Here is a 115,343-nt window from a genome sequence, read left to right on the forward strand (position 1 = left end):
CTGTTTTGGGGAGGGAACTGAAAGTCTGGTCGCATGGACAATATCCCCTTCAATATATTCTGTAAGGGGAGAGTTTTCATTATGAAAATCGCGCAGATAATCAGGATTTTCAAGATATATTTCATCGCAAATTTCGGCAAGAGTTTGCCCAGGCTTTGCGTTGTATATCATCATTTTATTCGGTTTTTGTGATTATGTCACAAAAGTTAGAAAAAAATATTTTTTAAAAAAAATAAATTCCAAGAAATCTAAAAAAGTGTCGTAGAACTACGATTAACATAAAATCTATTTTGCGCATTAGCGTGAAAGCGTTTGCTGTATAATTAATTAGTGATTTTTATTTTTTACATATTTAATATGCTTAATATCAACTATTTATAATTGCTAATTTGATTTTCAGAATATTTTGAAAATAATGAAATATAATACGTCAAGTTTTGTCGCCACGGTAGCTCATCTTTGTAATAGAAAGGAAAATGAAAAAACAAAATTCCCAATCCCTAGCTATTTAATTATTTATTAACCTTTAAAATACAAATTATGAAAGATCCACCTGCTGAAAAGAATTTCAGCCTATTAAAACATCAAAAAAACAATTTTAACAACTTTAAAAATTTACAATTATGACATCAAAAACAGAATTAAAAAGTTATTTCGAAAACGGAGATATGCCAAATCAGGAACAATTTTGGGAATGGATGGACAGTTATTGGCACAAAGAGGAAGTTATAGATCCAAGTGCAATGCAGTATACTAATGCTGTACCTTCAGTATTTAAAGTGGGAGGCATTCCAGCAGGAACGACTTTCGACAAAATGCCTATTAAAGACTTGCTAGACTATCTATTTTACGGGAAAGTAGATTTATCAAGTACCGAGATTAAGTTTAAAATCAGAACTACCCAGCCTAATGAAAGAGTACCGGTTGCCATGTTAAGAACAGCGGCAGAGGTTGCCCAGGCAAAAGTAAACTATGGCGACGGGAAAGAGGAAATGATTGTTGTACCTACTTATAATGGTTCAGAATCCTGGACAGATGGTGAAGGGAATACACACTATATTGACACTGGAAATACATTCTATCATGTATATGAAATCGCGGGTGATTATGAAATCACGATCAATGCTGAAGCTAATGTAAGTTATGCGAGGTTTTGTGAGGGACTTACAAAAAATTCACAGGGTTATTTTGAGCCAACGATAAATAATTACATCATAGAAGTTTCTAAATTTAAATCTAGTTCATTAACCAATCTTGATTATACCTTTGCTGGTCTATCGGTTGCGATTCCATCGGCTGATTTTAAATTGGAAACACCAGAGGTTACAACGATGAATTCTACGTTCTACGGCTTTGGAGAACAGAAAGAATTTGAAGCTTTCCCAGCTGATATGCTTTCTCATATTACTAAACCAACTGGACTAAGAGGAACTTTCTTTAGAGCAGGTCTTAAAAAAATCCTACCGGGATTCTTAGATAGTCTTTTCAACTTGGAAACTGTATTCGAGTGTTTCAAAAACTCTAAACTAGGTAAAGGATATTATCAGGACGTTTATCCATGGGATTATAGGGACAAGCATTCTATAGATTCTTCATATGATTTTATTCCGGTATCGCTATTCTGGAAAAACCCAAAACTAAAAGATGTATCCCATTGCTTTAATTACATCGGTGAAGGCTGGTTTGGAAATCTCACTTCAGGCTATCTGGCTTATAATATAGTTAGAAGAGAATTGTTCTGGAATGGAAAATCGTTGGGGAATACCAAAGGGACTATTGAGAATGCATTCTATATGTTTGCGAAAAATAACAGAATCCTTTGTGAGGCCAATATCCTGAAATATGCCCCTGAAATGAAACATATTGGAGGTATGTTTACGCAAACTAATCAGGTTTCTCATGCCATCAGCTGGGGAGGAATGATTCCTATTGCGAAGAATGAAACCACTTCTATTCGTTCTTATGATGGTGGGCAACCCGTTGAAGTGGAAGGAAATGGTTTGACATACGACTTAAATGTAATGTTCCCAGACACGAGTTATCCAAAAATTCTAACGCTGAATGGTGCATTTACGGTAGCTGCAACATCGGATACTTATGGATTTAATCACCATATAGATTATAATGGAAGCGCTAATCCTGTTGTTATTGATCAGAGCTTGAACGGAGCTGCATTCCTAGCGAAATTCCCGAATGCTAAATCTGGAAGTGTAGATTCGTATGCACAAATGATGCTTGGACAATCCGGAGGCTCGACAGCAGATAAAGCGGATGGTAGAAATGGTGTGTTCTTTATGCTGGATCAGGATAGCAGAATTACCGATAAACAGGAAGTTCCTGCATTAGTTTTCAATAATGCAATTCCGTATTAAAAATGCAGTAATGGGATAAGGTAACAATAAACCAAGATAGCTTATTATAGATTATCCCTCTTAGTTAATATATAAACTTTAAACAATCCTTAAAAATTGATCTTAAAAAGGTCAACAGGGAAAACTATGTCTAAAAATTAGAAAAACAATCAATAAATATTAATATTATGAGTACAAAAAGTAACAACGCAACGCAAACACTTTTTCGTTTTGCGAGTCTTAGAAACCCACAATTAGCTGAAGCTAAAAATAACGACAATTTTATTGTAAGAAGTAAGGAGTCAAAAGGTTATTTCGATTCTCTTATTCAGGAATGGTATGCTCCCCCTGTAAAAGAAACTTCTAAGCTTAATTATCTTATCGAAAAACTTAATGAAAATTCCGAAATTTCATCTATTAAAAAAACTGAAAAAGCTCTTATTCAGCTTTTAGGATATTTCTACGAAGCAGGAAAGGTTCTTGCTCAGAAAAGAGATTTTGAGAAACTTTCAGACCTTGAACAGCTTATGGCTGATATTCAGGCAAAAGTGGATATTACCAATTCTGCTGAAAGTAAATTATTAGATCCTTCTTCGGAAAATGTAAAATCGCTATGGGATAGCTTAATCTACCAGATGCTTACGCAGAAAGATTTCTATGTTAAAGAAATTATTATTCAGTCTCTGCAAGCAATTAACTGTTTTACAAAATATCAGAAATTAACGACAGAATCTGAAAAAGAGAAATTAGAATTACTTCGTAAAGCGGCGACAGCTAAAGTTGTTATTCCAGATTATCTTTTCATTGATTCAGCTAAACCAGAAGATGAAAACAATATTTTCACAGTTAATGAATCAAAAATTGGGAAATCTTATATTTTTACGGATAGATCCGGACAAAAAAATGTAGGAAGCCCTAGCTCCCAAGTTGATTATTCGGCCAAAAATGCCCGAATGGAACTGGCTATCGAATCTTATAAAAAGGTAAAATTAGAACAATTACAAAAGGAATTAGAGAAGGAGCAAAAGAATTATAAGAAGGAATATTCTAAAGCTTATGACATTGCTTTGGAAAAGTACCAGCAGGAAATTCTACCTCTGGCTCAGGAAAATAAAGGGACAATTTCCGCAGATACGGCACAAGAAATAAGCGAAGCTAGTAATAATACGCAAGCTCCTAAAGTGCCGGAATTTATTTTTGAACATAGCGAAAATATGGCGGTTATTTCACAAAAAATTTCTGCCAACTCTCGAAATACATTAATTCAGTTAATGGAACTTTCGGATCATTCTAATACTACTGAAATAGCTTCTTTTGCAGAAACACAGAAAAGTTTAGCTCCTGTACTTTCTGATGAAGCAAGTTTTTCTTTCGATGAGGTTTTTGAAATAATTGATGAAAACTTATCAGAAATTCAGGATAATATAAAGCAGCTTTCAGATGCTCAGAAGAAACAATATGTAAAAATGGGTAGTGCTTTGATCCCCGTAAATCAATCTTCTGAAGAAAATTATGCATTTTCTTTTATGGGCAAATCAGCGGTATATTCTGCCGGAATTCAGAAATGGAATTTTTATCTCACTCTGAATCTTCCCGATGATTCCTGGAATATTACTTCCATCAATTATCATATACAAACCTCTGAAGGGAATGTACAGGATGGGAGCTATTATACATTGACCAGATATAATGGGCAAATTTTTCTTGCGGACTTTTTTTATAACTATTTCACAGCAGCAGAAGCAGATTATCCGGTAAAGCTTGAGTTTGATATTGTTTTTAGTAATGGTGAAAATGCAAAGGTAATTATAGATCAGAGAATTGTTTCGGATCTGTTATATGCAGGAGTATTTAAACTGGATGAATCAGATGCTGATTCAAATAACAATATTTTTATTCCCAATGGTTTTGGTATCAAAAGGTTAGGTATTGCTGACTATATGAAGGTTGAGCAAACGCTCCATGCCTATGTACCGGGAGAAGTTTCCAATATCGAAAATGTAATGGCAAGTGAGCTAAGGCATAAAAGCTCATCAAAATTATTAAGAACAGAAGATACTGTTACTACAGCTACCTCCACCGAAGTGGAGCATATTTCAGATACAACTACAGCAAGTAGAAATGAAATGCAAACTGAGGTATCTAAAATTTTACAGCAGGATAAAAACATAGAAAGCCATACTTCTCTTAGTGGAGGAGTTTCGACAAAGTTTGAAGTCGGAGGTAGTTATGCCAATCGTACTTCCAAAGAAGATGCTACAAGACAAGCTGTGGCTAAATCTCAGGAAATTACTACGAGAGCTATGGATAGGGTTGTTAGTAAGGTCAGTGAAGAAAGGGTTAGTAAAATTATTCAGGAGTTTACAGAAAATAATGTCCACGAGTTTGATAACAGGAGCGGGTCTCAGCATATTACTGGTGTTTACCGTTGGGTAGATAAGAAAATGAAAAATCAGATCTACAACTATGGAAAAAGAATGATGCTAGAGTTTATGATTCCACAACCGGCAAAATTACATGATCTGGCTACAGATAGTATTATTAAAAATTCTCCGGTATATGAAAGGCCTGTTGATCCAAGAAAGGATGCATTTGTTCCGATGAAAGGAGCAGGCAGTGCTACAGAACAAACCATTCGTTACTGGGCAGATGCTTTTGGTGTTGAGGTCCGTGATCTTCCAAGAAAGACACTTGTTCATCATGTTCCTAATGTATTCTATGAAATAAAGGAAGATCAAAAGCAGCGAAATCAGACATTATCATTACCAGATCATTATTCAGCTAAGACAGTCACTGTGTATTGGGGATTTGAAAATGGAAGAATGCGGGTGAGTGATTTTATGGGTGGAATGATAGATCTTTTTAATAATGGTGATGGAAATTATACAGTAAACAATCTGGATATTGTAAACAATTTTGAATTTAAATTTCAAGGAATTGGGGTGGATTCATTCAATGTTTCATTTGATTTTTCGTGCGAATTATCTGATGAATATATGCTATCGTGGAAACAGGAGCATTTTACCAAAATTATTGATGCTTACAAAAAAGCATTGCAAGAATGGGAAGATAAAGTAGCTGCTTTAAAAGAAGAAGAAAAAGAGGAAAAGGAGAAATCAGATAGCTACCCATTCTACCGTCAGATTGAAGAAGTAGTGCTAAAGCATAATTGTATTGCTTATCTACTGCAAAGCTATAGTAAACTAGGAACCAAACTCTATGATGTGACAGCTGGTGAAATGAAAAGCTTCAAGATGAGATTAGGTAAGAATCTGGATGAGTATACTGCTCTTGCAAAATTTATGGAACAAGCTTTTGAATGGGAAATAATGTCCTATAATTTCTATCCATACTATTGGGGAAATAAAGATGACTGGAAAGATATGTATTTATCCGAAAGTATGGATTCACTCTTCCGTAGCTTCTTACAGGCCGGTATGGGACGAGTAATTGTAACGATTAAACCTGGTTTTGAAGATGCTGTTAATTTTTATTTGGCAACAGGTAAAATATGGAACGGTGGTGAAGTTCCGGTAATCGGAGATCCACTCTACGTATCTATTGTGGATGAATTAAAAGAACCACAAGGTGAGAAATACGGAAAGGCATGGATTACCCGTGTCCCAACAACCCTAACTATTTTACAGGCCAAAACTGTTGGATTGGAAGTTGAGGATGCATTACCTAGAACGATCGAAATACCTGAGGAATTCGAAGTGCCGGCAGATGTTGTTACTGAAAGCGATTTCCAACTGAAGGATAATCTGAAGCTGGAAGGAAGCGATAAGCCTTCTACCCTGAAATAAATATTAACAACAGGAATGGCGGTATATCTGCCGCCATTTCTTCTTACTAACCCATAAAATTTACAAAAATGAGTACAATAGAAAAATTACAGGTAGGAAGAATCTCAGCGTTAGGATTAAAAAATACAGGTGGAACATCAAGCAGTTATAAGGATTTTTTAAATAAGAAAGGAGAATACTATTCTGTAAAACAAAAGTTTCCAAATCTTGACATCGAGGATATTTCAAGGCAGGAAATTACAGGAAATATTAACATCAAATACAAATGATATGGAAGATTTATGTGCTGTTAAACGAACAAGAATTGTTGAGACTACTTCCGATCCGGATTTAACTTCAGGCAGTTTTTATTTCCTTGTTGATGCTAATTATGAGAGAGTGAAAAATACAATTAATAATGCATTTTGGTTTCTTGAAGGAGAAGATGCTAATTTAATGTTATTTCATTTTTTTTCGGATTATAAAGCAGAAAAAGTAGATTATGTAGTTTGTAATTTAGGAAGTGATATTTTTGATTGTATTAAATTGAATACCAATGTATTTCCGAGCGGTGGTTATGTCATAGAATCTAATGGAAAGAAAACTATAAATCCTGAATTAAATGAGTTCAAAAAAAGTGTTACAGAACAAGTTTTAGCAATGTATAGGCAGTCTCCCAAACTTAAAAATTACAGGTTAGAGCCTTCTCAGATTAGCAAAGCTATAGACATGGAATTTTATGCCGAAGCAACTTATCAAAAAGCAGTCGACTGGATCTTTGATAAGATTGGAGTAACCACAACCTTTAAATATTTAGTTGGGATATTAAAGGACAATGCCAAATTTATTGGTAGTTATAAATTTCAGGAATACAACTATCTGCCTTATCTATCTAATTTCGATCCGTTTATAAATGACAGCTTCCTAAAAGCTTTTGGTATTAATCCCACTGTTTTAATTGAAAGATATTCAGTTTCCAAAGAACAACTGAAATATTACAATATCAAGGAGAAAGAAGTAAATCTGGTATACGCCTTTAATGCTGAATTCTGCGGATTCTGGAATGCTCTTATTGATTCTATAGAAGGTTTATACCTTACCTTTCCAGGTATATATGAAATTTTTACGGATAGGGCTAATCTAAAAAAGTTTATTAGGATGATCATCAATATCTTTGAAAACTTCACTGAGCTCAAAGATATTATTGTACGATATGACCATGAAAATAGCCAGGGTTCTATTTATAAGTTTTGCTACCAGCAAGCTTATGAAATCACAATGCTGCTGAGTTTATTACTACCTCTGCCTAAGGCTCCACAGGGACTAAAATCATCATCTGTTTTTGAATTCTTCAGTAATGCACTGGCTAAAATATCTGCAAAAAGCGAACTGTTATTATTAGCCTATAAGTTAGGGTTAAGAGTGGAAAGGACAGCTGATGAATGGGTTTTGATCTCCGATAAAGTAGTGCTGTTTAGGGGAACCAAAGAAAAGGTACTGAAAAGAATAGAACATATTGCAGAAGTAGCAGAGAAAAATCCTAAATTCGTGATGCGCCTTCTCTCTCCAAGAAGACTGGAAGCTTTAATAGATGTGAAAAAAGGAAAAGGAGCCTTTTTAAAAGGTTTGTCAAAAGAAAGCAAATTGATTGTACAGAAGAAATTAGAAGGAGCTAATATTGCTGTTGCTAAATTTAAGGTCAGCTATAAAGGTCGGGTTAAAACAATAGAGTTGAAAGCTTATTCTAGTAGTAATGTAAAAGAGCTTAATAATTTAGGTTTTGCTAAACCTGCTAATTTAAGAAGTGGAGAGAAGATAACCCAGTTTGAAGAAATAACAGAAAAGGGAGTTACTCGGAGGTTTCAAGATACAGAGAGCAAAATCTTTCGGGAGTTTGAAGATTTACATTTAAAGGAAACTATGAATCAGTTAGGGGCAAAATCGGCAAATGATCTAAAAATTGAGGTCGAATTACAAACTATTTTAGATCCATGTAATATTTGTCAGGGACAGATGACTGTTTTTGAAGCTAAGTATAATACAAAGATTGATATTTATAGTAGTGGTGCTAAAGATGGAGAAAAATTGTATGAACTTTATCCAAATTTCAAAATAAAAAAACAATAAAAAGATTATGGAATTAAAGTATTTGAAAAAATTAGAGAATTATTATAATAGCAATCCTAAAATATCAAAAATAGGAGTGCCTGAACAAGAAATAGAAAAGTTCGAGCAAAATTTCAATGTAAAATTTCCCAAAGCTTACAAAGAGTTTCTTTCTTTAGCAGGAAACCGAGATAATATTTTAGGTGATTGGAATAGAGGATTTGAACATTTAGATTGGATACAAGAGAATCTAAAGGAAAGTATGGAAAAAGTAAACTTGCATTTAAAACCATTTTTTGTATTTGCGGAGTATGGGAGAGATCAGGCTCTGTTTTTCTTCTTAAATGATGGTGAAAACCCACCTGTTTATGCTTATTATGAGGATAAAATTGAAGAAAACAATAAAGATGTTTTTTATATTAAGTTCAGAGATTCTTTTAGTGAGTATATTGAAAGGTGTATTGATGAAGAGTTAAAGAAATAGTTCTATTGGTTGCTCTCGGGCAACCTTTTTTTATACAAGAAGCAAATTTTCAGACAGTTTGAAGATGTTTCAAATAAAGCTTGAAACAATAATAAACATTTTTCTTATATAAAATTACGGGAAACCGTAAGGACGGAAATAGTCGTAGAACTACGATTAACATAATTCAATTTTATATGATTTGCTATTTGCTATTTATTTTTTTTCTATATTTTTGAAAAAGCACCAATATTATGAAAAATTTAAAACTTAGAAATATACGAATTGACAAGGGCTATAGACAAAGAGAAATTGCTGAAATTTTGCATACAGATGTTTCCAATTATAGCCGAAAAGAAAACGGAGAAATAGTAATTTATAAGGAAGAATGGGAAAAAATAGCTGTTTTTTTAGATGTTCCCTTAGAAGATATTTATGAACCGGATAGAAAATATCAGAGACGTAAACTGACAAATAAAGACTATATTATAATACTTGAAGATCAAAATCTTTTGTTAAAAACAGAGTTAGGAAAAATAAAATCTCAAATGGAAATAATGAAAACTGAAATAGAAAAAATATTAGATTCAATGTAATTTTAAATTTACTTTCGTTAGTGATAGAAAGTGTTCCTTGCTTATTTTTAGTTTCTAATAGTCATGACATTAAAAATATCAGTTATAGACAACAGAGAAGCTTTAAGCCTCTCTGTTGTCTATTTTTCAAGTTTATTCATCTATCTTATATTTGGTAATATCAAATTCAAAATCAAATAGTTCTTTCGGAGGTATTCCAAAAGCTGATGCTATTTTGAGTAAAGTTTTGATTGTTGGGTTTCCTTTTGATTTTTCAAATTTATTATAATTACTTGCATCAATTTCGGAATTTACAGATACCTCATTCATTGTATCATATTTTTCTTTCCTCAGCCTTTTTAGATTTTCAGAAAAAGCTTCCATATATATTCTTAAAACATCTTCACTGTCCATTATCTTTAATTTTAGGGCAATTTTGTGTTTTCCATAAAAATATTCATGGTAATATATTACCATATTAAATTATATTGTTTATATTTGTAAAATAAGTTACAATAACAGTAACTTTGCGATACTTCAACGATAATAAATAGAAGCTATTGCTTAGAATCTCGATTCGAAAACTGGTAATTTTTAACATGCGAGATGATAAGTAGAAATGCTCACGACCTAGGCGTGGGCTCTCTTATCTGCATGTAAGGTATACCAGTGCCCCGAATCGGATATTGTAGAGTTCCATGCCGTTTTTATTTCTATGCTGTCCCTTTATTCTACAATTTTCTAAGACGCTCCTACAGTAAAAGTATCATTGTGGACAGTTACAATGGGTGTACAACCATTGCGGGAGCAATCCTTATTTATGAAATCTTTCTCGTCTTATCGACCAGACTTTTTGCAACTAGTAGGGGAATGTAGTTATGAGATATATTTTCCCTGCTTTTTCAAAATAAAATTACAACTACCAATGAACATTCTTGGCTTAAGGGGGAATCATGCCCATAAGTCACTTACCTTAATCAAATCTTAAAAAAGCCCTTCCTATGTTACCGTACTGTCGAATTTACTTAAGCATATAGAAGAGCTGATAATAAATTGTTTATCATTTAAAACCAGAGTAAAAGTATGAAAAATATCTTTTGCAGGGGACGTGTGCCCCTTATTTTAGCCGTAACCATAGCTACTACAACATATTCACAAAAAAAATCTTTGAAAATAGGTGATGCTGTACCAAATTCTGTTTGGACAGCCCCAATGGAGGTTGTCAATCATTCACAGAAAACTATAAAATTATCCGAAGATAAAGATAAATTGATCTTACTTGACTTCTGGAATACATGGTGCAGTGCGTGCCTTACAGGCTTTCCTAAAATGGAAGAACTTCAAAAAAAGTTTAGTGGCAAGATAAAAATACTGGCTGTCAGCAATCAGGACAAAGCCACCCTAGAAAAATTCTTTGCCTCTAAAAACGGACAAAGGTATAAGGAGATCCTTTCAGTAGCAGGAGATAAAATACTGCATTCTCAATTTCCTCATAAAGGAGTCCCTTATATTATATGGATTAAGGACGGAAAACTCCTTAATACCACCGATGGGGCTCAGGTAAATGAAAATACCATAAATGAAGTCTTAAGGGGAGAAAGCTCCAGTCTTCAGACCGTTGTATACATGAGTAGGGAAAGGCCTTTAATGTTATCAGAAAGTTTCGATCAGGAGAAAGGGACCAGCCTTACAAATTATTCACTTCTTTCAAAAGGAAGAATAAGAAGTATAGGTTTTGGTTCAGGCTTCCATAGAAATGGAAATATTGTATATGGCCGTCAGTTTACCAATCTCTCCTTACTTGAGATCTTTACCGCTATTACCGATGAAATCTTTCAACAACGAAAAGAATCTTTTAGTAATAAAAGAATAGTTATAGAAGTGAAGAATCCTACTGCACTGGATTATATAAAGAATTCCGAAGGACGTGTGGAGGATTATAACCTTTATAATTACGAATACATCGTTCCGGTATCACTATCCGATTCACTCTATCCGATGATGCTTAAAAATCTTAGCCAATTCGCAGATTATTCCGCCAGTATAGAAAAAAGAAAGGTAAAATGTCTGATTCTTAGAAGAACCTCGCAAAAAGATAGGATCGCTACCAAAGGAGGTGAAATGAAATATAGATTTTCAACCTCAGAATCAGACTTACAAAATATTTCTATGTATGCTTTTGTCAACAGTATTAATGGAATTCCTGAAATAAAACTGCCCATTATAGATGAAACAGGATATACCGGAAATGTGGATTTAAAGTTATTGGGTATTTCAGATCCTGCTTCCTTAAGTAAGGAACTTTCAAAATATGACCTTGAGATCATTGAAGCTGACAGGGATATAAATGTCCTTGTCATTAAGGATAAATCATAGAGGGATATTTATAAGATTGTACATAAATGTACAGGTTATTGATTTTTCACCATGCTTTTGCACTCAATAATAAAACTCTAATAATATACTATGAAAAAAATACTCATGCCATTGATACTATGCAGTAGTATATCACTTATGGCTCAACATACTATTTCCGGACAGGTGCTTGATCAGCTGAGTCAGTCGCCACTAAGGAATGTTACCATAGCTCTAAAAAATAGCAGTACCGCAGTAATCACAGATAGTAATGGCTTTTTCCGGCTTCAGACAAAAGAAAACAAAATTGAGCTTATGGCTTCAGTTCTGGGGTATGAATCCAAGACTATAGAATTAAACCTTCCTCAAAGCATACCCGTAAAAATTATGCTAACAGCTAAGTTTACGGACATAGAAGCTGTTAATATAGCCACCGGATATCAGAAAATTTCAAAGGAAAGAGCCACAGGATCTTATTCTCATGCAGATAACAAACTCTTAAACCAACAGGTTGGAACCAATGTTTTGGATCGTCTCTCCAATATGATAAGTGGAGTAACGATAGACAAGGGAACCTCAGGAACTGCGCAATTGATGATTCGGGGTATCAGTACAATCAATGGTCCTAAATCACCATTGATTGTCGTGGATAATTTTCCCTATGAGGGCGACATTGGTAATATCAATCCCAATATGGTTGAAAGTATTACGGTACTAAAAGATGCATCTGCGGCAAGTATTTGGGGAGCGAGAGCTGCCAATGGGGTTATTGTTATTACAACAAAGAGTGGAAAATTCAGCCAGCCACAGTCACTAGAGTTCACGGCTAATACAAGTATAAGCCCAAAACCTGATTTCAATTACCTAAAGACCATTTCATCATCTGATTTTATAGATGTTGAAACGGAACTCTTTAAAAGAGGTTACTATGATAGTGATATTAACTCTTCATCACATCCGGCTTTATCTCCCGTGGTAGATCTACTGAATAAACAAAAGAAAGGGTTTATGAGTGAGGATGAAGTTAACCGTCAGATTGGGGCTTTAAGGAATATTGATGCCAGAGACCAGTACAGGCGGTATATGTATCTGCCCTCTGAAAAAAGGCAGTACTTTTTAAACATTGCAGGTGGAGTCCCAAAATTTTCGTGGACATCCGGAATTGGATATGATGATAACAAAGGAAATCTCGGAGAGAAATATACCAGAACCAACCTTCGCTTTCAGAATACGTGGCGTGTGATAAAACAATTAACTGTAAATACCGGAATATATTATACAGATACCCGCACAGAAAGTGGGCGCATAAGCTATGGTGGGATTACAATGGCAAGAAACTCATCAGTGCCTTATATGCAGTTGGCAGACAGCGAAGGTAATCCGAGTATAGTGACAAAGGGCTATGATCAGAATTATAAAGATAGTTTTGGATCAGGAAAACTTTTAGATTGGAACTATTATCCACTTTTAGACTGGCAGAATGACCGTACAAAGACTAATGGAACGGAAGTGATGATTAATGCTTCTGTTAATTATAAAATTATAAGAGGATTTGAAGCTGAATTTAAATACCAATATCAGAGACAGAATGATATTACGGAAAACCTTCATAATTCACAAAGTTACTTTGCCAGAAATTATGTAAACAGTTTTGCACAGGTGGATACCAACGGAAATACAAATTTCATTGTTCCAAAGGGCGGGATTTTAGACAAGTCAGGAGCATTAACTATTATCAATAATGTAAGAGGACAACTAAACTATACAGGTAAATGGCATAAACACGGAGTCACAGCAATTGCAGGAGCAGAGAGCCGTGATGCGGTAAGAAGCTATGAATATAACCGTTACTATGGGTATAATGAAAATAGTATGGCTTCCGGTAATGTTGATTATACCCGGCAGTATACACTTCTTCCTACGGGTAATATGGAATTTATCCAGAGAGGGCAATCCCTTGGAAAGAGAACAACTCGTTTTGTTTCTCTGTTTGCAAATGCTGCCTATACTTTTGATAGCAAGTACACTATTTCGGGAAGCTTTCGCAGGGATGCCAGTAATTTGTTTGGGTTAAATACCAATGACCAGTGGAATCCCTTTTGGTCAGTGGGAACGCTATGGGAAATTTCCAAAGAGAATTTTTATCACGTAGAATGGCTTCCTTATTTAAAATTGAGAGCATCTTATGGGTTTAATGGAAATATAGATCCGGCAATGGTTGCTGTAAGTACCATCGCTTTTGATACGGATAAATCCCGTTATACCGGAACATCAGTGGCTCGTTTTGACAATTATTTTAATCCAAGGCTACGTTGGGAAACTTCCAGAATGATTAATGCAGGTGTAGATTTCTCTTCTCGAAACAGCAGAATAAGTGGCTCTGTTGAATATTTTACCAAAAAAGGAACCAACCTTTTTGGCCCCAGACAAATGGATTACACAACAGGTATAGACTATATGCTTTCCAATGTAGCAGAGACAAGCGGACATGGAATAGACGTTGAACTAAAGACCATGAATATTGACAGAGCAGTAAAATGGAATACTATTCTCAATTTCAGTACATACAGGGATAAAGTCACAAAATATTATCTGGCAGATCCTCTGGCAAGCCAATTCATAGGGAATGGCTCTTCTGTACCCATATCAGGAGTAGAGGGATTACCTGTCTATTCCATATTTGCGTATAAATGGGCTGGATTAGATTCTAAAACCGGAGACCCGCAAGGGTATCTTAACGGACAGGTTAGTAAGGATTATTCTCAAATGGTAGGTGTAGGTACTTCAGTTCAGGATTTAGAGTTCTACGGCTCAGCGGTTCCTACGGTCTATGGCTCATTTGTGAACTCCTTTAGCTACAAAAACTTGAGTATGGATATAGGTATTTCTTACAAGTTTGGATACTGGTTTAGAAGAAATTCAATAAACTATACCAACTTATTTACCAGCTGGGCTGGACATAGTGATTATGCCTTCAGGTGGCAAAAAGAGGGTGATGAAGCCTTTACCAATGTTCCATCCAATAATTATCAGAGTGATGCAAACAGGGATGCGTTCTACGGAGGATCAAGCGTACTTGTTGAAAAAGGAGACCATATAAGATTACAATATATCAACCTCACATATACTTTTGATAAGGCTCTTTTTGGGTCCCCTGTTTTTGAAAGTCTGAGTTTATTTGTGAACCTAAGCAATCTGGGCATTTTATGGAGGGCTAATAAAAGTGGAATTGACCCGGATTATAACCTTGGAATTAGCGGATTAAGACCTCCGGGTGTTTATACAATAGGGCTTCGTGCCAAATTCTAACCTGATTATTTCAATACTATATTATTATGTTATGAAAGAAACATTGAAAAAAATATTTAGATTTTTATCTGTATTAGTAGTGTTAACGAGTTGTAGCAGATTTTTAGATGAAAAGTCTGACTCGCAGTTGGCTACTCCCCAAACCCTTGAAGATAATCAGGCATTATTGGATAGAATAACAGATGTACTGGGAGATTTTGCTTCCAGCGGGATGACCTCCTCTGATGAATTTTATTTATCAGATAGCGATTATAATTCCTTGGAATATAATGAAGATAAAAGATTGTATACGTGGCAGCCCGATTATGTATCCACCAATCAAGGGGTAGGAAATGATTGGTATTCTTGTTACAAGGCTATTTATGTAAGTAATGCAGTGCTTGACAATCTGGAAACCTATCATATTTCAGGAGCTGAGAATGTAAAAGGTCAGGCATTAGCACTGCGTGCCATACGCTATCTTGATGCTGCACAGATATGGTGTGTGGCTTATAATGAGGCAACAGGAGGACAGGATTTAGGTTTACCACTCCGGTTAGATTCTGATATGAACCAGACTTCGGTAAGGTCTTCGGTTAAACAGACTTATGATCAGATTCTAAGGGATTTAACTCAGGCTGTGGAATTACTGCCTGTAAAGCAGGTCGCTGCCAGCAGACCTTCGAAGATTACAGCACTTGGGTATTTGGCAAGAACTTATTTATATATAGGAGATTATGAAAAAGCTTTACAATATGCACTATGGGCATTAGAACTGCAAAATACTTTAATGGATTTTAATACGCTGAAATCATCAGATACTTATCCTATTAAAGATATGAACGCTGAAGTTTTATTAAGAACTACGATGCGTATTTCAGGACCTGTGCGTTTTGCGGTAGCTAAGGTTCCATTAAATTTATTTCAATTATATCATGAGAATGATCTTAGAAAACTGATTTACTTTAGGGTAAACCCTAATGGGGATATTATATTTAAAGGAAACTATACAGGAGGTTCTTCGGGGAAAATGACCAGTGTTGCAGTGGATGAGCTATATTTGATCGCAGCAGAATCTTATGCTCAGACTGGTGATGTTACCAAATCTATGAAAATGCTTAATGATCTTCTAATCACCAGATGGAAAGCTGAAACATTTATACCTTTTATAGCTAATTCCAAAGAAGAGGCATTACAGCTTATTAGGAAAGAAAGACAAAAGGAGCTATTGTTCAGAGGAATTCGCTGGCCGGATTTGAAAAGATACAACCGTGATGGCGCTAATATTACCTTAACAAGAACTATTGAAAATAAATTATATTCTTTGCCTCCTAATGATCCTCGCTATGCTATAGCTATTCCAGAGGATATTATTAAATTGTCGGGGATGCCACAGAATCGTAGATAGAATAATAAATTGCCATTAAGTATAATAAACTGGCTTGAAAAATTAAAGGTTGGCAATTTTGCCAACCTTTGTTATAAATTAAGGTCTACGATCCATACTGATCGAAAGTACCTGAGCATTTGTCTTACCGGAAAGTACGGCATTGATAGAAGAACCATCGGGAACTATTATTTTACAGGGTCTTTCTCCTTCAGTTTCACAACCTGGAAGTTCTGTAGCTTGCCAATGGCTTGGATCAGCAAATGCACCAGCTGAAGTTAAAGAGCTGTTATAAAAATAGGTTACAGGAGCTGCTTTCTTTTCAGCCAATTTGAATGACATTGTAGTTCCAGCAAAGATGATAGCAGCAATAGCTAAAGCATTAGTTTTAAAAAATTGGTTAATTTTCATAATTCAGGTCTTTTTTAAGATCAAAAAAGATTACCGTAAAAACTTTAGAAATTTGCCTGGTAAGCAGTGAGATAATAAACTGGATATATCCTTTGTATCTATAGGCTATAAATAAACCTTGCTATACCAAATATTATTTATTCCTCAGACTTTTCAAACAAATTGTGGTTAATAAATACATTTTAGTTTTTCAAGTTTAAGCAGTTTTCGACTGCCTAATTTTAAGGTTAAACAATAAATTTAAGTACACATATAAAATCTTACTGTAACTCTTATCATAGAATAGTTTCAATAAGATTTTAAATTATTTTTATTTATTACCAGTAGAGCGCCACTGGCTAATATTACGCTCACAATATTAAAATATAGATGCTCAGTCCATCCCATTTTTTCTAAAATTCCCCCGCAGGAACAAGGAATGTGTTCTTTAAAATTTAGGATTACAAATATGTAACAGGTAAAGGCTATCATTAATATGAGGCTAAATACTAAACCAGTTTTTCGAGTTCTTCGGTAGCAAAGTAGCCCGGCAATTAGTAATTCCAGTATAATTATATTATAGGAGATGGCAACAGCATAATTATGAGATGAAAACACTTGCTCCAACTGCGTCTGGAATTTAGAAAAATCCATGAGTTTACTAATAGCTGCATATATAAACAGCAATATGAAAAAATAAGTTGTAAACTGTATAAGCCTTGTTTTGATTCTATTTGTTTCCATTATCAAAAAAATTATCCTTTTCTAACTAAAATCCATTTTACATTCTTACCGCAATATGTTGGCATTATTTCTCCTTTTGAGATATAAACGACCGTGCTGATTTTTCCTTCAGTTTCCCATTCCCCGCTAACCGTACATTTCTTTCCAGTGCTTAGTGATATTTCTTTGTTTTCCACTCCTATGGTTTTAAAGGTTGAGTACATTAAAATGTATTACCTGACGGTATCCTTTTTAATCCTCCAATGCTGTTTGTCCCTTTTAGGCTCCTCATCATCTTTTGCTGCCTGATCCTGATCTGTTTCTTCAGAAGCACTGTTTTTATTTTGGGCTGATATTTTTTGGCTTTGCAATTTTGTACTTTGTTCTTTCTGCTGCGGATTATTCAAATCTGAAACATCTCTTTCACATGAGTACATAAATATTACGGAAGCTAAACTTAAAATTGAGATATACTTTTTCATGATTATTAATGATGGTTTAAAAGTTATCCCGGCCGGTTTTATGAGTAGAATTCTGAGGCTAAATTAGAATGACTAAGCATTTGAAAAAAGCAATAGTGGGTAGAAAGGATACTTTATGACGTCATAAAGTATCCTTTCTACCCACTAAATATTGTTTTACATGACTGAATATCAGGTTGTAATAAATATCTTTTGTTTTTGAACTGAAAATAAGTCTCCAAATGATGATTTTAATTAATTTAGTGGACATTTTTTCGATATGTCCACTAATAATAAAATATTGTTACTAATTTTTAATTGCCTATTGATGTTATTACAAGGGCAAAAACCTATTGAAAAATATCAGGTAGAATCTTATAAGAAAATTTCGGGCTTAATTGATGCTTATTCTGAAAATGATGAAAGGGCCTTAGAATTTGTGAGAATGTATATTGAGAAAGCGAAGGAAGAGTGTAATTATAAAGAACTGATCCAGGGGTATGAAGAGGCAATTTATTATAGTAAGGATATTGATGTTAAGCTAATTTATGCAGATAGCGCCATTATAGCAGCTAAAAAATATAATAATCCTGATCAGATTTCTAGGTCTTATCTGGGTAAAGGTATTATTTACTATTATAACAAAAGGCATTATAAACCTGCTCTTGAACAGTATTTACTGGCTTTTAAGTTTTCAAAAGACTCGAAGGATAATTATCTTAAAAACAAAATCATTTATCATTTAGGAATGGTGAAAAGCTATTTAGGATATTATAAAGAGGCAGCTGAACTTTTTGAATTATCTGCCCAATATTTTGAAAAAAATATGGTAAAAAATCTTCATCCGAATCTTAAGCTTAATAATGAATCCGGATATTTTAACAGTATTTACCGCTTAAGCAGTTGTTACAAAAACCTACAGTTATTCCATAAGGAGGATTCTCTCATTCATATTGGTTTGGAAAGGCTGTATAATACCAAACAACTGTCCTTAGAGTATGGCTATTTTCAAAAAGGTAAAGGAATTCAGCTCCTAAGAGAAAATAAATTAGATGAATCATTAAAATATTTAAAGCTTTCTAAAAATATCCTAAGTCATAATCAGGATTATGCATCATTAACTACAGTTTATTTTTATATAGGTAAAGCTTATTGGTTGAATGATAAGAGGGGAGAATCACTACTTTACTTAAATAAGGTTGACTCACTGGTGAATCGATTCTGGGTTATTACCCCTGAAATTAGAGGTGGCTATGAATATTTAATTCATGATGCCAAGCAAAACAGGGACTCTAAAAAACAACTGTATTATACCAATCAATTATTGAAGGCAGATTCCATCATTAATACTGATTTTGCAATGCTTTCATCAAAAATTCATCGTGAATATGATACAGATACTTTACTGAAAGAAAAAAATAGTCTTGAGAGGAAAAAAAATATCAGTGTTATCATACTTTGCCTTTCTATAATTACAGGTTCGATTATACTGTATTTTTTAGTTGTGAGATTTCGGAAGAAGGAGAAAGAACTTAATGCCAGGTATCAGGAATTATCAGAAAGATTCAATAATTATTCAGAGACAACTGATCCGTTTAATAGGTCTTTACAGGTTTCTTTAACTGAAAAAAATGAATATAGCTTTGAAGCCATTGAAGAGGTCAAGTTAAAACTTGAAAATTTTGAAAAGAGTAAGCAATTTCTCCAAGGTAGTCTGACACTACCGATTGTTGCTAAAATGATTGATAGTCATCGAACTCTTTTATCTTATGTTCTCAACGAACACTATAATCTTACTTTTACGATGTATCTGAAAACTTTGCGTATTAGATATGTTACCAATCTTTTGCTTGAAGATCCTAAATACCTTAATTACAGTACAGATGGGTTGACACAGATATGTGGAATGGCCAACCGACAGGTTTTTTCGGAACATTTTATGGAGATCAATGGTATGAGACCTACTGACTTTATAAGGAAAAGAAAAGAAGAATTAAAGAAAATTTAAGATTTATTTTAGCCCGATTTTTACGTCAGAATTTAAAAAAATAACGTATGAATCGACAAAATTTCAGAAAAAAAATTGATGAGCTTTGGAAAAATTTGCAGACATCTGTGGATCAGATTAACAGAGGGGATAATGATATTGTTCTTAAGTCTGAGGAAATACTGATGGAAACGGACACTGCTATTCGAGAGCTAAAGAATCTTCTGAAGCAATACCATTTTTCAGATTGGAGTGATGAGATCCATTTCTTTAAGAACACCAAACCGCAATTTACCGCAATTTATATTTACTATTCCAAAATCCTGGCAATAGAAGCCTCAAAACCTTATGCTGATTCTCATGCATTAAAATTATATTATGAAAACGAGAGATCTAATCTTCTATACTTTTATAATGAGCAAAAAGAATTCATCAGTTATTACCGCCGGAAATCTACTTATTTGGATAAAAAATACTTTGTCCGTTTTAAATTTGACTTTAAATTAAAGCTTAGTCCGGAGTTATACAGCTATGATGAGGAATTTTCTACATCTCATGATCATATTGTTTCTCAGATTCTTGCCAATGACCTTTTAGATTATTATTTGACAAGTAAAATTAATACAGGGCAGAGCGAAGAGAAATCAATCAGTCAAATTAAAAATCTGGAATGGACGGCTCCTAAAGTAGCGCTTATTGAACTATTATATGCACTTCATCAGACCAGGTGTTTTAATGGAGGGCATTCTGATTTAGCGGAGCTTTTCCGTTGGGCAGAGAATTCATTAAATATCAATTTGGGAAATTATCATAAAATTTTAGGTGAAATACGACTGAGAAAAACCGATAGAACTAAATTTTTGCTGCTACTGAGGAATAATTTAGAGCGGTATCTGGATGATATGGACATTTAGATTATTTTATTTTTTAGAGATAATACACATTTCATTGTTTCCTTCTCCTCTTTACTGGTGATGTATAGGATGGAATCTTTCGGTAGTACCGAAAAACTACCGAAAGAAATTCCGCCTGATTCCGAAAATTTGCCTCAATAAATAATTTTTGAAATCATGGCAATATCGATCATCACTAAAGAAGATCTTCAGCAGTTTAAAATAGAACTGCTGGAAGGTATTAAAGAGCTACTTCAGGTAAGAACGACAGAGCAGAAACTATGGGTTCGGACTGCTGAAGTTAAAGAGCTACTTAATATTTCTTCGGGAACACTACAGAATCTCAGGATCAATGGAACCCTTTCTTATACGAAAGTAGTGGGGCTTTTGTATTACAATTACAAAGACATTGAGAAGCTTCTTATGAAATCCAAATAATATCTAAAAAGGCAATCATGAACCAAACTAAAGATATTATCAATTTTTTTGAGCATGTCATTAAGGACAATAGGCTATGTCCTTCCCATATCAGTATATATGTTGCGCTTTTTCAGTTTTGGAGTAAAAGCGGGTTTCAAAATCCTTTTCGTATCTGCCGTTCGGAGGTCATGAAATTAGGTAAGATAAAATCTTTCGGAACTTACCACAGGTGTATCAAAGAACTACATTTGGCAGGATTCATTGTTTATTCTCCCAGTTATGACGCTTATAAAGGAAGTCTTGTTGAGATTATTGATTTTGACGACCCTGAAATTTTTTCAAATACAGCATTATGCGAGCAGGAATTATCGATACAAAAGGAAAATCATTTTTGTATACCTGAATTTTATGAAGTAGAGTTGTATTTTAAAGAACGTGATTTACTTTCCACCCAGGCAAATAAGTTCTATTCTTTTTATAATTCTCGGGATTGGAAATTAAGTGGGGGGAAATTAATGAACAGCTGGCAGGCTGCTGCAAGGAACTGGATTGCTAAAGAGGGAAGATTAGGGAGCTAAAATTCAAAACTTTCAGTAAAATAAAAGAGAATGAAAAAGATAGATCCACAAACACCTATTTGGAAACTGACCGTTGAGGAATTTTTGGAAATAGCTAAAAGTCTTGGTTTAGAGAGTAGATATGAATACGGACTGAAAGGATTGGCAAAGGTTCTTGGATGTTCTGTATCAAAAGCTTCTGAAATAAAATCTTCAGGAATTCTGGATGAAGCTATTATTCAAAAAGGGAAGATTATCATTATTGATAAGCAAAAAGTATTGGAGCTTTTAGCCAGGAAGTAATGATGTATTATTTGGAGCTCATACAAAGGTTTTGGGAATTTGGTCCAAAAGCAAGGCTCAGTACTACTGCTATTGTGATATACCTGTATCTTCTGAAGCTGGCCAGTGATAATAACGGATACAATGTCGCTATTTCCGATGTAATGCTGAGTGAAACGTTAGGTTTAACGAGAAAAACGATAAAACCTGCCAAAGAAGCGCTAAGGAATTTGGGACTAATTCAGTATGAAAGTAGAAAAGGACTTTCCTGTTCTTACAGAATCGTACTAGATTATCCTTTACAAGTTCCCGGTCAAGAAAAAGTTCAACAGGCAGAAAAGAACCTCCAGGCATCAATTGTGGAAAAAAGTGAGAATTCACCTCTGGTAGAGCTATCTGGTATACCTATTCCCGAAACTACAGAGCAAAAAGAGAATACACTCTTATACAATAATGATGCTGAGTCTTTTAAAACAATCAAGGGACCTTCTTTGGAAGAGTTTATGGCGTATGCACATACATTAGATTGTTACGAGGGCTCTATGGATTTAGATATTGAGGAGAAATACGCTTTATGGGCGGGTAATGGCTGGCGAAATAATTTGGGGAAACCCATAACCAACTGGAAATCCTCATTGAAAAATATTTTACCCTATATGAAAAACAAAACTGATAACGGACTGTTTTCCGTAGAGTCAATACCTAATATTAAACACCCAAAGTAACCCTTAAACAGTAAAATTACAAATGTTTATCTATTAAAATTTAAAAAAATAATAAAATGAAATTATCAGATTTAAAACTCGGGCAAAAAGTAAGCGTAAATGGTATTCCCTCTGAGTATCAGGGAATCCGCAAAGTTAAAATTCCAAACTTCGGGAAAGTAGAAAAAAGAGTTTTCAGAGCAGATGAAACAGGAGAGTATATATATTATAATATCATTGATGGAGCAAAAACACTCAAAAGTTTGGGTATTAAATTGTTATAGAACCCCATGCAAATAACGTTCTGCAAAGAAAACAATATTAATGCACATAAATATAGATTATGGCTGTTTTGGAAAAAGATTTGAGGCTTGTCAGGAAGAAATTTGAAGATAAAGGCGAAAAAAATCCCGATAGAATACGCCTTGGAAATCATTTTGTAGACGATTTTATTTTTGAAGACCAGGAGGCTGCTGATATTCCTATTAATGCACTTCGTGTTATTTTTAATATTATTTCTATTATCAGTAGTGAACAGTTCCGGCCTGAAGACCGCCCGAAGCAGCTTTCTCTGTTTGACGAGGAGTTTGAAACTGAAAATAATATTTTTGCATCTATTAAGATCAGGAATAATAAAATATCTCCAAGTGGCTCGACAAAACAAGTTATAGAAGCGTATGAGTTTTTGGCCCGATTTAAGATGGGCTGGTATAAATCACTAAACTCCGGGGGAAGGGAGATTAAAACCTTTGGAGGGCTTATTTCCACACCAAGTTATGATCAGCGTGGATATACAAGCTTTCTGATCAGTAGCTATTGGCTGAAGAAGCTAATGATTATTCCAGAGTATAATTATATCCTTTATAATCTGGTTTATAATATCAGAAACAACAAACATATTATTTTTGCCATCTGGCTTTCAAAGCTTCCTGAAGGAGGGACAATGATGAAACTTTCTTCACTGAATAAAAAGTTTGGACTGAACTATAAAAGTGCTAATGATTTTTGTTTCAAGTTTCTTAAAACTGCAAAAATAAATTTCAACAAATACAATAACCTTTCATTCAACTATCATTATAAAGGGGATTCTATTTTCATTCATCCTTTTTATATCAGAATGATAACTGATAAAGATATACTGGAGAATACACCAGAAAAGTCAAAAATTACAAGAAGGTTATATTATTTCAGAAAAAGATATAGTTTACAGGAGCAAGAAATGCTTCAGTTTACTTACCAATACAAAACGATACCACAAACCCGTAAGCTCATAGAAAAGGCTTTCAGTGAATTCATAAGAATTAACAGGCTGAAAGGGATACAATCTACACATTTTCAGGGAGTGGCTTTTTTGAGCAAAATACAGGAACATATTATACAATTATATGGAGAAACGAAGATGGCGGAAATACTGCCAAACGGTTATCCTGTTATTCTCTGATTTCGGAATTGCACTCATGTAGGTATTGTAAATCCTATAAAAATTGTAGATAAGGTAAAAATAGCAGAAGAAAACAAAATCAGATTCGGAATTGTACTCATCTGGTAAAAGCTGTTTTTTCGGAATTACACTCATTTTTGTTTCGGAATTGTACTCATGGGGTATTCGGAATTGTACTCATTCCGGATTGAAGATGGATGCTTTGTCATAGGACAGTGTGGCTAATCACTAAAAGTATATTAAAAGTAATTAAAAGTCTTTTTTTATTTAAAAGGAAAAGAGACGAGAAAATTTGCATTGAAAAAAAAAATGAACTGTGAAGAAATAAAAAAGAATATCGGAATCAAAAGGGTTTTGGAATCCTTCAATCTGTTTCCGACAAAGGAGAACCTTCGGACAGCTTTCTATTTTGCATTGGATCGGGAAGAAAAAACGCCCAGTCTTTCTGTCGATTTTATGAAAAATAGAGCATTTGACTTTGGAACAGGGAAGAGCTATGATGTAATCTCAATTGTCCAGGCTATCAATAAATGCTCAGTGTCTGATGCCTTAAAATATCTTGAAAGGCTGGATTTTACACAATGTAAAATTGAAGAGAAAGAAAAAGAAACTCAAGGGACAAGGACCTATGAAATCTCTAAAATACAAGAGATTATTCACCCCGCTTTAGTCAGGTATTTGAAAGAGAGAAATGTTTATGAGCAGAGACACTTAGTAAAGGAAATTCATTTTCGGTTAAAATCGAAAAATTATTTTGCAGTCGGTTTTACCAATGATTCCGGAGGGATTGAAATCAGAAATCAGTACTTTAAAATCTGCCTGGGGGATAAAGATGTAACAATGATTAAGAATAACGCCAATGATATTGCTGTATTTGAAGGCTTCTTTGATTTTCTGACTTATATGAATATGAAAAATAAAGACAGTCATCTTTCAGATTATCTTATCTTAAATTCTACAGCAATGCTTTTTAAAATTGAAAAAAAGTTAAGTGAGTATCATAAAATTTCACTTTTCCTTGATAATGATGCTAACGGAAAACAGATCACGGAAAAAATAATAATGAAATATGAAAATGCAGAAGACTGCTCTCTAATTTACAGTGATTTTAAGGATCTTAATGAGTGGTTTTGCCAAAAAGAATATTGAATCATTCATTTAAGAATGCCCAAGTGTATATCAAAAATAAAGCTCCCAAAATTTTTTCGGGAGCTTTTAACTATTTCTTACTTTCTTCAACAGAAATTTTTCTAAAATCCTTTAAAAGTTTACTTAATTCCAAAGCTGCTTTTCTAGCCCTCATTCCGGCTGCCTTATTTCCTTTTTCAGACTGAAGATCTGAATCCGCTTTAAAAGTTTCGAATTCTGCATTGATTTTTTCTAATAGTTCTTTCATAAAAGATCGTTTTTTAAGCCTGCAAATTTAAAATAATAGATTTTATAGGCAAGTATTATTTAAAAATCGTTTACAGAATATCTTTCCCAAAGTAAAAACCCTATTTCAAAATTAATTATAGAAATGGGCGGTATTTATTATTGATTTTCCATATTTCCGTTGATGACACAACGTTGCTCAATTTAAGTTTTGCCTGAGATTCTGGCTTTTTTACTATTGCAAATGTAGTACAGCGTCAGGCACTCAAAAAAATCTTTTTGGGTTTCTACAAAAATTCTTTTCGCTTCACTCCAATAATTTTTCCAGACACTCCTAAATCCTGCGGACAAAAAGATTTCGGAGCCTCCATTTCAATGCTTTCAATTCCGGTTTTGAGTGCCTGATACTATACTATGATCATGGGCAAAGAAAAAAGCCGGAACCTCAGTTAAACCAATCAATTAGATCGCAGACGTTCTTTGACATCAACGGAGAAATAAATAAAAACAAGGATAAATACTGCCTTTTCTATTTAGAATAAAGAATTAGAAAAGCCAAGTTTCCTCGATACCCAATCAATTAACCTAGAAATCTCAACAATTAAAACAAAATATTATGAACACAATTATCGGTAGAATTACCAAAAACGCAGAAATCAACATATTGAAAAACGACAGACAGGTTGTGAACTTTTCAGTAGCCATCAATGACAGCTACAGGACCAAACAGGGAGAGCGCAGGGATCTAACTACCTATTATAGTTGTTCCTACTGGGTAAGTTCAAATGTAGCCAAAATCCTTACTAAAGGGACTTTGGTAGAGTTATCAGGAAGAATAAGCTCAAGTGCATGGATAGGCAAAGACGGAGAAATCCGTTCAGGGCTGAATTTTCATACATCAACAATTAAGCTTCATAGCAGTGGTAAAAATTTTGAAAGTGAGCCGAAACAAAATACAGGGGAGGAAACAATCCATCCTTTTGCAGGCGATACAGATGATGATCTACCATTTTAATGTTTACCTCAATATTAATTAAAAAAAGCATTTATGGAATCACAATATAATTTTCAAATGAAATCCTGTAGTGACCGAAAAGAATGGGAGCAGGTAAAAGTATACCTAGAAATCCATTGTAACAGGACAACAGCGGTACATTATGCAAGAAGCTTATCAAAGAAATTCGACATGGAAATAAGAATGACACAGGGAACTGATCCCTTCAAAAGTAGCGGAACATACATCTATGAAAAATCCTGATTATGAAAACACCATCAAGAACCGAAGCTAATAAGTTAGCAAAGGCATATAGTAATAATAAAGATTACATGGGTATGCCTGTGTATATCATTTATTGTAGCAGGTCAGAAAATTACTATGTAGATACCAACGGTTTAATACGGCTTTGGGAAATTCTCATAGGCTACTATATCAATGGAGTTTTTACTCCTGAAAAATAATCACTCATAATATAAAAAAATAAAGAATGAAACGATCAGATAAACCAACATCATATTTAATGATAAAAGCCAACACCAACAGCGAATGGGACTGTTGTGATTTTGCCATCATTGCTCTTTCTGAGGACTGGAAACAAGAACAACAAAAACGGATTGATAAAATTAAACCCTTTTCTAAAGACTATATGCTTCTTTCGATGATGTACTCAGATGCATCTATTACATTTTATAAAGATGATGATAAGATATGCCCCGATTCCACAGAGTTATTGGAAGGTAGAATATGGTCTTTTGTGAAACTGGACGAAGAAGCACTTACAGAATTATCCATACCTGAAAACAAGCTTACTTCCCATACACTCCACATATTTAAAAGTGGATATGCCTTGTATCAGACTTATGGTAAACACACGGGTGAAGATTTCTGGACAGAAGATTTTCCACTCGAAGAACTTATAAAATACTCTATCACACTTACAAATTAATAAGTTATGCAAACCAATTTTTTCAGACAACTTACAAAATTAAACCTTGTCGGAGATTTACAATTGATACTCCGACAGTCAAGTGAAAACAGTTTTGTCCTTTCTGTAATGCTCAATAATGTGCAGTGCGGTGACGAAGCTAGAAAAGCTATTCCTCCTCTTAATTTAAGGGGAACAGCAGAAGAATTAGACAACGGCTTTTTTGACAGCGTTGCTACACCATTGCAAACAGCATCAGGATTAATGGTAGATATGGAAAATTTTATGAAGCAGTTAGAAGAAGCCAGAAAAAAATCTGCAATGGAAAAAGAAAAGACAGAGCAGGAAAAGAAGGAAAAAGAAGCCAAAGAGAAAAAATATAAGGAAGCTTTACAGAAAGCCGAAGATCTTGAAAAAGAGGGGAAATATAAAGAAGCGTGGTCAGCATTGCCAAAAGCTTCTGAATATCCTAATTACGCAGAAATTATTCGTAAGAAACAGGATGAGTATGAACGGCATTTTGCGCCAAGTCTGTTTCATACAGAAAGTGTGGGAAATACTGAACAACAATCAAATTGTCAACTCTAAAATCAACAATTATGTTATTAGCAACCCAATTACAAAGAATCTTTATCCTCATAGATAACGGACAGGAGATTCGATTAACAGACCCTGAACCTAAATGGAGCGTGGAAGTTGTCATGAACTTTTATGCAAATACCTATCCAATATTAACTACATCAAAGGTATCAGCACCAAAAATCAAAGATGATGCGGTGGAATACCGATTTGAAAGTGTGATGGGGACGAAAGGATAAAAAATCATCATAAGAGGTAATTAGTCCCATTATTGGTGTTAATCACCATTAATCAATAATCAATAACAAAATAAAAATGAATGAAACGAAAAATAATATCGGGAATTATTCTGCCACCCGCAGAAAAAAAGCAAAAACAACTACACCGACAACTTATGGAATTTGTAGAATGGATGAAGTGGGAAAAAGACAGTTCGGAAATAAGGAAAGACAAGCGGAGATCGGTTCCGGTATCGGAACTTCCCATGCTTTTCTGAAAACCTGTTTTATGCCAAAACTAAAAGAAGATAAAATATTTTCTTGGGAAAACAAAGTACATATAACTAAAATAGAAAGGGGGTTTTATAAATCCCTTTCTCTATTAACTAAGCATTACGGTATTAGTCTATTGTCTACACATGATTTTAATTATCCTTATAATATTAGCCTTTGTCTTTGGGATATTCAAAAGCAGTTGAAAAGTAAAGTCCAAAATTGTGAAAGTATCCGTTTGATAGAAAAAGAGGATGAAATTTTTTTTGCGGCTGAGGAGCGTTATAATACAGGAGCAACACTTTATTACATTCCTGTTATACCACTTTACCAGATGCTTAGAAATAAGAATAGAAAGAAAACAGGGCTTCTACTCTTATCAGTTTGCACCTATCTCTATAAAATAGCTGATATTCCATACTATAGACAGGAAGATTCTTATCTCTATTGGATATACGAAATGCTTACAGAGTGGCTTGAACAGGATGAAGAAGTGGATGATAATCATATCAGTAAAAAAGAGCTTCAAAAAGCTGAGATTATTGGGGATATTATGGAACAAAAGATAGCCTGCAAAGAAAATCTACTCTTTTTTGAAAAGCGTTTGAAGCAGTTTAAGCCGAAAGACAATTTTGACAAAGAATGCTTTCTACTGGCTGAAAAAACCTTTAAACTTTACGGAGAATATGCTGAAGCAAGTGTTTTTAGAAATACATACTATAATAATGTGGTAAGACCTGAAGAAGCGGACAACGATGAGTATTATAATGAGGAGAAGGTCATTACAATGGATAAATACATTTCTTTTTTTGCAGAGAGTGATGGGCTTATTTATGACAATCTTATGGATTGTGTTAATAACGAATTTAATGAATACGGGGAAGCGCAGGAACCGATGATTTTTAAAACTTTTGACGGAAGTAATGTCACGGATGAAAATCTTGATTTTGAGAGTAGGTTATTTGGAATTTTAAATGAATTATGCAGACTGCTTAACTAACCTATTATATTGAATAAATAATAAATCACAGAAAAGCTATGAGAAATACTATAAATGAAAACAAGGAAATTGATATTACCCGTAATTTTGGTACGTTATATCATCCTAAATCGGCATTACTGATCTATCAGACAGAAGGACATCATTCCGATATGTATGTAGAGCATTTTGATATTGATAGTAATGGAAATCCTATAAATGCCCACCCCTTAACCGTAAGGGAAGCACAACGACTAGCTAAAACACTTACCATCCATAATAAAAAAGACAAAGATTTTTTAAAACCAAGTGGTATTATTTCTCCAAATGTGCTTTTTATTGATGGTGCTGAAAACGGAAAAGTAATTTGGTACACTAAAGCACAGGAAAGACAAATGTTCTTTACAGAAAGATTGTCTATCCCAAGTGGGGTAGCAAAAGTACCTGCATTATTGTGGTGTGCCAATAAGCAGACAATAAAAATATTTGCACTTAAAACCGACAAACGTCCTACTGAAAAAACAGCACTTTTCCACGCTCCGTTTTTTAATGTGTATGAAACAGGTAGTGTATGCATGGGGTCAGTTGATATTAATATTAAAAATTCTGCCTCGCTGGAAGAGTTTATGAAGAAATGGGAAGAATATTTTTTCAATTCTTATTTCAGCCACCTGATTGGAAGTCATAATCCAGTAAAAGGGAACTGTGTGAATCTGTGGAAAAAGCACATGGAAACAAAAGAAGTTTTTCCGATAGAAGTATTAATCAATTCAAATATAACTTTAAAACATCTAATCTAAATAATAATGAAAGCTATAGAAAAATTAAAAGTCCATTTTACAGATGAAAGCCTTATATACCCTACGAATCCTGTAACGGTAAATCTTATAGGAGCAGGAGGTACAGGTTCAAAAATGCTGACAGCATTAATGGAAATGAACCATTCTTTAATTGAATTGGGGCACGCAGGATTACTAGTGCGGTTGTGGGATGATGATATTATCACCCATGCAAATGAAGGGAGACAGCGTTTTGCACAGTGTGAAGTGGGTTTGCCAAAAGCAGTAGCTCTTATAAATAGGGCAAATCGTTGGTCGGGTACGAATTGGAAGGCAGAAGTCAGAAAGTTTGAGAGAGATTCTTTAGGCAGAATTCAGGAGAATATGCAGTCCTCAATTTATATATCATGTACTGATAATGTAAAATCCCGATTTGAAATAGCAGATATTCTGGATGAATTAAAAGGAAGGAGAAGAATGTACAGAAACAGTCCAAAATATTGGATTGACACAGGTAATAACTTAAATTTAGGTCAGGCATTGCTTGCCACGATTGGTGATATTTCCCAACCTGATTCTGAAAAATACGAAACAGTATCACATCTGCCGTATGTTACACAGGAATTTGAAGAACTATTACGTCAGTCAGAAATAGGGGAGGGTATACCAAGCTGTTCCCTTGCAGAAGCACTAGAGAAGCAGGATTTGTTTATCAACTCAACTCTGGCACAAATGGGTAGTTCCCTGCTTTGGAATTTATTCCGAAATGGGTTAACCGAAAACAGGGGATTTTTCCTAAATCTTAAGAACTTTCATTCCCAACCTATAAAGGTTGCATAATTTCTGCCGTCTGAAAAATATCAGGCGGCAAAAATGCATTTCCTCCCTTTGGTCGGAAACACATTTTTGCGAAAAGCGGAGCAACCATATTATAAAAGCATATCCGTGCTTTGGCTTTCAATGCTTTTTAAAAAAGGTTGCGGGATTGATTTATAATGATTAATTGCAAATTAATAAACTATTCTTTCAATTTGCATGTTTTTGCGAATAGGTTAAAACGTTTCTTAACTCCATTGGATTTTCAATAGAATACAAGTGGGTTACGCCTCCGGTAGTTACAATTAAAGATCCGAAATTTAGCATCTTTCCTAAAAAACTTTGATGTACCCACATTCCTTCAAGTTTATTTAATGAAATATCGGAAAATGTTTTTCCTAATATGCCAGTGGAAAGCGTAAGATAATTGTCCGTAACATAAATTTTTGTGTTTTTATTCCGGATTACTTTAAGGATACCTTTAATAAAAAGAAAGATAAGAAATAAGGAAATGATGCCCATAAATCCGAACATAAATGCGTATCCGAGCAATAGAAAATAGAGAACACCTATAGAACCGATTGCTATAAAGATAATAGGAATAACATAAGAAAACCAATGGATTTTGGCTTCATATTTTATAGGTTCGGAAGATGTTTTGAAATCGGTAAGTAAGTCTTCCATAATCAATTATTTATAATCCCAATTTAGTGAAAAATAGTGAAATTAACTAAAGAAATGTCTGAAATTTAATTAAAAAAATAGGGTGATAAAAAAAGCACTTTCTTGCTTTGGTCGAAAACGCATTTTTTTCGAAAATAGGAGAAACCCCATTGAAAAACAATCAGTACTCTTGCCTTGTGTTTTTAAAAGAGGTTGCGGGTTTATTTTATTTTTTCTTTAGTTCTTTAAAACATTTAAGACAGGCTGGCCTATTAAAATTTGTATTATTTTCTTTTCCACACGAAATACAAAATTTTTCTTTGTAAAAAGGATCTTCATACACTGACCAGATTTTATAGCAGTCCCAGCATAAGGGTTTTTCCAAATCTAATTTTATAGAGGTTCTGCATCTAATACAATATCCTTTACTGTGAATAATTTTATTTTGCTTATCGACATTTTTGGTTTGATATTCCTCTCTTGATTTCCTTTGATCTTTTAAAGCGCTATTTACATACTTTTCATTTGTAAAATCTGATAACTTCCTTTTGTTAACCTGTCCAAATTTTATTAAATCATCAATATAGTTTAATTCTTCTTCTGAGCCCACATAGTTTTTTACAAATATTGATTTCTTTTCATATTTAGGTCTTTTAACAAAAATTGTATAACCTTCCTCTTCAACAATACTAAAGCACTTTTTGACTGCGGATTCGAAAAATGGATTCTGGTTGATGGATATTAGTTTTTTTTCGGAATAGACACCAAATTCAATATTATTTATAAAAGAGTAATCTATTAAATTCATAGACGTTACCACCGACTTATTTTCATTTCCATAATACTTGGCATGTAGTTTAGGTATATAAACTATTGTAATATTGGGAAATTGCATAAAATAATCAAAATCTTCTTTTTTAAAACTTTTACTTACATCATTTTCATTTTTCCCAAAACCTATGATGATATGGACACTGGAATTATTTAAATGCGTTTTGAAAACCTCATTTTTAAAATATGGGTCTAATTGAATAAATGGTGATAGAATTAAGAGATATTTTTCGGAGTTATAGATTATATCATATATTTTTTCACTTAACTCTTTTCCGGTTAAAAAATTCATTTTAATGTTTTTGTGATTTTTAAGATATAAAACATTTTTTAGAGGGCAAATGTTAATATCATGTGGGTATTAAAGGTAATACTTTAATCTTAAATTGCTCTATAAATTTTGAAAATTATAGGGTAGAATCATCTGAGATCGTGAAAAATAAATGTAGTCGAAGTCAAATTTTCTATACCAAACCTGCGTAAAAATCACCCATGTTTTCTTCTGACCTGTGTAAAATTTACTCACCTTATGATAATACCTGTGTAGAATAGTATCGGGTGTATTCTCACAATTTGTTAATATTTAACCTGCGTAAAAATCACCCATGTTTTCTTCTGACCTGCGTAAAATTTACTCACCTTATGATAATACCTGTGTAGAATAGTATCGGGTGTATTCTCACAATTTGTTAATATTTAACCTGCGTAAAAATTACCCATGTTTTCTTTCTACCTGAGTAAAATTTACCCACCTTATTGTAAAACGTGAGTAAAAACAACACAAGTTGTAGATAAAGGTGAGTAGAATAGATACACCCCAATGAAAAACCTGTGTAAAAATGACGCAGGTCTTCTTTTCATGATTCACCATGTTTTTTCTTTCAATAGCAGAAAATCTCATCATATGGTTTAATTTATTGAATTTCATTTGGTTATTTATTTTTTTTTGAGCTGCAAAAAAGTAAATGATTTTCCGGAGCAAGATGTGTCTTTGTATATACAAACTTTTCAAGTTGTATGATCCAAAGACGATCTTGCCTTTTTTGCAAAAAGGAGAAAAAACTTCGGAACTCGTTTTTTTATTTTGAGAAAATCAGGTACAATCTTCCAGAATAGCCCATTACATTCTTTTTTAATCTCCAGATCATCCAGATAAGTCCAGCGTGTTCTTTTTTAGCCCACGCCCCATGAATACTATTGCTTTCAGTGTTTTTATGCCCCAATTTTGCAAAAGAAATTTTAATCAAAATGAAATGAAAACACTGATTTATTTTTCTGTCATTTATTTTGGGGACGACATCAGTCCTTACTTACCAAGAAGCGAAGAGCTATTTTAATTAGATTGAACCTCGACTATTTATTTACCATAGAAAAACTGGAAATGGAGAAAAATGGAAAAGAAGATCTAATTATCATAAGAATCCAAAAATCCAGAAAAGAAAACTGGAAAAGGATCTGCTCAGAAAAGCAAATTTCCCTGACTAGCCTAATTATCCATTCAGTAGAGAACAGGATTCTGAATGATGAAAGGAGAAATGTAATGGCTTTCATTGAAAAACAGGACAATATCTTTATTAAGATAGAAACCAATATCAATCAGGTTGCAAGAATCGTAAATGGACAAAAGTTTATTTCTGAGGGGGAAGTGAAGAATTTCTTGGATAAGCTTTCTGAAATTGAAAAATTGAAGAGAGAGCAGAATATGATTTTTTCCAAAATTTATTCAATGCTTGCAAGATGATTGTGAAGATCATGGAACCTGCGGGATCAGGTTTTCCCGGAGTTCAGTATAATGACAAAAAAGTAGAGAAAGGCTCCGGAGAACTGATGCTGATGAAAAATTTTCCTTGTTTCATTAACGAAAACAGCAGCCAGCAGGATGTTCGTGACTATTTGAAATCTGTTTCAAATAATGAAAGGGTAAAGAAGCCCCAGTTTCATGCTGCTATTTCCACGAAGTTTAGAGAGCATACCAAAGAAGAGCTCACGAAAATTGCGGAAAATTTTATGAATGAGCTGGGATATGGGCAGCAGCCCTATATAGTAGTTTTCCATAATGATACAGAAAATAATCATATACACATTGTTTCAACCCGTGTAGACAAGAAAACAAGTAAGAAAATTAATGACAGCTATGAAAAGCTTAAAGCCCAGAAAGCATTAAGCCTGACAATGGAGAAGCTGTATGGATTAAATACGCAGGAGCAAATAGAAAAATTACTAGGTTACCGATATAGTTCTCTTAAGCAACTGGAACTGCTTTTGGAAAGAAGTGGATTTAAGCTTATTCAAAATAAGAATGATGAGAATGCTCTGGATGTTTTGAAAAATGGAGTTCGGGAGAAAACAATTAAAGCAGGTGAGCTAAATTTTAGTAGTCATAAGCATGATTCCAGAGCGAAGCAGCTTCGGGCGATTCTCTCAAAATACAAAGAATTGTATTCGTGCAAAGTGTTCAAAATTGAAGACAATAGGGTACAAGAGGCTATGTTACCGGAAGAAAAACAAAACGAAAACCGGAAGCCAAAAATTGAATTTGAGAGTGAATTTCAGAAAAAAATAAGAGATGTCTTTGGGATTGATATTGTATTCCATATTTCTGACAAAGAGAGATCAGCTACTGATCTTAAACCTTTCGGATATAGTTTGACTGACCATAAAACAGGAGCGGTGTATAAAGGAAGCGATATTTTGAAAATGAATGAGCTATTTGAATTTACCGCTGAAGTCATTGATAAAAGGCTTTTTGAAGGACTAAAGGATTACAATATAGCTGATGAAGTTTCTAAACAAATCCTAATTGAGTATTTAAAATTCCAAAATCCTGACCATGTGCCAAAAGACTTTATGCTTTTTGAAACTAAGAAAAGGAAGAATAGAGAAGTATTTGGCTCTGTTAGGAGGGAAGTAAAGCAATATGTTAAAACACAAAGTCCGAAAGATGTTCATATTATAAAGTCTGAGGACGGTAAATTTTATGCTGTTCACTCAAAGTTACACTATGTAGGAGAGCTGGAACAGCTGATAGGGGAGAAAGACTATCAAAAGTTTTTAAATCCAAATCTAAACCAGCAGCAGGTCTCAGTAAGTCAAAATGAAAAGCTTACTAAGGAGCTAAGTCAAAGCATTAATGATTTGATTTTTCAATTCAGTAAATCTTCAGGAGGATCTGGAAAAGATCCTGCGGAGGAGGAGCTTAAGAAAAGGCGTAAAAAGAAAAATCGATAGGCCAGCCGGCCGACGTTCGGCTTCCAATAAAAAATAAATCAGCAACAACTATAAACAAGCAACAGACAATTATACTTATGATTATCACGTTCGCAACCCAAAAGGGCGGAGCGGGGAAAACCACGCTTGCCTTAGCATTTGCCAATTATCTATCCATAGTATCTGAAAGAAAGATCAATGTGTTTGATTTTGATTATCAGAAGTCCTTTTTTAATAAATGGAAAGAAGATGAATATTCTGTTTTGCCCAAGCTGTATGATGTGGAAGTTATCGGAGATGAGGATGAAGAACAGCCTTTTGCTGATTTAGAAAAAATTATTGACTTAAAGGAGAGCAAAGAGATATATCTGTTTGATTTGGCGGGAACCCTTGATCAGAAATACAGTGATTTACTCATTTACAGCGATTTTATCATCATTCCCTTTGAGTACTCTGATGTATCTGTAAAATCTACTCTGGTATTCAAAAACCTGCTGGGACTTCTTGAAAGTGAGGCAGAGCGGATCTTTATCCGTTCCAAATATGACAAAGGCTATAAATATCTCAACCAAAAGGAGATGGATATAGAAATTTCAAAATACGGAACCCTGATTGAAAGCCCGGTGTATAAAAGAAACTGTCTACAGACCATTGATACCCGAAAGCTGACTTATGAACAAAAAAATGCTATAAAAAGACCATTCAATGAAATCATAGAAGAGATTAATGAAGCACTACAAATTACCCTTTAAGGCTAGACATCTATTAAGAACAAAATCAAAAATAAGAAATGATAAAGTATTCACTAATTCTATTGGGACTTTATTTCCTGTACTATGCCGGAAATATTCTGTATGATCTGTTTTTAAGGAAAGAGAAAATCATACATATAGATTTAACTGAGGAATTTTCACTTGGTGATTTTTCCAAGACTCGGGACCAGGTTCCGACTTCCATCGGAATTGAAGATGTTGAGAACATCCGAACTCCCCAATCCTTTTTGAAAAGGGAACTTAATGTTCCAACACAATCCTCCAGTGAGCAGCAACCGGATTTGGAAGACTTAAGGAAAAGATTTGAAGCTGAACAGGATATTGATGATATGCCTTTACCAGCAAAAAACAATAGTGCGTCGGCAGTAGAAGAAAAGAATCAGCCAGATTACACCAACCAATCTCAGCCTGTATCTAATATGCCAGATCAGGATTCTAAGAGCGAAAAAACGGGGAAAACCAAATCCCACTGGAAAGAGCTCCTGAATTTATCGGAGACAACTGTTCAAATGGTCGCTAACTACGATGGACAGAAAGTCTACCACTCTATAATTTAAGTAACACATACACTTCAAAAATTACCCTGTATGATCCTTAACCAATAAGGATAGCATACCCCTTATGCCCAATTCTAAGCATAAAATCTAACTCTGATAATAAAAATTTAATCATTATGAATCACAAATTTAAATGCCATCAAGTGGTAAAAAAGTTATTGACTGCCTGTGTAATTCTTCTCGCTATCACTCCTGTATTTGCCCAAGGAGGAGCAACGGCTATTTCAAATGCTGCCAGTGATATTAAGGACTATTGGGACCCCATTAAGCTGATTTTAAAAGCCGTGGGCGGATTAGTAGGCTTCATCGGAGGTCTTAGAGTATATAACAAATGGACCAATGGAGATCAGGATGTGAACAAAGAAATCCTTGGTTATGGTGGAGCGATGATCTTTCTGATAGTAGTTCCGGAATTCGTAACCTCATTCTTTGCATAAGTCATGGGATTCTACCTATACAAGGGGCTGAAAAAGCCTCTTGTATTCTTCGGGCTGAAGGGCAAATATATTTTTTATGCCGTGGGTGTTATCGGAGGCGGAGTCATTGCAGCTCTCATATTGTCCAAGTTCGGACTACTAGGCTCTCTACTAGGACTTTTAGCGACCGGAGGTGGTGTTTATCTGATCTTCAGAAGACAGGACAAATACGGACTGTACGATAAGACTAAAAATAGTAATCAAATTTTCATTTTTCCCAAAAGGATAAGCAATAAAAAGCTTTTCCAGAAAGGTGGAACCAAAAGGCCATACAATAAATCAAAAAATAAATAATTCCGTATGAAAACCAAAAAACAAGCATTTACTATTCCTTTCATCGGCTATGATTATGGGGAAAATTATGATTGGGGTTTTGATGTTCTTTTCGGGCAGTATGGAAATCCTATTATAGGTATCAGGCTTAGAAATATGGTGGAACAGTACTCCGCTGATCCGGATCATTATCTCCATTTCCATACGGTTTTGAATCAGGTAGTATCCATTATCGGAGAAGGAAGAATTGTTCAAAAGCTTGATATTTTCGCCAAAAAAAGATACACAGCTGAGAAATCTAATCAGTTTTTGCAACAGAAATACTCTGAGCATTTTGACGGCAGACTTTTCAAAACCATTGAAACTGTACTTCTGTTTACAGATATTATTAATGACAAAATAAAGAAAAATGGAAGCCGAATCTCAGCGTTCTCAGAAAAAAGCTATAAAGAGCTTCGGGATAAATGTCAAAAGGTCTATATGCTTTTAAAGCAAAATAACTGTGAACCTGAGTTCCTATTTGAAAAAGATTTTGAATATTACCTGTCCGGAGTTCTAACCATGCAGCCTACAGATACTCCGACTTATGATAATATTAAAAGTACTGAGGAGTATTTGCAAATAGGAAGCAGGTTTGTTAAGAATATTTCTTATGTCGATGTTGAAAAGATTGATTTACCCTCTGAAATAGAACCTTTTTCCATACTGGGAGGAAACGGAGCTGCCGGAGAAACGGCAGTAGATAATTTCACTTTTATAGGTGAGTTGGAAGATTACGAAACGATTATCTACAACCAGGTCATTACCATTCCACATCAGGCACAGCAGCAAAGGGAACTTGATAAAAAGAAGAAAAAGCACGAAGGTGCTGCTAACAATTCTCCTTCCAACGCCATTATTGCTGATGAGATTCAGACTTTGCTTCATAATATAGCTATAGATGGGCAGTTAGTTGTCAATGCCCATTTTTCCATTTTGTTTTCTGCGCCTACGCTGGAAAAAATGGAAAATATCCAGTCCATGATTGAGAATAGACTATTCACCAAGGGGATTATTGTTTCGAAAAATGCCTACAATCAGCTTGAGCTTTTCAGGGCAGCTCTTCCAGGTAATGCTACAGAGCTTAGGGAATATGATCTGTTTATGACGACAAGCGAAGCTGCGCTTTGTTTTTTTTTAAAAGAAAGCTACCCTTTGAGTGAAGAAAGTAGCTTCTACCTAAGATTTACCGACAGACAGGGGGTTCCCATAAAAGTTGATCCTGCGGATTTACCGATGAAGATCGGAAGAATCAATAACCGAAATAAGTTTGTGCTGGGACCCAGCGGATCAGGCAAGAGTTTTTTGATGAATAATATCGTGGAGCAGTATCTCACCTATAATTATGATGTTGTGATCGTAGATACAGGAGATTCCTACTCGGGAACATGTATGTACAAAGGTGGTCGATACATTCAGTATACCGAGGAAAAGCCGATTACGATGAATCCTTTTCTGATGGATAAGAAAGAATTCAATATTGAAAAAATAGAATTTTTGACCAATCTGATCTTTCTAATCTGGCAAGGACCGGATGCCATGATGACCTCTGCACAGAAATCGATATTGGACAATGTCCTGATGTCTTATTATCATACTTATTTCAACTCCGGTACAGAGTGGTATAAGCATAAAAGTTCTGAAGAATTAATGCTCTACTTAAGTAAATATAATATTCATGAAGAAGATATTCTTGCAGAGTATGAGGAAGGAATGGCGGAGAGACATAGCTATTATGATGTACTGGGAATAACTTTCGATTCCGATTCAGATGAAATCAAAGAAGCTTTTAGAAAACTGGCGATTGAATATCATCCGGATAAAAACATGAATAATCCTGATTATGACAGTGAAAAATTCTATAAAGTCTATGAGGCTTATGAAACTTTGAGTAGTGAAGAAAAGCGCAGAGCTTATAATGAAACCCTGATGATGATTCTTCAGGCACATGAAATTATAAACAAGCCTAAAGATCCGAAGGAGTGGAATGAATCTTTTAAAAATACTCTCATTAGAAAGATTAAAGAATTGGAAGAAAGGCTCAATACAAGAGAGCTTTCCTTTAATGGATTCTATGAGTATTGCGATAAATTTCTACCTCTTTACCTTGGTAATAAAAAGCACAGAATTACGGAAAGAGAATTTAATTTAAGGACCTTCCTGTTTGTTCTAAGGGATTTTTACAAAGGTGGAAGATATGAAACCACACTCAATGAAAGTGCAGACAATACGCTATTTGATGAGCCTTTTATTGTATTCGAAATTGATAATGTGAAAGATAATCCCAAGCTTTTTCCCATTGTAACACTTATCATTATGGATACTTTCATCCAGAAAATGCGACTCAGGAAAGATCGTCGTAAAGCCCTTATAATCGAAGAAGCGTGGAAGGCGATTGCATCAAAATTAATGGGTGGATATATTTTATATCTCTACAAAACTGTAAGGAAATTCTGGGGAGAAGCGGTAGTGGTCACCCAGGAACTGGATGATATTATCGGAAATGCTGTTGTAAAAGACAGTATTATCAATAATTCAGATACGTTTATCCTTCTGGATCAGACCAAGTTCAAGGACAATTTTGATCGTATAGCGGCTTTATTATCCTTGAATAAAGTAGAGCAGAACAAAATTTTTACCATTAACAACTTAAATAATAAGCAGGGACGAAGCCGTTTCAAGGAATTTTATTTGAAACGAGGTTCTAAAGGAGAAGTATATGGCAACGAGGTATCCCTTGAGCAGTATTTAACCTACACTACAGAAAAGCCTGAAAAATCTGCTGTTGAATACTATGTGCAAAAGTATGAGAACTATGATAAAGCTCTGGAGATTTTTGTAGAACAGGTGAAAAACTTCGGGGATGATATGGGAAGTATGGTTTCTTTAGTAAATCTGTATAAAAGACCTTTAGATCAGAAGGTTCTTAGGTTCTATCATGAGTTTAAGAACAGGAAGGAAAATATCGGTAAAAATATCTTCAAAATCATTTCTCAGGAATTAGAAGATGATGACATCAGTTTTTCAGAATTAGTTAACAGAGAAGTCTATGAGTATGAAAAAGTTTAGTTTATTTTTTTTAGGATTCGGAAGCTTACTATATGCCCAAAATACTTATATAGATCCTACGGTAACAGCAGCGATGATCCTATATTCAGAAAACCTGAAAGCCAAACAGAATGAAGTCATAGAGGAAACTTCCAAGTTGAAAGATGCACAAATGTGGGTAGGAACCCAGATAGTGGCAGCTAATGATATTCAGAATAGAATACTTAAAGGCTTAAAAGAAGTTTCAGGGACCTTACAAAATGGACTTCAGGTAAAAGAAATTTATTCAGAACTAAATAAGTGCTATAAATATTCTTCTGATGTGGTGCAACTGGCTTCCGCACATCCTCAATATGCCATTTTTGGAACTAAAGCATCTCAAAAAACGTATGAGCAAAGTTTGAAAATCGTAACAGATGTATCGGATATTCTTTCTTCGGGAGAGCTTAATCTTGCTACTGCAGGTGATCGCTATAAAATTCTGCATAATATTTCGGGAAATGTAAAAAGTCTAAAGCTGTGGCTTCTGGCCATAAAGCTGAGACTAGAAAAGGCCAATAGACTGGGCTTTTGGAATTCCATTAATCCTTTTGCCGGATATATCAATACGGATAAGGCTATTGTTGAAGACATTATGAACCGATACAAACGGAATTTTTAAAAACCATACAATGAAAAAGAAAATTTTTCTAAGCTTATTTATTTCGACGGTTTACATCATAATTACTTCTTCCGGTGGGAGCTCAACACCTGCCTGGCAGAAAGAAAATGTTTCTTTTCCGATGATGAATATAGAAATTAATGCTACGATGAAAGAGCATGACAGACAAAAGGAAATGCGAAAGAATCAGGCTTTGAATGCTGGTATTGAGAGTACCAACAGAAATGAATGGAATAGCTTTAAGGATAAGGTTACTAAAATACAGGATAGGCTAAGGGTTGTTTCATTTGCTCTTCAGGCCATTCCAACCGGAGTAGCGATGAGCAGGGAGGTTAAGAAAATTACTCAAAACCAGACTTTAATTATTGATGAATTGAGTACAGCACCTTATTCCATAATAACGGTTTTACCTTCCGGAGTACAGTATGTGGATGATCTGCAAATGGTGACCCGCCTGATTACAGGAATTATCCTCTCTTACGGAGCGATCAATCAAATGGAAAAATCGGAACGTAAAATTTTATTGGACTATGCTTTAGGAGAGGTGAAAACCCTTAGCAGGAATTCTACCCACATGCTTTTAAAAATACGTGACATTAAGGCTAAAGTCCTAAGAAACAAGAGAGCTTTCCAATATTATGTCAACAGGGACAGGCAGGTTGTGGAAAATATCATGAAAAATATCAAATCCTTTTAAATAAGAAAGAGATGAATAGAAGAATATTTATTTTAGGAATTCTGGCATTTTCTTCCACTATGGTAAGAAGTCAGCAAATAGTTATCAATGATAAACTTTTATCCCAACTGACGGTAAATCATGGTGTTCGATTGGGAAGTGAACAGGTGTTTTTAGACTCTTATGAAAAGCAGAATGAGCTCTATAATGAGATTAAAAATAAGACCGCACAAGTGATCGCCATTCAAGAGTACATCTATCAGCAGCTGAAAAATGTTAATTCAGCCCTTACTCAGAGTAAAAAACTCATCTATCTCTATCAGTATTTAGGAAAAATAGGGAACAATTCTAACAAAATGCTGGATTTATCGATACAACACCCTGAATACGCGGTTTTAGTTTCAAAATATTATAGCGCAATAGGAGAACAGTTGCTAAAGCTTAAGCAGGAAATATCGGCGGATATATTAAATGAAAACAAAGACTTTTTGATGGATGCTATGGATCGAGAAATGCTATTGGAAAAGGTATTTACAAGGGTTAGAAACATCAATGGTAATATTCTCTATATCATTTTACGCTTAGAGAATGCTAAGAAGATCCCTTATCTCTATCAGGTCCCTGTCCTTAGGAATTACATTAATGTCGACAGAGCGATTGTGGGAGATATTATTCAAAAATATAAATACATATTTAATTAAACGATGAAATATCAATTCAGAAAATTAATAGGCTTTTCATTCTTGTTTATAACTATGGGCGTTTTTGCACAAGTAAGCGTAAAGCGTCTGAATGATCCGGCCATTGTTGCCCAGCATAAAAGAATGGTTTTTGAAAGCTGGGGAGACTGGCGCCCCTATCCTAAATATTTTTTAGGGATTCAAACCAATTTTGCTTATGCCACGGTATGGGGTATGTGGGCTCCTAATATCAATAGAGATTATAAGGATGGAGAGGACATAAGACCATTAAAGCCTACAGGAGTACAGAATCAGCGATTTGCTCAATTGAAATACGAAGAAGAAGAGGCTAAAAAAATAAAGGCAGCCTCCGATACCATTTACAAAAGGAGCGTTCAGGATTTTGCGCATTGGACAAGTGTTACTGTAGATGCTGATCCGTTATGGCTCTTGTATTACAAGCGGATGTTAAAGCCAATCACAGAATTTCCTGATACGCCACAAAATTTTATGCAGTGGCGGTTGAAAAATCAGGAGGCTTACCTGGCACTTCATACTACAGGAACATTAAAAAGGCTTCAGGAGGAACTTGATCTTATTAAAGAGAAATATGCTATGTCCCGGTCTATGGATATGCCAAGGGGGAAACGCTTTATGATGTACCACGAAACACTCTTACGGTGGAGGAAATTTGTGCAGGAATTAAGAAAGCAAAATAATAAGACGACCCTGCTTCTGGACTATAAAAATATTTTGAAAGATTATTCTCCTTCTGCATTGCCTTCGAGCTGGACTCCGGTATCAGATAAGCAGCGTGCTGAGCGTATAATGCAACAATACAAACACCGATATTAAATATGAATAGAAAGCTAACCTTATTTTGTTGTTTACTGGCAATAGTACTACCAGTAATGGGCTTTGCTCAAACAGACAGTGATTACAGTAATTTACTTCAGTTTTTAAAAGGTGATGGTGCTTTTGAAAAATGGTTTATGGAAGTGTTTACAAAGCTCGATACCAGTGTTCAGGATAGTGCAAATGATGCTGCACTGGTTGGAAAGGCTATAGGCGGACTAGGTGCTTTGATGTATCTGGGGTATATGGGATGGCAAATGGCCGCCGGAGACAGGGAATGGGAAATTACGCCTATGCTAAAACCTGTTTTGATTGGATTTACCCTAATCTACTGGACAGGATTTGTGAATTTGATTCAAGCTCCCTTTGAAGCTATTGCAGAACCGGGAGTCGCTATTTTTAGTGATATAGAATCTGAGGTCAATGACTTAAGAGTTGAAAGGTTCAAGAAGCAGCAGCAATTATTGGATGCTGTAATAAAACTCAAAGCCAGTGAAGATGCCAAGCAGGAGGTTATTGAAAATGCCGGTAAAGATGCAGATGATTCCTGGTTTGATATTAGTGACGGATTGGATAAACTGATCCAGCCTATTAAGGAATGGCAGATCAGAATGCAATTTCAGATGCAAAAATTAGTAGCTGAAGTCATTGAGTTTATATGCCTCTCCATTCTTCGGATTTGTGTCTACCTTATTTTCTTTATTCAGAAGATCTGGGCTTATATACTCATTATTTTAGGACCTATTGCTGTGGGAATGGCTCTTGTTCCGGGATTTGAAAACTCTTTATACAGTTGGGTTTCTAAATTCATCAACATTAATCTATACACTTTCGTTGCTTATACTATTATCAATATAGGTCAGCAACTCATTGCTTCCGGTTATACTATGGAAATAGACCGCTACAATACGCTTTTAACAGATGGTACTGTTACCAATTTAGATGCCCTAATGGTTTACATTAATAATTCAGGAATGATCTATAATCAGCTTTTTACATGTGTCGCCTACATCGTTACGGGAATTGGTGTTTTAATGACTCCGACAATTGCTGATACGATTGTAACGGCGGGAGGAGCAGGGGTAATGACCAAAATGAAAAATGCAGCTGGTAAAATGGTAAGTACTGTAAAAACGGCAATACTAGCTGCTAAAACGGGAGGTGTAGCGGCTGCAAAATCTGCTGCGGCAGGCTCTGCATCCGGTAGAGTAAACAGAGCCATGAAAAGTGGAAAATAAATAAAATCCTTAGTGTCTAATTTCTAATTCCTAAAATAAAAATGCTTATCAAAAATATTGAACAAAGAATAAAGATTAACAAGATTGTTTCTCTGGCGAGTATTGCTTTTGCTGTTTTCATTGTTATAGGAGGTTTTTTCTTTGCTTATAGAATCATTGAAGATTCCAGAAAATCCATTTACATACTGGATAATGGCGTTCCGGTTTTGGCCAAGCAAACCGATGTTTTGCTCAACAGACCCGTTGAATATAAAGCTCAGATCGAACTTTTTCACAGATTATTTTTCACGTTGGCTCCTGACGATGCCTATATCAAGGACAATATTCAGAAATCCCTTTATCTGATTGATGACAGTGGAAAGAAAGAATACACCAATTTAAGGGAAAAAGGTTTTTATAACCAGATTATAGCTTCGAGTTCAATGGTTAGTATCCATACGGATTCGATAACCCTAAATCCGGAGCAAAAGAAATTCATTTTTTTTGGAAAACAGATGATTACCAGAAAGTCATCTATTATTACCCGAAAATTAATCACTGAGGGTTTTTTTGAAGATCTCATCCGCAGTCCTAACAACCCACATGGTGTGATCCTCAGAAACTGGCGTATCATCGATAATGAAGACATTTCTAATCAAACTAAAAATTCGTATTAGCCATGAACTCTTTATTTAAACAAACAAGGCAGAAATGCCTGGACTGGATAGTCCATCATCCTAAAAAGTTTTTTACCTATTCGATGATTTTTCTCTCAGTGTCCTTTGTAGGTTCTCTGATTCAGGGCATTTTCTTTCCCTTGGGGGGAACGGTATTTAAAATTAAGCCTCCCTCTCTTTATTCCAAAAGTCAGATGCCCCAGAATCCTAATGTAAACAATGAAAAAGAAATGAAAAAGATTGTGGAAGAGCTTAAAATTTTAAAAGTGAAAAGAGACGGGAAACAACTGCAAAAACAGGACAGCCTGAGAATTGAATATTTGTTTAACCAATATCAGCAATTAAAAAATGACCGGTAGCACCGGGGGCAATTTATCTAAAAATCGAAACTCAATGAAAAAACTGAATTTTAAGGAAAAAAAATATGTGCTGCCTCTTTTGGCTTTGCCATTCCTACTTCTTTTTGCTTATGTGGGAGCTGGGTTTACCCAAAAGGAGCCTCCTAAGGATAAACCCAAAGAGCTTTCTCTTTCCCTTGGTGAATCTAAGGATTCTATTATGAGTAAAAATGATGCTTATGATGCATTTTTCAAAAAAGAGGATAACAGAACAATGCTGGAAGGGCTTGACAAAGAGAAGGATAGTCTATTACACTATGAAGACCAGTTATCATTAGCTCAAAAAAGAAAAATAGATTCACTTAAAAGCTTATCTAAAAGACAAAACGAGTACTCATCCAAAGGAAATTCATCCTCTTACGATAATCCCAAGCAAGAGCAAAATAATGACAGAGACTATAAAAGGTCTTCGGAAATTATCCGAATGCTGAACGATAAATCCTATGGAAGAGGAGAAAGCAGTAGTCCTATGGAAAGTACTGGAACAAAACCCTTAAATAGAGCACAGGCTCCTGATCCGGCTAAATACCTGAAACAACAGATGCTGGTGATGGATTCTTTAGAAAAATCACGAGATCCTGAATATCAAAATAAGCTGATGGCTGAAGAAAAGCTAAAAGCTAGTAAGGAAAAGCTTGAAGAATTCCTTAATTCAACATTCAATGTCAGCAAATCAGGGATAAACAGTGAGTTCAATGCTTTTTATAGAGAAAGAGAAAACAGTTTTATCAAAGCTGTCATTGACGAAAATAACAAAGGTTATTTAGGCAGCAGAATCCGGCTGAGACTTTTAGAGGATATTTTCGTTGGAAATAAAAGACTAGAGAAAGGTTCTATACTGTATGGCCAAATCTCAGGATTCTCAATGCAAAGGGTGAATCTTACTATAGTTTCTGCATTCATTAAAGGAGAAATTTATCCTGTCAATTTATCTATTTACGATGTTGATGGAATGAAAGGTCTGTATGTACCGGAGAGCGTTTTCCGGGATATGATCCGGGAAATGGGAAGTAACTCTGTACAAGGAACACAGATGGATATGGGCGGACAGGGATTTTTCACCAGTATAGGCTCCAAGTTATTTACCTCTACTTCAAAGTCCATTGCCAATCTGATTAAAACCAATAAAGCCAAATTAAAATATGGCTCACAGGTATTTCTGATTGATGAAAAACAAATGAAAGATTCACAAAATCAACAAAAAAAATAAACAGATGAAAGCTCTATTATATACGTTACTTATTTTCATAGCTCAATTTTTTACTGCACAAACCGCTACAAAGCAGCAGATTATTTCAGATTTACCGGAAATAGACATTACCGAAGGAATCAGTCTTCATCTAATTTCTCCGGAACCCATCCAATATGTTGATCTTTCCACTCAGCAGCTGACAGGTGATTTACCATTGAGTCATATTGCCAGAGTCAAAATTACAGATAAGTCAAATGCGACCGATAAAGAGGGAAATAAAGACCTATCTGTACACAGTAATGGAGATCAAATTGGTATTGTCACGGTAGTAGCACAGTCTTTTATTGCCCAATATAAAGCAGTTTACAAGAATTCTGAAACTAGGAGCACTGTTACCAATGTTCATATTCAACCTGAGGCAATGCAGCCTATAGAGTTCAATAAAATGATGTTTTCCAATTTTGAGCTTAGAAAATTTGCGTTGAATATTATTCAGACAAAATCAGAAAAAGATCCGATTCGGGAAGAGAAAAACCTTAGGCTCAGTGTCCAGCTCAATAATGTCTATGTTATGAGTGATTACATTTTCTTGGATATGACCCTTAAAAACAACTCCAATTTGGGCTATGACATTGAAGCTTTGAAATTTTCTGTAGAAGATAAGCAGATTCATAAGGCTACCAATAATCAGAGCATTGAACTGACTCCGATTTTTCAGCTGAATACCCAAAAATATTTTAGGAAAAATTTCCGGAATATTTATGTGTTTAAAAAATTTACTTACCCGAATTCTAAAGTGATGATGATTCGCCTGGTAGAAGAGCAGCTTTCTGGAAGAACTCTGGAAATGAAAATCAACTACTCGGATATTCTTAAAGCCGACACCTTCTAAGCTGAAGTTCGGCCTCCAGCGGAAGTTCCGCTTCCATTTAGAATAAATAATAATATTCAAAAATAGTATAAATGCAAGAACAGCAGCATCAGATTAAAATATATGGATTTCTGCAAAAAGTAGTATATGCCATAGTTGCGTTGGATTGTGCATCACTATTTTATCTGCACGCAGATATTCCTGTACTCTCAAATTTGCTCAGGAACTTTTCTAAGATGAGCTTTATTTATCCTCCTGTCAATGCCAAATTTGCCACACTTATTCTGATAGGATTGGTAGCCATCGGTACAAAAGCCAAGAAAAAGAAAGATTTAAATATTGCTATAGAGATAGTTGCTCCTATGGTGCTGGGTCTTGTGATGATGTTTTCTTCTTTGGTTTGGCAAAAAGAAGCTAGAGATTCTGCACTACCTAAAATCTTTCCCGGAATGAATCTTTATCAGGTTGTTTATGCTTTTCTTTCTTTTCTCGGAGCAGTGATCCTTCAGATGGGAGCCGATAGTATTTCCAAACTGATGCAGCAGAAAATGGGAAAAGATAGATGGAATGTGGAAGAAGAGTCTTTTGATCAAAATCAAGAGCTTGTACAATCCGATACCAGTGTCAATATTCCCTATATATTTTGGTATGGAGGCAAAAAGCATGAGGGATGGATAAATATCGATCCATTTCGCGGGACAATGGTAATTGGCGTTCCTGGCTCAGGTAAATCTTTTGGCGTAATCAATCCCGCTATCAGACAGATGATAGCCAAAGGATTTTGTCTTATGATTTATGATTTTAAGTTTCCTGATCTGGGACAGATTGCCTATTACCATTATCTGCTTAAGAAGAGTAAAGATTCTGGTTATAATTATAGTTTTCACGTTATCAATCTTAATGAAGTTGAAAAATCAAGAAGGGCTAACCCTTTTAAAAAAGAATATATAAAAACCTTGGCTGAAGCTCAGGAAATGGCAGAAGCGATGGTATCTTCTTTACAAAAAGGAAATACAAGTTCCGGAGGTGGTTCGGATGCTTTCTTCACACAATCAGCCATTAATTTTCTTTCCTCCTGTATTTATTTTTTTGCTACTTACGAAAACGGAAAGTATTCGGATCTACCTCATATTCTTTCTTTTATGAACCGTAGTTATAAGGAAATTTTTGATACGCTTTTCACCCATGAAGAACTGTATTCTTTGCTCTCACCTTTTAAGTCAGCTTATGAAAATAAGGCTTTTGATCAATTGGAAGGGCAGGTGGGAACATTGAAGATATTTTTATCCAGATTGGCTACCAAAGAGAGTTTTTGGGTGTTTTCAGGTGATGAAGTGGAATTAAAAATGACAGACAGGAATAATCCTTCCATTATTATTCTGGCTTCAGATCCGGGAACTCAGGATATTAATTCAGCCTTGTATTCTTCGGTACTCAACAGGACACTACGTTTAATAAACTCCAAAAACAATCTACCGGGAGGTATTATTGCTGATGAGTTTCCGACGATTTACATTCATAAAATTGATAATGTGGTTGCCACAGCAAGAAGTAACAGGGTTGCTGTAATGCTAGGTCTTCAGGAACTTCCACAGCTTCGCCAGTTTTACAAGAAGGAAGTAGCAGATACTATTTCTGCCATTGTCGGAAATATTCTCTCAGGTTCCGTAAGGGATAAAAATACATTGGACTGGCTTGAAAAGCTTTTTGGTAAAATAAAACAGAAATCATACTCCCAATCAATCTCTCAACAAGGAACAACCACCAGTATCAATGAGAAAATGGATTTTATGATTCCCGCAGGAAAAATAGCAACACTTAAAACCGGGGAAATGGTTGGGATTATTGCTCAGGGTGAAGAAAATAATACCGAAGAATACAAAACTTCTGCGGTGAATGGCAAAATTAACCTGGATATGAAAAGTATTAAAAAAGAGGAAGCGGAACTTCCGCCTATGCCGACTTACTATTCTTTTGTAGATAAAGCAGGAGTTAACCGTAAAGAGGAGGTCCTGATGACCAATTTTAGAAAAATCAATAAAGAAGTGGAATTAATCGTCAGAGAATTAGTAAAAGCATAATTATGGTACAGACTAAAATAATAAGTGGCAGACGTTACAAGATGGTTTTACCCATTTTCCTGTTAATAAGCAGCTTTATGTTTGCCCAATTTAACACACTTTCACCTTCACAGCCTAGGAAGCCTGAAAGCCCGAAGATGACTGAAACGGAAAAAGAGGATGAGCAGCTAAATAAAAAAAATGGAAAAAGCTTTTGGAAAAACATCTTCAATACGACAACCAAATCGGATCTGAAGAATGAACTCGATTCTTTAAAAATACTGTTGAAAGAATACAGCCACATAAACAATTCCAGAAGAGACATTCAAAGGATAAAAGATTCTTTACTTCTGGTGACTCAGCTTAGATATGAGAAAAAAAGAGAGGATTTAAAAAATCACTCCCCCGGTGCTTTATATGACTTTGTGGAAGAGCCTAAAGAACAATTATCAAAAATTGTAATGCCTCTGCGTAATACAATGAGTATCACATCTCCTTATGGAACAAGGGTACATCCTATTTTCGGTACGAAGAGAATGCATGGAGGCATTGATTTAAAAGCTTATTATGAAAATATATATGCTGTAATGGATGGAGTTGTAACGGCCAGTGGCTGGGACCCTGGTGGCGGTGGTAACTATATTAAGATACGGCACTTTAACCGCTTTGAAACGGCTTATCTGCACTTATCGGAAGTCTATTACAAAGTCGGAGAGCCCGTGAAAGCCGGATTTATCATTGGAAAGAGTGGAAATACCGGAAATTCTACAGGCCCACATTTACATTTTTCGGTAAAAGAATTCGGGCAAAGTATCAACCCAGCTGATTTTCTAAATGATTTAATAAAAGTCAATAACCTTATGATAACCTATCCTAATACCAGTACAGCATTATACAAACCCTACTAAATAGATTAAAAATGAAAAATAATAATTTACCCACAGATGAACTCAAGAAATATGGAATTATTGACCAGGACAATACATTTTCCAAAAAATTAAGTCCTGAAGATATTCAGAGGTTTTTACAAGGATATACGATCGTTGCAGACAATGATAAAAAAAGAGCCACTTTTCAGCTCGTTGAGAATAATAGTAGGCTTAATGTCATTTTTTTAGAACGTGATAAAAATCTTTCGGAACTCCTTAAAAACAGTGAAAAGAGAATTGAATACACTGATATAAAGGAAGTCTCAAATAAATTGCCTTTGGGGTTTCTGGGACTTGAAAAGAAGGCTTTTGTCTTTGATGAAGAAACAGATAAAGTATTTGAGTTTGATTTGATTGGACATGCTACTGAGCTTACTGCCATTATTGCAGATAAAAAGGATGCTCAGGAACTTGGTCGCTACAAAAATGAGTTATTAAAGCTTAAAGCATTTATTCAGGATAAGTTAGAACTAGGATTTCCACCTGAAATCGCAAAAGAGATTTCCCGTGATCTGAATATAGTATCAAGAGAGATAGATATTGTTGATGGGATTTTTCAAAAACAGGAAAAATCGGATGTTCAGTTGAATGTAAACGATCCTGATCTCTACCAGGATGGTAACCGAATGAGAGAAGAACAGCAGCAGGAGAGGGATGAAAAAAGGGGTTTTAGAAGATAAAACTCTGTTGATAAGCCTAATATATAGTAGAATCTCAAAGTAAATAAAATTTAAGAATGGATTTATTTGAAGATTATGAGCTTATTCCTGAAGAACTGAAGGCCGTATGTGATAAATGGCAGCAAAAGGCAATGTACGAGGGACTTGACTATAATGATTGCGCCATTTTTCAGGAAGAATGCGAAGCTATCGGTTATACGTTTGATTACGGGCTGGATGCAGATCCTTTTGATTTACGTGCCATTGATCCGAAAGAGCAAAAATTAGAAAATCTGACTATTAATAATCAAAAAAATATGGAATTGGTCAATGATTTAAGCTGGTATGATAAGAATATTACTCCGATAACTAGAGCTTATAAAAATTTTGTAAAAGAGATGAAAAATACGTCTCCGGAACAATGGTTTAAGGATGGAGAACGGAAGTTTTCCGGTCAGGAAAAAAAGTTCATCGCTATTTATCAATTTAAGAATAAAGCTAAAATGTCTCATTCTGTAAATACTCATCCTTATTCTGTAAATGAATTAATTGGTAATAGTTTTCAGGAAAAATTCAGAAATATAACGGCAAAATATGCGGTAGAAGTTCTAAATAATTACGATGATGATAAAATCCTACAGTTTGTAGATAACAAAAGAAATACAATAGTCAGAATAGATAATCCGTCAGATAGGCACAATTTACTTTTCGATTTATGGGCAAAAGAATTTCAGAATAGGACTGATTTAAGCTCAGGATTAGACAATAGACAGATTGAGGAACGAATGGCTTACCATTACCACAAATACGAAAGAGTAGAGAATAACTTTAATACTGAAGTCAATCAACTCATCAAAGATTCACCTGAAAGCAGGAAAAGTACACGTGATCTTGATTGGGAAGAAAACAATCTTGGATTTGAAGATCTGTTTTTAAAAGAAGATTTTGAAGAAAATCTGGTTCCCGCATCCGGTCTTCCGCAAGGATGGATCTGGCGGGAATATGATGATGGTAGCGGTTCGTTGATAAGCCCGAGTGAAAATAGCTACTACAGCTATGATCTTCAAACTCAAGAATACAGATTACCCGATGGCAGTGGATGGAGAACTCTGAGAGATCATTATAACCATCCACAAACATTATTCGACTTTAGAATATTTGCGGAACAGAACTTAAAAGAAAAGGCGGCAAAAAATGATCTTTCCCCGAAACTTTCAGTAGAGGAAAAAAAAGATCTGCTCAACTACAGAACCTTTATGAAAGAAAATGAATTCATACTTGAAAAATTACAGATTACTGAGAATCAAAGAGCAGCTTATGCGCAAAAAACTGAATTTGGAACAACAGACGATGATTATTCTTTGACAAAGCAACAATTGGATCAAATACCTGATGTTCTTGATGGACACCAACTATCGAAGAATGATAAATACGCATTAGTTTTTGGCTTATTGGAAAAGCAGGAGTACGGCGAATCTTATGAATTATTAGGAAATGGCGAAATTTTAAAAAACTATCTAAACGAAGATAACTTGCCTTCCTTTAAAATATTAACAATAAATGATATAAAGTTTAACAACCCAAATTCTAACATTATGGAAACAACAAAAGAATTTAATCAGGTACAATACCTAAAAGACCAGATGAAATATCTTGGTTTTGGAGAAGATGAAAAGCTTCACAAAGATTTGGAAAAAGGAATTAAATTAAAGAAAAATGAATTTGAAATTAAAGCTTCTTCCGATAAAACTTTGCCCGGAAATAAGGTAGATTTTATTTTGAAATTCAATAAAACTGAAAGTGGTGGTGTTTTCCTTAATTCTTATCACGCAAAATTAGCAAATGATAAAAATGAAGAGATATCCCATAATTTTCCGGTAAACCGTGAAAATACTTTTACGGCTAAAGAGGCTGTAAACCTTCTGGAAGGGCGCAGTGTGAAAATAGAGTTTCTTAATCCCAAGACTGATCAAAAGGAGCCTGCCTTTGTGAGATTCGATTTTAGTGAACCCAAAACTGAAAAAGGAAATTACAAATTCCAGAATTTTTATAAAAACTATGGTATTGATACTGCTGAGATTGTCGAAAAATCCAACTTGATATTTGATAAGCCGGAGTATAAAGACAGCACAATCAAATCTCTGGAAAAAGGGAATATAGTAAAAGTAAAGATAAAAGAGAATGATCAGGTGGTTGAAGCAAAAGCGGTTTTAAACGCACAATACAAGAATTTGAACCTTTATGATCAGGATATGACCAGGATCAATACCAATAAACCTTTGCAGGGGATGGAGGATGAGAGAGGACATGATAAGGCCAATGTAAAGGAGCAAAGCATTAAACGATAAAATTATACCTGTCCATTATTTTAAAGCGGTAAGTCTAATGGTGATTTACCGCTTTTTAAAAATTTAATAATATGAAGATAAATTTAATATTGGTGTACCTGGTTTTTCTTTTTACCAATAGTTCATGCCATAAAGAAATCAAATCTGATAAAGGCGGAATTGATGTTATTTCAAACGTTTATTTTGATGCATCCAAGGGACTCAATAAGATGCAGAGTTTTCATGTATCAAGAATAAATTATTCTCATGATCAGCTGATAGAGCTGGTTCCGGATCTTTCCTTTCCTGAGATTAATAAGCAGTGCTATTACATGAAGGATTCTTTATGCTATCCAATAGATTTGTCCGAGCGTAATATTATCCTTTCGGATATTTCTACGAGGCAGCAACCTTTACTAGTTTGGGAAAAGAAAGAGGGAGCTGTGTTTTCAAAAGAATGGATTTCCAACTACAGGAACAGAAAAAACCTTTCTGATACCGTTTTATTTCATAAAAAATATAAACGTTTTGAGATTAATTCTCCGTGGACTTATACGAGATTCTATATCTATCCCACAGATACTATTTTACCTTATTCACTGTATAAGCATGCAGAAAAGGATTATAAAGGGAGGTTAGAGCGTATAGATTCTTACAGTAAAAAGGATGATCTGTTTGTGACCTTACAGTTACTACCCAGAAAGAACTGGGACGATGTTGCCAAAGATATTTTTGAATTTAATCATTTTGTAAAAATCCGGAAAAGTGAGTGAAAATCAGCTAGTATATAAAGAAGATGAGATTTCAGTAATAGAAGGGAGTAAGAATGAAATGGTTGTTTTTAGCAGCAGCAAGGACAGACTTTCATTTTTAGAGCTTCTGAAATTAAATAATCAGATTAACAACAGAACACTTGTTGCGATTCATTCTGGTATAAATACCAAAAAGCTTATTAACAGGTATCAGAATTATGAGGGCAAAATATTTCTTTGTCTTAATGGAGACCGTGAGGGAAATATTATAACACTCAAAATCCTTAGAGAGCTGAATGATAAAAATATCAAGGATATCCGTCCACTATATGGCATATCAGAAACCGGGAATGAAAATCTCAGTGAATATTTAGAAAACAAAGTAGGTCTTCAAAATAAAAATATTACTTTAGTCGAACCAAAAACCTCAGAAGATGCAAACGATAATATTAAACGAAACGGAATTTCCAACGCTCAGCACGTGGGAACCGAATTTTCTGAACGAGATTCTGGAAAATCTCTCCAAAGAAGCCAATCCGAGCAAAACGGAAATAACCAAGGAGGACAAGATATGGGCAGCAACCATGCTGGAAATGGACTTGCAGGCACAAGGCGGAGCGATCTGGGAAACAGAGAAAGAGGAAGATCCAATGGTGGAGCACAATCGCAGCATGATGAAGAAAATGAAGGAAGAAAATATTCCGTGGGCGGAATCATATCCGGGAGAACTTTATCCGACAGATCAGGATCAGAATTAAATACATCCCATAAAAATAATGAGGATGTAGAGATTCTTATTTCAAAATATAAAGGGCAGAAAGTTAATAATGAGCAAGTTGCAGAAATTGTTTCTGCAACTTGCTTTGTTTCAAGGGACAGCAAAATCATTCTAAAAGAAAATCTTAATCTTACAAATGATCTGAAAGATTTCTGTGGACAGTTCAAAAGTGGCGGTACAGCAAAAGAGGGTAGGGGGATATTAGATGAATACTACACCGATTCAAAGATTGTAGATGCTATCCGCAATTTAATCAAAGATCAGTTTAAAAACCGACAGGAAATTTTGGTATTAGAGCCTAGTGTAGGAACAGGAAACTTTCTCTATGCTGCAAAAGAGCTGGGAGTAAAGACAAATGTTACAGCCTTTGAAATCAACGAAACTACAGCAAAAATTGCAAAAGTTTTTCATCCTGAAGCTGATATTCATCTCCGTTCCTTTGAAACCGAATTTATTGATGAAAAGGGTAATAAAAAGGAATTCTCTGAAAAATATGATTTGGTTATTGGTAATCCACCCTACGGGGAACATCGGGGACTTTACAAAGGCTTGGGGGAAGAACCCAAAATCTCAAAATATGAGGATTACTTTGTCAAACGCTCTTTAGATTCTTTAAAAGCAGATGGCATTTTGGCAATGGTACTCCCATCGGGTTGGCTAAACAGGCAAAGCCAGTTAAAAAATGCTCAATTAATAGAAGGCTTTCGTTTACCTAGTGGAGTTTTTGCCGGAACTGGTATTGGTACGGATATTATTATTCTAAAAAAGGATTCGCAGAAAATTTCCAGAGATATTTCCGATTATTTTGAAATTAATCCTGAAAAAATTCTAGGCGAAACCCGTGAAAAAACCAATCGTTTTGGGCGAAAAGAAAACTATGTTCATGGAAATTTAGAGGATGCTTTATTAAAAATAGAACGGCAAAGGGGCAAAAAGGAAGTTGAAAGAATCGGGAATCTTTTTGAAGATTTATTTCTGGAAGCTGAAGAACCTAAGATCATCTTAAAAAATAAGGATTCGGTGGCTCAAACGGAAAAAATTATAGCTAGTGAACCTGCTGCTGTAGATCTTACTGAAGTACAAGAAAAGGTTGAACAGGTACTTTCAGTACTTGGTGCTATAAAATTCAAATCTCCAGCTGTCGTAAAGGAGATTGATAAGTACGCGAAAATTCAATCTCAAATTGCGAGTGAACCAAAGAAATTTGATCAAAACCGAACTAATGAAATTCTTCAAAAATCGGATAAGATTCTTCAGTCCCAAAATGAAAAGAATACTGAATATAGAATTCAGACTAAACCAGAGATTAAAAAAGGAATTTTAAAATATCAATTTTTTAAATGTGATGATATTGTAAATACATCGCTTCAAAATAGCTTGGAGCTTTCTAATGCAGAGATTGAGGCTTTTAGAGATACAAATTATGAAGGAGTTTTAAATAAGAATGGTAAGCACAAGGAATACGCTAATTTTATTGATGGAAAATGGGTGCATGATTTTTATTATGTTGAAGGTAATATTTATAAAAAATTAGAGCAATTAGAAATTGATTTTAAAGCTTCTTTTTCGGAAGGATATTCTGAAGCTCAATATTCAAAACAAAAGGCACTCTTAGAAAGTGTTTTGCCTAAGCCAAAGTTATTGGATGAGATTTTTATTAGTCCCAATCACGAATTTATACATCAATTTGGGTTAGGTTATGTAGAGAAAGACCAGTGGAATTCCAGTACAAGACAAACAGAAAAGGCTATGGTATCATACAATCTTGCTGAAAAGTTTACAGATTTTGTTGGAACATTATCCAGTGATGCTTTTGCTGGTTCCTCAGCATGGGAAGTAAGAAGTTTTGTAGATAATGAAACTGTTACGGGAAGTGATAGAGAAAGAAATGCTCTTGTCCGAGAAAGGAGGAAGGCAGCAGCCAATGATTTATTTTATAAATTTTTAAGGCAAGAATTATCAGATGAGCTAAAGGAACGCTTTGTAAAAGACTTCAACCGAAATTATAATAATATCCATGTTCCGGATTATTCAAAATTTCCATTATTTTCTAAGATTCATCGTAATTTTAAAGGAAAGGAGTTAAGATTAACCGAGGTTCAAAAAGCAGGAATCGGAAGACAGACCACAAAAGGTGTTGGATTATTGGCGCATGAGGTTGGATTTGGGAAGACTTTATCCGGAATTCTCTCCATGCATGAAGCAATGGAACGTGGAAACGCAAAAAGGCCTTTAATTGTTGTTCCTAACGATAGTATTCTGAAGCAATGGGTGGAAACTATTTTTGAAACGATTCCAAATGCCAAAGTGAATGTATTAGGAAATCTTGGTAAAGATTATGATCTATCAAAATTTGATAACATAGACGGAGAGATTACCATAGTTACTTATGAAGGTTTTAATAATATCGGATTTTCCGAAAATATTACCCAGGAGTTAGCTTCCAAATTTTCTTATATATCAGAAAGTGAACTGAAAAGTGTAAACTCTATCAGCGAAAGGGATCAGCAAATTGAATTACAGAAAGAGATGGAAATCGAAGGAAAGATGAAGCGAGGTAAAATCTATGATTGGGAAGATTTTGGATTTGATCATCTTACTTATGATGAAGTACATAATGCCAATCATATTGTAGGAAAGGTTAGAATTGAAGACCGTGGGTTTGCTTCAGATTTTAGAAGCCAAAACCAGCAGACTTCCAAACTGGGAATCAATACCTGGATGAGTGCACAGTATATTCAGGATAAAAATAATGGGAGAAATATAACCCTATTATCCGCTACACCTTTTACCAATAAGCCTTTGGAGTATTATTCGATTCTATCTCTGATTGCTAATAAACGTTTGGAAGAGTCTGGCTACTTCAATGTCAATACATTTTTTGAAACCTTTATGGAGGCTGATAACGATATGGAAATCGATGCCAAAGGTGATGTGAAATTTAAGGCTAATGTCCGAAGGTTTAAGAATAATTCTCTTTTCCAACAATTGCTTTCTGAATTCATTGATATTAAAGGAGAAGAGGATAATTCTGAATTGAAGAGACCCAATAAAATCAACAAAGAATATAAAATTGAACAAAATGATCTGACAAAAGAGCAATATGATTTACTTAATGAAAGTTTTAGTGAAACGCAGAAAGGAGCAATTCTAACCCATATTCTTAATGCCAGATTGATTGCCATATCACCATATTTGTCGATTTATTATGATGGGGAAGTACCTTCTATACAGGAATTCATAGAAAATTCTCCAAAGTTAAAACAGACTATGGAGCTGATTCGACAGAATAAAAAAGACATTCCGGACTTAGGGCAAATTATTTATTCTGAATTGGCAGTTGCAGAGTTTCCAAAGCTGAAAGAATATCTTGTTAATGAAATTGGCTATAAACCGGAAGAAATTGGAATTATCACCGGAGCCACGAGTAAGCCTAATAGGCTAAAGATTCAAGATGAATTCAACTCCGGGAAAATAAAAGTAATCATTGGAAGTGAAGCCATTCAAGAGGGAATGAATCTTCAGGAAAATACAACTGATGTATATCTCTTGTCTTTACCTTATAATTTTACTGCTTTACGACAAGTTGAAGGGCGGGCATGGAGGCAAGGAAATAAAAACGAAAATGTGAGAATCAATTTTATGCTGACAAATGATAGTATTGATGTTTTTATGCTTCAGAAACTGCAATCCAAACAAGCCCGTTATCTGGAAGCAATGAAGAAAGGAGCTGATGTCCTGGATATTTCCGATATAAGTACGCAGGAATTAAAAACTGCTATTATTACCAATCCGGAAACAAGGGCTAATATTGAGATTGAGCTTATGAAAAAGCGAATTGAAAATGAAAAAGATAGGTTCAATGCTGATAGAGCCTTTGTATTAAGAAAATATGAGGATTTTATCAAAGTTCAAGAAGAGGTGACCAAAGCAGAACATAATTATAATAGAATTTTAGGATACTCTAAAGAAGAAAAAGATGGAGAGTATTGGAAAAATCAACTTTCCTCTTATCAGAAAACAATTGATCTTACAAAATTAGAAGTTCAGAAAACAATCCAAAATTTAGCTGAAAAAGGAGTGAATGTTACAGAAATTGAGAATCAGTCAAAAACTACAGAAGAAAAAATTACTGAGTTGGATAAGAGATTGGAAGAACTTCCTGAAATAAAAGACAAATTAGTAGAGCAATATCAAAAAGAAAAAGAAGAAAGTTTAAAAAGGAACAAAAACGTGGATTTGATTAAGGAGAGATCTGTTGAAAATAGGATTTTATATAAAAATTCAGTAAAATCTATTGATAATGCGGAATTCAAAAATAAAGTAAATATAATATCGGATCAGGAAAAAAATATCAGTGTAGATAATGTAGTGGCAGTAATGAGAAGAAGATAATTGGTATTTCTTATTTTTAATGAACAACTCCTATTGATAATTAGAATATAAAAACACTCATGAAATTTATTTAAAGCGTTTTTGTGTATTTGTTATTTAATTATAATATTATCAAACTACGCAAAAAGAATGCGCAATAAGTTGTTTATTTTGTATTATGAAAATAGGAACCTAACCAATTAATGCTTAAAAAATACTCAAATATGGATATAAATTTGCAGGAAATCTATTCAACAATCTACAAGAACGCAGTTCTATTTTTAAAACGTGGAATTAAAGAAATTATACAGAATGATAAAGAAGTTTTTGATCCGGAAATAGCAATTATATCCTGTCTTTATATCCAGACATCAATAGAATTATCGCTAAAGGCTTACTTAATAAAAGAAGTTGACATTAATGCTATTTTAAAAAATAACATGGCTTTTTCTAGCGAAACCCTTTTGGAAAAGTTTAAACAAAATCATTTAAAGACTAAGACATATGAAGAGCTAAAGAATATTTTTAAAGACAATAGCGATTTGGTCTTTTTTACGGATCTCCATTTTGATCACCTTACTAAATTTCAATTGTATAGAAATAAACTCATACATTTAAATTTATTTTTGTCCGAAGACGAAATCATTAATCTCAAAAAAGAATTAATTTTTGCTGTAACGCATTTACTGATGCCTTTACTGACAGATATCAGTTTTGAATTTGAAAGCCCCTCAGAATTTTATGAGGAGCATTTGGATAGAAAAGATTTTAACGAGTTGATATCATTTCAACCTTATGTTGATGAAATGCGTAGAATGGCAGTCGAATATTCCGGTTTAGCATACGAATGCATAAATTGTTGTAAAAAGACATTTTCTCCAAATAATGAAATATGTTATTGTTGTAATTTAAATCTAGAATACGCAGCAGGTTATATTGACTGCGAAGATTGTGAAGCTAAAAAAGCAATCGTTTACGATACATTAAATATTCATGAAGAAGGTAATGAACATAGTATAATGGGAGTCTGCATGAACTGTGGTGACAAGATGAACGTCTACGAATGTCCCGACTGTGAAATTAGATTTACCTTTTATGGTCAGCCAGATTTTGAAGAGAAAATTTGTAAATGTTAAAATATTAATATGGATAAAGCTAAAAAAATTGAAAAGTGGAAATATAAGAATAGTGTTTTGAATTCCTTTAAAAACGATGATAAGGAATTTGAGAAGTTATCAGAAATTATTGACGCTGCTAATAAAACAGATCTTAAAGAGATTTTTAGTAATGGCCTGGAATCTAGATATGAGCAGTATAAAAAGTATTTGTATGTAGATAATTTGTTTTTGTTCAGGGATCTGGAACAGCATATTAAGGATTCAGTCTATTGCTTGATTATTAATGCTTATATCCCTAGTATTACTAATACAAATCTACTTCTTGAAAGAGCATTAAAGCTTACTTTAATACAATTTGAGGTTGGTACTGTTGCAGATTATGGTGATGAAGAAATAATAAAAAAATATATTCAGGCTGATAAGATGTACGCTGGGAGAAGTATGGACAAAAATATTCAGAGATGTAAAAAATACAAAATACTTAGTGAAGAGGAAGCAAATGAATTAAATAAATATAAGCTAAAATTCAGAGATGGATTTTCCCATTTTACGCCAGCGAATATATTAGGCGGAGAAGAGAAACTGATAAGTATTCCTTTAGGACAAAATGACCCTGATTTTGAAAGAAAGTTAAAAATGCCTTCATATCAATCAATGCAAGTGATACATTTTGCAACAATGAATGCTGAAAAACATCTCGCTTATGTTCTTGATATCCTGAATCATTTACAATACAAAGTTTTAGAACAATTTAGTAAGAAATAGGAATTTTATAGCTTTTTAACTGTACTGTAATTTAATTAATCTTTATAAAACAAGACATTATTTAACATTTATTTTAAATAATTTTTTGAAACTGTAGTAATGATAACAATTGAGAATTTAACAAATGTGGTAAGTGGCTCACTGAAGATAATCCATATTTTGAATAAGAGTTGTAAAAAAGTAAATGTCAAAGATGTTTACCTTCTTAATGAAGATACCCTTTGCTGCGACTTTTATGCTGTTGCAAGAAATTCATATGATATAAAATTGGAAATGACCGCAATTATGGGGTGCTTTAATGGTATCTTCAGAAACAATCAATATGATAATGTTGATTTGAAAAATTATGCAGTCCGAGCCTTTGATGAAGACGATAATGAAATTTTATATGCTTTATCGACTAAAGCTACAGCAGAATTTATTGGAACCGGAAGATCCATTGAATGGCTTACATCAACTTTTTTTCAGGAAAATACAGAAGACTATCGCCTTGCTCAAGCTAAGCAGATAATTTCTGAAATTGAGAATGGATTGAGAGAAATTGTAAAATTAAAGTTCAAAGATAAATTTGGTGATGAGTGGTGGGATAATGAAATTGATAATAAAATAAAAAGGGATGTTAAGAAAATCTATTTTAACAATTTTGGAGTAGATTGTAATGAGGGTAATATTTTGATTGCTTATACTTTTACATTACAAGTGAAAGAAATTATCTTATCTAACTTTAATCTATTCGCAAATTATTTCCAAAGCCCTGCACAATTTGAAAGTTCGATGGATACTTTAAATAAATTAAGAAGGGAAGAAGCTCATAATAGACCCATTTCACATCTAGATTTGGAAAATTTAAAACATCTTCACCAAGATTTACTGTCTGTTGTTCTGCTTGATCTAAAATCATTTCAATCTGTTTTTTTAACTGAGAACTGGAGAAGTAAAATAAAAAAAATAATGAAAGAGTGGAAGTATAAACCTGTATATCATAATAAGGATATTGATGCCGAATTTGATGAGGTACAAAAGCTTTTTAAGATTAAAGATAATCTATCTTATCTCATCTCAAATTTGGATGATACAATTATTAAATTAGAATCAATAACGGTACCTATTCATAAGAAAAGTATTCATTTAGAATTATTGAACTGTTTTGAAGATTATAAGGATCTCCAAAAATCTTTATTTAATGAAACTTTAACCTTAGATAATGAAAGAATAGATTTTGTGAAAAATCAAATAAAAGCGCAAGAATCTAAGATGGATGTGTTCGCAGAAAAGTTTCTGCTAAATGAAAACTAGAAATGAACAATATTTAAATAGGAATTAAAAATAAACACGCTTATCTCTGAGAAAAATTATAACCAAGGCGTAAATTAAAATTACCATAGAGAAAATAGAAGATTATAGAAGTATATTGTAGAAAATTAATTACCATGAAAAAAAGCGTTAGAGGTAAAAACCATATAGGTATCCAGCCGATAAGAGTACTAAAACACAATTTAACTACACGTTTACTTGAGAGAAATGAGGAATTTATAAAGTTATTACAAATAAGCTCAAAGCTAAGTGATAGTATTAGTTATGTAGGTAAAGAATTACCTCTCAGGAACAAACAAACACCCCGTGTTGATAAAGATGGAATGATATATATTCACGAAACATATCTGTCTTACCTTTGGATGATCAGCTTTTCGATGTTTGTTCTTTATGAGGAGGGAATCGTAATTCCTGATCAAGTTAAAAGAGGTATTCCTACTCACAAAAATCAAAATATAGAATTAATAAAACTTACGGAAGAATTATTTGATTATGCCAAATCATTAGTGAGAGTTTATTCAAAGTGGGATACAGAATATTTTCCTAATCCTGAGATTTTTGATGAAAAGACGGATGAAGGTTTTTATATTCCTAGAGCTAATGATCTGTATGTAGAAGCAATTAACTTTATTCTATTCCACGAAATAGCACACGCAGAATTAGAACATATAAAAAAAAGAGTTGAAAATAATCTGGAAGGAGAAAGTGTCAAAACATTAGAAATTGAAGCAGATTCGCGAGCAATATCTTTACTCTTGGGAAATTGCAGAGAGCCACTTGTAAGTCATTTAGCGATAGTTGTAGGTTTGGCCTCGATGCTTTTTGTTAGCCAAGATCTATCGGGCGGAAATGATCATCCAGATGTTGATGTTAGAATTGAAAATGCTTTAGATTTAATTAACCCATCCGAAGATAGTTCTGTATGGGCATTTTTGGTGTTATTTTTAAAATTGTGGGACAAACAGTTTTCTCACAACTTTGTTACAGATACACATTATCGTAATTTTAAAGAGTTATACTATGAGCTTTTAGAACAAGCTAAACAGGTAAGTAAAAAGCCATAAACTGGTTCATAAATTAGTGATTCAAAATTATTAAAGTAATATTTATATGAGTACCAAAATTCAATGGCTTATTCCCTGCTATTTCGATGCAGATGATAGTTCTGATGAGGAAATAATTCTTGATATTACCGACAATGTAAAGCATATTCTTACATTAAATATTTCAGAAAAAAAAATAGAATATGGGTTTAACTATGGTCTGAAAACTTTTGTTTCTGATGAGGTTGAAAAAGTTTTGATTAAAATTCTGCCAAAATTTAGGAGTGGTTTTGTTGAAACAAATCGTGTCCAAAATTATGTTTTTAATAATCTAGGAATGATTTATTCATATTTTAATGTTGATAATAATTATAAGAACTGGCATTATTCAACAGGAATAGCCATAATAGAAACTCAATTAACCCGAAAAACAATAATACCTTCCAGAGATCAAATTAAAAATCTGAATTCAATTCCTTATGATTTTATTCAGAGTTATAATCAATATAAGGCACTACAGAAAGAGATTTCATTTCTATTTTTATCTGCATTGCACTTAACTTTCCCAACAACTTCCGTGATGGGATTGAATAACGTTTTTAATGGTGGGATTATTCACTTCAAGTCAAAGAAGAGAAACTTTTACGAAGATCTGAAAACAGATGTTTTCATGCATCATGTCTTAATTACTAAATCACGAATAATAAATCTGAAAGACAATTTATCAGGAATTGCTAAAGTATGGGATTGTAATTTATGGTCTTTAAAAAGATATTTAATAAGTGTTGAATCTCATGTTGAGGATATGGATAAGCTCCTGGATTTGGTTTATGCAATGGAGGGATTATTTGAAAAAAATGCATCATCTGATTTTATGAAATTGTTTTGTATAATTCATTTGACACAAAATAAGAACGATGCTAAAAAAATGAAAGGAATTTTAGATGCTGTTTTTAAAATTAGGAATGAAATAGCGCATGGAGGATCTTACTACAGAGGATATGAATATATAAAACTTAATGGGAAAGACGTGCTTTCACAAGATATTTACTGGGAGATGAAAGTGATTGTTTCTCAATTAATCATATTGGGGATTAATAAGATATTGAACAATAAGGAGGTTAGAAATCTTAATTTCAAAATTGATGATTTGTATGACAAGATTTATACATAATTACAGAAACTATATTCTTAAAAAAGCAAAAAAAAATAAATTTAGAAATCAGTGTAATTTATTTTATGACTTCTAATCATAAGCAAGTCTATTTTTATAATTTTATACTTACTAATAACTATAAAACTTAAAAATGCCAGGATACAATATTGAAGGTAAAAGGATTGTTATTTCAGATGATAAATACAAGGATATTTACTGGCCTGAACTCTCTGAGCTTTTAGAAGAGAAATTTTTTCAAACAGAAGTTGAAATTACTGACCCTAAAACAGTAGGTGAAATTCTTAAATTCAGCTTTACATTTTTCTGTAAAAAACTGGAAGACAAGATTCAAAGTGAAAAAAGATTTTCATTTTACTTATTTTGTCATAATCTACATGAAGATTCAATTGAGCTGCATCAAAAACAAATTGAAGGGTATCGGCTAAGTATTAATGAAGAAAAATTTGCGGGATCACGCCGAATTTTAAAGATTATACTTGAACAGTCTACAAAATATAACCTTAAAGGTGCTCCTATTTTTTTTAATGAAATGCAGGATAATATGTTAGATTATTGCACGTTTCTTGAAGAATTAATTTATATTGGTGAGTGGGCATTTATTTCCAGCGAATATTTAGCAAGAGTTCAATTATTTCCAAAAGCAATAGGTGTTAAATATGAAAGGAAAGAAAAAGAAATTGCTTTTCTAACCTATCAGCCTTACCCATTATTCTTTTCGTATATTTTCAATGATTTAAACAATCATAATTCAGAAGTTGCTCTCTCGGATTGCCTTCATGATTTTAAACATTTAGTTGAAGATAAATATTCTATTAAATATGATAATCTATGTTACTTTGTTGCAGAAAATTTACAAAAACCTGAGAACCGATTAGGTGTTACACATTTTCCTGAAATTGTTAAAAGGATTAAGGCTAATACTGCTGTTGATCATACATTTCTTGATAGTTTCTATGAAGGTTTGACCATTAAAAAGCAAAATGCTTTAAGTATAGAAGAGTGCTTTTATAAAAACCAAGATATATATAGACATATGTATCGACCTATTTTAGAATATACCATTGATGATAAACAATACCATATTATTGGTGTTAACAAATGGATGGAAAGTATTTCACAGCTATCAACAAATTGCTTTCCATTTGGAATTTTTCCTCCAGAATGGAAGGTTAATAATGATTTAAAGAAATTTATTGAAAAAGTTGATAATACGCACGATAAAGTTCTTCAAAACCCTATATCTGAAATAATCAGATCGAAAAAGTTTCCGTTTGAAATTGATATTAAGAGCTTTCAGACTCATAAGAAGCAATTTATTAATATTGATAGTACAATTGGTGATATTGATATTCTTTTTCTCGATTTAAATAACAAAAAAATATATGTTTCAGAATGTAAACATAATCGATCCCGATTTGATTATAATAACTGGAAAAGAGACTACAGTAATTTTAAAGATAAATACGAAAACCAGTTGAAAAGAAAAACGGACTGGGTAAAGGATAATATTGTTGTTATTCAAAACCATTTTAAATTAAGAGTCACTGATCCAATTGAAGTGGATTTAAATGATTTTGAAGTTGTAGGCATTTTTATTATTAATGCCCCAACTTTGTATATGTACAATAGCCAAAGCAAGTGTTATACTATTCACGATTTTTGTAGACTTCTTAATAATGAAAATCCTTATCCAGATTTTGTTGTAACATCAGAATGTACAGGTACTGTAAACACAATAAAACATCCTTATTTTGACGATATTGAAAAACAAATTTAAGAATGTCTATTAATGGTGAGCATGATACGTAGTTAAAATTTAAAAAATAATGTGATAAGACTTTACTTAAGTTAACTTAGTTAGTCAACACTTAATCTGACAGTTATAATCAAATTAAATAACTTTGAAAAACAGATTAAGTGTTGACTAATTAAACTAAACATAGGTTCGATTTCTCCTTATTGGAAATCTAGGTCATATTAACTCATTGGAAAATCCATTTCGCATAGTACGAGTTGTGATTCTATTGGCTATCGAATGTTAATTTTAAATTCATGATAATCACCTCTGTTAGAAATAGATAAATCTCGTGAAACGGTAAAGGTATGAGTGTGGTCAAAATTACAAATTCCTATTCCTGGTTCTGGAACAGTTTGTTTGGAAAGTGAATCCCAAATAGGTGACGGGCGTCTAATATTGACTTTACCATTACATCCAGTAAAAATACAATTTCCTTTATATAGGATCTCGTTCGGCTTTTGCTTTATCTCTTTTATTGCTTTGATTATATATAATAGACTGAAAGAAATTAAGATAATGCATAGAAAGATCGATGAATCAAGTTTTTTATCATCTATATATGTTACATAAAGTAATGATACAATGATCATTATTGTTGAAATAAGAATAGATACATAGGATTTTAGAGGATTAAATTTTTTCTCAATAGGATAATAGGTAATATGCGGATATTTTGCAAATTTTCCTCTTCCTATTGGAAAGGGATGGTAAGTCCCGGTTAATGTGTCTCTCACATGTCTTTCATGATTCACTTTTATTGCTTGAAGTTCTTCCAAAGAGTAATACTTAGTTTCTTCATGACATGTAGGATGTAGAAGAAAATGATTTTCGTACCTGTCTTTTTCTTGCAAAGGAATGTCTCTGTAGCTAGGCAAGCTTTTATCACTTCTAGCTATTACATGTGCTTGATGTACAATATATGTCAAATTTTCCATATCAATAAATGGAATTTTGCAATAAGCACAAATACCACCTGATAGTCCCCATAGAAGTTTTAAATCTCTATTCCGAAGCCTATTTCTGTGAACTTTTTCCGTTTTATTTTTTTTCATAAATATTTAAATATATATTTGATAATAAATCATTTGAAATATACACTTTAATTGCATATTAATACTTGATGTGCAATTTCTAAATAAGGAAATACTATAGTATTTTACTGATTATTAGTAATTTTTTGTGCTAAATATTATACATTTATTTGTATCATATTTGTACCATTTTTATTTAACTAATTGATTATCATATATTGTTATGTTATATAAAGTTCGTTAACAACGATTAATAACAATCTCTAAATATTAAAAAACCGTGGTAAAACCACGGTTTTTGCTATTTGAATGAGATTGTTTTTAATTGTTATTAATCGTTTTTAATCGTTTTTAATTATCTATTTGTACCATATTTGTAACGCGTCTTAATTGGCGATAATATGCGTCTTATCATGTCTTAATTTTGTTAATTATCTGGTTTTTAGATTCTTTTTATTGGGAGTTAAAATATTGAAAATTGTAAGCAGAATAGCGCCTTTTTTTAGGTAAATACTATGACGAAGCCTATATTTAATGTAGTAACTTTTTAGTTTTCAAAAATTATGGTGATCATCTAGGTTAAGTTATTTTTATTTATGTATATTTTGCTACCTTTAGTAAGCCCTTTTTTATTAGCTTTTACTCTGTTAAGAGAAGTGATTTTAATCATTTTTCCATGTAGGGATTGATAAATTTCTTCGTCTTTTATTATTTCAAATGGGATATCTAGAGCAATTGAAATTCTTTTAGCATTTTGTGATGCATAGAGAGCAAGGTTAATAAGTTTTTTTCGTGTATAATTTCGGTAAGCTATTTTCATTCTCTTGCGTAAATTTTTGCTGTTCATTTTTATATATTTACCATACTAAAATACACACATTGTACTATTCAAACGTTCTATTTGCTAATGGAAAAGTCAAAAATTTTATTTCCGGCTCAAATTTATAGTGTTGATCCCTTGCTGGATAACATTTTACTGATTATTAGTAATAAATATTTTAAATATTTGTACTATTTTTTTTTAAAACTGGTTGAGTATCATGATTTGTTTTGTTGAAATAAAAGATTTGTGACAGAAATTATTGGCTGAGGATCTAATTTTTTATTATAAGCCAATTCATGCTTCATAGAGATTATTTTTTCAAAATGATTAAAATCCTATGGTAATAATTGAATAATTATCTTGTGCCTCTTTAAGAAATTGACTTTTTAATTCTTGTAATCCATTTCTTTTCTTAATATATTCAAGGATCTGTTCAACGGAAACCGTATTATGAACTCCATCCGAACAAATAATAAATGAGTCATCTTCTGAAAATTGAATAGATTGATATCCGATACTGGATTCAGAAGCTTTTCCAGATATAGATCTGGTTACGATGTGCTTATATCTCTCTAAAGATTTCTCTTCTTTTATACTTTCGGATTCTAAAAGGCTATTTACCAATGTATGGCTTTTGGTCTGAAACAAAACATTCTCTTTATTTATTTGGTAAATCATCACGTCGCCAACCCAAAAAACATGAACAGTATTTTCCTCTACAATGATTCCACCTATTGTAGCGCCCGATTTGATGTTATTTTTATTATTGAATTGTTTGATAGCCAAATTGGCTTTCTGAACAGCTTTTTGAATATTTTGTTCGTTGATATTCTCAACAAAATTAAGGAAGGTGAAAATGTTTTCAGTAACAATTCTTGCCGCTTCATCTCCTTTTTTATAACCTCCCATACCGTCAGCAATCAGAAAAAAAGAAGTACCAGATTCTAATCTATCCATGTAGATGAAATCTTGATTGCTTTCTCTTTTCCCTGTTCCTGTTAACTGTTTTACTTCCATTAGTTTCCTGTTGCTTTTTTTGTTGCTCCTCCGTGATTCGTAACTCTTGGTCTTGTACTTATTTTTACTGGTTTTGTTGTTATACTTTGTTCTGATGCTTTAGAAGCCCAAAGAAAACCTTCTCCTGGTTTTAAAATACTCATATCTGCAGCAGTCAAGCTATTTAACTGGGTCAAGGATTTTTGAATATGCTTTAACCATTGAGGTGAATTAAATTTATGAAGTAACACCATACTACTCAATTCGATAATTTCGTTGGGTAAACTTGGCGGATCCTGACTTGCAATCATGATGCTTACTCCTTTATGTCTCATTTCTCGAATTGCAGTAACTATATTATTTGTCAAATCTTTATTGTCCATGTATTTATGAGCTTCATCAAAAACTATAAACTTATTAAAGTGCTTACCATTAAAGGTTTTGACTCCTGAAAAGATATTAAGCATAATCACAAATAATCCTAGAGCTTCATCCTTAACAATAAACTCATCGCGTAAATCTACAATGACCAATCGCCCTGGTTTTAATACTTCTTTTAAGAAAAACATATCGTCAATATATTCTTGAGCAAAACTAAGTTTCTGCCTGGCTAAAGATTTTTGTGTATTGGAAAGTAATTCTGATACTTCCACGCTTTCCCTTAATCCATCCAACGTTATGTTTCTTCGCTGTTCTTTCATCATAAATTTCAACTGTTTGATATACGATGAGTCGTTTCCAACTGCGCCTAATAAAAACATCCAATCTTGAACATTAAGTTCTTTAGAATTAAAAGCTATTGACTCAACTTGTATAGATGGAAATTCCTCTCTACGCTCTTCAACCTTATCAGAAGGAGTTAATATTATAACATCTTCAATAGCATCTGGTTCAGCACCATATAATTCCTTTAGCTTTTCTAATTCTGTAAGATTCGTATTAGCATTAATCATCGAAGTGAATTCCGGTTCATAATCCATACTTTCACTATAATGGAATATAACGCCTGCTAAAGGAGCGGGAAGTTTATTGATATTTGAGAATTGTTTCAATACCATTTCGCTAATTGTACCGATAGTATAACTTTTTCCACCACCTTGTACACCGAATAAACTTATAGTATTGGTTTCAGACAAATCAATTGCGATTTTTTTATTGTGTATTGACGTACCGATAATGCCAAATTGGTCAGAAATACTATTCTTCCCTACAATAATATCAAATTCTGGAATGGTATGAGTTTCTGTATTATTTTCAGGTACAGATTGATGATTATTATATTCCTCTTCTTTGGATTCTTCTACTTCAGTATTTTTAAGTTGTTCGCTAACATACACTCCAACTAAACTTGTCGTTTCCTTTTCAGGTAAATCTTGAATTTCACTCGTCAAATCTTCTTCTTCTTCCTCATTATTAGATGGTTTAAGCTTTGACTTAAACTTTTGTATAAATGGTTTTAATTTGTTATTCGATTCAAAAGCAGAAACCAATTCTTTATTAAGCTCTGTATCTTCCAATCTTTTGGTATTCAGATCAGAATCTGGATCTAAGATATCGCAGATTAATTTATGTCCAAAAGTAAAAATGGTCGTCTTATCATCAAAGTTTTGCTTCTGATGCTTTTTTTCAAAAGAAAAGTCAAAAATAAATCCTAATCGTATAAATTTAAACTCAAACCCATTATTGAGAGTTTGAATAAAATCTATATAGCTATTATAAGCATTTTCAGATAAGTAATTATATCTGTACGCTCGTTCGATATAGAAACTGAATAATGATTTTAATTCCTTGTTTTTGATTTCTCGATCTAAACGATCGTTGCTTTTATAGTCGTTAGGATCAAAATGATGTTTGATGGCAGCAATCGTATTATCAATTTGCTCAATCATTCTCGTCTTTAATTCATCTCGTTCTGCTGTTCCTAAAGAACTTCTACATTTTATTTCTAAAACAGCTATTTTTATTTCTCTTTTTTCCTTGTTTATCGTAACAAACAAATTGTCTGCACGACTTTTAGAGTTTGTATTTAGGTTCTCGAAAAGATTTTGATGCAAATCTATCGGAATAAGAAATGCATTCTCCAACAACCCTTTTTTCTCCAAAACTCTTTTAGAAAAAGCGGTACCTATAGCTTCAAAAGCTTTGTTTTTTGAAGAGTTTAGTTGTAATACCAAAGAACTACTGATTGCTCTTAAATCTTCAAGAATAGTTTGGATTTTACTTCGGTTTTCAGCACTTTCGATATTTAATCCAAAAGATTCAAAATGAGGACTTAATAATCCTATTATCTCACTTGAAGGCTTAGTGGTAAGATAAGAAGAAATACCCGATACTTCTTCGCCAGGAACATAGTCTAATAGAAATGGAATTTTTCCATTTTCAGAAGGCTGATCAAAAACTTGGGGACCTAAGTTTTTATCAAATGTAATTACCCAATCCGAATATTCGTGTAAATGTGCTAATAACACTTGATCTCTGTTCGTCAAACTTAGCTGCGTAGCCGGAACAGCCTCTGTAGCATGGAAAGCTAAAGAACCTGAAGTAAAAACCTGATACGAATTGTAAAGTTTACTAATCAGATTTTCTTTTGTATTTTCAATTTTAACATAATTATTCCAAGTTATTTTTTCAGGCTCCTGAATGATTTCAACATCAGTTGCTGGGTCAATAATTAAGCTGTTCAAATAAGTAGATTTATAGAATCTGTGCGGTTTATATAAAGTGATTTTTGCTGCAAATGGATTGACCAAAAAACTAATGTGAGCATTGTAAATCTCTGAATTTTGCACAAAATCATTGATATTGTTAATAGAAAACCTCAATTTAGGAAATAATCTATTTTTAGAAGGTTGAGAAAACACTTCTGCTTCTTCACTAATATTTGTTTCAGGATTAAGTAAAGCTTTTAAAGCCAACCCGTGTTCAATCAATAATTCTTGCCCTACGAAAATTCGAATTTCAAATTTGGTATTGCAGTATTCAGGATGCTTACTTACATCTACAAATGCTTCTGAAAACACCTCAGCATCACCAACATTAAATAAATTTATGATCAGTGTATCTGTATATGGATGTTGTATTAAAAAATTCTTTAGATGTTTAATTATTAATGTTTTACTAACATCATTATGAACGATATTTCCAGAATCAATATTAAATAAATGTTTAAAATAGTGTTTTAATTGATGTGAGATAGGAACAAGCGAATCATTTGGATTGGGCGTAAATACATTAATATAAATTCCCCAGCCGAAACTTAATTCTCCAAGATATTCATAGTTTATTAATTGACTGGGATCAACTAATACCAATGGATTGTTGCTTGGAATCAATTCTCCTAAAAATAGGTTTTCCAAAGATTGCCATTCCCTGATATGGTCATTATATTGAAGTGTTTTATTAAACCATTCTTCAAATTGGTCAATAAGATTCATAAACCAAGTCAACCGAAGTGGGTGAAGTGGCGATAATAAAACCGCAGAAACAGAGCCTTCAGTTGGTAATTTTGTTTTAATTTTTACCGTATCTAAAAACTGCACTTCTGCGTAAAGAAGTTTGACATTTTCCTTGTCTTCTTCCGAAACTTCGGATTTTTCAATCTTTTTGTTAAGATTTACTAACCAATTATTGTAATGTTCTAAATAGGTTTTAATATCCTCTTTCAAATCGTAAAGATTTGTAGTTTCAAACACGCCATTTTCAGAACTATTTGAGTTTTTGATTTTCTCAAAAACAACTTTACGTGATTCTAATAATTTTTTGGGAGCTATATCTGTTAAACTACTAATCCTGTATTCAATATTTTGTAATCCCAGCGTAGTGTTGTTATTACTAATGTTTACATTCGTAAAACCAAAGTGATGACTATTATTCAAAATCTCATTTTCTATCAACCTTAGCTTTGATGACAACATAATTTGATAATTATGCTTGTTTGAATAATTGATATGAAAAACAGATGATAATTTAAGTTTATCATCATTTAGCCAGGTGTTAGATCGGTCGCTTGGAGTAGGACTATTTATAACTGTGTCTTGTCTTAAACCATCAATATTATATTTGAAAAATGCTTGAAGAACATTGTTCAACTTGTCTTTACGTATTGTTTCTTCTTTTTCGGTATTAATGTCAACTGCATAATCAAAATCCTCTGAATCGCATTTCAATTTATAATGAAGATCTCTTTTACTTTCAGGAGAAAATTCATTTTCTTCCCACTCTCGTTGTATCGAATCTTCATAAAAATCATCGTTTACGTTTAAAACATTCCCCAATTCATCTTCCGCTAATACTTTAAAAAAGTACGAACCTTCTTCAATATTATTCGCATTGAGTTCTATTTTAGCTTCTCGATAGACTTGTTTAGCATTTGTATTTTTTAATTTTCTAAGCGTGATTATTTCTTGACCTGAAAAACCATCCACAGCCATTAAAACAACCCTGAAGTATTTCAACTCTTGAATGTCTTTTGGTTCAGGTGTAGTTTTAAAACGAATGGTAACTTTGGGGCTAGAAGTCCCATCAGATAAAAGAACTTTTTTACCTTCCTCAATAGTAAAATCTGTTGATCGAATTTCAACAATTTCCAATTTTACTTCTTTAAAATTCAGACTTGGAATTTCCCATTTATCAAACCATAATTCAGGGTATTGCTCTCCAATTATCGCTACAAGTCCATCTAATGAAGTAATATTCTCTTCATCTCTGAATAGTTGGATAAAATCCTTTTGAAGTGAATCTTTTTTTATTTGAAGCTCATTCACTCGGTCATAAACAGGTCTATTAAAAGATGCCAATATATTACAACTTGTAATGTTTAGATTAAGTCTTGAACGAATCAGATTCTCATCTTCAATCAACTTAAGGTCTGGCAACAGGTTTAAATAAAACAGATTTCGCCCAATACTTTCTTTTGTAAATGATTCTTCTTCCAATGCTAAAAGATAGCTCAATAAACTTGTTCGATTAGGATTACCAATATAGTTAATCACCGTACGAACAAATGCCGACAGATCCTCTGGAAGTTCATTCTGAAGTTTGGTAACTAAAATAGGCTCTATGTGTTCCAAAGAAATTTCTTTAAACGTAGCATTGCCATAAGAATCTTCTGCAGCGGTTCTGCTATTTGAAGGAACAAGAATAAGCAACGGTCTTTTCTGCTGATTTCGCAATTCGATTAGCTTTGTTGCAGAAATATAATAAATACCTTGTTGTGTTTCATCAACAATATAAGTATCTAAGTTCTTGAAATGTGTTGTAATAACTTCCCAAAGCGAAAATAATTGCTCATTTCCCAGACCTGTAATTTTCATACAATGTCCCGGTTTAGCATTCTCGAGCTCATTTCTGTATAGTTCTACAATTAGTTCGATGATGTATTGATAGTAACGTGTTAAAATATTGACGTCCATTATTTTTTAATTATGATAGTTCGTAACGTGGTCTTATTTTCTGCAAGATATATGCATCACTTAAATCATTATAAAAGCCTATCTGTCTCAATTTTATCTTAAAAGCTTCTACATTTTCTTTAAAGGCTAAGTGAGTATGAAGATCCGTGTTTTGAAAACGTTTTTCCTCCAATCCATTTATAATTAACCCGTAACGGTCTTTCAGATTACGCATCAATTCTTCAATAGACAAGCTTTGAGTAATAAACTTATCGCCTTCCAAATGCAAAACCTGTATTTGAACCAAAGCTTCTAATAATCTGGTGCCAAGCATATATCTTCTAGGATGTTTTTTACTTCTTCCTTGAGCTAAAAATCCTCTTTCGCTATTTTTTTGTGACAAACTGTCTAATAATTCTATGTGATCCTTATGTAATCGTTTTCCTCTCACTTTTAAAAGTAACTCAACATATCTGTCAAAGTAGGTTGTTTCATATTTTACCATTTCGGTGAGTAAGTCTTTATCATCTTCGTCCTGCTCATTATAGACGACATCCCAATACGCCTCAAACTTCGTTTCGTATTGATTCAACTCATTTTTAAGAACTTCCAATGCTCTTCCTATGCTATCCGAATTGGATTCGTCTAACTTTAGTTTTTGGATAATACTATTAATTTTAAATGTAGCTTTGACGTATTTGTATAGTGAATTATATGTTTTTTCCGCTTCAGCTATAGCAATAGAAGAAACTTTACTTTCAAAATCGTCTGTAGTATCGATCACAATACTCCAATCATCAACAACATCTTTTGTTCCCGCCTCAATCATTTTTGGCAATAAATAAATGACTTTATGTATATACAAAGCGAGGTGAAATGAAGTAATTGTTTTCAGATAATCAATCAAAACATTTCTTGGGATTTTGGATTTATACACCAACAATCTTCGAACATCATCGCAGAATAATTCTGCTTGTTCTATTAAAATAGGTTTTACTTTATTGAGCGTTGTGTTGCTTTCCATAAAGCCAGGATTCACATTTTTTATCAAATATAAAATTCCTAGACTATCTACATCCAATTCTTTTGATTGAAGTAATGTGTTGGTTGTTTTATCCCATCCATCAGCTAAAAAATTCCGGAGATTCTCTTTTACAATTGGGTTTTGTCCTAACATCAGGTAAACTTGATCTGCTGTAAAATAATCTCGTGTATTGGGAACATTTCTTACCCGATAACTTTCAAGATGGATAGGTCTTAACGAAGATATTTTTTCTTTTTCAGAATTTCCACGGTTTACCATATTGACAAGATTGGTACGCAGCCAAAGCTCTACCGCTTCGGGATTTTCTTTAAAACCATCCAATTCATTACCTTCTTCCAGTTTTTGGAAAATGTTTTTTAGTTTATCGAGTTCAATAAAAACACTGTCACCTCTTCTTGTTCGTTGTTTAGGACGAATGCCTTCATGCTTTAAAAGCATAAAAAGATTGACCAAGGTATTATCAATTCTAATCGTTTTGGCATCAGCCGTAAAAAGGAGCTCATTTCTAAATGTACTTTCCTGTTTGTTAAGTTTGATTGCCATAGTTAATAGGTTAATTTTTTAATAGCAATTTTGTTATGATTCTTTTTGATAGAATAAAACATACGATTATCTGTTGTTACTACAATCTCATCATAATTCAGATTCTCTAATAGGTTTTTAAACACAATCAATTCAATAAATTTACCTCGTAAATCATTTAACGACGGACTAAAGCCTTTTTTAATAAAGTAAAGCATTTCATACAAATCCAATGAAATAGCCAACTCGATATGTTTATTTATTTTATGCCTAAAAATTAAGCTATCCGGTTCGTATTCCAGATATTTAATCAAATGGTCTGTGCGATTTACTATCAATTCAAAATCTTCTAAGGGAAACATTTTAAATGATTTTCCTCGAACATCTTTTACATCGGTCGAAGCAAGAATTAGATTTTCTTTATCCAGCGAATCATTATCACACCCTTCGTTTAAAGAGACCGCTCTTGAAATTATCTGTTTTGTTGTTTCTTCGATTGTAGATTGGGACAATATAGAAACGAAATCAAAAATAGATTTGTAAGGCAAGCGTAATAAATAAGAAGGCTTTAGACCTTTATTAGTCGGTTTTTCAGTAGTTTCTTCTGTAGAGATGTCTTCCTTGAACCAACTTGTTTTTCCTTCAAAATAATGATGTCTAACAAACGCTTTATGGTTTTCTCTTATCGTTTGAATCAACTCTGGAGTCTGCTCATGTGCTGGAATAAAGGTTTTTTGTTCGTTAAAACTATCTAATAAATTAGATTCTCTTTCCGCAAATACAACATAGTCTTTTGGATTATGATTACTAAAAAACAACTCTCTGTCCAAATGTGGAATCGCAACTTCGCCAACATCTGTTTCTCTTAAAAGTTTTATTAGGCGATCCTTATTTCCACTGTCTTCCGAAATAGGATTGGTGATATTGAAATAATAATATTGCCAATATTTTTCAGGGTTTGTATCTTTTAACAATTCTGTCTGTGATATTTCTTCACAAGAAACATCATGAGTAAGCATAAAGGCAATAAAAGAACGTATATCACGCATTGTGATATGCAATTCACGTTTTAAACTAACGGTTCTGATTAACCATTCTAAACGATTAATAACTGTTTCTCCAGAAGCCGAATCGTTTAAAGTATCAACATTGTACTTAATAAAACAGTTTTTTGCCAATTCACAACTTTCGCATTTTTCCCAAAGTGATTTTTGTGTCAATGCTTTTACCTGATTTTTAAATAAACTTCCTTCTCCCGAATCATCTGCAACCACAGAGCGAAGATTCAAATTAACAATCATTACGCCTTCCGGAAGTTGGGTATGCCCCTCTTCGTAAAAGTAATCTTCGATTAATTTTGCTAATTTATGATGCTTATTTGAAGTCTTTAGAAACTCAACCAACCGTCCTTCATTTATCGCAATGATACGTCCTTCTGCTGCTTGAGTATATTGTTTAATATCTTCAAAAGGGTAGAAAAATTTTTCTAAAACGTCATTGTTTATCTTATTTTCTTCATCTTGAGAACCATCATAGTTACTTTCATAACTTACGCCGTTTATTTTAAATCTCGCTCCATTATGATGCGCAAAATGTTCGACATGTTTAACAGATGTGTGTTGTTCAATCTTTTTGATAAATGCTGTTTTTCCATCACCTGCATTTCCGGTAATAATAAGCAGTTTGTACTGTCCATCTACAATAGCTGGAATAAGACTTTTATCCAGCTTGGTAGGTGTGTACGTCTGTTCATCCAATTGATGCGCATTGCTGTTTACCCTTGTTCCAAAATTTCCATATTTTGATTGGCTATACAATGAGTTTATATATTGAATAATACCAACATCGGTTGTTATAGTCGTCGTATCTTTTGATTTCGTTTCCGGTGCAATATCTTCTAAAATCTGATCTTCAATAGCAATTAATGCATCAAACATTTCCTGTGCATTTTGAAAGCGTTGAGAAGCATCGGTAGCAATAGCTTTCAATAAAAAGGAGGCAAACTTATCCGATATTCGATGTTCAATTTCTTTAGGATTATTTGATTGTCTGCTACTCATCGGCATTTTAGATGGATGCCACGGATATTGTTTACAAACTAATTCATACAAAGTTACTCCGAGAGCAAAAGTATCAGCCGATAAATCCCAGTTTATCTTATAATTGTCAGCAATTATATCGGGAGCTAAATACGGATTTGTACCAACAAAATCTTTATTGGTTTGGTTAGAGGATGCCACATTAAAATCAATCAGCACAAAACGTTCTCCTTTGTCCCAAATAATGTTTTGTGGTTTAATGTCTCGGTGCAAAACAGGTTTTTCTTTGGACTGCATTGCTATCAAAGCCGAAAGAATTTCCTTACCTACTTGAAATATCTTATGAATAGGCAATTTGGCATCTGTACGTGTGTAAATGCTTAAATTCTCCCCATCTAAGAATTCCATTACTGTAAAAAACTGCCCCGAAGCCGCTTCATCATTCCATTTGAATTGAACAATGTTGGGATGATTTAAATTGATTAATGCATCGTATTCGTCTTTTACAGAACTAAAATTTACACTTTCATTGAATAATTTCAAAGCATAAAAAGTGTCTTGAATACGGTGTTTTACTTTGAATACTTTGGAATAACCGCCTTTGCCTAATGTTTTATGAATTGAATACGTTCCGATAGAATCGCCTTCTTTTAATTCTTCAAAAGTGGATGATTTTACAACAGGTGCAAGTACAGGAGCTACTTCTGCAATAGATTTGCTCTCTATGGCATTGGCAATAAAATCTTGTAAGGTTTCTATACTTTCTATTCGCTTAAAATCATCTGTTAAAATGGTTTGTGAGCAGACCTCATCAATCCATTTAGGCAAATTGGAATTGATATGTGTTGGGAGTAAATCTGCTTTCAGTTTACCTCCCATTTTATCCAAATCATAAGGCGTTTTGAATGGTTCTTTGTCTGTAAATAACCAATAGATTAATACGCCTAATGAATAAATATCCGAAACTGCACTAGCATCATTCACCGTCAATTCCAAAGGGTGATAAGCTGTTGCGTTATTTTGATTGATGGTCGGCATAACGGTATATCCTTCCTCACTGTGATCAATGAAATAAGATTTACCAAAATTACCCAGATAAGCATATCCACTGCTCAAATAAATATTATCCGGATTGATATCTCTATGAAAAATACTTTCTTTATGTGCTTCTTTCAGTGCCACAATTACATTGTTAATGATATCAATCTTTTCTTTGAATGTAAAGGTTTTGACACGACCTTCTGAACGTAAGGAGTTTTCTTCTAAAAAGTCAGAAATTTCATAGAAGAGATGATTGACCTCGTCGATACGAAACTCTACATTTAAGATAAATGGTTTCGCTTTTAACTTATTGAGTGCGTGATATTGGTTCTTGACTTTATCTTCCCGTTTCTTCAGTTCTTCCGCAGATAAACCGCTTACTTGCAAAGCATATTCCTTAATTCTACGACGTACCGAAGTAACACCTTTGGGCTTTACTAGATATTCCGTAAAATTTGGTTCTTGCTGAATGATTTCCAACACTTCATAGCCCTCAATTTCTCTTTTTTGTTCGGGAGATTTCTTGGATTGCCGACCGATTAAGAATTGCATTATAGCTTGTTGAATTTCAGCAATATCATCTTCTAATTTCCCAATGCTGTACGGATCAGTAATAAAATCAATCAGTTTATTATTCAGTCCGAAGGTAAGCTTTTGTGCTTCGTGCGAGATAACAGGCGGATAAGTATTCTCGTAAGAAAGCGTAAGCATATTTTGGATCCACGCTTTTCCCCAAGCAAAGTTGGCTTCTTTGAGTTTGGATGCTAATATCGCTGTTTTTTGTCGGCCGGTCTTAAGCGGATTAGGCATTTGCCTATCATTGAGATACCAGTAATGGTCATCGCCCTCAATACGTCCCTTCCAATCTTTGTTTTCAATATTATAAATTCCGTGTGGAGCTACGCAAATTAAATCGTATTCCCAGTATTGGGTACGATTGTTTTTGGGATTGGTAGAAGCAATCTCCACATTAGGAATTAAATAGTAATTATCGGGAAGATTTATCTCCAGATAATCCAACAATCTCTTTTCTCCGGCATTGACAACCGATTCGAAATAAGGTGGTTTTATGATACTTGCCATAGGTCAATTTCTTTTTCTATTAAAGCAATGGCTTGACTTTCAAGTTTAAAAGCGGCATCAAATTTAGTAGCAACAATTCTTGCAGTATTACCTATACTGTTACCGAGATCATCTGGTATAGGTACTAAAATTGAACAGAAATTATTCCAGTTTGCCCATTCGATAACAGATCCTGTTTTAAATTTTTGAATTAATTCTTGTCCGACCTTCGATTTAAGAAAAACATATAAATAACCTTCATCAATCTTACTCTTATTAACACGAATCCTTACAATCTGTTGACTGGCGAAAACTCCTGTGTAAAAATTTTTATAACAGTATTCGGTTTTGCCTAATGTTCCAAAAGCTGAAACTAATACATCTCCATCTTTTGTTAAATTCTGTTCAATATTACGGGTTAAAGTTCGGCTCAATTGCTTTGTCAAATCCGGTTTTAACAATCCCAATGATTGACCTGTAAATAAAGTTATACCTTTATTTACAAATGTTCTAGCCCTTAAATTTGAAATATTAACACTCTCACAAAGATCACCTAATAATGCATTATTTTTTGTTCTAATTTGGGATTCGATAAAGGTTTTATTGGGTAGATAGTAATCTGCTTCAAGTCTATTTTCATTAGTATATTTATCTCCATTTTTAATTGTTGAAATGTTGACTTTAAATGTTTTGGGAGCAGTCCTAAAATTATACTGATTTTCAATGTAATTTATCGCTTGCTTTAACAATCTATTTGCTTCAACTCTTAATTTAGATGCCTCCACAATATAATCATGTATTTTTTGCTGTTGAATCTTAGATAAATTAGGTACAGGTAAATTTGCTAAAGTTTTAGGTTCAATTCTAGGAACAACTGTTCCATAAATATAGGATTGAATATAATTATATGCTGTCGGAGAAGCTAGAAAAGCATAAATGTATCCATAGGGAAACTTAGAATTATCTGAAATTACCCTTATAATATCTTGCGAACCTATAATTCCATCAAGGTCTTCATCTATTAATCTTACATTACCAACTGTACCTGCACAACTTACAAGGATTTGATTTGTCCTAAGTGTCATATCTTCCTGTCTAGGTGTATGTTTTTTGGATATGACTTTAGCTATTTCTAAAGGATTAGAATTCATCATATGTTGAGCAGAAATATAAGGTAGACCAAACTCCTCTCTCTCAACAAATAACCGTCTGAATATTCCTCCGGTGTAAATGTCTTGAACAGCATGTTTCAATTCTACAAAAGGTCTTTTATTTTGGATAGCTTTATCTATCCTTTTTTTACCATAGTTTAGATGGTAATTAGGTTTCATTATTTTGGAACCATTTACAATATTCTTATTTGATACAGTTGCTATTTTCATTATATTTTGTATCGTTTAAAAAATTAAAGTAAGCTTGTGTGATCTTTGGCAAGTCATCATCTAATAGACGCTGTTTTTCAGTACGAGATTTTACAACTGGTTTTCCGTCCTCTGGTCGGTATGCTACATATTTATTCTCTACTGGAAATATAACTTCAGCGCCATCTTCATCTCGTAAATATATCGGATTCCCTCTTCGGTCTTTGCCTAATTTTTCGGCAATTGCCATAAACACATCATAATCTTCTTCTCCTTCGTGGGCAATGTTACGCTCATTGGCAGATTTCTTTTGTAGGAACAAAAGCGAAGCTTGTACACCCACTTGTGGCATAAAAGCTTCAACTGCTAAATCTACTGAAGCCAATATTTTAAACTTATCTAATATCCATTCTCTAACAGGTAAGGTATTGGGATTACCTAAAATACCGTCAGGTAATACAATAGCCATTTTTCCGTCTTCTTTCAGAAAATTATAACAAGCTTCGATAAACAGTACTTCGGGAGCGTTTGAATACTTGGATAATTCATAATTAACAGCAATATCTTCATCTACTTTTACTTTAGCTCCAAAAGGAGGATTGGTAAATATGATGTCGAATTTCTCTCTCGCACTGTTACCATACATTCCCTCATCATCTTTCATTGCTTTTAAACTCCTATTGATTGCTTTTTCAATTTTTTCAATTTCGGTAGGATGCTCCCAGTTAGGGTAAGCCAAAGAATTGACGTGAAAGATATTTGCGTGTCCGTCACCTGCCATGACCATATTCATTCGAGCCGCTTTCTTTAAATCAGGGTCAAAATCAAAACCGAATATGCTGTTTTTTGCATATTCACGAACTCTTTCGTTTACTTCATAGGTATTATATTTTGCAGCAAGTAAAACTTCATCCGTAATTTCCGGATATAGCTTTTCTGCTATTTGTTTGCGAACATGATCCAACACCATCACCAAAAATCCTCCCGACCCACAGGCAGGGTCAAGCACTCGGGTATTTTCAGTTGGATTCATCATTTCTACCATCGCTTTGATGATGTTGCGAGGAGTAAAGAATTGACCAGCCTCTTGTTTCAGGGTATTACTTACAATGGTTTCATAAGCCAAGCCTTTTACATCTACAGAAGCATCAAGAAAGGAGTATTTTGCCAATTCCCCTGCAATAAATGCAATTCCTTTGTCGGTTAATTCTATTGCTTCATTCCCATCAAATACATCAGAGAACGTTCCTTCTGTTTTTAGCTCTTCAAATATTTTCTTAATTCTATCAGCAACAGCTTTTCTACCTTCAGCGGTGTTTTGTTCTTTTACACCAACCCAAAAATAACGACGATAAGAAATACCATCTGGCTGAGGCATAAAACGCCTTTTCTCATCATACAATTTACAGAAAATAAGATAAAGCAGTTGCCAAAACGCATCTTTCTTTCGACCTTCATTTCCATAAATATAATCGTGAGAACGTTTAAAAACTTTGATTAAGGAATCGTTGGCAGGTTTACGGCTATGTGAGCGATCACCACGATTTAAATCATCTAAAGTTTCTCCAAACCCTGGAAAGTCGGATAAATCAGAAAAACTATCATAGCCAAAATCATCTTCCTCCCGTTGTAAATATTTGATATCTGTGCCGTTTGTCCATAAACCAAACTCACAACTAGCAACAGCTGCAAGTGTATTTTCTAAGGTGATGATTACGCCTTTTTTCTTGTCGTTTTCTTTTATCTTTTCATCCTGCACGATAGCAATTCGAATAATAAAATCCTGATCGTGCGATTGACCTTTTTCAAAAATAGCTAGATCAATCTTTTGTTTTTTATTTTTCCCAGTGTCTGGATCAGTATAAATAATATTAAAATCCCGTTCCATATCAGTCAGATCAAAACCATACTCTTCGTTGAGCATACGGATTATAGACTGTAGATTATTTTCTTGTGATGTAGCTTTTCGTGGTTTTTCTGTAAGAATGCACATCACTTGATTGTCTTCTAATATTTGTTCTTTTGTATTATTAGTTGTCATTATTATATTTTTTGGTTGAGGATTTGAAAACAATCCTGTATATCATCAAATTTTATATGATTTGTTTCTAGTATTTGGTTGAATAAAATACTGTTTTCAGCTGCTTGAAGTTCGGCTTCTATGATCGCTTTTAGCTTTGCTTTATTGACTTCATTGTCAGATAAGAGAATATTGATATCAACACCTAACAGGGCTGCACCAGCTTTTGTAGTGGTAAAGTCTTCTATTTCATATACCTCTTTATAATGTTCTATAGCTGCTCTTTCTTCGTGAATATTTAGATAGTTTAAAAGAATAAACCCCATATCATCTGCATCTTTATTGCCTTTATGATGCCTGTCTTTCCAAGCAACCAATTTCAAAATAAAAATTCCTGCTAATGAAACAATATCAATTTCCAATGTGTCATCTATCTTAACCCTAACCAAATCCTTTTCTGCTTCTTCAAACCCCAATACGGTCATTGCAAAAGACTGATCAGGTGGCCAGAAGATTTTATCTTCAGCAGTTGTAATCCCGCCATAAGGAACTATATCCAACTGAAAATCTCTTAGATATAAAAATCGCTGCTGCTGCTTTGGATCTTTTTCAAAATCAGGAAGTTGTATTATTTCGTTTTCAATAGTTTTAAATTCCTCCCATTTATCCACAGCTATAGCAATATCTATGTCTTGAGTTCTTCTACCGGACTTTTCTCCGTGAAGCTCCATAATGATATCCCGCGCTGTTGCCCCAATGACAAAAAATTTGATTCCCAATTTTTGAAATACAGGAATTAGCTCATCCAATAGTTTTTTTAATAATGGATGTTCCAGTTTTTCACTTGATATGTTATAATCCATTTTCTAGGATGATTTTAGCTGTTTCTATATTTCTATTGTTTCCGGTTCCTAATAAATCAGCATATATGACTAAGGGAGGGGCAGTATATTCATTCTTCAAATGAAGGCTATCTGTCCAGAATTTATTATACAATTCAATATTTCCTTCTTCGTCTGGGACAAGTTTCAGTTCTTTTGCAATTTTGCTTGTCTCTTCGTCCGTATATATGATATAATCTTTTGGTTTTAAATGACTAGTCAGAAGTTCTCCTCCTGGCTCTCCTCCGAAATAGAGTTTTAAATTTGTATTATTTATGATGCCATTGACATTAAATTCATTTCCTAGAGATCTCATCTTCCTCCTTAAAGAGCGGGGTTTTAATAATTCATTGTAGGCAATTACCCAGCGTTCAATGATTTCATCTTGATTTTTTAAAACTCTTTTGTTTCTTGTTTTTAACAAATAGTGATTTTCTTCCAGCTCCTTAAAGATATTACTTACAGATCCCAAAGCAATTCTTGTTTTTTCTGCCAATTCTCTATAAGAAAATTGCAACGTTTCAGGATTAGAAATAAGCAATAGAAGTAATTTTAGACCTGCTTCCTGAAATGCTCTGGTTTGGTTCGTTTTTTTATTGATTTTTGCTTTTCTGCCTTCTATGTATACAAAAAAATCCTTGGTCTTAATAAAGGCATTTCCAGATGCATCAAGATAATTGATGCTATTTTGTTTAAGCTCTTCTGTTGTTTTTTTAGTTAAATAATCAGCAATGACAATATTATTCTTTGAACTACTAATGTCCTTCAAAGCAGACATAATGATGCCGTAATTTGCATTTTTTGCATTCTTTTTAGCAATGCAATAAAAGGTCTCATTGTTAATTTGAAGCATCACATCATAGGTTTCCCTAACACTTGCAATAGTGATAGGAATCCCTGTTGTGTCTTCTAGGGAAGCAATAGCTTCATAAACAAAATCATTGTCTCTATACATTTCTTTGTTCAATAAAATTAAGTGTTCAGCAGGAATGAACATTCAAAAATAATGAACAAAAATAGATTGAACAAATTTTTAGAAAAAAAATATGATGTTTAATATTATAGCTGTTATTTAAATTAACCTTCTTAACCCTCCTCTTTTCTCAGGTTCTTTCCGTTTTATTTTTTTTCATAAATATTTAAGTATGTATTTGATAATAAATCATTTGAAATATACACTTTAATTGCATATTAATACTTGAAGTGCAATTTCTAAAGAATGGAATAGATAACATTTACTGATTTTTAGTAAAAAATACTATATACTCATTTGTAACATATTTGTACCATTTTTATCTAACTGATTGATTATCACATTTAGTTATCTTCGAAGAAGTAAAATAATTATTGACGACTCAATAATAAACAATAGAGGACCGCTGTAAATTAATATTTTACAGCGGTTTTTTGATATAGTAATTTTAGTTAGTGCTTGATTTTAATTAAATTTTATCAACATTTGAACTTTCTGATTGTGCGAAAGTGTTTATTGATAAAATTAGCAGAATGATTAGATTTAGTTTTTTTCATTTAGAATAATTGATTTCTAATTAATAAGACAGCTCAGAAAAATGTTTGTTACATCCAGTGACGTATTATTTCCCAATTTCTTTTTCGATTTTATTAAGCATTTCTTTGGCATTATCGTTATTGGGATTCAGTTCAAGCGTTTTCTGATAATTCTTTTTAGAGGCGTTGTAATCTTTTTTTATAAAATAAATCTCACCTCGCGTATCATAAATATTGAATGAATTGGGGAATTCCGAGACCGCATAATCAATGACTTTCAAAGCTTCATCAGTTTTTCCTTCACCTAAAAATTTGTAAGATAATCTATTGAGTTCATTTTCAAAACTATTAAAGTTATAAGAATCGAATTTGTTTTTCTTTAGGTCTTTCAAATAAGCAATTCCTTTTTCTACAGATTCCGATTTCATTTTTCTGTAAACTTCGAAGATGATTAATGGTTTCGGGACATCCACTTTTGCATTGTATAAAACACCAAAAATATCATCAATAATAGCTTCCAATTGTCCGCCTCTTTTACCAGCTCTGGTATTATCAAGTAAAATGACATATATTTTGTCCTCTGGAATTCTTGCAATATTGCAGGAAAAACCGTTGATTCCGCCACTGTGAGCCATTGTCGTAATATTTCTTCCCGAACCTAAAAAATTCTGATGTTTCTGAACAACCAATCCGTAAGCATAATTCCCTAAATTGGGTGTGAAATATATCTTCATGTTTTCGTCATTCAATAAAATATTCGTGTACAAAGCATCATCCCATTTTCGCATATCATTTGCTGTGCTGTACATTCCGCCGGCAGAAAAAACAGAAGTTTTGATATTGATGTAATCTGTTTTTTGATAGCCATCGTAATCAAAATCATAACCCTGTGCAAAATTTGAAATGATATCTTTAGGGTTTTCAATGCCTGTATTTTTCATTCCAATGACATCAAATATTTTTTCCTTGAGAACTTCTTCGTAAGGTTTTCCGGTAATTTCTTCAATAATTAATCCTAACAGATAATATCCTGTGTTGCAATAATTTTGTTTTGTTCCGGGTTCAAATCCTAGATTATCCTTGAAATATTTAACGGCAAATTCTTTTCCCGATAAATTTTCGAAAACCATTTTAGTTTTAAATTCCGGAAAATCAGTATAATTTGGTAAGCCGGAAGTATGCGTTAATAATTGATGAATGGTAATTTTACTTCCAATATTTTTGCTAAACCAAGGCAGATAATCAGCTATTTTATCATCAAGTTTGATTTTTCCTTCCTTTTTCAATTGCATAATCAGCATTGCTGTAAATTGTTTGGTTATGGAACCAATTCTGAATTTAGTGTCAGAAGTTGCCCCGATGTTCCAGCTCATATCTGCTTTTCCATAATTTTTCTGCAGGATGATTTCGCCGTTTTGGACAACCAGCGCACTTCCATTAAAAAGATTATAATCGTGATATTTATTAATTATCAAATCGATTTTCTTAGCTTTTTCTTTGGTTGAATTAGATACTGTTTTTTGTGCAAAAAAATTTAGAGGTAAAAGCATCAGTAATGCAAATAGGAAATTTTTCATAATCGATTTTGATTTTATAATTCGATGCAAAAATGAGTCTGAGCGCTTAAATACACGACCGATTAAAAAAAGTCGAACTCATTTTTCAATAAATTCGATGTTTAAAGTGAATTTTTTCTAAAATCTGTAGGTGTTGTTCCTGTATGTTTTTTAAAAGAAGTTCTGAATGAAGATTTGGAATTAAAACTAACCTGATAGTGTATTTCCAAAATTGTCAGGCTTTTTTGCGAGGAATCCTTCAATATTTCCTTCGCTTTTTCAATTCAGTATTCATTGATGAAATCAAAGAAATGTTTGTTCATATATAAGTTAATCATTGCAGATAAATCTTTGACTGGTATTTTCACTTGCTCTGCCAAATCTTGAATCGTCAATGATGAATCCAAATAAGGCTCTTTTGAAATCATAAAATTTTTCAAAAATTCTATCTGTAGATTTTGATACAAAGCTTAAGATTGAAACGTAAAGAGTATTTTTGAAAGATTTGTTACAGGTTATATATGATTAAAAATCTTTTGAAAGAAGAGGCTTCAGATTCTATTATTGCCAGAGTTAAAAATTTATCTGCAACTCACCAGCCCCAATGGGGAGAAATGACTGTTAGTGAAATGCTCCTTCATTGTAATTCCTGCAACAGACAAATTCTGGAAGAGAGCAGAGGAAATAAAAGAACAACTATAAAACAATATCTACTGAGGATCCTTGCGCTTTATATAGCTCCCAATTTTAAAAAGAATATTAAAGGCGATCTCAGGCATAGTACAAAAGGTAAAGTTAATATTTCTGATTTTGAGAAACAGAGAAATGAATTTATTCTATTAATTGGTGAATTTCCGGCGAACGATCATCCTCTTACTCTTTCCCATCCTGCTTTTGGAAATATTTCAACAAATGAATGGGGAATAGCAGCCTATAAACATATGGATCATCATTTAAGGCAATTTGGGGTATAACTGTTCTTGCTGGAGTACACTAAAAGTTATCAACAAAAGCTACTATCAAAAAGCATAAATTCAAATTTTTGTGAATAAATATTATTAAAATAATCATTTATGTTTGTGATTATGAGTAACTTCATCTTCTAAATTATAATGTCATGCGAAAATTAAAACTGCAAATGCACATTTCTCTGGATGGTTATGCAGCAGGGGTTAATGGTGAAACAGACTGGATATTTTTATCAGGTAAACAGGACCCGGCTGCATTTCAATTTATTGTAGACCTTGCGGAGACTAGTGATACGCTCTTACTTGGTCGCAAAATGACCCCGGGATTTATTCAGCATTGGGAAAATGTATTCGATAACCAGGCTGATAGTCCTGCATATGCAATGGCCAAACCTATAGTCAATATGAGAAAAATAGTTTTTAGTCGCAGTGAAAATACTATTACAGGACGTAATATTGAACTGGAAAATGGAGATTTGGAAAGAGTTGTGAAAACGCTTAAAAGTCAGCCGGGAAAAGATATTCTCGTATATGGTGGCTGCAACTTTGTAAGTTCTCTTATCAGCCTAAACCTTATTGATGAATATTATTTGATTATCAATCCTATTGCCCTTGGCAGTGGCTTGCCTATTTTTAAAAATCAAAAATCATTGGAATTACAAAGCTCAACAGCTTTCAGTCATGGAAAGGTGATTAATAAGTATATTCCAATATAATTTATCCTTTACAAAAAATACCCCGGAGAAGCTCCGGGGTATTTTTATATTATTTTTTCTGAATGATGATTTCATCTTTTCGGATCTGTTCCAGATATATTTCCTGAAATTTTACCGGCATGTATTCGTACAGTTTGTCCCAATGCTGATCTTCCGATATTCTTTTCATACTTTCAAATGATCTTACAAAAAGACTTTCAATAATATATTTTATATAATTATTCCCGTTTCTGTAAAGCCATTCCATAGATTTTATATGGTAGGAAATCATGTTGATTTTAGCTTCCTGTAAAAGTAGTTTCAGATGATTGATAACTGCCTGTATAATACCTGCAAAATTATTTTGAGCAGATAACTGGGTAATTTCATTCCGAATGGAAGGATAAGATATTTTTAAATATTCTGTAGCTATTTTCTTATTGATCGTTTGCATTTTGTCGTTCATCATAATCTTTAAGTTTTTTAAAGCAATTTAAGTGTCGCGAAAATTATGCCATTGTTAAATATAGGTGGCAAAGGCAAAGATGCCTACAATTGCAGCAATGTGGACTGCCAGAATTTCAATGTTATGTCTGGTGTTAGAAGACTTCCATTCTTCTATGTCAAATTTTCTTCTCGTCTTTCTTTTCATAATTTTAGATGTTAGTGATAGTAGTTAAACGGCGATGTCAATCATAATATTTGTTAAAGAATAAAATTACATTCCCGGTTTGTAAATCTGCCGGAAGTATATCTTTTGCAAATCCGGAGAAATATTGCAAAAAATTACCCTTTTGTATTCTTTGTTACAGGACGCAGTTAAATAATCCAGAGAATAAATAAAAATATTTTCTACAGCATTTTTTAGTGCGATATCTCCTTTTTTGTAAATATGATCCATTTTCTCCAGGCTCTTGAATAAAAGTCGATTTTCATTTTTACGAATCATCTCCCTTATTCTGTCTGTGAATATCTGAATAATACCAGAAGTATTCTGATCGGAGAGTTCACTTTTTATCTCCGGAATAATGGCTGTAATTTCCTGTGTCGCTTCTAAATGATTCATTTTTTTGAATTTTGAACGAGATATGCCAAATAATGTTCCTTTAGAATTAATTTTGTTCCAATAATTTGTAAATCTGCTTGTTATATTTATATTGGTTATTTTTTAATAAATTAAATTCCTCTCAATCTGATAGATTTTTATCAAAACGAGAGCACAGTTTTTAAAATGAAAAAAATAATTTAATGAACAATATTTTTTTCATTTTTTTTAAGATTATTTGTTATATTCAGGGTTGTTAAACTGATAATATGGTAATAAATTTAGATTGTTCAAAATATTTAAAGAAAATAAATAAAAAAGAGGTAATTAAAAATCTATTTGACTTTAATTTAGGTTCAGTATTAGCTGAAGTGGTTGATTTTGAAATGAGTATAGAGACCAAAGCTTTTTACTTTTATTTAATGCTTCACGGTCTACAAACGAACAAATGGCCAAGGCTTATGGTAGAGAACAGCTTAATTCTACATTTGATCTGGTATTGATTTCTAAACAGATGCAAAAAGAATATAAAGATTTTTTAGAGCAAAATGTTGTCTTAAAAAAGAGTTTCTTTGAAAATATTTTGCAAGCGGATAATAGTTATTTAATTGCTTCGTATAATTTATTTAAAAAATTTTCAGAAAATATAGAGATTCCTCTTCCATTAGATATTAGAAGTATTTATTATATAAATTATAGAGAAAATATTAAAAATGAATATCAGAATAATAAAGATAGATATCAAGAGTTGGTAAATTTTTTTGATAATCCCTTATCACTACAGAGTGATAAATTAGCATTGCTTCTATCAAAATATGATGAATTCAAAAATTTTTATACTATTCCACTACAACAAAATTCTGAATGTAAAGAGACTCTTGAAGATTTATATATAGAGCCTTTGTTTTCAGTGTTTGAGAATAATTTAGTAAGTATTAAAGAAGATGATCACTTCAATAAATTTCATCTTTACTCAGAAAAGAAAACTATTCATGATTTTTTTTCTGAATATTTTTTGAAAGGAAATAAAAATAATAAATTAAAGGAAAATTATGATATGGCTTTTGTTCTTGGGCAACCAGGGCAAGGGAAAACCTCCTTTTGTTATAAACTTATACATGACTATTTAGAATCTCATTCTGATTTGCCTCCAGTTCCAATAATTTTTTTGAAAATTAGAGAATTAGTCGCTAAGGACTTTATTAATAATCCGTTTGAAGAGATTGGGCGTCGCTTTCATTTTATGGATTTTAATGAAGACGAATTTATATTAATAATAGATGGGTTAGATGAAGCTTATATGAGTGGGGGTATCACAGATAGTGATTTGCGGAATTTATATGAACGATTAAAAAAGAGAGTAAATAAGAAAATAAAAATTGTTTTGACATCTAGATTTAATTACTTAAACACTGGTGATTCTTGTTTAGATGGAACATTAATATTACAATTGAACGAATTAACGGATAAACAGATAATAAATTATTGCTCTAATTTTAAAAAATTTCACCCAGAAAATCTTCTGATTAATAAAATTGAATTAATTATAGGAAATGAGCAATATAGACATATTAGAGAATTATTGAGACAGGCTGTGCTAATTTATTTCATTGCAATTTCTAATATTGATATAGATGAGAGAGATTCAAAGACAAAAATATATGATAAGATATTTGATTCACTAGCACAAAGAAGTTGGGATTCTAATGGACAATTAGATTATTTTAATTCAAGGATAAAATCTGATGTTAACCTTTATAAAAGATATTTAAAGGAATATATTAGAAATATTGCTTTTGAAATTTATCAATCACCAAAGTTATTTATAACCGTTAAAAAGCTATTAGAGTTAGAATCGACTAAATTGTTTGTCAAGAGATGTTTCCAAAAAGATTTATTTAGCTCAGAAGAACAACTTCAGGAAATATCAAAGTATCTTTTAATAAGTTTTTATTTTCAACAAACTAATAAAAGTAGCTCAGAAACAGCATTAGAGTTTTTTCATAATTCTTTATGGGAATATTTAACAGCAGAATTTTTCTGGGAAGAAAATAAAAAAATATTATTACAAAAAGATGAGTATGAAGAATTAAAAACTATTTGTAAAGAAGATTATTTTGTTTTTTTAAATAAAATTGTAGGAAATAAAGCCTTTGGGAGTATTTCTTCTATATCACAAAATTTGATAGAAATTATTGAGGTTGAAGATAATGATATCAAAAGAGAAGTATATGAACAGTCTAAGGATTGTTTCTATGAATTGCTTAAAGTCGATTTTTTATTAGAATTTCAATATAAAAAAGATGGATTAACTGCAATAGAAAAATCACAGCAATTGTTTAATGTTTTTTGGTCTTTTATTCATGAATGTTGTGTTAACTGTCAAGAACTGTCATTCGTTTTTTTTGATGAAAATTTAAATTATTTATTTGATAATAGTGGTGGTTTTTTGATTTTTGAAAGACTATTTAATACTGTAATAGCCGAATCTTCAATGAATTCTAAAATTTTCGTTGATAGTTATTTATATAATGTATTATTTGATAGCGGTATATGTGTCTTCGATATTTCGCATAGTTATTTTGTGAATATTTGTTTTAAAAATATTTATTTAACTAGGAGCCTTATTCAAGATAATGATTTTGAAAATATTGTATTTGAAGAATGTCAAATTAAAGAGCTAGTAAGCTTTGCTGATAATGATTTTAGAGATATAAAAATGAATAATGTTGAAATTCTAGATAAATCATGGTATAATGAATTTATTAAGCATAATAATTTTGATAAACCTTTTGAGGAAAATCACAAAATTGAAACTAGAATTGAAGAAAATCATAATAAAGAGAAAGTGAAAAAATTTTATATTGTATATGAAGAATAAGCATAATAGAAATAGAATTATCTTTGCATCTCTCAAAAAATAAAAATATGAACGAAGATAATATCCGCAGACTGGAACATATTTCTATACATTATGTACGCAATAAAATGAATGGTGAAGGGATGGTGCTGTCAGAAAGTGAACTGGAACTGGATCCTGACATGACAATTTTGCTGAAAGATTTTTTTCTTACTCCATTTAAGTCGGATGTATATTACCAATTTTATGATGAAGATGCACTTGAGAATAATGCTGTATTTTCAATAGCCAGTAAAATCTTCGAAAAACCAGAGTTTTGCCATGAGGAATCCAAAAATCTGGCAGAACATCTTCATAATAAAACTTTACATAGTAATATTAAAGATGGCGAGTTTTATGTCACGTATTTCAGAGACTATGTTGTAGAAGGTAAAATTGTAGATGCTATTGGTCTGTTTAAAACAGAAAATAAAGAAACTTTCCTGAAGGTACTTCCCGAAGATGAAGGTTTTCAGATTCAGAAAGATCAGGGAATTAATCTGAGAAAACTGGATAAAGGTTGTCTTATTTTCAATACTGAACAGGAAGAAGGTTACATGGTTTCCGTAATCGATACGACTAAAGCTGGTGTAGAAGCGCGCTATTGGGTAGATGATTTTTTACAACTTCAGCAGCGTAAAGATGAGTATTTCAATACTGAGCATACACTGTCTATGTACAAAAGTTATGTTACAGAACAATTACCACAGGAATATGAGGTAAGCAGAGTAGATCAGGCTGATTATCTGAATAAATCAATCAACTTCTTTAAAGACAAAGAGGAATTCGAGATTGAAGAATTTAAAAAACAGGTTTTGGTACATCCGGAAGTTATTGAAAGCTTTGATGAATATAAGAAGCAGTTCGAAGAAGAAAGAGATATTAAACTGGAAGATAACTTTACAATTGCTACAGGTGCTGTAAAGAAGCAGCAAAGACACTTTAAAAGTGTGATAAAACTTGATAAGAATTTCCATATCTATGTTCATGGTGATCGCCAGAAACTAGAGACGGGAGAAGATGATAAAGGGAAATATTACCGTTTGTATTTCGAAGAGGAACAATAATCAGAAGACAACTGTGTTTGTGTTTAGAAAAAGTTATCCACAATCTTTTCTCTGTTGTGGATTATGAAATAATAAAAAATGGCCGGATATTTTTCGGTCATTTTTTATGTCCTTTCCGAAAGTGTTTTTGTGAGTAAATCAGGTCTTAATTCTTTTTGTTCATCAGATAATTTATTATATTTGGTAGAATCATTAAAATACAAAAATATGAAAGTAACCGTAGTTGGAGCAGGAGCTGTTGGAGCAAGCTGTGCAGAATATATAGCTATGAAAAATTTTGCTGCCGAAGTAGTTTTGGTAGACATCAAAGAGGGATTTGCAGAAGGAAAGGCTATGGACCTTATGCAGACAGCTTCCTTGAATGGTTTCGATACCAAAATTACAGGAACAACAAACGATTATACAAAAACAGCAGGTTCTAAAGTAGCTGTTATAACCTCCGGTATTCCAAGAAAGCCGGGAATGACCCGTGAAGAGCTTATCGGGATCAATGCAGGTATTGTAAAAGAAGTTGCACAAAATATATTAAAACATTCGCCAGAAGCTATTATCATTGTGGTAAGTAACCCTATGGATACAATGGCATATCTGGTACATAAAGTAACAGGCTTACCAAAAAACAGAATTATTGGTATGGGAGGAGCTCTGGATAGCGCTCGTTTCAAATACAGACTGGCAGAAGCATTGGAATGTCCGATTTCGGATGTTGACGGAATGGTTATCGCTGCACACAGCGATACAGGAATGCTTCCTTTAACGCGTATGGCTACAAGAAACGGAGTTCCGGTAACAACATTTCTAAATGAAGAAAAGATACAGTATGTTACTGAAGAAACAAAAGTTGGTGGTGCTACCCTTACTAAATTGTTAGGAACTTCAGCATGGTATGCTCCTGGAGCAGCCGTATCGGTAATGGTACAGTCAATTTTGAATGATCAGAAAAAAATGATTCCATGTTCTGTTCTTTTGGAAGGAGAGTATGGACAACAGGATATCTGTTTAGGTGTTCCGTGTATTATTGGTAAAGACGGAATCGAAAGTATTGTAGCTTTAGACCTTAATGATGCTGAGAAAGAAAAATTCCAGACAGCTGCGGCAGCGGTGAGAGATGTAAACGGAGACCTGAAATTGTAAAACAGCATATCAAACATAATGAAGAAAGCAACCCGGAAGGGTTGCTTTCTTGTTAGTTGAAATAATATAAGTTAATATGAATGTTGATATCTATATGTCAAATAGAATGCCAAACTGAATCATTTTATCGTCCTTGAAAGTCTGATCCTTGAAGTAGTTGCTAAAGTCCTTTTTAATAAAGAAATTGAACTTGTTATAGGAAATATAAAACTGAGCTCCGTATACAAAAGGATTGACATTGAATTCCTCCCTGTGGCGGTATTTTACACCATCACCTTTTACGATGTTATTAGTAGACATCTGGATTCCGCCATATAATCCTGCGCCTACTTTGAACCCCTTGAAATAGCTTCGGTATCTTACATCTTCACCTGCGTTTTTAAGCGGAGAAAAATTATACTGCAAGCCAATCGGAACCATAATGTAGCCGGTTCTTAATTTACTTTTCTGAAGATCCCGTTCGCTTTGTGCTATAATAATATTATTGTTGGCATCTTTTGCAAAGAATTTATCATTTTCAAGACGTAATGTCCTCCATGAAAAACCTAATCCCGATACAAGTCCCCATGGACTGGTCATACTAAACTGACGGTTGTATTTTATACCAAATTCAAAATTGTTGGAGAAGGTTTTATTATTATCGAGATCATTGTTGGGAAGATTGTTAGTAAGTCCCATTACACCAAATGAAAGATACAAGGTTAGGCTTCGCTCGGCACGGAACTTATACATAAGCTTTTGATGTAGATCTTTCACACTTGTGGCATCGGTATTAAGCAAGGAATATTTTACCTGTTTCTGAATGATTTCATCAACATTAAAGCCCAAATCATTAATGCGTTTGTCAATCTTTTCAGAATATGAATCTGCTATTTTAGCCTTTTGTTCAGCTATTTCCTGATTGGATAAACCATTTTGTTCAGCTTCCTGAGTTGCCTTCTTTATCTCATTTTCCATTTTTATTTTTTCTTCCTGGATAATGGTATTGATCTGTCGGGCATACTGTTCGATATTTTCTTTTACAATGGGGCTTACAGCAGTATCTTCTTTGGAAGGGAAATTCAGCTTAAAAGTTTTTTGTGCAAAATAAGAATTGGAAAAAAGACACAATACTCCTGCTATAATAATTTTCTTTATCATAATTTTTCTTTTTTATAAAATGATGGTTTATCTGCGGATTTCAACAGATGCTACGTTCGATCCGTCTTTTGTCTTTTCTATAGCTTCTCTGTTCTCCACAGAGAACAAAAGAATTTTAGGATCTACATATTTTTTCTTCTTTAATGTCTGTTCCTTGGCTTCCTCTGTTTTTACAAGTTGATTTTGAGGCGCAGGAATGACTGCATCAATTTTTTCAGTAGGTGTAATAACTGTTTTAGGCAGGGCCTCCTGTTTTTGTATTTTCTGAACTTTAGCCGGAGATAGCTGCTGCTGTGCCAGATTTTTCACAGGGCTTTCTTTTTTTAGTACAGAGTCTGTTTTTATATTGGTTTCAGGTGTACTTATTTCCTTAGGTTCCGAACTATTTACAGACTGAGTCTGCTTTGCAATGATAGGATTGCTATTTTGTTTGTCATTTTTGAAAACAAAAATACCTGCAAGACTGCATAACAGGATAACGGAAGCAGCAGCCAACCATATAGCAATATAGTTTTTACGCTTTCTAGGAGTCTCCTCCAGGTCCAACCGGATATCAGCCCAAAGATTTCTGGATGGAGTTATTTCTCTTTCCTCCAGCTGATTTTTTATATAGTTGTCCAGTTTATCGGATTTCATTTGTAATTAATTTTTGTTGTATAAATATTTCTTTCAGTTTTGCTTTTGCACGGAAAAGCTGTGTTTTGCTTGTCGATACAGATATATTTAGCATCTCTGCGATTTCCTGATGTGGATAACTTTCCAGAACATAGAGATTAAAAACAAGTCTGTAATTTTCAGGTAACTGATCCAATAGTTCCTGTACATTGAAATCCTCATAGATATTAACTTCTTCATGATCTTCTGCTGCATCGGCTATTTGGTTTTCGTCCAGATAAAAAATCGTTTTTTGTGACTTTAAAAAGCTTAAACATTCATTTACAACAATACGTCGTGCCCATGCATTTATACTGCCATCGTTCCGGAAACTTTCAATATTTTTAAAAATCTTGCAGAAAGCTTTTATCAGACAGTCTTCGGCATGGTATATATCCCGTATATAGGTACGGCTTACACTTAGCAACTTTGGTGAATGCTCTTCGTAAAACCTTCGCTGCGCTACCGGATCCTGCTTTTTTAGCAACGTTACAAGGTCGTCTTTATGTTTAGATAATATTCTCACGGAAATGTTTTCTATTAACAAGACTACAAAAAAACGAAAAGGTTACACTCTTCGATTATTTTTTTAAAAAAATATGAAAAATTATTAACCAGCATTTTAAAGTCAGGAAATATGGGAGTGGAGATACTTTGTTTTATTATTTATAAAATAAGATAATAAATAATAAGAATTTTATTTTTCCCGGTGAAGCCGAAAGCTAAATAAAAATTGACAAAAAAATAAAAAAGCAACAATGCCGAAGCAAGTTGCTTTTTTACTAGTTAAAAAAATCTGTTAATATGAAGTATTTTATAATTCGCAAATAAGATGCCAAAAAATAAAAAATTAACAATTTTTAAGTAAGATTTATTTCATGTTATGAAAGCTTAACAAAATCAAAAATTTGTAAGCCTTTGTTTAACAAAATGTTTGGATAGATATTCAATAAAAAAGCCCCGGAATTTCCGGGGCATTATGAACAAAAATTTATTTTTATTGTTTTACTTCAAAGTCAGCTTTTATTCTTACAATGTCACTTAGCATGGCATCCGGGAATTTCCCGCCAATTCCAAAGTCAGATCTTTTTACATCTCCATATACCTGCAAACCTTTTGTTACTTTGCCTGTCTTTTTATCTGTAAGCTCACCACGGTATACCATAGTCATTGTTACAGGCTTTGTTACACCATGCATAGTAAGGTTTCCTTTAAGAGTATAAGTGTTATTCTTATCCGCTTTTAGAGAGGTACTATTGAAAGTGATTTTGTCAAACTGAGCTGCATCGAAAAAGTCAGGACTTTTTAAATGATTATCACGAGCATCAACATTGGTGTCAATAGAGTTAACATCTACACTGAAATTTACTTTGGCATCGCTGAAATCTTTAGCTTGAGATGCAACAGCCAGATCGAAATTTTTAAAAATTCCGGATACGTCTGAAATTCCCATGTGTACTACTGTAAATGCCACATGTGAATGTGCAGGATCAGCCTTCCATGCAGTTTGAGCAAAAATGAATGTACTAGCTACTAAAAAACTAAGAATTGAAAATAACTTTTTCATATTTATTGGTTTAAATTGATGTCTGCGAAGTTACATGATCATTGAAAGCCAGACATAGACATATGATAAGAAATGCTTCTTATTATAAATTTATAATTCTATGAAATTGCCGCTTCATAAGCCTGCCATCCTCTTGTTCTGTAGGTTAATGCAGCTTGCTCTATATCGTCAGCTTTATAAATACCACGACCTACAATGATGAAATCGGTATGCAGATTCTTGAATACATGCTCTGGTGTGTTGTATTGCTGTCCTTTACTATCTCCTTCAGCAGAGATGTTAACGCCAGGAGTAAACAATAACAGATCATCCTGAATCTTGTTTTGTGCTACACAACCCATAACATTTGGCTCGTTGATAATAATCTTCATAGCCTCTTCACGATAATGGGCGTCGGTAAGTGTTCCTTGAGAAGACATTCCCAGGATTGTGATAATCCCAGCATTGTGGAAACCTTCTAATGCTTTGCTGCCTCCAATGGCATGTGCAGTAACCATATCTGCCCAGTTTGCTATCTTGTATACACCATGTGAAAACTGTAATTCCTGAGTATTTCCGATATCCCCGAATTTCCGGTCTTCCATTAGTAAGAAATTGTGTTTTGCCGCAATATCTTTTAGAGGAATGATTGTTTGATCATAATCGAAGTCAGAAATAATATCGATATGTGTTTTTAATGCAGCAATATGTGGCCCTGCAACTTCAGCAAAGTCCAAAAGTTCCTGCGTTGTAATAACATCTGCAGAAGCAATAAGGTTACTGCGTTTTTGCAATGCTATTTCCAATAATTTTGTTGCTACAGGGTGGTCTATATTCTTAAGCTTCTCCTCGTAACGAACTTTTTTCTTTTCTTCGAAAGTAACAGTATTTCCGTTTAAGAAGTCATTGATTCTTTCTACTTCATCATCGGTTAGCTGATTTTCTTCCTTAAGGATTTCAACAACTTCAGAGATTGTGAATAGCGTGTGTACGTTGTAGCCTTTTTCCTGTAACTTTTCGCGTCCTCCCTGTTGTCTGTCTAGTACAACTACAATGTCGGATACATTTAAACCTTCATTTTCTACCTCATCAATAGTTTCTAAAAGAGATTTTCCGGAAGTAATAACGTCTTCTACCAAAAGACAGTTTTGCCCTTTTTGGAAGATACCTTCAATCAGTTTTTTGGTACCATAAGCTTTGGCCTCTTTTCTTTTAATAATTAAAGGGATATAGCTTTCTAATGACATTGCTGTCGCCATAGGAAGAGCTGCATAAGGTACACCGCAGATCAGATCAAAATTATCCAAAGGAAGCATTTCCAGAAGATAGTTAGAAAGATGCTTTAGGATTTTAGGATCGGATGCCAAAGGACGAAGATCTACATAAAAAGGGCTTTCAATACCACTTTTCAGGGTGAATCTTCCGAATTTAATAATGCCTAGTTTGTAGGCCTCAAGAAAAAATGCTCTTTTAGTTTCCATTTACTTTTTTAGATTTCCGCAAAGATACGATTTAGTTGGCAGTTGTTCCGCATCGTACATTATTCCCCCATGTATTCAGCGTTTAGACGTTGGTTGAGACTGACAACTAATTCTTATCTTTAAGCTCAAAATAAATTTCATGAAAAATAAATTCTCTTTCTTCTTTTTTGTGGTGTCTGTCGTTTTTATCAATGCACAGGTGCCAGATGCAAAACTCGATGAATTGGTAAAAAATACGCTGAAGACTTTTGATGTACCCGGAATGTCTGTAGGTGTTGTAAAGGATGGTAAACTAATCTATGCAAAAGGATTCGGAGTAAGATCTCTGAATACAAAGGCTGCTATGGACGAGAATACACTTGTCGGAATAGCTTCTAACTCCAAAGGTTTTACCGCAACAGCATTGGCGATATTGGCAGATGAGGGGAAACTAAATTGGAATGACAAAGTGACAAAGTTTATTCCGGAATTCAGAATGTATGATCCTTATGTTTCTCAGGAAGTGACTATAAAAGATCTTATTACCCATCGTGCCGGCTTAGGTTTGGGACAGGGAGATTTAATGTTCTTTCCGGAGGGTGGAAATTTTACAGTGAACGATATTGTACATAATGTACGCTATCTAAAGCCGGCAAATCCTTTCAGAACCAAGCTGGATTATAATAATATTATGTTTATTGTAGCTGGGGAAGTTATTCATAGAGTTTCAGGATTAAGCTGGGCAGAGTTTATTGAACAGAGAATTATGAAGCCTGTAGGAATGTCAAATAGTTTTGGATCTTATAACAGAGCAAAAGCGGTAACGAATAAAATTGATGCACATGCTCCTGTAAATGGCAAAGCTGTAGCTGTTCCGCATGACTGGAATGAAACAGCAAATGCAGCAGGCGGAATTATGAGTAATATTCCGGATATGACAACATGGGCCAATTTTCTAATCAATGGTTTTGTAACCAAAGACGGAAAGCGTCTTGTTTCTGAAAAAAATGCACACGAACTATGGAGTTTGCAAATACCAGAAAGCATAGCGGCTAAAAATCCATATGACTCTAATTTTTATGGATACGGAATGGGATGGTTCCTTAGCGATGTAAAAGGCCATCTGCAGGTTCAGCATACTGGCGGGCTTATTGGTACCGTTACCCAGTTTACTTTGATTCCGGATCTTAAATTAGGAATAGTTGTACTAACTAATCAACAGTCCGGCGCAGCATTTAATACAATTACCAATACTGTTAAAGATTCTTATCTTGGAGTTCAGGGTAGAGACTGGCTGAAAAATTATGGTGATCGTATGGCAAAAATAAATGCTAATTACGACAAAGAGAAAAATGATGTGTATGCAAAGGTAGAAGCTGCACAGAAAAATAGTCAGCAGTTAGCAAAACCGGAACAATTCACCGGAACATATAACGATGTTTGGTTTGGTGATGTAATCGTGAAGCAGGAAGGGAAAAAGTACTTTATTTCCTGTGTAAACTCTCCAAGACTAAAAGGTGAGTTATTACCTTATTCTTATAATACATTTGTGGCAAAATGGGATGACAGAAGCTACGATGCGGATGCTTTTGTAATTTTTAATTTTGATGAAACAGGAAAGGCACAATCTGCAAGACTAAAACCTATTTCGGGAGTAACAGACTTCAGTTTTGATTTTGAAGATCTGGATCTGAAAAGAAAGTAATCTAAAAGCTGTAGCAATTAACTGCACTTTTGTGCCTTTTGCGTTTTATATATGCGGTTTACAATTAGCTAAGATTATTATCTAATTGTAAACCGTTTTTTTTATCGCTTAGATTAGTCCAGTTCTTTTGGACTATAGAAATATTTTAGCTGGCATTTCTCTTCGTCAAAATGACTCCAGGAATCAATGTCTATTTCGATACCTGCAACACCACATGTCGGAAAACTAATGATATCATTGCCGGAAAAAAGATTAGTAAAATTAGAAATTCCATTATTGTGGGAGAAAAGGGCTACACTGTTGTGTACATCATCGATCTGATTGATAACGGAGATGAAGTCATTTTCACGGGCATTATAAAGTGCAGATGCAGTACTCATTTCTGCATTTTTGTAAGTCTTGTGGAAAAAAAGACACGTACTGTAAGCTCTGTTTGCGGGGCTGGATATTAGCGCATCGATGCCTATTCCTTTCTCGTTGAGAAACTCAGCCATTCTTGGGGCATCCTCTTTTCCGCGTTCTGCGAGGGGCCTATTGAAATCGTCTATACCCTCGGGCCAGTCACTTTTTGCATGACGAACCAAAATTAATTTTTTCATATTAAATAATTGTACTGGTGGTGTAAAATAATGGTTAAGTTTTTTTGAGAAATTAAAGGTAGAAAAAAAATACAAATCCTGATGCAAAACTATATATGATAATTATGCAGGTATTAGGAGTTGGTCTCCATATTATTTGTTAAAAAATATATACAAATGGATTTTAGCTGTTAGCATTCTTTTCGGCTATCTGCTTTTGTATTTTTGTTCTTACTTGCTCCCATTCATCATCTAATATACTGTAATAGGCAGCATTTCTTGTCGTTCCGTCGCTTACTATTTTATCTTTTCTCAGGATACCCTCAAATACTCCACCTATTTTTTCTATAGCTTTTCTGGACCGGAAGTTGGTGTCCTTGGTCTTCAGTTGTACTCTGTTTGTTTTTAGAGTTTCGAAGCAGTAGGTTAGCAATAACAGTTTGCACTCCAGATTTATTGTTGTTCCCCAATAATCTTTTGTAATCCATGTCCAGCCAATTTCAAGTTTTTTGTCTGCCGGATAAATTTCAAAAAGCCGGGTAGAGCCAATTATTTTATTTGTATCCTTATGTATTATGACAAAAGGATATTGGTTACCGGCAGTTCTTTCACTGATAGCAAATTCATAAGTTTTATAAAAAATATCTCTTTCCGAGCAATCCGTCGGAATAAGTGCCCAGAGTTCTTTATCAGCAGCGGCTGTATATAATTCTTCAAGATGTTTTTCTTCTAATGGTACCAGATTTATGCTTGTTCCCTGCAGAATTACAGGATGATTTATCCAGGTGTTTTTCATGAGTAGGTTATTAGATAAGTGCTAATGATAGAACTAAGCTAAGAAAATTGATCGATGAAAAAGCATTAAATTAGGCAAAATACAATGTCTTAGCTTTTAAATATTTTACTAAACATTATCTTATTGTCTTCAGATAAGTTTCTGGTGTCATTACAGATAAACTACTTGTTTTATAATCTTTAATATTTCTGGTAATAATTATATTAATATCCTTTTTATCTAGTGCAGAAAAGTTTTGTAAGGCATCTTCAAAATCTTTGAAATTAGAGTTTAAAGCATCAACTATAGTGTTTTTAGTAATGACTGCAACATCAACTATATCCATTAGAGATTTCAATCCTTCAATAACTTTTTCATGTTTTGCCGTTTTTCTTAAAATATAGTAGATATTACTAATCATAATAGGAGTTACAAAGCCGTTAAGCTTTTTGCTTTCACACAGGCTTAAGATTTGTGATGCTTCTTCTGAAAAGGGTTGTCTATCAAAAAAGAAATCAAGAATCACATCTGTATCAATTAGTATTTTGCCCATCATAGATATTTTTCGGATAAACGATCAGTCAGCTCTTTTTTATAATCAAAATTTTTGGGCATACTAAATGAGCCTTTTAATGATTTAACGGTAGGAGTCAAATCATTTTCATTCTTAGAGTCATCGTTTGTTAATGCTTTTAAATAATTTTCAATAAGATCGGAGAGACTTCGTTCTCTCTTGTGTGCATATTTTTTTGCCTTTTCAATTACCGATTTCTCTATAGTTAAAGTTAATTTTGTATTCATAATCAGTATTTTATATGCAAATATACATAATTTTATTTTTAAATACGTGTATTTTTATTTTATTTAATACGTGTAAATATGCTGTAGCCAGTTATCAATATGCTTTAATTAAAGATTTAAGGAAATTCCGTTATTAGTGCTATCCAGAATAAAACGTTTAAGTAAAATAATTACATCATTTAAAACTTAAAAAAAACACTAAATTTGCAAAATGGGACAAATAATGGCTGTTGATTATGGAAAAGCCCGTACAGGATTAGCTGTAACGGATGATATGCAGATTATAGCTTCAGCACTACAAACGGTTGAAACACCGAAGCTCATGGATTTTCTAGGAACTTATTTTCAGCAAAATAAAGTGGATGAGATTGTAGTAGGGCTTCCTACAGATTTAAAAGGCAATATGTCTGAGATAGAAACCGAAATTCAGAAATTTCTGGAACAGTTTCAGATAACATTTCCGCAAATAAAAATTAACCGCTTCGATGAGAGATTTACCAGTAAAATGGCTTCTTTCTTTATCAGTCAAAGTGGTAAAAGTAAAAAAGAAAGACAACAGAAAGGTTTAATCGATAAAATAAGTGCAACACTTATTTTACAGAATTTTTTAGAGACAAGATGATATTACCAATTCGCGCCTATGGCGATCCTGTTTTAAGGAAAAAAGCACACGATATTACAAAGGATTATCCGGAACTAAACCAGTTAATCGATAATATGTTCGAAACGATGTATCAGGCGCATGGCATAGGACTTGCAGCTCCACAAATCGGATTAGATGTTCGTTTATTTGTAATCGATGTTCGTCCTTTAGCAGAAGATGAAGATTATCTGGATATTCGTGAAGAATTAAAAGATTTTAAAAAAGTATTTATCAATGCAAAAATATTAGAATACGATGGAGAACCATGGAAATTTAACGAAGGTTGTCTTAGTATTCCGGATGTTCGGGAAGATGTAAGCAGACCAGAAACCATCACAATGGAATATTATGATGAAAATTTTGTGAAACATACCGAAACTTTTTCGGATATTCGTGCCCGCGTAATTCAACATGAATATGATCATATTGACGGAGTTTTATTTACGGATAAACTAAGCGCACTAAAAAAGAAAATAATAAAAGGGAAGCTAACCAAGATCACTGCAGGTGATGTATCTGTAGATTATAAGATGAGGTTTCCTAAATAAAACAGAATATTAACTAAGATAAAAAAATAAAAATGCAGTTAGAAAGAATCATCTCGATTTCGGGTAAACCGGGACTTTTTAGACTTGTTTCTCAGCTAAGAACAGGTTTTATTGTGGAAGATATCACAACAGGAAAAAAAGCTAACATTTCCAATACAAGCCAGGTAAGCCTTTTGGATAACATCTCTATGTTTACTTTTGATAGCGAAGTTCCTTTATTTGAAGTGTTTCATAATATTGCAAAAAAAGAAGATTTCAAACCAACCATCAACCACAAATCTTCAGCTGATGAGCTTAGAACATTTATGGCTGAGGTACTTCCTAACTATGATGTAGAAAGAGTTTACGAATCTGATATCAAAAAACTTGTGCAATGGTATAATACACTTCAGAAAGGAGGGTATATTACACCAGAAAGTTTTGTAACTCCTGCTGCTGAGGAAACAGCTGAGGCTTCTGCTGAAGTTACTGAAGAGGTAAAAGAAAAGAAAGCTCCTGCTAAAAAAGCAGCTAAGAAAGAAGATGCTGCGGAGGAAGAAAAGCCTGCCAAAAAAACAGCTAAAAAGAAAACTGAAGAGGAATAATATCTTCTTTCATACAATAAAAAAACTCTGCTCTTATGGGGCAGAGTTTTCTATTGCAGTAAGTTTAAATTAACTTTGTCTCTCCTGAAAATTGATAAATATGAATACAAGAGCTGAAAAACTGGAAGCATTTGGCCGACTTCTGGATATTATGGATGATCTACGTGAGAAATGCCCATGGGACCAAAAACAGACCCTACAGTCTTTGCGCCATCTGACATTGGAAGAGGTTTATGAACTTTCGGATGCTTTGCTGGAAGAAGATCTGCAGGAAATAAAGAAAGAACTGGGAGATGTATTGCTACATTTAGTTTTTTACGCAAAAATAGGATCGGAAAAACAGAGTTTTGATATTGCAGATGTAATCAACAGTCTGAATGAAAAACTTATTTTCCGCCACCCACATATTTACGGAGATACCGAAGTTAAAGATGAGGAAGAAGTAAAGCAGAATTGGGAGAAATTGAAACTGAAAGAAGGGAATAAATCTATTTTGTCGGGGGTTCCAAATGGTTTACCTCCAATGATCAAAGCTTATCGTATTCAGGATAAAGTCAAAGGAATAGGTTTCGATTTTCCTACGGCAGAAGAGGCCTGGAAGAAAGTTGAAGAAGAACTTTCTGAATTTCATGCGGAAAGAGATGCGGATAAGAAGGAAGCAGAACTGGGAGATCTTATTTTTTCTATTATCAATTATTCCCGTATTGCAGGCGTAAATGCAGATACGGCACTGGAACGTACTAACCAGAAGTTTATCGCCCGCTTCAAGGCTATGGAAGAACTGGCTCACGAAAGGAGTCTTGTCCTTTCAGAAATGAGTCTGGAAAAAATGGATCAGCTCTGGGATGAAGTAAAGAAAAAGCTCGAATATTAATTATATTTCTATATTTGTAGAATATTTATTCACCAAATATAGAAATATAATTATGAAAAAAGTTATAATCTTTTTTATAGCTGTCTCTAGCATTGTCTATGGACAAAAAGAGAAGAAGTTAGACAGTCTGTTTACCTCACTATACACTGCCAAAGAATTTAACGGGAACGTTCTCGTTGCAGAAAAGGGGAAAGTCGTCTATGAAAAAAGCTTTGGGTTGGCTAATGAAAAAACAAAGCAGAAGCTGGATAAAAATACGGTTTTCGAGTTAGCATCGGTTTCGAAACAATTTACAGCTATGGGAATTGTCCAGCTGGAGAAAGAAGGTAAACTTAGCTATAACGATCCTCTTACTAGATATTTCCCGGAACTAGGTTTTTATAAACCTATTACCATAGATAATCTGCTTCGTCATACATCCGGACTACCTGATTATATGAGGCTGTTTAATAAAAACTGGGATAAGACAAAATTTGCGACAAATAAAGATATCGTAGAGATGTTGGTGAAATATAAACCAGAGCTTTTATTCTCACCCGGAGATAAATATGAATACAGCAATACAGGATATGCTTTATTAGGCTTAATTATCGAGAAGGTATCGAAACAGTCTTATGGTGATTACTTGAGCAAAAAAATATTCAAACCTTTTGGGATGACTAATACCAGGGTTTATAGAAGTCGGTATAAACCGGAACAAATTTCCAATTATGCATTAGGCTATGTTATAGACAGCCTTGGAAATAAAAAATTGTTGGATGATCTGGGGAAGCAATATTATACTTATTATCTGGATGGTATTGTAGGTGATGGCATGGTGAATTCTACAACAGGAGATCTGCTGAAATGGGACAGAGCTTTGTATGGAGACAAACTGGTTAATAAGAAAGATAAAGATCTGATCTTTAGTTCTATAGTGACCAGAGATAACAAAGATAACCGATATGGGTATGGTTGGGCCATTGATACAAAAGATACATTTGGGAAGATAGCAAGTCACTCTGGAGGTTGGGCAGGATATATAACCTATATCGAAAGAGATTTAGATAATGATAAAACGATTGTTATTCTGCAAAATAACGATTTGGAAGTTGCATCTTCACCGGTGAAACAGTTAAGAAATATTCTATATGACATAAAACCAATTAAAATAGATCTTGCGACATTGCAAAAGTACGCCGGGAAATACATCAAGAAGAATAGTAAAACATTTGAAGTGTTTTTTGAGTATAATAAATTGTATGTTCCTTTGAATCCACAGGTGAAATTAGAACTAGAGGCTATCACTACTAACAGATTTAAAGTTAGAGATTTTAGCCCGGATGTTTTTTATGAATTTAAAATTCTGGAGGATGGTACTGTAAAATGTAATATGTCGCAGCCTGCGCATAATATGAATGAAGAAGGAATAAAAAAAATATAATAAAATAAGCCGGTATTATTCCGGCTTATTTCTTTTTAAATTATGTAAATTTGGTAGGCTGTTACAGCGCTATTACTAGGTACAGAAAACTAAATTAACATGAAGAAACGATTCCTTTTGGCCATAGCTATGGCCGGCACAGCTGTGGTATTTTCACAATCACGGAAAGAAGATTCTATTTACGTTCGCGAAAACTATACGAAAGTTGAAAAGCTTATTCCCATGCGGGATGGCAAAAAACTGTTTACGGCGATCTATATGCCTAAAGATCAGAAACAGAAGTACCCGGTGTTGCTTAACCGTACACCTTATACTGTAGCACCTTACGGGCAGGATCAGTATAAACTGTCTTTAGGTAATTTTCCTGCAGAAATGCGTGAAGGTTTTATTTTTGTTTATCAGGATGTCCGTGGTAAGTGGATGAGTGAAGGGGAATTTGAGGATGTGCGCCCAGCACTGAAGCCGGGCCAAAAGGGTATTGATGAAAGTACAGATACCTATGATACACTGGAATGGCTTTCTAAAAATCTGAAGAATTACAACCAGAAAGCTGGTGTATATGGTATTTCTTATCCCGGATTCTATTCTACAACAACATTGGTTAACTCTCATCCGACGTTAAAAGCTGTTTCACCACAGGCTCCTGTTACCAACTGGTATTTAGGTGACGATTTTCATCATAAAGGTGCTATGTTCCTGAATGATGCATTCATGTTTATGACTTCTTTTGGAGTACCAAGACCAGAACCAATCACTCCAGACAAAGGGCCAAAGCGTTTTGTACCACCAGCTAAAGAAATGTATAAATTCTTTTTAGAAGCAGGATCTAATAAGGAACTGAAAGATAAATATATGGGGACAAACATTAAGTTTTTCAACGATATGTATGCACATCCGGATTATGATCAGTTCTGGAAAGAACGCAATATATTACCTCATCTTACACAGGTAAAACCTGCTGTAATGGTGGTTGGAGGATTCTTTGATGCGGAAGATGCTTATGGAACTTTCGAAACTTATAAAGCTATTGAAAAACAAAATCCTAAAGCTAACAATATTCTTGTTGCAGGTCCATGGTTCCATGGAGGATGGGTAAGAGGTGATGGCAGACAATTCGGAGATATTAAGTTTGACCATCCGACAAGTATAGATTATCAGCAAAACCTGGAACTTCCATTCTTCAATTATTACCTGAAAGGGAAGGGGCAATTCAAGGGTGGAGAGGCTAATATCTTTATTACAGGAAGTAACCAATGGAAAACTTTTGATACATGGCCGCCGAAGAATACGGAAACAAAACAACTTTACTTCCAGCCAAATGGTAAGCTGGGTTTTGATAAGGTGCAAAGAACAGATTCGTGGGACGAATATGTTAGTGATCCGAATAAACCAGTACCACATCAGGATGGGGTACAAACCAGCAGAACTCGTGAATATATGATAGATGACCAACGTTTTGCTTCCAAGAGACCCGATGTTATGGTATATCAGACAGATGCACTGCAGGAAGATATTACTTTGACAGGTCCGGTTATTAACCATTTATTTGTATCGACTACCGGAACAGATGCTGATTATGTTGTAAAGGTTATCGATGTTTATCCGGAAACGGAAGCTGACTTCAACGGAAAAACAATGGCCGGATATCAGATGTTGGTAAGAGGTGAGATTATGAGAGGAAAGTACAGAAATGGATTTGATAAACCTGAAGCCTTTCAGCCGGGATTTGTTACAAAGGTAGATTATGAAATGCCGGACATTGCACATACCTTTAAAAAAGGACACCGCATTATGATTCAGGTACAAAACTCATGGTTCCCATTGGCAGATCGTAACCCACAGAAATTTATGAATATTTATGAAGCTACTTCATCTGATTTTCAGAAGGCCACACACCGGATTTTCCATGATGTGAATAACCCGACTTCTGTAGAAGTAAGTGTTCTGAAAGAAAAATAAAAACTTTTAAAAAGCTGAATCTGATTCAGCTTTTTTTATTCTCTGTTGGCGTGATCATTGCTACTGAAAATACTTACATTTGTTTATAAATAACGAGTTATGCTACGTAAATTACTATATACACCTCTACTTTTTATTCTTATTTTTTGTACCCCAAAAGCACAGGAATCAAAAATATCTTATGATACTCCTTTACATACAGTATTTAGATTTCCTAAAAAAATAAAAGAAGTTTCGGGAATACAAATTTCGCCAGATGGTAAGGAATTTTACGTTCATGAAGACCAGGGAAACAGCAATGAGATTTTTGCTATAGATATGACTGGAAACAATACCCGGACTATTACCATTGAAGGTGTAGAGAATAATGACTGGGAAGATATTACACAGGATAAAAATGGCTTTACCTATATTGGTGATTTCGGAAATAATGATAATATCCGTAAAAATTTAGCGATCTATAAAGTGAAAATCGGCAAAGAAAATAGCACGCCTGTTTTGCAAACGACAAGATTTTCTTATCCTGAGCAGACAGAATTTCCACCTAAAAAGAAGGACTTGCTATACGACTGTGAAGCGTTTATAGAACATAACGATTACTTTTATCTTTTTACTAAAAACAGAAGTAAAAAATCTGATGGTACTTCGCTGGTATATAAGATCCCAAATAAACCAGGTGAATATAAAGCTCAGTTAGTCGGAAAACTAAAAATGCCGGAGAAATACCATGATGGAGCTGTTACGGGAGCTGATATAAGTCCGAATGGAAAAAAAATAGCATTAATAACGCATAAAAATGTCTTTATCCTGGAAAACTTTGAAGGAGATAACTTTACAAACGCTAAAATGACCCAAATAGATTTGCATAGTAACTCGCAAAAAGAAGGAATTTGTTTTGCAACCGATACAATACTTTATATCGGTGAGGAAAGAAACAATAAAGATGAAGGCATACTTTATTCGATGGAATTGAAGTAGATTTTCTGAATATATATTATGATCATATATTAAACTCCCGGATTAAATATTCGGGAGTTTTCTAATAATTATTTCTTCCTGAATTACAGGCTGAAGTTCGGGAAAGTTTTTTTTAAGTTTTTTCACAGAAAGAGAAGTCATAACATTCCACATGAAACGTGGTTTGTCAAAGAAATAAAAAGTTTCATTACTGGTTTTTATTTCGAAAAAGTAGATCATTACTTTACCAATCAATGGGTTGTAATATAATGGCGTAATTGACATTATTTCTGTTAGTGGCAGTTTTTTTTTGTTATTGATATAGAGTCCACCCTCTCTTATAAAAAGCGCTGACATTTTTGACTTCTTCTTTATAGAGAGATATTCATGAAAAGAAATAATCAGGAATATGGCTAGTATAAAAGTGAAAATAATAGCATAAAAAAATAGCGGGTATTGTTCTTTTTTCCGTACAATATAGCTAATAATGCATATGATTATTATAGGAATCAATGCATACTGAAAATATGCCCTCAGAAAATAATTAACCGGACCAGAATCAATCCTCATTTTAATATTACAGTTTTACATTTTTAGAATCTTAGTCCTATACCTGCAGAAAATCTTCCACCGTCGGTTCCTGTAAAATAAGTAGCCCGCGCAGAGAATGCTTCGAGAATACTTACCCATATTCCGCCACCTACAGACTGATGCCATTTTCTGGAATATTCACCATCCAACCATACACGTCCGTAGTCATAGCCAGCTAAGATACCAAAATTTACCGGGATTACGCGATTCCGCACTCTGCCAAAGTTCCAACGGATGTCATTACTCTGAAATAATGAAGAGTTACCCAAAAATCTGTTGTTTCTGAAAGATCTGAGATCATTGTTTCCACCTAAATCAGCGCCCTGAAAAAATTCGAAATATCGGTTGTTAATATATACGCCTTGTATTTTGGTTGCAAAGACAAATTTTCCATCATCATCTATCCGATGTGTAACATTCAGACGTGCATCATAAGTCATGAAATTACGATTAGGGTTATCAATATTCATTCTCCATGCGGCAGAAACAGAGAAACCAAATGCCATGGTTGGGAAAGCTGCATTGTCGCTATGGTCGTAGCTGAAATTATATTTGGCACCTAAAAATTGCTGATTATCGAACACTTCGGGATTAATCTGACCAGACTGTGTAATAAAACGATTCTGATTGTGATGTACCTTATAATCCTCATAACCTAACTGAAATGTCTGAACGAATCCCATAAAGCTTTTTTTGGATATGGAAGGCGCTATCTGCAGCTGTTGTATGTTTACTCTGTTGTAATTTCTGCCCAGTTCATCATCGTAATTAGCGGTATTATTACCAAAGCCAAAATAGTTTTGTGCAAAATCCGGAGTGGTAAAACGTCCGTCTAAATGCAGTGTCCATTTTCCGATGGCATTAGGAAATATACCATTATATACGAATTCTACTCCGCTTGTAGCAAACGAATAATTAGTTTTGAAAGTGTGTCTGGATGTGTAAGGATCTCTATCGAAACCATTATGCGTATAGTTAACAACAGCACCGACCTTAACGCCTTCATCGGGGTTATATCCTATACTTGGATACCCGGCCCAGAAGTTGTACTGAGGTTTTTCAAAATTATAAGTATTGATATCGTAATCGTCCTTAATTTGTTTCGCTACATATCCGGTAATATTATATGTGTTTTTCTGGGATTTAAAATCATACAACTTAACATTTCTGCCGTCTTTAATGTTATATACATCATGATTAAGCCCGCCGATAAGTCTTATTTTTATTCCTGAATTTTCAGAACCTGATACGTCAAATATATCGTCATCATCAAGCCCATAAATCCAGATTTCTTTGGTGTCATGTTTAGAATATTCACGTTTGAAGACCAATTCGTTTCCTTCTTTCTTTACGCGGTATTGTAAAACACTTACTTTATGTTTTTCCTTTTTGATAACAAATCTGTCAACCTTGTTGGTACCGGTAATCATTACTGTCTTTTGCAAGGTTTTATAGTATTCTGCAGCATACTGAGGCATTTTATCTCTTCTTATTTTAAGATTCTGCTTTATGTGCTCTATGGTGCCGTCTTGTACTTCTTTTGGCAGATTATGGAAAGCATTGTCTATAACCTCATCGGTCATATTCTGCTGTATGTATTCTGCTTCTTTTTTCCAATCTTCTTCTGTAGCATTTTTCAGGAAAGCCAGATCTAATGGATAAGGCTCTCTATTTAGCCATTTTATATTACGGATATCTTCTTTGAAGCTCTGCATGTGGCGTAATGGAGGCATCTGCATAATGAACTTAAATAAAAGTCCGTCGTATTTACTGAATGCCTGATCCCTGTCTTTTGGGATGGCTTTATACACAAAAGAGTTTCCATCTTTGTATTCTGCCCAGCGCCATTGGTCGTAATGCCTGTCCCAATCTCCAAGAAGCATGTCGAAAATACGGGCACGGATATAGCTCTGCTGGTCTACAGAATACTTTTCAGACTTCTGAAGATTCTTCATCATGTCCAAGGTATTCATTGTTGTGGTAGCTCCATTCAGCATTTTAAGATCATCAGGGCTATCCGAGAATCGTTCCTCAATCATATAGAGTTCATCACCATAGTCGTAATTAAAATCACCTAATGTCTTTTGTCTCGGAATATAATAAAGTAGCGGATCCGAATGGAAGACATTGATACTTTCTGCAAGATTGCCTACAGCAAACGGGGTATACGGATGTGTTGTTGTGTAAAAGTCGAGTAGGAATTTTTCGGCAAAAGTTCCTTCCAGTTCATGACCAAAACTTTCATTTTTAAACGCAACAGCATTTAGAAAACGGATGGCACTTTTCTTTACACCTCGCATCGCATATTCCTGTTTGTTTGGTGCTACCAAACGTAGTGAATTGGATTGATGCCCGCCACCAGCCCGAAGGGGGCTAAGCCCGCCTTTTAGCGTATCCAGAGTTGCAACCTTGGCTTCTATAGGCATACTGTAGTATTTCCTGTAATGGTCTCCCCAAAGCCAGGTATAAACTTTTGATTTCTGAGTAAGACTTTCCGGATATACTGAAGTTTTTATTGAATCAGAAAATGTATCAGGATATTTTCCGGGAGCAGGTCTCTGTAGGTTTTCCAAAACCTTGATCCGGGATAAGAAATTTTCTGTATTATTTTCTGTGCTGTAATAAGAGACATTCGCACTACCATCCTGGTTGATATCTAAAATAGCATAACCGTTCCCGCCAAAAGTAAAATCTTTTGTGGTCGTTGCTTTTGCTGCTTCATTTT

At 33.6% G+C, this 115,343-nt stretch carries 103 protein-coding genes (2 of these 103 only partly in view); 68 read left to right on the top strand and 35 right to left on the bottom strand.

Features of this window, described 5'->3' with window-relative positions; all coding sequences use genetic code 11:
- Positions 1-174, bottom strand: partial view of a hypothetical protein gene (locus tag BAZ10_RS07455; RefSeq protein WP_078771525.1) — the 5' portion only. It extends 900 nt beyond the left edge of the window; 174 of the gene's 1,074 nt are visible here — the first part of the coding sequence; the start codon lies at positions 172-174; its stop codon lies beyond the left edge, outside the window.
- Positions 175-623: 449 nt separating this feature from the next.
- Between BAZ10_RS07455 and BAZ10_RS07460 the strand changes: the two genes are divergently transcribed.
- From BAZ10_RS07460 to BAZ10_RS07485, 6 genes are all read left to right on the top strand, one after another.
- On the top strand, positions 624-2,372 hold the full coding sequence (locus BAZ10_RS07460; RefSeq protein ID WP_078771526.1) for a hypothetical protein: 1,749 nt from the start codon (positions 624-626) through the stop codon (positions 2,370-2,372).
- Between the two features lie 167 nt (positions 2,373-2,539).
- Positions 2,540-6,157, top strand: a complete 3,618-nt coding sequence (locus BAZ10_RS07465; RefSeq protein ID WP_078771527.1) for a hypothetical protein — start codon at positions 2,540-2,542, stop codon at positions 6,155-6,157.
- Between the two features lie 68 nt (positions 6,158-6,225).
- Positions 6,226-6,426 (top strand): hypothetical protein, encoded by a 201-nt coding sequence (locus BAZ10_RS07470; RefSeq protein WP_049038886.1) that lies wholly within the window; start codon positions 6,226-6,228, stop codon positions 6,424-6,426.
- Between the two features lies 1 nt (position 6,427).
- The gene (locus BAZ10_RS07475; protein ID WP_078771528.1) at positions 6,428-8,263 is read left to right on the top strand and encodes a hypothetical protein; all 1,836 of its coding nucleotides are present in this window, start codon (positions 6,428-6,430) and stop codon (positions 8,261-8,263) included.
- Positions 8,264-8,270: 7 nt separating this feature from the next.
- Positions 8,271-8,726, top strand: a complete 456-nt coding sequence (locus tag BAZ10_RS07480) for an SMI1/KNR4 family protein (protein ID WP_078771529.1) — start codon at positions 8,271-8,273, stop codon at positions 8,724-8,726.
- Positions 8,727-8,959: 233 nt separating this feature from the next.
- Entirely contained in the window at positions 8,960-9,301 is a 342-nt protein-coding gene (locus BAZ10_RS07485) for a helix-turn-helix domain-containing protein (protein ID WP_078771530.1), read from the top strand.
- A 132-nt stretch (positions 9,302-9,433) separates the two neighbouring features.
- Here BAZ10_RS07485 and BAZ10_RS07490 read toward each other — a convergent pair whose 3' ends face one another.
- Positions 9,434-9,694, bottom strand: a complete 261-nt coding sequence (locus BAZ10_RS07490; protein WP_078771839.1) for a helix-turn-helix domain-containing protein — start codon at positions 9,692-9,694, stop codon at positions 9,434-9,436.
- Between the two features lie 669 nt (positions 9,695-10,363).
- On the opposite strand from BAZ10_RS07490, the gene BAZ10_RS07495 reads away from it, so the two are divergent.
- The 3 genes from BAZ10_RS07495 to BAZ10_RS07505 all read left to right on the top strand — a co-directional run bounded on the left by BAZ10_RS07495 (position 10,364) and on the right by BAZ10_RS07505 (position 16,331).
- Positions 10,364-11,656, top strand: a complete 1,293-nt coding sequence (locus BAZ10_RS07495; protein ID WP_078771531.1) for a TlpA family protein disulfide reductase — start codon at positions 10,364-10,366, stop codon at positions 11,654-11,656.
- A 90-nt stretch (positions 11,657-11,746) separates the two neighbouring features.
- Entirely contained in the window at positions 11,747-14,944 is a 3,198-nt protein-coding gene (locus BAZ10_RS07500; RefSeq protein ID WP_078771532.1) for a SusC/RagA family TonB-linked outer membrane protein, read from the top strand.
- Between the two features lie 31 nt (positions 14,945-14,975).
- Positions 14,976-16,331, top strand: coding sequence for a RagB/SusD family nutrient uptake outer membrane protein (locus BAZ10_RS07505; protein ID WP_078771533.1), 1,356 nt, complete (start codon positions 14,976-14,978; stop codon positions 16,329-16,331).
- Between the two features lie 78 nt (positions 16,332-16,409).
- Here BAZ10_RS07505 and BAZ10_RS07510 read toward each other — a convergent pair whose 3' ends face one another.
- The 4 genes from BAZ10_RS07510 to BAZ10_RS07525 form a co-directional block, all read right to left on the bottom strand.
- Positions 16,410-16,721, bottom strand: a complete 312-nt coding sequence (locus tag BAZ10_RS07510; RefSeq protein WP_078771534.1) for a hypothetical protein — start codon at positions 16,719-16,721, stop codon at positions 16,410-16,412.
- 288 nt (positions 16,722-17,009) lie between these two features.
- Complete coding sequence (locus BAZ10_RS19475) at positions 17,010-17,444, bottom strand: MauE/DoxX family redox-associated membrane protein (RefSeq protein WP_078771535.1); 435 nt, start codon at positions 17,442-17,444, stop codon at positions 17,010-17,012.
- 11 nt (positions 17,445-17,455) lie between these two features.
- Positions 17,456-17,647 (bottom strand): hypothetical protein, encoded by a 192-nt coding sequence (locus BAZ10_RS07520; RefSeq protein WP_078771536.1) that lies wholly within the window; start codon positions 17,645-17,647, stop codon positions 17,456-17,458.
- 9 nt (positions 17,648-17,656) lie between these two features.
- Positions 17,657-17,905: a hypothetical protein gene (locus BAZ10_RS07525; RefSeq protein WP_078771537.1), complete on the bottom strand. Its 249-nt coding sequence runs from the start codon at positions 17,903-17,905 to the stop codon at positions 17,657-17,659.
- A gap of 307 nt (positions 17,906-18,212) precedes the next feature.
- On the opposite strand from BAZ10_RS07525, the gene BAZ10_RS07530 reads away from it, so the two are divergent.
- From BAZ10_RS07530 to BAZ10_RS07570, 9 genes are all read left to right on the top strand, one after another.
- Positions 18,213-19,892 (top strand): helix-turn-helix domain-containing protein, encoded by a 1,680-nt coding sequence (locus BAZ10_RS07530; RefSeq protein WP_078771538.1) that lies wholly within the window; start codon positions 18,213-18,215, stop codon positions 19,890-19,892.
- A 47-nt stretch (positions 19,893-19,939) separates the two neighbouring features.
- Positions 19,940-20,785 (top strand): RteC domain-containing protein, encoded by an 846-nt coding sequence (locus tag BAZ10_RS07535; RefSeq protein ID WP_078771539.1) that lies wholly within the window; start codon positions 19,940-19,942, stop codon positions 20,783-20,785.
- 156 nt (positions 20,786-20,941) lie between these two features.
- Entirely contained in the window at positions 20,942-21,202 is a 261-nt protein-coding gene (locus BAZ10_RS07540; protein ID WP_078771540.1) for a helix-turn-helix domain-containing protein, read from the top strand.
- Positions 21,203-21,219: 17 nt separating this feature from the next.
- Positions 21,220-21,762 carry a hypothetical protein gene (locus BAZ10_RS07545; RefSeq protein WP_078771541.1) on the top strand — a complete coding sequence of 181 codons (543 nt, stop codon included), beginning with the start codon at positions 21,220-21,222 and terminating at the stop codon, positions 21,760-21,762.
- 30 nt (positions 21,763-21,792) lie between these two features.
- On the top strand, positions 21,793-22,044 hold the full coding sequence (locus tag BAZ10_RS07550) for a DUF3853 family protein (RefSeq protein ID WP_078771542.1): 252 nt from the start codon (positions 21,793-21,795) through the stop codon (positions 22,042-22,044).
- Positions 22,044-22,748, top strand: coding sequence for a helix-turn-helix domain-containing protein (locus BAZ10_RS07555; protein ID WP_078771543.1), 705 nt, complete (start codon positions 22,044-22,046; stop codon positions 22,746-22,748). The genes BAZ10_RS07550 and BAZ10_RS07555 overlap by 1 nt, the downstream gene beginning before the upstream one ends.
- A 56-nt stretch (positions 22,749-22,804) precedes the next feature.
- Entirely contained in the window at positions 22,805-23,011 is a 207-nt protein-coding gene (locus tag BAZ10_RS07560) for a hypothetical protein (RefSeq protein ID WP_078771544.1), read from the top strand.
- 59 nt (positions 23,012-23,070) lie between these two features.
- The gene (locus tag BAZ10_RS07565) at positions 23,071-24,168 is read left to right on the top strand and encodes a hypothetical protein (RefSeq protein ID WP_078771545.1); all 1,098 of its coding nucleotides are present in this window, start codon (positions 23,071-23,073) and stop codon (positions 24,166-24,168) included.
- A gap of 309 nt (positions 24,169-24,477) precedes the next feature.
- Positions 24,478-25,317, top strand: a complete 840-nt coding sequence (locus BAZ10_RS07570; RefSeq protein WP_078771546.1) for a toprim domain-containing protein — start codon at positions 24,478-24,480, stop codon at positions 25,315-25,317.
- A 70-nt stretch (positions 25,318-25,387) separates the two neighbouring features.
- On the opposite strand, the gene BAZ10_RS07575 is transcribed toward BAZ10_RS07570, so the two are convergent.
- The gene (locus BAZ10_RS07575; protein WP_024566199.1) at positions 25,388-25,564 is read right to left on the bottom strand and encodes a histone H1; all 177 of its coding nucleotides are present in this window, start codon (positions 25,562-25,564) and stop codon (positions 25,388-25,390) included.
- Between the two features lie 594 nt (positions 25,565-26,158).
- Between BAZ10_RS07575 and BAZ10_RS07580 the strand changes: the two genes are divergently transcribed.
- The 9 genes from BAZ10_RS07580 (at position 26,159) to BAZ10_RS07620 (ending at position 31,132) form a co-directional block, all read left to right on the top strand.
- Positions 26,159-26,557 (top strand): single-stranded DNA-binding protein, encoded by a 399-nt coding sequence (locus BAZ10_RS07580; protein WP_078771547.1) that lies wholly within the window; start codon positions 26,159-26,161, stop codon positions 26,555-26,557.
- A gap of 33 nt (positions 26,558-26,590) precedes the next feature.
- Positions 26,591-26,800: a hypothetical protein gene (locus BAZ10_RS07585; protein ID WP_078771548.1), complete on the top strand. Its 210-nt coding sequence runs from the start codon at positions 26,591-26,593 to the stop codon at positions 26,798-26,800.
- 2 nt (positions 26,801-26,802) lie between these two features.
- Positions 26,803-27,000 carry a DNA-binding protein gene (locus BAZ10_RS07590; RefSeq protein ID WP_078771549.1) on the top strand — a complete coding sequence of 66 codons (198 nt, stop codon included), beginning with the start codon at positions 26,803-26,805 and terminating at the stop codon, positions 26,998-27,000.
- Positions 27,001-27,026: 26 nt separating this feature from the next.
- On the top strand, positions 27,027-27,485 hold the full coding sequence (locus BAZ10_RS07595) for a hypothetical protein (protein WP_078771550.1): 459 nt from the start codon (positions 27,027-27,029) through the stop codon (positions 27,483-27,485).
- A gap of 6 nt (positions 27,486-27,491) precedes the next feature.
- Positions 27,492-28,052: a PRTRC system protein E gene (locus BAZ10_RS07600; RefSeq protein ID WP_078771551.1), complete on the top strand. Its 561-nt coding sequence runs from the start codon at positions 27,492-27,494 to the stop codon at positions 28,050-28,052.
- An 11-nt stretch (positions 28,053-28,063) separates the two neighbouring features.
- The gene (locus tag BAZ10_RS07605; protein WP_078677459.1) at positions 28,064-28,282 is read left to right on the top strand and encodes a PRTRC system protein C; all 219 of its coding nucleotides are present in this window, start codon (positions 28,064-28,066) and stop codon (positions 28,280-28,282) included.
- 76 nt (positions 28,283-28,358) lie between these two features.
- Positions 28,359-29,534, top strand: a complete 1,176-nt coding sequence (locus BAZ10_RS07610) for a hypothetical protein (RefSeq protein ID WP_245803771.1) — start codon at positions 28,359-28,361, stop codon at positions 29,532-29,534.
- A 38-nt stretch (positions 29,535-29,572) separates the two neighbouring features.
- Positions 29,573-30,313 (top strand): PRTRC system protein B, encoded by a 741-nt coding sequence (locus BAZ10_RS07615; RefSeq protein WP_078771552.1) that lies wholly within the window; start codon positions 29,573-29,575, stop codon positions 30,311-30,313.
- 6 nt (positions 30,314-30,319) lie between these two features.
- Positions 30,320-31,132: a PRTRC system ThiF family protein gene (locus tag BAZ10_RS07620; protein WP_078771553.1), complete on the top strand. Its 813-nt coding sequence runs from the start codon at positions 30,320-30,322 to the stop codon at positions 31,130-31,132.
- Between the two features lie 186 nt (positions 31,133-31,318).
- Here BAZ10_RS07620 and BAZ10_RS07625 read toward each other — a convergent pair whose 3' ends face one another.
- Both BAZ10_RS07625 and BAZ10_RS07630 read right to left on the bottom strand, forming a co-directional pair.
- Positions 31,319-31,792, bottom strand: coding sequence for a PH domain-containing protein (locus BAZ10_RS07625; RefSeq protein ID WP_078771554.1), 474 nt, complete (start codon positions 31,790-31,792; stop codon positions 31,319-31,321).
- 205 nt (positions 31,793-31,997) lie between these two features.
- Entirely contained in the window at positions 31,998-32,894 is an 897-nt protein-coding gene (locus tag BAZ10_RS07630) for a phospholipase D-like domain-containing protein (RefSeq protein WP_185116494.1), read from the bottom strand.
- A 1,089-nt stretch (positions 32,895-33,983) separates the two neighbouring features.
- Here BAZ10_RS07630 and BAZ10_RS07635 point away from each other — a divergent pair.
- From BAZ10_RS07635 to BAZ10_RS07770, 28 genes are all read left to right on the top strand, one after another.
- Positions 33,984-34,343 carry a hypothetical protein gene (locus tag BAZ10_RS07635; protein WP_078771555.1) on the top strand — a complete coding sequence of 120 codons (360 nt, stop codon included), beginning with the start codon at positions 33,984-33,986 and terminating at the stop codon, positions 34,341-34,343.
- The gene (locus tag BAZ10_RS07640) at positions 34,340-35,830 is read left to right on the top strand and encodes a relaxase/mobilization nuclease domain-containing protein (RefSeq protein WP_078771556.1); all 1,491 of its coding nucleotides are present in this window, start codon (positions 34,340-34,342) and stop codon (positions 35,828-35,830) included. The genes BAZ10_RS07635 and BAZ10_RS07640 overlap by 4 nt, the downstream gene beginning before the upstream one ends.
- A 77-nt stretch (positions 35,831-35,907) precedes the next feature.
- Positions 35,908-36,561, top strand: coding sequence for a ParA family protein (locus BAZ10_RS07645; RefSeq protein ID WP_078771557.1), 654 nt, complete (start codon positions 35,908-35,910; stop codon positions 36,559-36,561).
- 38 nt (positions 36,562-36,599) lie between these two features.
- Positions 36,600-37,139, top strand: a complete 540-nt coding sequence (locus BAZ10_RS07650; RefSeq protein ID WP_078771558.1) for a hypothetical protein — start codon at positions 36,600-36,602, stop codon at positions 37,137-37,139.
- Positions 37,140-37,255: 116 nt separating this feature from the next.
- The gene (locus tag BAZ10_RS07655) at positions 37,256-37,576 is read left to right on the top strand and encodes a DUF4134 domain-containing protein (RefSeq protein WP_078771559.1); all 321 of its coding nucleotides are present in this window, start codon (positions 37,256-37,258) and stop codon (positions 37,574-37,576) included.
- A gap of 3 nt (positions 37,577-37,579) precedes the next feature.
- Positions 37,580-37,909: a DUF4133 domain-containing protein gene (locus BAZ10_RS07660; protein ID WP_078771560.1), complete on the top strand. Its 330-nt coding sequence runs from the start codon at positions 37,580-37,582 to the stop codon at positions 37,907-37,909.
- A gap of 6 nt (positions 37,910-37,915) precedes the next feature.
- Positions 37,916-40,996, top strand: coding sequence for a TraG family conjugative transposon ATPase (locus BAZ10_RS07665; RefSeq protein ID WP_078771561.1), 3,081 nt, complete (start codon positions 37,916-37,918; stop codon positions 40,994-40,996).
- Complete coding sequence (locus BAZ10_RS07670; protein WP_078771562.1) at positions 40,983-41,636, top strand: hypothetical protein; 654 nt, start codon at positions 40,983-40,985, stop codon at positions 41,634-41,636. The genes BAZ10_RS07665 and BAZ10_RS07670 overlap by 14 nt, the downstream gene beginning before the upstream one ends.
- A 10-nt stretch (positions 41,637-41,646) precedes the next feature.
- Positions 41,647-42,333, top strand: coding sequence for a hypothetical protein (locus tag BAZ10_RS07675; protein ID WP_078771563.1), 687 nt, complete (start codon positions 41,647-41,649; stop codon positions 42,331-42,333).
- Positions 42,334-42,344: 11 nt separating this feature from the next.
- Positions 42,345-43,013: a hypothetical protein gene (locus tag BAZ10_RS07680; RefSeq protein ID WP_078771564.1), complete on the top strand. Its 669-nt coding sequence runs from the start codon at positions 42,345-42,347 to the stop codon at positions 43,011-43,013.
- A gap of 3 nt (positions 43,014-43,016) precedes the next feature.
- A complete protein-coding gene (locus BAZ10_RS07685) occupies positions 43,017-43,847 on the top strand; it encodes a hypothetical protein (RefSeq protein ID WP_078771565.1) in 831 nt (276 codons plus the stop codon).
- A gap of 2 nt (positions 43,848-43,849) precedes the next feature.
- Positions 43,850-45,085: a hypothetical protein gene (locus BAZ10_RS07690; RefSeq protein ID WP_078771566.1), complete on the top strand. Its 1,236-nt coding sequence runs from the start codon at positions 43,850-43,852 to the stop codon at positions 45,083-45,085.
- A gap of 41 nt (positions 45,086-45,126) precedes the next feature.
- On the top strand, positions 45,127-45,741 hold the full coding sequence (gene traK / locus BAZ10_RS07695; protein WP_078771567.1) for a conjugative transposon protein TraK: 615 nt from the start codon (positions 45,127-45,129) through the stop codon (positions 45,739-45,741).
- A 2-nt stretch (positions 45,742-45,743) separates the two neighbouring features.
- Positions 45,744-46,100 carry a hypothetical protein gene (locus BAZ10_RS07700; protein ID WP_078771568.1) on the top strand — a complete coding sequence of 119 codons (357 nt, stop codon included), beginning with the start codon at positions 45,744-45,746 and terminating at the stop codon, positions 46,098-46,100.
- 34 nt (positions 46,101-46,134) lie between these two features.
- A complete protein-coding gene (gene traM / locus BAZ10_RS07705) occupies positions 46,135-47,349 on the top strand; it encodes a conjugative transposon protein TraM (RefSeq protein ID WP_078771841.1) in 1,215 nt (404 codons plus the stop codon).
- Between the two features lie 4 nt (positions 47,350-47,353).
- On the top strand, positions 47,354-48,223 hold the full coding sequence (locus BAZ10_RS07710) for a DUF4138 domain-containing protein (protein WP_078771569.1): 870 nt from the start codon (positions 47,354-47,356) through the stop codon (positions 48,221-48,223).
- A 71-nt stretch (positions 48,224-48,294) separates the two neighbouring features.
- A complete protein-coding gene (locus BAZ10_RS07715) occupies positions 48,295-50,283 on the top strand; it encodes a type IV secretory system conjugative DNA transfer family protein (RefSeq protein WP_078771570.1) in 1,989 nt (662 codons plus the stop codon).
- Positions 50,284-50,285: 2 nt separating this feature from the next.
- Positions 50,286-51,170 (top strand): M23 family metallopeptidase, encoded by an 885-nt coding sequence (locus BAZ10_RS19440; protein WP_078771571.1) that lies wholly within the window; start codon positions 50,286-50,288, stop codon positions 51,168-51,170.
- A gap of 11 nt (positions 51,171-51,181) precedes the next feature.
- The gene (locus tag BAZ10_RS07725) at positions 51,182-51,871 is read left to right on the top strand and encodes a hypothetical protein (RefSeq protein WP_078771572.1); all 690 of its coding nucleotides are present in this window, start codon (positions 51,182-51,184) and stop codon (positions 51,869-51,871) included.
- A gap of 56 nt (positions 51,872-51,927) precedes the next feature.
- On the top strand, positions 51,928-54,198 hold the full coding sequence (locus BAZ10_RS07730; RefSeq protein WP_245803772.1) for a hypothetical protein: 2,271 nt from the start codon (positions 51,928-51,930) through the stop codon (positions 54,196-54,198).
- A gap of 71 nt (positions 54,199-54,269) precedes the next feature.
- The gene (locus BAZ10_RS07735; protein ID WP_078771573.1) at positions 54,270-54,950 is read left to right on the top strand and encodes a hypothetical protein; all 681 of its coding nucleotides are present in this window, start codon (positions 54,270-54,272) and stop codon (positions 54,948-54,950) included.
- Between the two features lie 58 nt (positions 54,951-55,008).
- Positions 55,009-60,102, top strand: coding sequence for an Eco57I restriction-modification methylase domain-containing protein (locus BAZ10_RS07740; protein WP_078771843.1), 5,094 nt, complete (start codon positions 55,009-55,011; stop codon positions 60,100-60,102).
- Between the two features lie 203 nt (positions 60,103-60,305).
- Entirely contained in the window at positions 60,306-61,217 is a 912-nt protein-coding gene (locus BAZ10_RS07745) for a hypothetical protein (protein WP_131828791.1), read from the top strand.
- A 9-nt stretch (positions 61,218-61,226) separates the two neighbouring features.
- Positions 61,227-61,964: a hypothetical protein gene (locus BAZ10_RS07750; protein WP_078771575.1), complete on the top strand. Its 738-nt coding sequence runs from the start codon at positions 61,227-61,229 to the stop codon at positions 61,962-61,964.
- Positions 61,965-62,063: 99 nt separating this feature from the next.
- The gene (locus BAZ10_RS07755; protein ID WP_078771576.1) at positions 62,064-63,260 is read left to right on the top strand and encodes a hypothetical protein; all 1,197 of its coding nucleotides are present in this window, start codon (positions 62,064-62,066) and stop codon (positions 63,258-63,260) included.
- A gap of 134 nt (positions 63,261-63,394) precedes the next feature.
- On the top strand, positions 63,395-64,342 hold the full coding sequence (locus BAZ10_RS07760; RefSeq protein WP_078771577.1) for a phage exclusion protein Lit family protein: 948 nt from the start codon (positions 63,395-63,397) through the stop codon (positions 64,340-64,342).
- A 46-nt stretch (positions 64,343-64,388) separates the two neighbouring features.
- Positions 64,389-65,495 carry a hypothetical protein gene (locus tag BAZ10_RS07765; RefSeq protein WP_078771578.1) on the top strand — a complete coding sequence of 369 codons (1,107 nt, stop codon included), beginning with the start codon at positions 64,389-64,391 and terminating at the stop codon, positions 65,493-65,495.
- A 133-nt stretch (positions 65,496-65,628) separates the two neighbouring features.
- Positions 65,629-67,275: a hypothetical protein gene (locus BAZ10_RS07770; RefSeq protein WP_078771579.1), complete on the top strand. Its 1,647-nt coding sequence runs from the start codon at positions 65,629-65,631 to the stop codon at positions 67,273-67,275.
- A gap of 251 nt (positions 67,276-67,526) precedes the next feature.
- Here the strand turns inward: BAZ10_RS07770 and BAZ10_RS07775 are convergent, their stop codons facing one another.
- The 12 genes from BAZ10_RS07775 to BAZ10_RS19240 all read right to left on the bottom strand — a co-directional run bounded on the left by BAZ10_RS07775 (position 67,527) and on the right by BAZ10_RS19240 (position 88,856).
- Positions 67,527-68,348: an HNH endonuclease gene (locus BAZ10_RS07775; RefSeq protein ID WP_078771580.1), complete on the bottom strand. Its 822-nt coding sequence runs from the start codon at positions 68,346-68,348 to the stop codon at positions 67,527-67,529.
- Positions 68,349-68,901: 553 nt separating this feature from the next.
- Positions 68,902-69,174, bottom strand: coding sequence for a hypothetical protein (locus BAZ10_RS07780; protein WP_078764321.1), 273 nt, complete (start codon positions 69,172-69,174; stop codon positions 68,902-68,904).
- Positions 69,175-69,477: 303 nt separating this feature from the next.
- Positions 69,478-70,167, bottom strand: coding sequence for a PP2C family protein-serine/threonine phosphatase (locus tag BAZ10_RS07785; RefSeq protein ID WP_077564201.1), 690 nt, complete (start codon positions 70,165-70,167; stop codon positions 69,478-69,480).
- Positions 70,167-75,458: a methylation-associated defense system ATP-binding protein MAD8 gene (gene mads8, locus BAZ10_RS07790; protein WP_221407361.1), complete on the bottom strand. Its 5,292-nt coding sequence runs from the start codon at positions 75,456-75,458 to the stop codon at positions 70,167-70,169. Before mads8 ends, BAZ10_RS07785 begins: the two co-directional genes overlap by 1 nt.
- A gap of 109 nt (positions 75,459-75,567) precedes the next feature.
- Complete coding sequence (gene mads7, locus BAZ10_RS07795) at positions 75,568-77,124, bottom strand: methylation-associated defense system protein MAD7 (RefSeq protein ID WP_077564205.1); 1,557 nt, start codon at positions 77,122-77,124, stop codon at positions 75,568-75,570.
- Positions 77,125-77,126: 2 nt separating this feature from the next.
- A complete protein-coding gene (gene mads6 / locus BAZ10_RS07800) occupies positions 77,127-81,266 on the bottom strand; it encodes a methylation-associated defense system protein kinase MAD6 (RefSeq protein WP_077564207.1) in 4,140 nt (1,379 codons plus the stop codon).
- Positions 81,251-82,627 carry a methylation-associated defense system restriction endonuclease subunit S MAD5 gene (gene mads5, locus BAZ10_RS07805; RefSeq protein WP_077564209.1) on the bottom strand — a complete coding sequence of 459 codons (1,377 nt, stop codon included), beginning with the start codon at positions 82,625-82,627 and terminating at the stop codon, positions 81,251-81,253. Before mads5 ends, mads6 begins: the two co-directional genes overlap by 16 nt.
- Positions 82,602-84,647, bottom strand: coding sequence for a methylation-associated defense system DNA methyltransferase MAD2 (gene mads2 / locus BAZ10_RS07810; RefSeq protein ID WP_077564233.1), 2,046 nt, complete (start codon positions 84,645-84,647; stop codon positions 82,602-82,604). Before mads2 ends, mads5 begins: the two co-directional genes overlap by 26 nt.
- Positions 84,648-84,649: 2 nt before the next feature.
- Positions 84,650-85,489, bottom strand: coding sequence for a nucleotidyl transferase AbiEii/AbiGii toxin family protein (locus tag BAZ10_RS07815; protein WP_077564211.1), 840 nt, complete (start codon positions 85,487-85,489; stop codon positions 84,650-84,652).
- Positions 85,479-86,504, bottom strand: coding sequence for a type IV toxin-antitoxin system AbiEi family antitoxin (locus tag BAZ10_RS07820; protein ID WP_230862014.1), 1,026 nt, complete (start codon positions 86,502-86,504; stop codon positions 85,479-85,481). Before BAZ10_RS07820 ends, BAZ10_RS07815 begins: the two co-directional genes overlap by 11 nt.
- Before the next feature lie 598 nt (positions 86,505-87,102).
- Complete coding sequence (locus BAZ10_RS07825; RefSeq protein WP_078771582.1) at positions 87,103-88,593, bottom strand: serine hydrolase domain-containing protein; 1,491 nt, start codon at positions 88,591-88,593, stop codon at positions 87,103-87,105.
- 101 nt (positions 88,594-88,694) lie between these two features.
- A complete protein-coding gene (locus BAZ10_RS19240; RefSeq protein ID WP_311316300.1) occupies positions 88,695-88,856 on the bottom strand; it encodes a helix-turn-helix domain-containing protein in 162 nt (53 codons plus the stop codon).
- 237 nt (positions 88,857-89,093) lie between these two features.
- Here BAZ10_RS19240 and BAZ10_RS07835 point away from each other — a divergent pair, with 237 nt between their 5' ends.
- Positions 89,094-89,546 carry a DUF1569 domain-containing protein gene (locus BAZ10_RS07835; protein ID WP_078771583.1) on the top strand — a complete coding sequence of 151 codons (453 nt, stop codon included), beginning with the start codon at positions 89,094-89,096 and terminating at the stop codon, positions 89,544-89,546.
- 143 nt (positions 89,547-89,689) lie between these two features.
- The gene (locus BAZ10_RS07840) at positions 89,690-90,256 is read left to right on the top strand and encodes a dihydrofolate reductase family protein (protein ID WP_245803775.1); all 567 of its coding nucleotides are present in this window, start codon (positions 89,690-89,692) and stop codon (positions 90,254-90,256) included.
- 49 nt (positions 90,257-90,305) lie between these two features.
- Here BAZ10_RS07840 and BAZ10_RS07845 read toward each other — a convergent pair whose 3' ends face one another.
- The 3 genes from BAZ10_RS07845 to BAZ10_RS07850 all read right to left on the bottom strand — a co-directional run bounded on the left by BAZ10_RS07845 (position 90,306) and on the right by BAZ10_RS07850 (position 91,301).
- Complete coding sequence (locus BAZ10_RS07845) at positions 90,306-90,704, bottom strand: DUF7674 family protein (protein ID WP_078771584.1); 399 nt, start codon at positions 90,702-90,704, stop codon at positions 90,306-90,308.
- Between the two features lie 51 nt (positions 90,705-90,755).
- A complete protein-coding gene (locus BAZ10_RS19350; protein WP_021348893.1) occupies positions 90,756-90,887 on the bottom strand; it encodes a hypothetical protein in 132 nt (43 codons plus the stop codon).
- A gap of 66 nt (positions 90,888-90,953) precedes the next feature.
- A complete protein-coding gene (locus tag BAZ10_RS07850) occupies positions 90,954-91,301 on the bottom strand; it encodes a DUF7674 family protein (protein WP_078771585.1) in 348 nt (115 codons plus the stop codon).
- 427 nt (positions 91,302-91,728) lie between these two features.
- Here BAZ10_RS07850 and BAZ10_RS07860 point away from each other — a divergent pair, with 427 nt between their 5' ends.
- The 3 genes from BAZ10_RS07860 to BAZ10_RS07870 all read left to right on the top strand — a co-directional run bounded on the left by BAZ10_RS07860 (position 91,729) and on the right by BAZ10_RS07870 (position 96,380).
- A complete protein-coding gene (locus tag BAZ10_RS07860; protein WP_108721273.1) occupies positions 91,729-94,161 on the top strand; it encodes an NACHT domain-containing protein in 2,433 nt (810 codons plus the stop codon).
- A gap of 47 nt (positions 94,162-94,208) precedes the next feature.
- Positions 94,209-95,246 (top strand): nucleoid-associated protein, encoded by a 1,038-nt coding sequence (locus BAZ10_RS07865; RefSeq protein WP_078771588.1) that lies wholly within the window; start codon positions 94,209-94,211, stop codon positions 95,244-95,246.
- Between the two features lie 207 nt (positions 95,247-95,453).
- The gene (locus BAZ10_RS07870) at positions 95,454-96,380 is read left to right on the top strand and encodes a malate dehydrogenase (RefSeq protein ID WP_078771845.1); all 927 of its coding nucleotides are present in this window, start codon (positions 95,454-95,456) and stop codon (positions 96,378-96,380) included.
- Positions 96,381-96,470: 90 nt separating this feature from the next.
- Here BAZ10_RS07870 and BAZ10_RS07875 read toward each other — a convergent pair whose 3' ends face one another.
- The 5 genes from BAZ10_RS07875 to pyrF form a co-directional block, all read right to left on the bottom strand.
- A complete protein-coding gene (locus tag BAZ10_RS07875) occupies positions 96,471-97,520 on the bottom strand; it encodes an outer membrane beta-barrel protein (protein ID WP_009087800.1) in 1,050 nt (349 codons plus the stop codon).
- Positions 97,521-97,547: 27 nt separating this feature from the next.
- Complete coding sequence (locus tag BAZ10_RS07880; RefSeq protein WP_078771589.1) at positions 97,548-98,156, bottom strand: hypothetical protein; 609 nt, start codon at positions 98,154-98,156, stop codon at positions 97,548-97,550.
- Complete coding sequence (locus BAZ10_RS07885) at positions 98,143-98,700, bottom strand: RNA polymerase sigma factor (RefSeq protein WP_078771590.1); 558 nt, start codon at positions 98,698-98,700, stop codon at positions 98,143-98,145. Before BAZ10_RS07885 ends, BAZ10_RS07880 begins: the two co-directional genes overlap by 14 nt.
- Positions 98,701-99,171: 471 nt before the next feature.
- Complete coding sequence (locus tag BAZ10_RS07890; protein ID WP_078771591.1) at positions 99,172-99,741, bottom strand: YceI family protein; 570 nt, start codon at positions 99,739-99,741, stop codon at positions 99,172-99,174.
- 98 nt (positions 99,742-99,839) lie between these two features.
- Complete coding sequence (gene pyrF, locus BAZ10_RS07895; RefSeq protein ID WP_078771592.1) at positions 99,840-101,201, bottom strand: orotidine-5'-phosphate decarboxylase; 1,362 nt, start codon at positions 101,199-101,201, stop codon at positions 99,840-99,842.
- Positions 101,202-101,340: 139 nt separating this feature from the next.
- Here pyrF and BAZ10_RS07900 point away from each other — a divergent pair, with 139 nt between their 5' ends.
- Positions 101,341-102,885 carry a serine hydrolase gene (locus BAZ10_RS07900; protein ID WP_078771593.1) on the top strand — a complete coding sequence of 515 codons (1,545 nt, stop codon included), beginning with the start codon at positions 101,341-101,343 and terminating at the stop codon, positions 102,883-102,885.
- A 113-nt stretch (positions 102,886-102,998) separates the two neighbouring features.
- Here the strand turns inward: BAZ10_RS07900 and BAZ10_RS07905 are convergent, their stop codons facing one another.
- The 4 genes from BAZ10_RS07905 to BAZ10_RS07920 all read right to left on the bottom strand — a co-directional run bounded on the left by BAZ10_RS07905 (position 102,999) and on the right by BAZ10_RS07920 (position 105,039).
- Positions 102,999-103,484, bottom strand: a complete 486-nt coding sequence (locus BAZ10_RS07905) for a SixA phosphatase family protein (RefSeq protein ID WP_078403591.1) — start codon at positions 103,482-103,484, stop codon at positions 102,999-103,001.
- Between the two features lie 163 nt (positions 103,485-103,647).
- Complete coding sequence (locus BAZ10_RS07910; RefSeq protein WP_078771594.1) at positions 103,648-104,259, bottom strand: GNAT family N-acetyltransferase; 612 nt, start codon at positions 104,257-104,259, stop codon at positions 103,648-103,650.
- Positions 104,260-104,374: 115 nt separating this feature from the next.
- Positions 104,375-104,794, bottom strand: a complete 420-nt coding sequence (locus BAZ10_RS07915) for a PIN domain-containing protein (RefSeq protein WP_311316299.1) — start codon at positions 104,792-104,794, stop codon at positions 104,375-104,377.
- Positions 104,791-105,039 (bottom strand): DUF6364 family protein, encoded by a 249-nt coding sequence (locus BAZ10_RS07920; RefSeq protein WP_059343711.1) that lies wholly within the window; start codon positions 105,037-105,039, stop codon positions 104,791-104,793. Before BAZ10_RS07920 ends, BAZ10_RS07915 begins: the two co-directional genes overlap by 4 nt.
- A 211-nt stretch (positions 105,040-105,250) precedes the next feature.
- On the opposite strand from BAZ10_RS07920, the gene ruvX reads away from it, so the two are divergent.
- The 7 genes from ruvX to BAZ10_RS19245 all read left to right on the top strand — a co-directional run bounded on the left by ruvX (position 105,251) and on the right by BAZ10_RS19245 (position 112,048).
- Complete coding sequence (gene ruvX / locus BAZ10_RS07925) at positions 105,251-105,661, top strand: Holliday junction resolvase RuvX (protein WP_045181727.1); 411 nt, start codon at positions 105,251-105,253, stop codon at positions 105,659-105,661.
- On the top strand, positions 105,658-106,230 hold the full coding sequence (gene def / locus BAZ10_RS07930) for a peptide deformylase (protein WP_059154224.1): 573 nt from the start codon (positions 105,658-105,660) through the stop codon (positions 106,228-106,230). Before ruvX ends, def begins: the two co-directional genes overlap by 4 nt.
- Before the next feature lie 32 nt (positions 106,231-106,262).
- On the top strand, positions 106,263-106,814 hold the full coding sequence (locus tag BAZ10_RS07935; RefSeq protein WP_078771595.1) for a DUF5606 family protein: 552 nt from the start codon (positions 106,263-106,265) through the stop codon (positions 106,812-106,814).
- 100 nt (positions 106,815-106,914) lie between these two features.
- Positions 106,915-107,688, top strand: a complete 774-nt coding sequence (mazG, locus tag BAZ10_RS07940; RefSeq protein WP_078771596.1) for a nucleoside triphosphate pyrophosphohydrolase — start codon at positions 106,915-106,917, stop codon at positions 107,686-107,688.
- Positions 107,689-107,740: 52 nt separating this feature from the next.
- On the top strand, positions 107,741-109,111 hold the full coding sequence (locus BAZ10_RS07945) for a serine hydrolase domain-containing protein (RefSeq protein ID WP_078771597.1): 1,371 nt from the start codon (positions 107,741-107,743) through the stop codon (positions 109,109-109,111).
- 99 nt (positions 109,112-109,210) lie between these two features.
- Positions 109,211-111,070: a CocE/NonD family hydrolase gene (locus BAZ10_RS07950; RefSeq protein WP_078771598.1), complete on the top strand. Its 1,860-nt coding sequence runs from the start codon at positions 109,211-109,213 to the stop codon at positions 111,068-111,070.
- Between the two features lie 99 nt (positions 111,071-111,169).
- Positions 111,170-112,048, top strand: a complete 879-nt coding sequence (locus BAZ10_RS19245; RefSeq protein ID WP_078771599.1) for a hypothetical protein — start codon at positions 111,170-111,172, stop codon at positions 112,046-112,048.
- A 42-nt stretch (positions 112,049-112,090) separates the two neighbouring features.
- On the opposite strand, the gene BAZ10_RS19250 is transcribed toward BAZ10_RS19245, so the two are convergent.
- Positions 112,091-112,384 carry a PH domain-containing protein gene (locus tag BAZ10_RS19250; protein WP_245803776.1) on the bottom strand — a complete coding sequence of 98 codons (294 nt, stop codon included), beginning with the start codon at positions 112,382-112,384 and terminating at the stop codon, positions 112,091-112,093.
- Positions 112,385-112,620: 236 nt separating this feature from the next.
- Positions 112,621-115,343, bottom strand: the 3' portion of a protein-coding gene (locus tag BAZ10_RS07965) for a metallophosphoesterase (protein ID WP_078771601.1). It continues 991 nt past the right edge of the window; 2,723 of the gene's 3,714 nt are visible here — the last part of the coding sequence; the start codon falls outside the window, past its right edge; it ends in the stop codon at positions 112,621-112,623.

Origin of the sequence: Elizabethkingia occulta, assembly GCF_002023715.1 — a bacterium.
GTDB lineage: Bacteria > Bacteroidota > Bacteroidia > Flavobacteriales > Weeksellaceae > Elizabethkingia > Elizabethkingia occulta.

Bases quoted from the DNA above. Each gene is read 5' to 3' on its own strand.
- BAZ10_RS07575 (WP_024566199.1), bottom strand. From the start codon at position 25,564: ATGAAAGAACTATTAGAAAAAATCAATGCAGAATTCGAAACTTTTAAA.
- BAZ10_RS07715 (WP_078771570.1), top strand. From the start codon at position 48,295: ATGCAAGAACAGCAGCATCAGATTAAAATATATGGATTTCTGCAAAAA.
- BAZ10_RS07870 (WP_078771845.1), top strand. From the start codon at position 95,454: ATGAAAGTAACCGTAGTTGGAGCAGGAGCTGTTGGAGCAAGCTGTGCA.
- BAZ10_RS07730 (WP_245803772.1), top strand. From the start codon at position 51,928: ATGGATTTATTTGAAGATTATGAGCTTATTCCTGAAGAACTGAAGGCC.
- BAZ10_RS07865 (WP_078771588.1), top strand. From the start codon at position 94,209: ATGAACGAAGATAATATCCGCAGACTGGAACATATTTCTATACATTAT.
- BAZ10_RS07890 (WP_078771591.1), bottom strand. From the start codon at position 99,741: ATGAAAAAGTTATTTTCAATTCTTAGTTTTTTAGTAGCTAGTACATTC.
- BAZ10_RS07725 (WP_078771572.1), top strand. From the start codon at position 51,182: ATGAAAAATAATAATTTACCCACAGATGAACTCAAGAAATATGGAATT.
- BAZ10_RS07650 (WP_078771558.1), top strand. From the start codon at position 36,600: ATGATAAAGTATTCACTAATTCTATTGGGACTTTATTTCCTGTACTAT.
- mads8 (WP_221407361.1), bottom strand. From the start codon at position 75,458: ATGAAAATTACAGGTCTGGGAAATGAGCAATTATTTTCGCTTTGGGAA.
- BAZ10_RS07480 (WP_078771529.1), top strand. From the start codon at position 8,271: ATGGAATTAAAGTATTTGAAAAAATTAGAGAATTATTATAATAGCAAT.
- traK (WP_078771567.1), top strand. From the start codon at position 45,127: ATGCTTATCAAAAATATTGAACAAAGAATAAAGATTAACAAGATTGTT.
- BAZ10_RS07920 (WP_059343711.1), bottom strand. From the start codon at position 105,039: ATGAATACAAAATTAACTTTAACTATAGAGAAATCGGTAATTGAAAAG.
- BAZ10_RS07765 (WP_078771578.1), top strand. From the start codon at position 64,389: ATGAGTACCAAAATTCAATGGCTTATTCCCTGCTATTTCGATGCAGAT.
- BAZ10_RS07520 (WP_078771536.1), bottom strand. From the start codon at position 17,647: ATGTACTCAACCTTTAAAACCATAGGAGTGGAAAACAAAGAAATATCA.
- BAZ10_RS07755 (WP_078771576.1), top strand. From the start codon at position 62,064: ATGATAACAATTGAGAATTTAACAAATGTGGTAAGTGGCTCACTGAAG.
- BAZ10_RS07475 (WP_078771528.1), top strand. From the start codon at position 6,428: ATGGAAGATTTATGTGCTGTTAAACGAACAAGAATTGTTGAGACTACT.
- BAZ10_RS07640 (WP_078771556.1), top strand. From the start codon at position 34,340: ATGATTGTGAAGATCATGGAACCTGCGGGATCAGGTTTTCCCGGAGTT.
- BAZ10_RS07875 (WP_009087800.1), bottom strand. From the start codon at position 97,520: ATGATAAAGAAAATTATTATAGCAGGAGTATTGTGTCTTTTTTCCAAT.
- BAZ10_RS07590 (WP_078771549.1), top strand. From the start codon at position 26,803: ATGAAAACACCATCAAGAACCGAAGCTAATAAGTTAGCAAAGGCATAT.
- BAZ10_RS07605 (WP_078677459.1), top strand. From the start codon at position 28,064: ATGTTATTAGCAACCCAATTACAAAGAATCTTTATCCTCATAGATAAC.
- BAZ10_RS07465 (WP_078771527.1), top strand. From the start codon at position 2,540: ATGAGTACAAAAAGTAACAACGCAACGCAAACACTTTTTCGTTTTGCG.
- BAZ10_RS07915 (WP_311316299.1), bottom strand. From the start codon at position 104,794: ATGATGGGCAAAATACTAATTGATACAGATGTGATTCTTGATTTCTTT.
- BAZ10_RS19440 (WP_078771571.1), top strand. From the start codon at position 50,286: ATGGTACAGACTAAAATAATAAGTGGCAGACGTTACAAGATGGTTTTA.
- BAZ10_RS19475 (WP_078771535.1), bottom strand. From the start codon at position 17,444: ATGGAAACAAATAGAATCAAAACAAGGCTTATACAGTTTACAACTTAT.
- mads7 (WP_077564205.1), bottom strand. From the start codon at position 77,124: ATGGCAATCAAACTTAACAAACAGGAAAGTACATTTAGAAATGAGCTC.
- BAZ10_RS07780 (WP_078764321.1), bottom strand. From the start codon at position 69,174: ATGAACAGCAAAAATTTACGCAAGAGAATGAAAATAGCTTACCGAAAT.
- BAZ10_RS07560 (WP_078771544.1), top strand. From the start codon at position 22,805: ATGAAATTATCAGATTTAAAACTCGGGCAAAAAGTAAGCGTAAATGGT.
- BAZ10_RS07660 (WP_078771560.1), top strand. From the start codon at position 37,580: ATGGGATTCTACCTATACAAGGGGCTGAAAAAGCCTCTTGTATTCTTC.
- BAZ10_RS07620 (WP_078771553.1), top strand. From the start codon at position 30,320: ATGAAAGCTATAGAAAAATTAAAAGTCCATTTTACAGATGAAAGCCTT.
- BAZ10_RS07655 (WP_078771559.1), top strand. From the start codon at position 37,256: ATGAATCACAAATTTAAATGCCATCAAGTGGTAAAAAAGTTATTGACT.
- BAZ10_RS07555 (WP_078771543.1), top strand. From the start codon at position 22,044: ATGATGTATTATTTGGAGCTCATACAAAGGTTTTGGGAATTTGGTCCA.
- BAZ10_RS07735 (WP_078771573.1), top strand. From the start codon at position 54,270: ATGAAGATAAATTTAATATTGGTGTACCTGGTTTTTCTTTTTACCAAT.
- BAZ10_RS07825 (WP_078771582.1), bottom strand. From the start codon at position 88,593: ATGAAAAATTTCCTATTTGCATTACTGATGCTTTTACCTCTAAATTTT.
- BAZ10_RS07785 (WP_077564201.1), bottom strand. From the start codon at position 70,167: ATGGAAGTAAAACAGTTAACAGGAACAGGGAAAAGAGAAAGCAATCAA.
- BAZ10_RS07950 (WP_078771598.1), top strand. From the start codon at position 109,211: ATGAAGAAACGATTCCTTTTGGCCATAGCTATGGCCGGCACAGCTGTG.
- BAZ10_RS07565 (WP_078771545.1), top strand. From the start codon at position 23,071: ATGGCTGTTTTGGAAAAAGATTTGAGGCTTGTCAGGAAGAAATTTGAA.
- pyrF (WP_078771592.1), bottom strand. From the start codon at position 101,201: ATGGAAACTAAAAGAGCATTTTTTCTTGAGGCCTACAAACTAGGCATT.
- BAZ10_RS07770 (WP_078771579.1), top strand. From the start codon at position 65,629: ATGCCAGGATACAATATTGAAGGTAAAAGGATTGTTATTTCAGATGAT.
- BAZ10_RS07485 (WP_078771530.1), top strand. From the start codon at position 8,960: ATGAAAAATTTAAAACTTAGAAATATACGAATTGACAAGGGCTATAGA.
- BAZ10_RS07710 (WP_078771569.1), top strand. From the start codon at position 47,354: ATGAAAGCTCTATTATATACGTTACTTATTTTCATAGCTCAATTTTTT.
- BAZ10_RS19245 (WP_078771599.1), top strand. From the start codon at position 111,170: ATGCTACGTAAATTACTATATACACCTCTACTTTTTATTCTTATTTTT.
- BAZ10_RS07635 (WP_078771555.1), top strand. From the start codon at position 33,984: ATGGAGAAAAATGGAAAAGAAGATCTAATTATCATAAGAATCCAAAAA.
- BAZ10_RS07815 (WP_077564211.1), bottom strand. From the start codon at position 85,489: ATGGATTATAACATATCAAGTGAAAAACTGGAACATCCATTATTAAAA.
- BAZ10_RS07745 (WP_131828791.1), top strand. From the start codon at position 60,306: ATGGATATAAATTTGCAGGAAATCTATTCAACAATCTACAAGAACGCA.
- BAZ10_RS07540 (WP_078771540.1), top strand. From the start codon at position 20,942: ATGGCAATATCGATCATCACTAAAGAAGATCTTCAGCAGTTTAAAATA.
- BAZ10_RS07775 (WP_078771580.1), bottom strand. From the start codon at position 68,348: ATGAAAAAAAATAAAACGGAAAAAGTTCACAGAAATAGGCTTCGGAAT.
- BAZ10_RS07680 (WP_078771564.1), top strand. From the start codon at position 42,345: ATGAATAGAAGAATATTTATTTTAGGAATTCTGGCATTTTCTTCCACT.
- BAZ10_RS07750 (WP_078771575.1), top strand. From the start codon at position 61,227: ATGGATAAAGCTAAAAAAATTGAAAAGTGGAAATATAAGAATAGTGTT.
- mads6 (WP_077564207.1), bottom strand. From the start codon at position 81,266: ATGGCAAGTATCATAAAACCACCTTATTTCGAATCGGTTGTCAATGCC.
- BAZ10_RS07905 (WP_078403591.1), bottom strand. From the start codon at position 103,484: ATGAAAAAATTAATTTTGGTTCGTCATGCAAAAAGTGACTGGCCCGAG.
- BAZ10_RS07685 (WP_078771565.1), top strand. From the start codon at position 43,017: ATGAAATATCAATTCAGAAAATTAATAGGCTTTTCATTCTTGTTTATA.
- BAZ10_RS07505 (WP_078771533.1), top strand. From the start codon at position 14,976: ATGAAAGAAACATTGAAAAAAATATTTAGATTTTTATCTGTATTAGTA.
- BAZ10_RS07470 (WP_049038886.1), top strand. From the start codon at position 6,226: ATGAGTACAATAGAAAAATTACAGGTAGGAAGAATCTCAGCGTTAGGA.
- mads2 (WP_077564233.1), bottom strand. From the start codon at position 84,647: ATGACAACTAATAATACAAAAGAACAAATATTAGAAGACAATCAAGTG.
- BAZ10_RS07850 (WP_078771585.1), bottom strand. From the start codon at position 91,301: ATGAATCATTTAGAAGCGACACAGGAAATTACAGCCATTATTCCGGAG.
- BAZ10_RS07740 (WP_078771843.1), top strand. From the start codon at position 55,009: ATGGTTGTTTTTAGCAGCAGCAAGGACAGACTTTCATTTTTAGAGCTT.
- BAZ10_RS07490 (WP_078771839.1), bottom strand. From the start codon at position 9,694: ATGGACAGTGAAGATGTTTTAAGAATATATATGGAAGCTTTTTCTGAA.
- BAZ10_RS07510 (WP_078771534.1), bottom strand. From the start codon at position 16,721: ATGAAAATTAACCAATTTTTTAAAACTAATGCTTTAGCTATTGCTGCT.
- BAZ10_RS07495 (WP_078771531.1), top strand. From the start codon at position 10,364: ATGAAAAATATCTTTTGCAGGGGACGTGTGCCCCTTATTTTAGCCGTA.
- BAZ10_RS07500 (WP_078771532.1), top strand. From the start codon at position 11,747: ATGAAAAAAATACTCATGCCATTGATACTATGCAGTAGTATATCACTT.
- BAZ10_RS07665 (WP_078771561.1), top strand. From the start codon at position 37,916: ATGAAAACCAAAAAACAAGCATTTACTATTCCTTTCATCGGCTATGAT.
- traM (WP_078771841.1), top strand. From the start codon at position 46,135: ATGAAAAAACTGAATTTTAAGGAAAAAAAATATGTGCTGCCTCTTTTG.
- BAZ10_RS07525 (WP_078771537.1), bottom strand. From the start codon at position 17,905: ATGAAAAAGTATATCTCAATTTTAAGTTTAGCTTCCGTAATATTTATG.
- BAZ10_RS07860 (WP_108721273.1), top strand. From the start codon at position 91,729: ATGGCCAAGGCTTATGGTAGAGAACAGCTTAATTCTACATTTGATCTG.
- BAZ10_RS07700 (WP_078771568.1), top strand. From the start codon at position 45,744: ATGAACTCTTTATTTAAACAAACAAGGCAGAAATGCCTGGACTGGATA.
- BAZ10_RS07675 (WP_078771563.1), top strand. From the start codon at position 41,647: ATGAAAAAGAAAATTTTTCTAAGCTTATTTATTTCGACGGTTTACATC.
- BAZ10_RS07690 (WP_078771566.1), top strand. From the start codon at position 43,850: ATGAATAGAAAGCTAACCTTATTTTGTTGTTTACTGGCAATAGTACTA.
- BAZ10_RS07530 (WP_078771538.1), top strand. From the start codon at position 18,213: ATGTTATTACAAGGGCAAAAACCTATTGAAAAATATCAGGTAGAATCT.
- BAZ10_RS07460 (WP_078771526.1), top strand. From the start codon at position 624: ATGACATCAAAAACAGAATTAAAAAGTTATTTCGAAAACGGAGATATG.
- BAZ10_RS07845 (WP_078771584.1), bottom strand. From the start codon at position 90,704: ATGATGAACGACAAAATGCAAACGATCAATAAGAAAATAGCTACAGAA.
- BAZ10_RS07610 (WP_245803771.1), top strand. From the start codon at position 28,359: ATGAATGAAACGAAAAATAATATCGGGAATTATTCTGCCACCCGCAGA.
- BAZ10_RS07645 (WP_078771557.1), top strand. From the start codon at position 35,908: ATGATTATCACGTTCGCAACCCAAAAGGGCGGAGCGGGGAAAACCACG.
- BAZ10_RS07625 (WP_078771554.1), bottom strand. From the start codon at position 31,792: ATGGAAGACTTACTTACCGATTTCAAAACATCTTCCGAACCTATAAAA.
- BAZ10_RS07935 (WP_078771595.1), top strand. From the start codon at position 106,263: ATGCAGTTAGAAAGAATCATCTCGATTTCGGGTAAACCGGGACTTTTT.
- BAZ10_RS07840 (WP_245803775.1), top strand. From the start codon at position 89,690: ATGCGAAAATTAAAACTGCAAATGCACATTTCTCTGGATGGTTATGCA.
- BAZ10_RS19250 (WP_245803776.1), bottom strand. From the start codon at position 112,384: ATGTCAGCGCTTTTTATAAGAGAGGGTGGACTCTATATCAATAACAAA.
- BAZ10_RS07910 (WP_078771594.1), bottom strand. From the start codon at position 104,259: ATGAAAAACACCTGGATAAATCATCCTGTAATTCTGCAGGGAACAAGC.
- BAZ10_RS07545 (WP_078771541.1), top strand. From the start codon at position 21,220: ATGAACCAAACTAAAGATATTATCAATTTTTTTGAGCATGTCATTAAG.
- def (WP_059154224.1), top strand. From the start codon at position 105,658: ATGATATTACCAATTCGCGCCTATGGCGATCCTGTTTTAAGGAAAAAA.
- BAZ10_RS07945 (WP_078771597.1), top strand. From the start codon at position 107,741: ATGAAAAAAGTTATAATCTTTTTTATAGCTGTCTCTAGCATTGTCTAT.
- mads5 (WP_077564209.1), bottom strand. From the start codon at position 82,627: ATGAAAATAGCAACTGTATCAAATAAGAATATTGTAAATGGTTCCAAA.
- ruvX (WP_045181727.1), top strand. From the start codon at position 105,251: ATGGGACAAATAATGGCTGTTGATTATGGAAAAGCCCGTACAGGATTA.
- mazG (WP_078771596.1), top strand. From the start codon at position 106,915: ATGAATACAAGAGCTGAAAAACTGGAAGCATTTGGCCGACTTCTGGAT.
- BAZ10_RS07630 (WP_185116494.1), bottom strand. From the start codon at position 32,894: ATGAATTTTTTAACCGGAAAAGAGTTAAGTGAAAAAATATATGATATA.
- BAZ10_RS07570 (WP_078771546.1), top strand. From the start codon at position 24,478: ATGAACTGTGAAGAAATAAAAAAGAATATCGGAATCAAAAGGGTTTTG.
- BAZ10_RS07820 (WP_230862014.1), bottom strand. From the start codon at position 86,504: ATGTTCATTCCTGCTGAACACTTAATTTTATTGAACAAAGAAATGTAT.
- BAZ10_RS07550 (WP_078771542.1), top strand. From the start codon at position 21,793: ATGAAAAAGATAGATCCACAAACACCTATTTGGAAACTGACCGTTGAG.
- BAZ10_RS07600 (WP_078771551.1), top strand. From the start codon at position 27,492: ATGCAAACCAATTTTTTCAGACAACTTACAAAATTAAACCTTGTCGGA.
- BAZ10_RS07580 (WP_078771547.1), top strand. From the start codon at position 26,159: ATGAACACAATTATCGGTAGAATTACCAAAAACGCAGAAATCAACATA.
- BAZ10_RS19350 (WP_021348893.1), bottom strand. From the start codon at position 90,887: ATGAAAAGAAAGACGAGAAGAAAATTTGACATAGAAGAATGGAAGTCT.
- BAZ10_RS07835 (WP_078771583.1), top strand. From the start codon at position 89,094: ATGATTAAAAATCTTTTGAAAGAAGAGGCTTCAGATTCTATTATTGCC.
- BAZ10_RS07585 (WP_078771548.1), top strand. From the start codon at position 26,591: ATGGAATCACAATATAATTTTCAAATGAAATCCTGTAGTGACCGAAAA.
- BAZ10_RS07670 (WP_078771562.1), top strand. From the start codon at position 40,983: ATGAAAAAGTTTAGTTTATTTTTTTTAGGATTCGGAAGCTTACTATAT.
- BAZ10_RS07760 (WP_078771577.1), top strand. From the start codon at position 63,395: ATGAAAAAAAGCGTTAGAGGTAAAAACCATATAGGTATCCAGCCGATA.
- BAZ10_RS07535 (WP_078771539.1), top strand. From the start codon at position 19,940: ATGAATCGACAAAATTTCAGAAAAAAAATTGATGAGCTTTGGAAAAAT.
- BAZ10_RS07615 (WP_078771552.1), top strand. From the start codon at position 29,573: ATGAGAAATACTATAAATGAAAACAAGGAAATTGATATTACCCGTAAT.
- BAZ10_RS07880 (WP_078771589.1), bottom strand. From the start codon at position 98,156: ATGAAATCCGATAAACTGGACAACTATATAAAAAATCAGCTGGAGGAA.
- BAZ10_RS07595 (WP_078771550.1), top strand. From the start codon at position 27,027: ATGAAACGATCAGATAAACCAACATCATATTTAATGATAAAAGCCAAC.
- BAZ10_RS07900 (WP_078771593.1), top strand. From the start codon at position 101,341: ATGAAAAATAAATTCTCTTTCTTCTTTTTTGTGGTGTCTGTCGTTTTT.